This is a genomic window from Ktedonospora formicarum, assembly GCF_016587355.1.
GTDB classification, from domain to species: domain Bacteria; phylum Chloroflexota; class Ktedonobacteria; order Ktedonobacterales; family Ktedonobacteraceae; genus Ktedonobacter; species Ktedonobacter formicarum.
This window is the reverse complement of sequence record NZ_BNJF01000003.1, coordinates 689871-805213: the sequence shown is the minus strand read 5'-3', so window position 1 is coordinate 805213 and position 115343 is coordinate 689871. Positions and strand designations below refer to the sequence as shown.

At 54.1% G+C, this 115343-nt stretch carries 112 protein-coding genes and 3 pseudogenes (2 of these 115 cut by a window edge); 48 read left to right on the top strand and 67 right to left on the bottom strand.

The window, feature by feature from the left end:
• Window positions 1–1070: the 3' portion of an MFS transporter gene (locus tag K3T82_RS30115; RefSeq protein WP_220197212.1), read on the top strand. The gene continues 532 nt to the left of window position 1, outside the view; 1070 of the gene's 1602 nt are visible here — the last part of the coding sequence; its start codon lies beyond the left edge, outside the window; it ends in the stop codon at window positions 1068–1070.
• Window positions 1071–1166: 96 nt separating this feature from the next.
• Here the strand turns inward: K3T82_RS30115 and K3T82_RS30110 are convergent, their stop codons facing one another.
• Window positions 1167–2210, bottom strand: coding sequence for a methyltransferase (locus K3T82_RS30110; RefSeq protein ID WP_220197211.1), 1044 nt, complete (start codon window positions 2208–2210; stop codon window positions 1167–1169).
• Between the two features lie 170 nt (window positions 2211–2380).
• Window positions 2381–3622, bottom strand: coding sequence for a cytochrome P450 (locus tag K3T82_RS30105; RefSeq protein ID WP_220197210.1), 1242 nt, complete (start codon window positions 3620–3622; stop codon window positions 2381–2383).
• A gap of 512 nt (window positions 3623–4134) precedes the next feature.
• On the opposite strand from K3T82_RS30105, the gene K3T82_RS30100 reads away from it, so the two are divergent.
• Window positions 4135–4998 carry an LLM class flavin-dependent oxidoreductase gene (locus tag K3T82_RS30100; protein WP_220197209.1) on the top strand — a complete coding sequence of 288 codons (864 nt, stop codon included), beginning with the start codon at window positions 4135–4137 and terminating at the stop codon, window positions 4996–4998.
• A gap of 46 nt (window positions 4999–5044) precedes the next feature.
• Window positions 5045–5497, top strand: coding sequence for a nitroreductase family deazaflavin-dependent oxidoreductase (locus tag K3T82_RS30095; protein ID WP_236031644.1), 453 nt, complete (start codon window positions 5045–5047; stop codon window positions 5495–5497).
• Between the two features lie 413 nt (window positions 5498–5910).
• Here the strand turns inward: K3T82_RS30095 and K3T82_RS30090 are convergent, their stop codons facing one another.
• From K3T82_RS30090 to K3T82_RS30050, 9 genes are all read right to left on the bottom strand, one after another.
• Window positions 5911–7251 (bottom strand): phage portal protein, encoded by a 1341-nt coding sequence (locus K3T82_RS30090; RefSeq protein ID WP_220197208.1) that lies wholly within the window; start codon window positions 7249–7251, stop codon window positions 5911–5913.
• Between the two features lie 171 nt (window positions 7252–7422).
• A complete protein-coding gene (locus K3T82_RS30085) occupies window positions 7423–7761 on the bottom strand; it encodes a hypothetical protein (RefSeq protein ID WP_220197207.1) in 339 nt (112 codons plus the stop codon).
• A gap of 119 nt (window positions 7762–7880) precedes the next feature.
• Window positions 7881–8207: a hypothetical protein gene (locus tag K3T82_RS30080; protein WP_220197206.1), complete on the bottom strand. Its 327-nt coding sequence runs from the start codon at window positions 8205–8207 to the stop codon at window positions 7881–7883.
• A 79-nt stretch (window positions 8208–8286) separates the two neighbouring features.
• Entirely contained in the window at window positions 8287–8862 is a 576-nt protein-coding gene (locus tag K3T82_RS30075; protein ID WP_220197205.1) for a hypothetical protein, read from the bottom strand.
• A 98-nt stretch (window positions 8863–8960) separates the two neighbouring features.
• Window positions 8961–9260, bottom strand: a complete 300-nt coding sequence (locus K3T82_RS30070) for a hypothetical protein (protein WP_220197204.1) — start codon at window positions 9258–9260, stop codon at window positions 8961–8963.
• A gap of 18 nt (window positions 9261–9278) precedes the next feature.
• A complete protein-coding gene (locus K3T82_RS30065; protein WP_220197203.1) occupies window positions 9279–9854 on the bottom strand; it encodes a hypothetical protein in 576 nt (191 codons plus the stop codon).
• Window positions 9855–9963: 109 nt separating this feature from the next.
• Entirely contained in the window at window positions 9964–12027 is a 2064-nt protein-coding gene (locus K3T82_RS30060; protein WP_220197202.1) for a phage major capsid protein, read from the bottom strand.
• Complete coding sequence (locus K3T82_RS30055) at window positions 12024–12515, bottom strand: hypothetical protein (RefSeq protein ID WP_220197201.1); 492 nt, start codon at window positions 12513–12515, stop codon at window positions 12024–12026. The genes K3T82_RS30060 and K3T82_RS30055 overlap by 4 nt, the downstream gene beginning before the upstream one ends.
• Window positions 12516–12769: 254 nt before the next feature.
• On the bottom strand, window positions 12770–13153 hold the full coding sequence (locus tag K3T82_RS30050; RefSeq protein WP_220197200.1) for a hypothetical protein: 384 nt from the start codon (window positions 13151–13153) through the stop codon (window positions 12770–12772).
• A 592-nt stretch (window positions 13154–13745) separates the two neighbouring features.
• On the opposite strand from K3T82_RS30050, the gene K3T82_RS30045 reads away from it, so the two are divergent.
• Together K3T82_RS30045 and K3T82_RS30040 are read left to right on the top strand one after the other, a co-directional pair.
• Complete coding sequence (locus K3T82_RS30045) at window positions 13746–14018, top strand: helix-turn-helix domain-containing protein (protein WP_220197199.1); 273 nt, start codon at window positions 13746–13748, stop codon at window positions 14016–14018.
• Between the two features lie 23 nt (window positions 14019–14041).
• Entirely contained in the window at window positions 14042–14215 is a 174-nt protein-coding gene (locus K3T82_RS30040; RefSeq protein ID WP_220197198.1) for a hypothetical protein, read from the top strand.
• Here the strand turns inward: K3T82_RS30040 and K3T82_RS30035 are convergent.
• Window positions 14212–15030, bottom strand: a complete 819-nt coding sequence (locus K3T82_RS30035) for an alpha/beta fold hydrolase (protein WP_220197197.1) — start codon at window positions 15028–15030, stop codon at window positions 14212–14214. The two genes, K3T82_RS30040 and K3T82_RS30035, sit on opposite strands and share 4 nt — an antisense overlap.
• A 224-nt stretch (window positions 15031–15254) precedes the next feature.
• On the opposite strand from K3T82_RS30035, the gene K3T82_RS30030 reads away from it, so the two are divergent.
• Complete coding sequence (locus tag K3T82_RS30030) at window positions 15255–15818, top strand: dihydrofolate reductase family protein (RefSeq protein WP_220197196.1); 564 nt, start codon at window positions 15255–15257, stop codon at window positions 15816–15818.
• A gap of 207 nt (window positions 15819–16025) precedes the next feature.
• On the opposite strand, the gene K3T82_RS30025 is transcribed toward K3T82_RS30030, so the two are convergent.
• The 3 genes from K3T82_RS30025 to K3T82_RS30015 form a co-directional block, all read right to left on the bottom strand.
• On the bottom strand, window positions 16026–17399 hold the full coding sequence (locus tag K3T82_RS30025) for a cytochrome P450 (RefSeq protein WP_220197195.1): 1374 nt from the start codon (window positions 17397–17399) through the stop codon (window positions 16026–16028).
• Window positions 17400–17730: 331 nt separating this feature from the next.
• Window positions 17731–18627: a nucleoside hydrolase gene (locus K3T82_RS30020; RefSeq protein WP_220197194.1), complete on the bottom strand. Its 897-nt coding sequence runs from the start codon at window positions 18625–18627 to the stop codon at window positions 17731–17733.
• Window positions 18628–18844: 217 nt separating this feature from the next.
• Window positions 18845–19117, bottom strand: coding sequence for a DUF2277 domain-containing protein (locus K3T82_RS30015; RefSeq protein WP_220197193.1), 273 nt, complete (start codon window positions 19115–19117; stop codon window positions 18845–18847).
• 407 nt (window positions 19118–19524) lie between these two features.
• On the opposite strand from K3T82_RS30015, the gene K3T82_RS30010 reads away from it, so the two are divergent.
• Entirely contained in the window at window positions 19525–20841 is a 1317-nt protein-coding gene (locus tag K3T82_RS30010) for an MFS transporter (protein ID WP_220197192.1), read from the top strand.
• Between the two features lie 454 nt (window positions 20842–21295).
• Window positions 21296–23401: a glycoside hydrolase family 52 protein gene (locus tag K3T82_RS30005; protein WP_220197191.1), complete on the top strand. Its 2106-nt coding sequence runs from the start codon at window positions 21296–21298 to the stop codon at window positions 23399–23401.
• Between the two features lie 292 nt (window positions 23402–23693).
• Here the strand turns inward: K3T82_RS30005 and K3T82_RS30000 are convergent, their stop codons facing one another.
• Window positions 23694–24335: an NAD(P)-dependent oxidoreductase gene (locus K3T82_RS30000; protein ID WP_236031643.1), complete on the bottom strand. Its 642-nt coding sequence runs from the start codon at window positions 24333–24335 to the stop codon at window positions 23694–23696.
• 239 nt (window positions 24336–24574) lie between these two features.
• Here K3T82_RS30000 and K3T82_RS29995 point away from each other — a divergent pair, with 239 nt between their 5' ends.
• The 6 genes from K3T82_RS29995 (at window position 24575) to K3T82_RS29970 (ending at window position 29471) form a co-directional block, all read left to right on the top strand.
• Window positions 24575–25336 carry an arylamine N-acetyltransferase family protein gene (locus K3T82_RS29995; RefSeq protein WP_236031642.1) on the top strand — a complete coding sequence of 254 codons (762 nt, stop codon included), beginning with the start codon at window positions 24575–24577 and terminating at the stop codon, window positions 25334–25336.
• A 219-nt stretch (window positions 25337–25555) separates the two neighbouring features.
• Window positions 25556–25921, top strand: a complete 366-nt coding sequence (locus K3T82_RS29990; RefSeq protein WP_220197189.1) for a GntR family transcriptional regulator — start codon at window positions 25556–25558, stop codon at window positions 25919–25921.
• 2 nt (window positions 25922–25923) lie between these two features.
• On the top strand, window positions 25924–26820 hold the full coding sequence (locus K3T82_RS29985; protein ID WP_220197188.1) for an ABC transporter ATP-binding protein: 897 nt from the start codon (window positions 25924–25926) through the stop codon (window positions 26818–26820).
• Entirely contained in the window at window positions 26820–27512 is a 693-nt protein-coding gene (locus K3T82_RS29980) for a hypothetical protein (protein WP_220197187.1), read from the top strand. The genes K3T82_RS29985 and K3T82_RS29980 overlap by 1 nt, the downstream gene beginning before the upstream one ends.
• Before the next feature lie 177 nt (window positions 27513–27689).
• Entirely contained in the window at window positions 27690–28862 is a 1173-nt protein-coding gene (locus K3T82_RS29975; RefSeq protein WP_220197186.1) for an acyltransferase family protein, read from the top strand.
• Window positions 28863–28961: 99 nt separating this feature from the next.
• Window positions 28962–29471, top strand: a complete 510-nt coding sequence (locus K3T82_RS29970) for a hypothetical protein (protein WP_220197185.1) — start codon at window positions 28962–28964, stop codon at window positions 29469–29471.
• 66 nt (window positions 29472–29537) lie between these two features.
• On the opposite strand, the gene K3T82_RS29965 is transcribed toward K3T82_RS29970, so the two are convergent.
• Complete coding sequence (locus K3T82_RS29965; protein WP_220197184.1) at window positions 29538–29894, bottom strand: hypothetical protein; 357 nt, start codon at window positions 29892–29894, stop codon at window positions 29538–29540.
• 533 nt (window positions 29895–30427) lie between these two features.
• On the opposite strand from K3T82_RS29965, the gene K3T82_RS29960 reads away from it, so the two are divergent.
• Window positions 30428–32365 carry a PAS domain-containing sensor histidine kinase gene (locus tag K3T82_RS29960; RefSeq protein WP_236031641.1) on the top strand — a complete coding sequence of 646 codons (1938 nt, stop codon included), beginning with the start codon at window positions 30428–30430 and terminating at the stop codon, window positions 32363–32365.
• An 82-nt stretch (window positions 32366–32447) separates the two neighbouring features.
• Here the strand turns inward: K3T82_RS29960 and K3T82_RS29955 are convergent, their stop codons facing one another.
• The 3 genes from K3T82_RS29955 to K3T82_RS29950 form a co-directional block, all read right to left on the bottom strand.
• Window positions 32448–33059 carry an NIPSNAP family containing protein gene (locus K3T82_RS29955; protein ID WP_236031640.1) on the bottom strand — a complete coding sequence of 204 codons (612 nt, stop codon included), beginning with the start codon at window positions 33057–33059 and terminating at the stop codon, window positions 32448–32450.
• Window positions 33050–33205: an NIPSNAP family protein gene (locus tag K3T82_RS48145; protein WP_236031639.1), complete on the bottom strand. Its 156-nt coding sequence runs from the start codon at window positions 33203–33205 to the stop codon at window positions 33050–33052. Before K3T82_RS48145 ends, K3T82_RS29955 begins: the two co-directional genes overlap by 10 nt.
• 62 nt (window positions 33206–33267) lie before the next feature.
• The gene (locus tag K3T82_RS29950; RefSeq protein WP_220197183.1) at window positions 33268–33783 is read right to left on the bottom strand and encodes a DUF1579 domain-containing protein; all 516 of its coding nucleotides are present in this window, start codon (window positions 33781–33783) and stop codon (window positions 33268–33270) included.
• Between the two features lie 125 nt (window positions 33784–33908).
• Between K3T82_RS29950 and K3T82_RS29945 the strand changes: the two genes are divergently transcribed.
• Window positions 33909–34862 (top strand): helix-turn-helix transcriptional regulator, encoded by a 954-nt coding sequence (locus K3T82_RS29945; protein WP_220197182.1) that lies wholly within the window; start codon window positions 33909–33911, stop codon window positions 34860–34862.
• A gap of 66 nt (window positions 34863–34928) precedes the next feature.
• On the opposite strand, the gene K3T82_RS29940 is transcribed toward K3T82_RS29945, so the two are convergent.
• Complete coding sequence (locus tag K3T82_RS29940; RefSeq protein ID WP_220197181.1) at window positions 34929–35477, bottom strand: DUF3592 domain-containing protein; 549 nt, start codon at window positions 35475–35477, stop codon at window positions 34929–34931.
• 369 nt (window positions 35478–35846) lie between these two features.
• Here K3T82_RS29940 and K3T82_RS29935 point away from each other — a divergent pair, with 369 nt between their 5' ends.
• Window positions 35847–36629: an SDR family oxidoreductase gene (locus K3T82_RS29935; protein WP_220197180.1), complete on the top strand. Its 783-nt coding sequence runs from the start codon at window positions 35847–35849 to the stop codon at window positions 36627–36629.
• 120 nt (window positions 36630–36749) lie between these two features.
• Here K3T82_RS29935 and K3T82_RS29930 read toward each other — a convergent pair whose 3' ends face one another.
• The 6 genes from K3T82_RS29930 to K3T82_RS29905 all read right to left on the bottom strand — a co-directional run bounded on the left by K3T82_RS29930 (window position 36750) and on the right by K3T82_RS29905 (window position 41518).
• Entirely contained in the window at window positions 36750–37517 is a 768-nt protein-coding gene (locus tag K3T82_RS29930) for a histidine kinase (protein WP_220197179.1), read from the bottom strand.
• Between the two features lie 166 nt (window positions 37518–37683).
• Window positions 37684–38520, bottom strand: coding sequence for a hypothetical protein (locus K3T82_RS29925; protein ID WP_220197178.1), 837 nt, complete (start codon window positions 38518–38520; stop codon window positions 37684–37686).
• Window positions 38521–38670: 150 nt separating this feature from the next.
• Window positions 38671–39576, bottom strand: a complete 906-nt coding sequence (locus K3T82_RS29920; protein ID WP_220197177.1) for a phosphotransferase — start codon at window positions 39574–39576, stop codon at window positions 38671–38673.
• A gap of 100 nt (window positions 39577–39676) precedes the next feature.
• Window positions 39677–40774 carry a radical SAM protein gene (locus K3T82_RS29915; protein WP_220197176.1) on the bottom strand — a complete coding sequence of 366 codons (1098 nt, stop codon included), beginning with the start codon at window positions 40772–40774 and terminating at the stop codon, window positions 39677–39679.
• Between the two features lie 11 nt (window positions 40775–40785).
• The gene (locus tag K3T82_RS29910; protein ID WP_220197175.1) at window positions 40786–40968 is read right to left on the bottom strand and encodes a hypothetical protein; all 183 of its coding nucleotides are present in this window, start codon (window positions 40966–40968) and stop codon (window positions 40786–40788) included.
• Window positions 40969–41305: 337 nt separating this feature from the next.
• Entirely contained in the window at window positions 41306–41518 is a 213-nt protein-coding gene (locus K3T82_RS29905; RefSeq protein WP_220197174.1) for a DUF2795 domain-containing protein, read from the bottom strand.
• 403 nt (window positions 41519–41921) lie between these two features.
• On the opposite strand from K3T82_RS29905, the gene K3T82_RS29900 reads away from it, so the two are divergent.
• Both K3T82_RS29900 and K3T82_RS29895 read left to right on the top strand, forming a co-directional pair.
• Window positions 41922–42728, top strand: a complete 807-nt coding sequence (locus tag K3T82_RS29900; RefSeq protein WP_220197173.1) for a hypothetical protein — start codon at window positions 41922–41924, stop codon at window positions 42726–42728.
• Window positions 42729–43543: 815 nt separating this feature from the next.
• Window positions 43544–44893, top strand: coding sequence for an MFS transporter (locus K3T82_RS29895; RefSeq protein ID WP_307811229.1), 1350 nt, complete (start codon window positions 43544–43546; stop codon window positions 44891–44893).
• Between the two features lie 82 nt (window positions 44894–44975).
• Here the strand turns inward: K3T82_RS29895 and K3T82_RS29890 are convergent, their stop codons facing one another.
• Window positions 44976–46238: an MDR family MFS transporter gene (locus tag K3T82_RS29890; protein WP_220197171.1), complete on the bottom strand. Its 1263-nt coding sequence runs from the start codon at window positions 46236–46238 to the stop codon at window positions 44976–44978.
• 423 nt (window positions 46239–46661) lie between these two features.
• Window positions 46662–46844, bottom strand: coding sequence for a hypothetical protein (locus K3T82_RS29885; RefSeq protein WP_220197170.1), 183 nt, complete (start codon window positions 46842–46844; stop codon window positions 46662–46664).
• A 313-nt stretch (window positions 46845–47157) separates the two neighbouring features.
• On the opposite strand from K3T82_RS29885, the gene K3T82_RS29880 reads away from it, so the two are divergent.
• Window positions 47158–48714 carry a flavin-containing monooxygenase gene (locus tag K3T82_RS29880; protein ID WP_220197169.1) on the top strand — a complete coding sequence of 519 codons (1557 nt, stop codon included), beginning with the start codon at window positions 47158–47160 and terminating at the stop codon, window positions 48712–48714.
• Window positions 48715–48735: 21 nt separating this feature from the next.
• On the opposite strand, the gene K3T82_RS29875 is transcribed toward K3T82_RS29880, so the two are convergent.
• The 5 genes from K3T82_RS29875 to K3T82_RS29855 all read right to left on the bottom strand — a co-directional run bounded on the left by K3T82_RS29875 (window position 48736) and on the right by K3T82_RS29855 (window position 54134).
• Entirely contained in the window at window positions 48736–49884 is a 1149-nt protein-coding gene (locus tag K3T82_RS29875) for an LLM class flavin-dependent oxidoreductase (protein WP_220197168.1), read from the bottom strand.
• 36 nt (window positions 49885–49920) lie between these two features.
• Entirely contained in the window at window positions 49921–50586 is a 666-nt protein-coding gene (locus K3T82_RS29870; protein ID WP_236031638.1) for an NADPH-dependent F420 reductase, read from the bottom strand.
• Between the two features lie 200 nt (window positions 50587–50786).
• Window positions 50787–51422 carry an LUD domain-containing protein gene (locus K3T82_RS29865; protein WP_220197166.1) on the bottom strand — a complete coding sequence of 212 codons (636 nt, stop codon included), beginning with the start codon at window positions 51420–51422 and terminating at the stop codon, window positions 50787–50789.
• A 146-nt stretch (window positions 51423–51568) separates the two neighbouring features.
• On the bottom strand, window positions 51569–52006 hold the full coding sequence (locus K3T82_RS29860) for a MarR family winged helix-turn-helix transcriptional regulator (RefSeq protein ID WP_220197165.1): 438 nt from the start codon (window positions 52004–52006) through the stop codon (window positions 51569–51571).
• Between the two features lie 103 nt (window positions 52007–52109).
• Window positions 52110–54134 carry an NAD(+) synthase gene (locus tag K3T82_RS29855; protein ID WP_220197164.1) on the bottom strand — a complete coding sequence of 675 codons (2025 nt, stop codon included), beginning with the start codon at window positions 54132–54134 and terminating at the stop codon, window positions 52110–52112.
• A 202-nt stretch (window positions 54135–54336) separates the two neighbouring features.
• Here K3T82_RS29855 and K3T82_RS29850 point away from each other — a divergent pair, with 202 nt between their 5' ends.
• Entirely contained in the window at window positions 54337–55107 is a 771-nt protein-coding gene (locus tag K3T82_RS29850) for a kanamycin nucleotidyltransferase C-terminal domain-containing protein (RefSeq protein ID WP_220197163.1), read from the top strand.
• A gap of 84 nt (window positions 55108–55191) precedes the next feature.
• Here the strand turns inward: K3T82_RS29850 and K3T82_RS29845 are convergent, their stop codons facing one another.
• Window positions 55192–56865: an isovaleryl-CoA dehydrogenase gene (locus K3T82_RS29845; RefSeq protein WP_220197162.1), complete on the bottom strand. Its 1674-nt coding sequence runs from the start codon at window positions 56863–56865 to the stop codon at window positions 55192–55194.
• Between the two features lie 263 nt (window positions 56866–57128).
• On the opposite strand from K3T82_RS29845, the gene K3T82_RS29840 reads away from it, so the two are divergent.
• A complete protein-coding gene (locus K3T82_RS29840; RefSeq protein WP_220197161.1) occupies window positions 57129–57923 on the top strand; it encodes a PhzF family phenazine biosynthesis protein in 795 nt (264 codons plus the stop codon).
• Window positions 57924–58362: 439 nt separating this feature from the next.
• Here the strand turns inward: K3T82_RS29840 and K3T82_RS29835 are convergent, their stop codons facing one another.
• Complete coding sequence (locus K3T82_RS29835) at window positions 58363–58668, bottom strand: protealysin inhibitor emfourin (RefSeq protein ID WP_220197160.1); 306 nt, start codon at window positions 58666–58668, stop codon at window positions 58363–58365.
• Complete coding sequence (locus tag K3T82_RS29830; RefSeq protein ID WP_220197159.1) at window positions 58646–59830, bottom strand: M4 family metallopeptidase; 1185 nt, start codon at window positions 59828–59830, stop codon at window positions 58646–58648. The genes K3T82_RS29835 and K3T82_RS29830 overlap by 23 nt, the downstream gene beginning before the upstream one ends.
• Before the next feature lie 568 nt (window positions 59831–60398).
• Between K3T82_RS29830 and K3T82_RS29825 the strand changes: the two genes are divergently transcribed.
• Window positions 60399–60725 (top strand): RNA recognition motif domain-containing protein, encoded by a 327-nt coding sequence (locus K3T82_RS29825; RefSeq protein ID WP_220197158.1) that lies wholly within the window; start codon window positions 60399–60401, stop codon window positions 60723–60725.
• A gap of 223 nt (window positions 60726–60948) precedes the next feature.
• Here the strand turns inward: K3T82_RS29825 and K3T82_RS29820 are convergent, their stop codons facing one another.
• The gene (locus K3T82_RS29820; protein WP_220197157.1) at window positions 60949–62043 is read right to left on the bottom strand and encodes a M4 family metallopeptidase; all 1095 of its coding nucleotides are present in this window, start codon (window positions 62041–62043) and stop codon (window positions 60949–60951) included.
• Window positions 62044–62332: 289 nt separating this feature from the next.
• Window positions 62333–63298, bottom strand: a complete 966-nt coding sequence (locus tag K3T82_RS29815; protein WP_220197156.1) for an aminoglycoside phosphotransferase family protein — start codon at window positions 63296–63298, stop codon at window positions 62333–62335.
• Between the two features lie 191 nt (window positions 63299–63489).
• Between K3T82_RS29815 and K3T82_RS29810 the strand changes: the two genes are divergently transcribed.
• The 3 genes from K3T82_RS29810 (at window position 63490) to K3T82_RS29800 (ending at window position 67052) form a co-directional block, all read left to right on the top strand.
• Window positions 63490–64101, top strand: coding sequence for a TetR/AcrR family transcriptional regulator (locus K3T82_RS29810; RefSeq protein ID WP_220197155.1), 612 nt, complete (start codon window positions 63490–63492; stop codon window positions 64099–64101).
• Between the two features lie 99 nt (window positions 64102–64200).
• Window positions 64201–66306, top strand: a complete 2106-nt coding sequence (locus K3T82_RS29805; RefSeq protein ID WP_220197154.1) for a chloride channel protein — start codon at window positions 64201–64203, stop codon at window positions 66304–66306.
• A 146-nt stretch (window positions 66307–66452) separates the two neighbouring features.
• Window positions 66453–67052: a methyltransferase family protein gene (locus tag K3T82_RS29800; protein WP_220197153.1), complete on the top strand. Its 600-nt coding sequence runs from the start codon at window positions 66453–66455 to the stop codon at window positions 67050–67052.
• Window positions 67053–67118: 66 nt separating this feature from the next.
• Here K3T82_RS29800 and K3T82_RS29795 read toward each other — a convergent pair whose 3' ends face one another.
• Together K3T82_RS29795 and K3T82_RS29790 are read right to left on the bottom strand one after the other, a co-directional pair.
• Window positions 67119–67910, bottom strand: coding sequence for a class I SAM-dependent methyltransferase (locus K3T82_RS29795; RefSeq protein ID WP_220197152.1), 792 nt, complete (start codon window positions 67908–67910; stop codon window positions 67119–67121).
• A gap of 65 nt (window positions 67911–67975) precedes the next feature.
• On the bottom strand, window positions 67976–68566 hold the full coding sequence (locus K3T82_RS29790) for a Clp protease N-terminal domain-containing protein (RefSeq protein WP_220197151.1): 591 nt from the start codon (window positions 68564–68566) through the stop codon (window positions 67976–67978).
• A gap of 270 nt (window positions 68567–68836) precedes the next feature.
• Between K3T82_RS29790 and K3T82_RS29785 the strand changes: the two genes are divergently transcribed.
• On the top strand, window positions 68837–69388 hold the full coding sequence (locus K3T82_RS29785) for a DinB family protein (RefSeq protein WP_220197150.1): 552 nt from the start codon (window positions 68837–68839) through the stop codon (window positions 69386–69388).
• An 85-nt stretch (window positions 69389–69473) separates the two neighbouring features.
• On the opposite strand, the gene K3T82_RS29780 is transcribed toward K3T82_RS29785, so the two are convergent.
• On the bottom strand, window positions 69474–69950 hold the full coding sequence (locus K3T82_RS29780) for a hypothetical protein (RefSeq protein WP_220197149.1): 477 nt from the start codon (window positions 69948–69950) through the stop codon (window positions 69474–69476).
• Window positions 69951–70318: 368 nt separating this feature from the next.
• Between K3T82_RS29780 and K3T82_RS29775 the strand changes: the two genes are divergently transcribed.
• The 5 genes from K3T82_RS29775 (at window position 70319) to K3T82_RS29755 (ending at window position 74892) form a co-directional block, all read left to right on the top strand.
• A complete protein-coding gene (locus K3T82_RS29775) occupies window positions 70319–71053 on the top strand; it encodes a protein phosphatase 2C domain-containing protein (protein WP_220197148.1) in 735 nt (244 codons plus the stop codon).
• On the top strand, window positions 71050–72624 hold the full coding sequence (locus K3T82_RS29770) for a hypothetical protein (RefSeq protein WP_220197147.1): 1575 nt from the start codon (window positions 71050–71052) through the stop codon (window positions 72622–72624). Before K3T82_RS29775 ends, K3T82_RS29770 begins: the two co-directional genes overlap by 4 nt.
• 77 nt (window positions 72625–72701) lie before the next feature.
• Window positions 72702–72929 (top strand): hypothetical protein, encoded by a 228-nt coding sequence (locus K3T82_RS29765; protein ID WP_220197146.1) that lies wholly within the window; start codon window positions 72702–72704, stop codon window positions 72927–72929.
• Window positions 72930–72958: 29 nt separating this feature from the next.
• Window positions 72959–73900, top strand: a complete 942-nt coding sequence (locus K3T82_RS29760; protein ID WP_220197145.1) for a cysteine hydrolase family protein — start codon at window positions 72959–72961, stop codon at window positions 73898–73900.
• Between the two features lie 191 nt (window positions 73901–74091).
• The gene (locus K3T82_RS29755; protein WP_220197144.1) at window positions 74092–74892 is read left to right on the top strand and encodes a vWA domain-containing protein; all 801 of its coding nucleotides are present in this window, start codon (window positions 74092–74094) and stop codon (window positions 74890–74892) included.
• An 8-nt stretch (window positions 74893–74900) separates the two neighbouring features.
• On the opposite strand, the gene K3T82_RS29750 is transcribed toward K3T82_RS29755, so the two are convergent.
• Both K3T82_RS29750 and K3T82_RS29745 read right to left on the bottom strand, forming a co-directional pair.
• On the bottom strand, window positions 74901–75389 hold the full coding sequence (locus tag K3T82_RS29750; RefSeq protein WP_220197143.1) for a DUF4188 domain-containing protein: 489 nt from the start codon (window positions 75387–75389) through the stop codon (window positions 74901–74903).
• Between the two features lie 151 nt (window positions 75390–75540).
• Window positions 75541–76149: a TetR/AcrR family transcriptional regulator gene (locus K3T82_RS29745; RefSeq protein WP_220197142.1), complete on the bottom strand. Its 609-nt coding sequence runs from the start codon at window positions 76147–76149 to the stop codon at window positions 75541–75543.
• 194 nt (window positions 76150–76343) lie between these two features.
• Here K3T82_RS29745 and K3T82_RS29740 point away from each other — a divergent pair, with 194 nt between their 5' ends.
• Complete coding sequence (locus K3T82_RS29740) at window positions 76344–76826, top strand: GNAT family N-acetyltransferase (protein WP_220197141.1); 483 nt, start codon at window positions 76344–76346, stop codon at window positions 76824–76826.
• Window positions 76827–76937: 111 nt separating this feature from the next.
• On the opposite strand, the gene ilvA is transcribed toward K3T82_RS29740, so the two are convergent.
• The gene (ilvA, locus tag K3T82_RS29735; RefSeq protein ID WP_220197140.1) at window positions 76938–78254 is read right to left on the bottom strand and encodes a threonine ammonia-lyase; all 1317 of its coding nucleotides are present in this window, start codon (window positions 78252–78254) and stop codon (window positions 76938–76940) included.
• 296 nt (window positions 78255–78550) lie between these two features.
• Between ilvA and K3T82_RS29730 the strand changes: the two genes are divergently transcribed.
• Window positions 78551–79228, top strand: coding sequence for a hypothetical protein (locus K3T82_RS29730; protein WP_220197139.1), 678 nt, complete (start codon window positions 78551–78553; stop codon window positions 79226–79228).
• 90 nt (window positions 79229–79318) lie between these two features.
• Here K3T82_RS29730 and K3T82_RS29725 read toward each other — a convergent pair whose 3' ends face one another.
• From K3T82_RS29725 to K3T82_RS29695, 7 genes are all read right to left on the bottom strand, one after another.
• Window positions 79319–80155 (bottom strand): class I SAM-dependent methyltransferase, encoded by an 837-nt coding sequence (locus K3T82_RS29725; RefSeq protein WP_220197138.1) that lies wholly within the window; start codon window positions 80153–80155, stop codon window positions 79319–79321.
• Between the two features lie 93 nt (window positions 80156–80248).
• Window positions 80249–81313, bottom strand: coding sequence for a Glu/Leu/Phe/Val dehydrogenase dimerization domain-containing protein (locus tag K3T82_RS29720; protein WP_220197137.1), 1065 nt, complete (start codon window positions 81311–81313; stop codon window positions 80249–80251).
• A 2-nt stretch (window positions 81314–81315) separates the two neighbouring features.
• A complete protein-coding gene (locus K3T82_RS29715; RefSeq protein ID WP_220197136.1) occupies window positions 81316–82101 on the bottom strand; it encodes an IclR family transcriptional regulator in 786 nt (261 codons plus the stop codon).
• Between the two features lie 223 nt (window positions 82102–82324).
• Window positions 82325–82963, bottom strand: coding sequence for a DUF4291 domain-containing protein (locus K3T82_RS29710; RefSeq protein WP_236031637.1), 639 nt, complete (start codon window positions 82961–82963; stop codon window positions 82325–82327).
• Between the two features lie 215 nt (window positions 82964–83178).
• Window positions 83179–83853 (bottom strand): hypothetical protein, encoded by a 675-nt coding sequence (locus tag K3T82_RS29705; RefSeq protein ID WP_220197134.1) that lies wholly within the window; start codon window positions 83851–83853, stop codon window positions 83179–83181.
• A gap of 191 nt (window positions 83854–84044) precedes the next feature.
• Window positions 84045–86657 carry a HEAT repeat domain-containing protein gene (locus tag K3T82_RS29700; RefSeq protein ID WP_220197133.1) on the bottom strand — a complete coding sequence of 871 codons (2613 nt, stop codon included), beginning with the start codon at window positions 86655–86657 and terminating at the stop codon, window positions 84045–84047.
• A 68-nt stretch (window positions 86658–86725) separates the two neighbouring features.
• Window positions 86726–87250, bottom strand: coding sequence for a hypothetical protein (locus K3T82_RS29695; RefSeq protein WP_220197132.1), 525 nt, complete (start codon window positions 87248–87250; stop codon window positions 86726–86728).
• Window positions 87251–87489: 239 nt separating this feature from the next.
• Between K3T82_RS29695 and K3T82_RS29690 the strand changes: the two genes are divergently transcribed.
• Both K3T82_RS29690 and K3T82_RS29685 read left to right on the top strand, forming a co-directional pair.
• Complete coding sequence (locus K3T82_RS29690; protein ID WP_220197131.1) at window positions 87490–88035, top strand: hypothetical protein; 546 nt, start codon at window positions 87490–87492, stop codon at window positions 88033–88035.
• A 265-nt stretch (window positions 88036–88300) separates the two neighbouring features.
• Window positions 88301–89008 (top strand): hypothetical protein, encoded by a 708-nt coding sequence (locus tag K3T82_RS29685; RefSeq protein WP_220197130.1) that lies wholly within the window; start codon window positions 88301–88303, stop codon window positions 89006–89008.
• A 61-nt stretch (window positions 89009–89069) separates the two neighbouring features.
• Here the strand turns inward: K3T82_RS29685 and K3T82_RS29680 are convergent, their stop codons facing one another.
• The 7 genes from K3T82_RS29680 to K3T82_RS29650 all read right to left on the bottom strand — a co-directional run bounded on the left by K3T82_RS29680 (window position 89070) and on the right by K3T82_RS29650 (window position 98804).
• Window positions 89070–91790: a PEP/pyruvate-binding domain-containing protein gene (locus tag K3T82_RS29680; protein WP_220197129.1), complete on the bottom strand. Its 2721-nt coding sequence runs from the start codon at window positions 91788–91790 to the stop codon at window positions 89070–89072.
• Between the two features lie 81 nt (window positions 91791–91871).
• Window positions 91872–92225, bottom strand: a complete 354-nt coding sequence (locus tag K3T82_RS29675) for a TetR/AcrR family transcriptional regulator C-terminal domain-containing protein (protein WP_220197128.1) — start codon at window positions 92223–92225, stop codon at window positions 91872–91874.
• A complete protein-coding gene (locus tag K3T82_RS29670; protein WP_220197127.1) occupies window positions 92213–92482 on the bottom strand; it encodes a TetR/AcrR family transcriptional regulator in 270 nt (89 codons plus the stop codon). The genes K3T82_RS29675 and K3T82_RS29670 overlap by 13 nt, the downstream gene beginning before the upstream one ends.
• A gap of 159 nt (window positions 92483–92641) precedes the next feature.
• Window positions 92642–92860 (bottom strand): hypothetical protein, encoded by a 219-nt coding sequence (locus K3T82_RS29665; RefSeq protein WP_220197126.1) that lies wholly within the window; start codon window positions 92858–92860, stop codon window positions 92642–92644.
• Window positions 92861–92913: 53 nt separating this feature from the next.
• A complete protein-coding gene (locus K3T82_RS29660) occupies window positions 92914–95232 on the bottom strand; it encodes a S53 family peptidase (RefSeq protein WP_220197125.1) in 2319 nt (772 codons plus the stop codon).
• Window positions 95233–95658: 426 nt separating this feature from the next.
• The gene (locus tag K3T82_RS29655) at window positions 95659–97563 is read right to left on the bottom strand and encodes a glycoside hydrolase family 127 protein (RefSeq protein ID WP_220197124.1); all 1905 of its coding nucleotides are present in this window, start codon (window positions 97561–97563) and stop codon (window positions 95659–95661) included.
• Between the two features lie 35 nt (window positions 97564–97598).
• Window positions 97599–98804: an ROK family protein gene (locus K3T82_RS29650; RefSeq protein WP_220197123.1), complete on the bottom strand. Its 1206-nt coding sequence runs from the start codon at window positions 98802–98804 to the stop codon at window positions 97599–97601.
• Window positions 98805–99506: 702 nt separating this feature from the next.
• Here K3T82_RS29650 and K3T82_RS29645 point away from each other — a divergent pair.
• The 3 genes and pseudogenes from K3T82_RS29645 (at window position 99507) to K3T82_RS50210 (ending at window position 102885) form a co-directional block, all read left to right on the top strand.
• The gene (locus K3T82_RS29645) at window positions 99507–100799 is read left to right on the top strand and encodes an ABC transporter substrate-binding protein (RefSeq protein WP_220197122.1); all 1293 of its coding nucleotides are present in this window, start codon (window positions 99507–99509) and stop codon (window positions 100797–100799) included.
• Between the two features lie 180 nt (window positions 100800–100979).
• On the top strand, window positions 100980–101948 hold the full coding sequence (locus tag K3T82_RS29640; RefSeq protein ID WP_220197121.1) for a carbohydrate ABC transporter permease: 969 nt from the start codon (window positions 100980–100982) through the stop codon (window positions 101946–101948).
• 62 nt (window positions 101949–102010) lie between these two features.
• Window positions 102011–102885 (top strand): annotated as a pseudogene (locus K3T82_RS50210) (carbohydrate ABC transporter permease).
• 143 nt (window positions 102886–103028) lie between these two features.
• Here the strand turns inward: K3T82_RS50210 and K3T82_RS29630 are convergent.
• The 3 genes from K3T82_RS29630 to K3T82_RS29620 all read right to left on the bottom strand — a co-directional run bounded on the left by K3T82_RS29630 (window position 103029) and on the right by K3T82_RS29620 (window position 105760).
• Window positions 103029–103928, bottom strand: coding sequence for a cytochrome c oxidase assembly protein (locus K3T82_RS29630; protein WP_220197120.1), 900 nt, complete (start codon window positions 103926–103928; stop codon window positions 103029–103031).
• Window positions 103929–104205: 277 nt separating this feature from the next.
• Window positions 104206–105090: a LysR family transcriptional regulator gene (locus K3T82_RS29625; RefSeq protein WP_220197119.1), complete on the bottom strand. Its 885-nt coding sequence runs from the start codon at window positions 105088–105090 to the stop codon at window positions 104206–104208.
• A gap of 40 nt (window positions 105091–105130) precedes the next feature.
• Window positions 105131–105760 (bottom strand): class I SAM-dependent methyltransferase, encoded by a 630-nt coding sequence (locus tag K3T82_RS29620; protein WP_220197118.1) that lies wholly within the window; start codon window positions 105758–105760, stop codon window positions 105131–105133.
• Between the two features lie 136 nt (window positions 105761–105896).
• Between K3T82_RS29620 and K3T82_RS50915 the strand changes: the two are divergent.
• The 3 genes and pseudogenes from K3T82_RS50915 to K3T82_RS29610 all read left to right on the top strand — a co-directional run.
• Window positions 105897–106037: pseudogene (locus K3T82_RS50915) on the top strand (NAD(P)-binding domain-containing protein); the annotation flags it as partial.
• A gap of 26 nt (window positions 106038–106063) precedes the next feature.
• Complete coding sequence (locus K3T82_RS49270; RefSeq protein WP_220197117.1) at window positions 106064–106846, top strand: NAD(P)-dependent oxidoreductase; 783 nt, start codon at window positions 106064–106066, stop codon at window positions 106844–106846.
• 84 nt (window positions 106847–106930) lie between these two features.
• Window positions 106931–107644 (top strand): hypothetical protein, encoded by a 714-nt coding sequence (locus K3T82_RS29610; RefSeq protein ID WP_220197116.1) that lies wholly within the window; start codon window positions 106931–106933, stop codon window positions 107642–107644.
• Window positions 107645–107770: 126 nt separating this feature from the next.
• On the opposite strand, the gene K3T82_RS29605 is transcribed toward K3T82_RS29610, so the two are convergent.
• Both K3T82_RS29605 and K3T82_RS29600 read right to left on the bottom strand, forming a co-directional pair.
• Window positions 107771–108100, bottom strand: coding sequence for a hypothetical protein (locus K3T82_RS29605; RefSeq protein WP_220197115.1), 330 nt, complete (start codon window positions 108098–108100; stop codon window positions 107771–107773).
• 478 nt (window positions 108101–108578) lie between these two features.
• Window positions 108579–109112, bottom strand: a complete 534-nt coding sequence (locus K3T82_RS29600) for a hypothetical protein (protein WP_220197114.1) — start codon at window positions 109110–109112, stop codon at window positions 108579–108581.
• A 539-nt stretch (window positions 109113–109651) separates the two neighbouring features.
• On the opposite strand from K3T82_RS29600, the pseudogene K3T82_RS50200 reads away from it, so the two are divergent.
• A pseudogene (locus K3T82_RS50200) lies at window positions 109652–110436 on the top strand (nucleoside phosphorylase).
• 155 nt (window positions 110437–110591) lie between these two features.
• Here K3T82_RS50200 and K3T82_RS29585 read toward each other — a convergent pair.
• Window positions 110592–111755: an aminotransferase class V-fold PLP-dependent enzyme gene (locus K3T82_RS29585; protein WP_220197112.1), complete on the bottom strand. Its 1164-nt coding sequence runs from the start codon at window positions 111753–111755 to the stop codon at window positions 110592–110594.
• 226 nt (window positions 111756–111981) lie between these two features.
• Here K3T82_RS29585 and K3T82_RS29580 point away from each other — a divergent pair, with 226 nt between their 5' ends.
• From K3T82_RS29580 to K3T82_RS29570, 3 genes are all read left to right on the top strand, one after another.
• The gene (locus tag K3T82_RS29580) at window positions 111982–112389 is read left to right on the top strand and encodes a DUF3592 domain-containing protein (protein WP_220197111.1); all 408 of its coding nucleotides are present in this window, start codon (window positions 111982–111984) and stop codon (window positions 112387–112389) included.
• Window positions 112389–112526: a hypothetical protein gene (locus K3T82_RS29575; protein WP_220197110.1), complete on the top strand. Its 138-nt coding sequence runs from the start codon at window positions 112389–112391 to the stop codon at window positions 112524–112526. Before K3T82_RS29580 ends, K3T82_RS29575 begins: the two co-directional genes overlap by 1 nt.
• A gap of 154 nt (window positions 112527–112680) precedes the next feature.
• A complete protein-coding gene (locus tag K3T82_RS29570) occupies window positions 112681–113406 on the top strand; it encodes a metal-dependent hydrolase (RefSeq protein ID WP_220197109.1) in 726 nt (241 codons plus the stop codon).
• Between the two features lie 64 nt (window positions 113407–113470).
• Here the strand turns inward: K3T82_RS29570 and K3T82_RS29565 are convergent, their stop codons facing one another.
• Both K3T82_RS29565 and K3T82_RS29560 read right to left on the bottom strand, forming a co-directional pair.
• Window positions 113471–113872 (bottom strand): VOC family protein, encoded by a 402-nt coding sequence (locus K3T82_RS29565; RefSeq protein ID WP_220197108.1) that lies wholly within the window; start codon window positions 113870–113872, stop codon window positions 113471–113473.
• Between the two features lie 23 nt (window positions 113873–113895).
• Window positions 113896–114492, bottom strand: a complete 597-nt coding sequence (locus K3T82_RS29560) for a PadR family transcriptional regulator (protein WP_220197107.1) — start codon at window positions 114490–114492, stop codon at window positions 113896–113898.
• Window positions 114493–114741: 249 nt separating this feature from the next.
• On the opposite strand from K3T82_RS29560, the gene K3T82_RS29555 reads away from it, so the two are divergent.
• Entirely contained in the window at window positions 114742–115050 is a 309-nt protein-coding gene (locus K3T82_RS29555) for a hypothetical protein (RefSeq protein WP_220197106.1), read from the top strand.
• On the top strand, window positions 115047–115343 hold the 5' portion of the coding sequence (locus tag K3T82_RS29550) for an ROK family protein (protein WP_236031633.1). 627 nt of this gene lie beyond the right edge of the window; only the first 297 of its 924 coding nucleotides appear in the window; its start codon is at window positions 115047–115049; the stop codon falls past the right edge of the window. Before K3T82_RS29555 ends, K3T82_RS29550 begins: the two co-directional genes overlap by 4 nt.

Sequence of the window (115343 nt, the reverse complement as noted above, 5' to 3'; positions counted from 1 at the left end):
TTACACTCCTCCTGGCTCTTCCAAGTCTCCCTGAGTCGCGAGATCCGAATGCTCGCCGGATCGACCTGCCAGGTCAAGTGCTGGTAATTGCCGGGCTGACGTGCCTGGTCACCGCGCTCATTGAGAGTTCCTCCGCCGGGTGGACCTCTCCGTTGATTCTTGCCCTTATTGCGCTCGCTGTGGTGTTTCTGGTCGCTTTCATCTTCGTTGAGGCTCGGGTGCGCGAGCCACTGGTTCCATTGCAATTGTTTGGCATACGCGTGTTCACAGCGGCTAACCTTCTCACGCTGATCCTCAGTTGTGGCACCGTGGGTCCTGTCTTTTTCCTGGCTCAGTACTTTCAAGAAGTGCAAGGACATAGCGTGCTTGAGGCCGCTCTGTGTACCCTCCCGATTAGCATAGGTGTCTTTATGACAGCTCCCCTGGCAGGTCGACTCGCTGCTCGCTTTGGCGTACGCCTACCGATTGTTGTGGGTGGACTGATCTATGGATGTAGTATGCTTCTGCTCACGCGCCTGGAGCCTGACTCCCCCTATATCTCGGTGTGGTGGATACTTGGCATGGCGGGTATTGGCTTTGGGCTCTGTCTGAGTCCGCTGGCTGCCGCTGTCCTCAGCGCTACGCCCCCTCAGCGAGCAGGTCTGGGCTCATCTCTGTTTAACGCGAACCGTCAGGTAGGACTCACGTTAAGTATCGCTGTGCTTGGAACCATCGTCTTGCAGCAGTTTCCCACCAACATTACAGGCCAACTCATTGGGCGAGGCGTGCCTGCGTCGATGAGTGAGGATATCGCGCATAAGGTTGCTGCCGCTGGTGGACAGGCCAGCCACAGCGCCGCGTTAGGACAACTTCCGATTACACCCTCTGCGTTACAGCAGGCTCTTAATCAGGCATTTGTTGACTCGCTGCATGTGATGTTCTTCATCGCAGGCATTGCTGTGTTTGCTGTCGCTATCATGGCTGCGGTCCTCCTCCGACAAACTCGAAGGGAGGAGAAGAGAGAAGTTGCTGACGCGCCAATGGCGACAGAAGAGCCTCTGGTTATCGCTACGATTACTGAGGAGAGCTAAGCGTTACAGAGACAAAAGCAAGATGCGAAGCCGCCTGACTTCGCATCTTGCTTTTGTCTCTGCTCTTTGATGACTCTCTGGCGAATCTAGATTGGCTTATGCTCGCACCTGGGCTGTCAGGATGCTGTCATCTGTGCTCGTTGGTGTGTGACTGACAACTTCAAACCCTGCCTGCTCCAACAGACGTTGGAGTTGTGGCACTGTTCGCTGATAATCTTCATCAAACCACTGGCGATGAATCAGACCTGTAACAAGGTAAGGTGTGAATTTGGCGGGTGGCGTTTGAAGAATATACTCGATGACATAAAGCCTGCCAGCAGGAGCCATCGCCTTGCGGCAATTGTTGAGAATCTTCAGGCAAGCCTCATCATTCCAATGGGTAAGAATTTCTTTCAGTAAGTACGCGTCTCCGCCCTCTGGAACGCCTTCGAGGAAGTCTCCCGAGTGGTAGGTATAACGACCAGCCAGCTCTGATATGAATTCCTGAGCCTTTACATTCTCAATCATTGGAGGAACTTCGAGCAAGGCGCCTGTCGTCTCTGGATACTTTGAGAGAAGGGTCGCGAGGAAGCTTCCATCCCCTCCACCAACATCGACGAATGAACGGCGGTCTGTCAGATCCAAAACCTCAGCGATTACTTCGTTGAGCGAATCGGAAAGCGTAACCACGGCACCATTAGCGATGGCAAGATCCTCCGGATGCGTCCCCAGGAAGGACCAGAGATTTTCTCCAAGAATGTGCTCAAAGGCCGATTTCCCTGTTCGTATGGAGTAAGCTAGCGCCTCTGGTGTCCACACCGCCCTTTGCGAGTCTGAGCGTATCAGCTCGGACACGCTTACTAGCGAACAAGGGATATCGGTTTGCAGATAGCGTGATCTTTCTGTATGGGCAAAGACTCCCTCTTCGATTTCAACAAAAATGTCTTTACTGCACATAGTGCGCATATGCAGCGCGAGCATGTCTGCCTGTACGCCAACTTGCTTCGCGAGCACTTCTACAGATTGAGGGCCCTCGCTCAAGTGGTCCGCGACTTTCAAATGCACGATCTCTTGCAGGCTCATAGAAAAGTACATGTCCAGGAGCATACCATAAACCGCGAAGATGTGGTCAGCGGCACCTCGATCAGGTTGTTGAAGCATCCGTCAAAATCCTTTCTAAGAGGAAAGTTGACCCGGCTTGTTCGGCTCCTGGCATCGCTCGATATCCCGAAGAGCTCTTAACCAGCAGCGGACTGGCTGCCATGACCGGGTCAACGGCTGTTTCTTCGGCTCCTGGACCTCCAGGACCAGAAACGCAGGCTATGAGGTCATTATTCGCCCACTTCAACCCATAGATGTTTGAGACCACGCAGGACGAGTCCGTCACGGTACTCCATAGGCTGATTAGGAACCAGGCGCATATGAGGCAAGCGCTGGTGCAGCACTTCTAACGCGATGCGTGCCTCTACGCGAGCCAGGGGCGCTCCAATGCAGAAGTGAATACCTTGCCCAAACGTCGCGTGACGAGTGTTCTGTTCACGGTGCGGATCAAACTGATCAGCATGAGCAAAATGGTGCTCATCATAGTTGGCGGAGGTCAAGGATGTATAGACGAGCGCACCAGAGGGAATTGTCACACCACTCACTTCCACATCCTGGGTCGCGTAGCGCATGATGCCAAGAATTGGAGTGCAGAGGCGCAAGCCTTCCTCTACCAGCATGTTCAAATGCTTGGGGTCCTCATTCAGATTCTCCCAGTCAACATTTTTGAGCAAGAGAGCAATAAACGCAGCCATAAAATACTGCGTGCTTTCAAAGCCGGCTACAAGCACTGAGACCAGGACGTCGGCTAGCTCCGCGATGGTCGTCTGGGACTGCTCCTTTTCGACTTCTTGGATCAAGGCTGAAGGGAGATCGTCCTGCGGGTTCCGTTTCCGGTCTTCCAGCATATCCAGCACATATTTATAGAGCTCGACGGTCTTGGTAGCGTATTCTATTTGCTTCTCAGGCGTGACGGCTGCATTGAGCAAATCAATGAGCGCGTCACTCAAGACACGTACCTTAGTGTTTTCGCTCTGTGGGATACCGAACAGATGACAAACGACGTGAAGCGGCAGAGCGTGAGCAAAATCCTCGACAATATCCACCTGGCCCTGTTTGGGAAATTCATCAATCAATTTTGATACCAGTTCGCGCACACCTGGCTCAAGCTTGGCAACGCGACGTGCGGAGAAAGCTGCGGTAAGCGGACGGCGCAGGCGGGTATGGATTGGCGGATCAGCCATGATCAATCCACCGGATTCCGTCCCGAACATGGTATCGCGCAAAAGTTCTTTGGCCTCTGGGATCAACTCGGAAGGGGAAGCGAACGCCTTGGCATTGGTAAACGCCTGGTGATCTTTCAAAATCCGTACAACGTCGTCGTAGCGAGAGACGAACCAGAAATTAAACGTTGGGCTATAAAAGATGGGTTGCTCTTCCCGGACCTGGGCAAAGTAAGCGTAAGGATTGTCAGTGAATGGGGACTGAAAGGGCTGGAAATCGAGCTTGGGCGTTTCTATCGTTTTGTCCATCAGTACCTTTTACCTCCATGAGGGTGCTCTAAAAAAGCCGATTATTGTGTTTTTTGCCTAAGATGAACGATAGTATCACCAGACGCATACGATTAACAAATTGACTGTGAAGCGCCCATTTCTCTTATATGCATCTCACGCTTTTATAAGCTCTGCATGGTCCTGCGAGTAGTGCCACGCATCCCTCTGGCTCCATCACTGTCATAGGAGAAAATGTGCCGCGATCGTTGTTATGAATGCGTCCTGTCCCAAGTATAGTGTTCAATCACTGTCCAAGCATCGTCAAAAATAACTAACTCCTGGGAAAAGAGTCGCTGATTGGACAATCATCAGTTTTAACGATGTAAACTCGACCGTCACCCTCCTATAATTGCGAGTAATTGATCAAGGATCAAAAGAAGGTAAGCATGCCTGCGGCATACTGGTGTTGGCCATTGTATAAGCCAGTTTCGTCTTCTTGAGGAAGTAGATAGTTTACTCAGAAGACTCTTCAAGGGTTTATGGAGGTACCCATGAAAATAGGAATTGCGCTCCCATCGGCCTTTCTTAACGTTCCTGGCGAGGTGATCCGAAAATGGGCCAGACTTGCCGATGAAGGTCCATTTTCTAGCCTTGCGGTTCCGGATCGCCTGGCCTACAAAGATTTTGATGCGCTGATGACTCTGGCGGTTGCCGCCGGGGAAACCAAGCGGGTGCGGCTGCTAACAAGCGTGCTTGCGGCCCCTTTGCAAAACACAAGCATTCTGGCTAAACAGATGGCGACCCTGGACGTTCTCTCCAATGGTCGTCTGACCCTGGGGCTTGGTATTGGTATTCGGGAAGACGATTACCGCGTCGCCTCGGCTTCGTATCACACACGAGGCAAGCACTTCGAGAAGCAGCTTGCAGAGTTGACGCGTCTGTGGTCTGGTGAGCCGTATGATGAGGAGACCGGGCCAGTTGGTCCCACTCCGGTGCAGACGGGTGGACCTGAAATCTTGCTTGGTGGCTTCGCTCCTGCCGCTATCAATCGCCTGGGACGGTGGGGCAATGGCTATGTTTCAGGTGGTGGTGACCTTCAAATGATCAGTGGATGTTTCCGCATGGCTGAACAGGCCTGGCAGCATGGGGAGAGGTCAGGAAAACCGCGCCTGGTGAGTGATGCCTTCTTTGGACTTGGGCCAGATTCCGCCGCACGCTCCGCCGCGTATATCCTTGATTATCATGCGCCCCTGGGTCCAATGGCCCAAATGATGGCGGCTGGCGTTATATCTTCTCCACAGATTGTGAAAGACAAAATCAAAGCTTTTGAAGATATTGGAACGGATGAAGTGATATTCATTCCATGTATTCCTGAAGTGGATCAGGTCCGTCGGCTGATTGATTGTCTTGGCTAGCTCTTGACTTCCTCATACATGAGCGCATTTAAAGGAGATATAACACATGAGTAGTTCTGTTGAGTCCAATGAACGGGACGCGATGAAGAAGCAGTTCGATGACTGGAACACTCATAATATCGAGGAGTTCCGCGCCAATGGAGGCAAGATCGGTGGTCCACTCGAAGGCAAAAGCATTCTCTTGCTTCACACCATCGGAGCCAAGAGTCATCAGCCGCGTATCAACCCTTTAGGGTATATTCAAGAGGGTGATGCCTTCGTTGTTATGGCGTCGAAGGGTGGCGCGCCGACCAATCCCGATTGGTACCACAATATCCTGGCTCATCCCGAGACCTGGATTGAAGTGGGAACTGAGCGCTTCAAGGTCCATGCCACGGTTCCAGAGCGAGAAGAACGTGATCGTCTTTACGCCAGTGCCGTCGAGCAAGCACCAGAGTTTGGGGAGTATCAGAAAAATACTTCTCGCATTATTCCTGTTGTTGTTCTCAAGAAAGTCTAAGGCCTTACGCGGAAACCACCGCCGTTAGTCGCGACTAACGGCGGTGGTTTCCGCGTAAGGAGTAAGAATAATGGCGGGAGGATACTCTCATCATTGGAGTATCCCGCTGTATATTGGTGCGACGCGAAAATAATTTGGCCCTGGTCAAGCAATCTCCTGTGATAGCAGAACTACTCTGTTGATGCTCGGCGAGCTTATATACATTGTCAGAGTTTCGCAAACCACTTTCGATTGCTTAACCGGGTCACTGGCAGTATCGTACGCAGGTCTACCTACCACGCACTTTCTTCGCGTGTAATTCGCCGGTTATCGAACCACCCCCATGAGGGTTCATGAACCAGCATATCAATGGCTACTGTGTTCGGTGTCTCGCTAGTGCGGCGGGGAGGTGAGTGCCACTCATGGCGGAGTGGTTATACACGCGCATGCCCCTGTTCTTTACGGATGCGGGCGAGTTCTTCGTGGACGCTGACATCTTCACCAGCGAACTTGAAGAGCAGACGCATGGCGGTTTCATCGCTGAGCCAGCCTTGCGTGCGAGCGCTGGTGAGCGCCTGGACGAGCGTATTCGCGGCTGTGGCGAGTTGCTGATTATCGTCCAGGTCGATTTCAGGGAAGACAATCTCGTAAGCGAGTTCCAGGCTGGCATCGAGGCGTCCGGCGTGGCGGGCTTCTGCGAGCACGCGGTCGAGGATTGAGCGCAGGATATGTTTCACAACACGCTGGCGGCGCTGGAATTTGAGTAGAGTGGGCATTCCCATCTCTGCGGCGGTGGCGCGGTTGCCATTGTTGCCATCCGCCAGGAAGTGTTCGGGCAGACCCGCGCCAGCGGCTATGAGCAGGCGAAGGGCGCGTCCATCTTCTTTCGCGTCGTTGGCATTGATGGCTGGCTGGACCGCTTGCCAGTGCTCGTTATCGTTGTGGATGAGGATGGAGCCGGGAGGGGGAGGAGTCGCGTACTCCATACGTTTGGCATCGATGGTCTTGCGGTCAGCGCCGCGTATGGTTACGTCCCACAAAAAGGCTCCTTTGAACTTGTTAATGCGCACGCGGTCGGTCAGCCAGTCTTTATAGCGGCGCAGCCAGGGGAGCAGAGGCGCGAGGTCCGGGCTACCGCGCCGGGCATTGGAGACCTTGTTAATAGCGAAGTGCTGCATCTGGTCTCCGGCGCGGAACCATGTGCCGGCATCGGCGTCGGGGGAGGCATCGAGTGGACGCTGGTGGAAGCGAAGCGGCGTCTCAATATCCTCTGGATCGCACTCAATCTGATCGATAAGCGAGGGATCGGTCAGACGGACGCGGACGCTACCATCGAAGCGGTTAACGAAGTAGCGCACAAAGAGTTCGCCATAGAGAGCAAGCTCATTACAGATGGCGTAGACGCGTTCGTCCATCTGGTTTGCCTGCCAGAAGTCATCAAGGACGCACTGAACGCGTGTATGGCTGGCATCGAGTTTCACACCGCGCCCGAGGACGAAACTTGTTGTTGTCTCGATAATGGAGAAGGCGAGCGGATTGGTGTGATAGGCTTCGTATGCCTGGTTGTGGATCTCCAGGTAGGCGGAGGGAACGAAATCTTTGGGTGAGAGATTATCTGAAAGGCCGCGCCATGCGTAGTCGTCCTCGCCAGGGCCTGCCGTGTATGGGTAGAGTGAGGGGATATGTTGTTCTTTTATGCGCTGGCGTGTTCGTTTAACGAAGCTTTCGCGTAAGCGCCCGAACCAGGAAGTCGCCATCCGATATTGATCTTCCACACTACCATCCCTTCATTTGTATAAGCCGTAAGTTGATAGCGCACATGTAAGCGGGTAGACGTGGCGCTCGCTTGCAGAGCGTCAGCATGCGTTGGGGCTGTCGATGCTGTGCGCTTGTATATGTGCTTCTTATAGGCAAAAGGGTGTGTAAAAGTGCTTGCAACTCGGTGGTTAGATGGTCTGGGTGGGACCGAGCTGCAAGCACTTGAGAAAGCGGTGAAGCGTAAACGGTAGGAGCAAGCAGGGAACATTGTGCTCGCTGCACCAATCGGAGACCTCGTCATACGCGGTGGTCACCAGGGTTGGTACGGGGCTAGAGAGCAGCGAATCCAGTGGGATACCTACTTTAAGCAGGCAATCACTACTAACAACGAGCAGGCTGAAAACCTGATCTTGCTCACGGCGAAAATGGATCATGCTAGGAAAGCTGGTAGCGGGAATGTGCTCCATTTCGAGAAATTTTTCGAGCACATAGGCGAGATCGTTGTTGTCTTGCACAAGGGCAATCATGAAGTTCCTTCTCCTTCTCCTTATCCACTTCAACCTGACAATTTCCTTGGTGCAAAGCCAATGATACCATTTTACTACTGATTACGCAAAACAAGTGAGTACTATAGTAATGTACGATTTTATGCTTCCTGATTATCATTCATCTCATCGAGTGTACTAGCGGCTGAAGCTGCTGTTCGACTACGCATTAGACTCTTAATATGCTCTAGCCGCAATCGCGCTTCATGCTCATTCTCTTGCGGTTGTTGCGCCTTTTCCTCTTCTATGGATTGGAAATTCTGGAGCACGCCAAGGTACTTGATGGCGAATTCCAAGCGTTGTCTGCTGGTCAGCTCGCTGATTTCGATGCCCGAGAGTAGCTCGTCAACCTTCTCCCCCAGGCGCTCGATCCAGTATTGCGTTGAATAGGGTTGTTTGCCAGAGTGGTTGGAAGGCGAGTCTGTCATGGGAAAAGTCCTTTCGTTATTTCAGGTCATTATTTCAGGCGGGAGCGTCCCTTTTCACACAAAGGAAAGGGGCGCTCCTTTACATCACATAGCCATAGACGTAGATCAGGACGTAGGTGGTCGCGCTGACGGTAACGCCAAGCTGACCACTGGAATTGAGCGGAACGAGACAGCTCATATCAAGCTCTTTGCTCGCGGCCTGAACGACCATGCTACAGGTGGTCGCGCCGGGAGGACCGAAGGTCGCCTGGGCCGTCGCGGTGGTGCTACTGATGGCGATATTGCAGAGAATGGCGTTGGCCCTAGCGGGAATATTATTAATGCCTCCCGCCTGGATCGTCGCCGAGCCTGTGCTGATATTGCCATCCTGAAGCTTGTATTTTGGGATAAAGGCCATGCGCCCCGGAGGATAAGCCGGAACGCTGCCACTTGTCGGGCTGGTATAGCTCGCGAAAACTATAGCCTCCGAGAGATTACTTTCATCGAAGAAGAGGACGGCGCAGTACGCCCCATTGAGCATGCTCGTCGCGTCAACGTGGAGCGCGACGGGTACGTTATCAAGCGTGATAGTCTGCGCTTCGATAAGGTAGACTGAGCAGGTATAGGTGCTCTTGTCGAAGCTGGTGATAAAGCCGCGCTTGATCGTATGCGCCATCCTGTGTACTCCTTTGCTAGAGTGCCGCTGCGGAAGCGACGCGGCTACATATGGGGCCATTGCTGCGGAAGCGATGCGGCTACAAATGTTCGATAGTATTATGCATCGTTGCAGACTTGGCCTAGCTGGCTAGCGGACAGGGCATCGGTTCCGGAGCTGTAGGCGTGGAAACTAGCGGCGGTGTAAGCGCTACCCAGAGCCGTGTTGATGGTGCTGGCAAGCGTGGCGATGGGCAAGCTCGCGTTTGTACTAACGAGATGCCAGATGCCAGCGGAAGGAAGCACGCCGTCGCTTGCTTGCTGATAGTAGGCGAGCGTGCGCATGTTGACATAGGTGCCAATGGGGCTGCTCTGAGTGCTGCCGAAGCGCCCGAAGGCCAATTCCATCGCGTTGAGCATGTGTGTCCTCCTAAGACCTTAGATCTCGATCCATCTGTAGGTGACTTTCCAATCCCCAGCGGCGGCGAGGTCGAGGTAGAGCGTTAGGTTGGTGCCGCTGCTGGCAGGCAGGTATAGAGAGTTACCCTGACTGAGTATCTCGATGGGCTGAGTCGTGGGTGTGGCGAAGGCATCGAGCGGCGTCCCACTGACTGCCTGATTACTATTGGCATAGGTCACGCTGCCGAGCGCCAGGGACGAGCTTGATCCGCCCAGGCTGGTATTGCTTACATAGGCATTACTGCCGAGGGCAAGATTGCTGGTCCCGCGTGTTAACTGGTGCGTTTTCGCGCTGCTTGAGAGGCAGGTGAGCGAGTAGAGCAGAACACCAACGGCGCTATTGTTGTAGAGCGAAAAGGCGACGATCATTGCCCCACTCGCGTTCTGCTTACCCGTAGTAGCGACAAAGCCCTTCCCGCTCTGAATCGCGCTCTGGATGCTGCCGCCTGAGACGAGCAAGTTGCCACTGGCATCCAGGCGTAAGGACTGACCAAAGTTTGTCGGACCAAGTGCCCCGATAAGGCCCGAGCCATCACTATTGATATAACTGGTCATGTTCGCGTCCTCCAATCATATCCGTGACGAACCGCCATATGTAGGCGCGGAGCTTGAACCTACGCAACCTTTCCCCGCGCGTCGCGCCTACATATGAGCCTTCCAAATGCTAGTTGCCCCGGTAGAGTCCGCGATAATCGACGACCGCGCCACCGTACTCATGCCGGATCTTATACGTGATGACATCCTGGGTGAAGTTCTGGCCCGACGTGGGCTGATCCTGAATGAAGAGCGCAGGATTGACCTGACCGCCCACAAAGCCGATCTCAATGGTGTCAACCTCGCGCGGATCGGCGGCGAGGAACCACTGGCCTGTGTTGCTTAACTGGGGCGAGATGATAGGCTGGACGTAGCCAAGCATGGGATTGATATCGTTATTGTTGCTGCCAGGAATGTTCGCCGAGCGCGTCTGAATCATCGCCAACCACTCTAACTCAGGAGGCACAATCAGGAAGCGTGGACGCAGACCCAGGCGCTTGCCTGCTGAATTGCTCTGTTCGCGCATAGCAGTGACACCGCTTTGCAGGGTCGCCGTCGAGAGAGGAGCGGAGGCCGCAAGGTTGTTATGACCAGCCGCGAAGAGGTTTACACCATCGTAGATGACCGGGTTGCCACTGAGGAAGCCATAGACGAACTCGGCGAGAGTGTAGGCCGAGGCGATAGCCAACTTGGCTGGTATCTGGCGAATGGCCTGAAGATCATCGTTGATGATGGCCTCGCGGGTGATGGGAACGAGATTGCCTCGCTTCTGCGCCACATAGACGGCGGCACTATCGCCCGTTGAGAGGGCCTGATAGGGGGTATCTTCGGGAACGATAGCGAGATTGCCGAATGCCCCCATGCGCACGCGGCTCTGCTGCTTGAAATCCTTGATGGAAGTCACCATCACGAACTTCTGCCAATCGGCGGGCCAGGCCTGATAATCTTTGAGCAGGCGCTTATTCATGCTTGACCCCAGCAGGAAGGCAAAGTTCGCCGTCGAGAGGTCGGCCTCGCTGACGTAGCCAGTAGGGGCGAAGGGGCCGGAGGGCAGGAGCCCAAGCTGACTCTGAGCGCTGATACCGCCGCGCAAGTGGTTGTCTCCGGTCACGCGTCCATAGGCCTCGCGAATGCCGCTGAAGGGACGGATATTGCCGAAGCGGGTTGCATCGACCTCCAGACCGAGCATCGCGTCGAAGGCGGCCTGGACCTTCTGCGCCTCGCTGACCATCCCGCTTACCTGGATTTTCTCATAGCCGTGACCACGAACGAGGCCATCGCGCGTGAGTTGGGCCATCAGATCGAGCGCCGAGGTGAGCTCAAGTTCTAGCTCGCTCTCCTCAAAGAGACGGCCTTTGAAGCGCCCCCGCACCTGAGCCTTGATCGGTTCAGGGAGGATGCTCTCTTGCAGACGACGCTCAAGCTCCAGGTCACACTGCTGAAGTTGAATATCCTGACGCATGCGCTCAAGTTGCCGGCGCTGCTCCTTGAGTGATATTGGTTTCTGAGAGGGCTCGAAGGTGTGGTGAGCTCTGGACGATTCCTGTTCAAGGTGGGGAAGGCGAAGCTGTGACAACTCATCGTTTGATTGCTGCTCTGCCATAGGTGAAGAACCTCCATTGGGCATGGTAGACGTGGAATCGTGATGCAGGATATGACGGATACCGCCCCCGGCGCTTGGTCGCGTCACCACATCGCATGAGTTGAGTGCGTGAATGGCGGTAATCTCGCGTGAATTCGTGGACTCGTTGACCTGCCAGCTACCGAGGAGATCAACTGACAGCCCGATCAATTCGGGACGTTCAAGCTGGCAGACTTCGCTCATGATGGACCAGAGCCAGCCAGCAGCCTCGAAGATGTGGAGCGTGGCATCAACGCGGCCCGGCTCTCCATCCGCGCCCGCGTGAAAGGCTGTATCATGGTAGAAGCCCACCACGTCGCGCACACTCCGAGGTCGTATGTCTGCCTCTTCGCGTGAGTGATCAGCATAGGCGTGCGCGCCCTCCAGAAGCGCCGCGATGCTTTGTAACGCCGCGTCGTCATAGACATAGCCGTTTTTGGAGCGCCCACCCTGGATGACCGTCACCCGCACGGCATGTCCACTCTCCTGAGAGTCCGACAGGCGCTCAACTATACGCGCGTCGGTGATGGTGATATGCTGCCCCTCGCGCGGGTCGCGCGCCGGATGACTCAAGCGCACGACTCCTGATCATCGATATCGCGTTTGCGCTGGTATGCCTGCTCGTTGGCTTTGCGCTGTTTCTCGATCTCCATCAGCTCATGTCGGAGTTCTTGAGCCTCGTAGTACTCGACGGTGCTCTTTGGCACGCATTGCTCGAAGGAGCGCAGGGGCCAGCCACGTTCTTGCATCTCATGCGCGAGCATCTGCTCCATTGGTACATAGGGCAGGTTATCGAGGGTATACCAGCGGGGAGCCTGCTCCCGCTCTGGTTCCGTAGGCTCTGCTTCAATACCCAGCCAGAGCGCCATCTCCAACTCATCCTCAAAACCCATATCTTCCGCGCTCGGTAGCTCGGGCGTGAAGAGCGGTTGGAGTGGATCGAAATGCAGGCGTGATGAACCTCGCACGCGACGCGGACGCGTATTCGTAGTTCGTGATGTCCGAAATGCTTTGCGGAATGGTTCAGGTAGGTTTGATGTTGGCTGTTCTGTATTGCTCATAAGATTATGTGCTTTCCCTTATAACATGTTCTAAAAAGCATTCGCCAACGCCGCCTGTGCGGCGGCTAGCTTCGACGCCACATGCTTCCAACTCAAGCCGAGTTTGTGTTGTGCCAAATCTGACCATCTCAGGCGGCTACGCTCAGGCGAATGAATGGCTACACATTAGAAGGCTTGCGTATCTCATATGCAGACATATGTATCAACAGCGCCGCTCAACCACTCTCCATCTAAAAAGGAGGGGATGTGTCACGTTAGCGCAGGCGGCGCAGGTAGACGCGCAGATGTGTCCCTCCGGGCAGGATGCCAGCGGGTACACAGGAGACAATCTCATATATTGGAGATGTCTGTACAGCCAGGGCGGTCGCGGTTGGCGTATCGGCGATGAGCACCACACCAGCGAAACTAGTCCCCAGGGGCGCGAGCATAACCGTATCCACGCGTGCACGTGGGGTTTGCCCCTCCTGGTCGGGTATCTGGGGATCGATTGCCAGATCTGGTCGGAAGACCACCGCCTGCGCGTTATAGCTATAGCTTCCGGCGCTATTAGTGACCAGAACGACGCTTCTCTGGCGTCCGGTGAAGCTTTTGTTCACCATTTGCTGAATGTGGCTTGTCTTGCGGTTATCGAGTGGCATAGCGAACCTTTTTGCTCGCCAAGGGGAAGCGATAAGAGAATGGAGAATTGGTGAAATGTGTGATCTCTAGAAATCTATTGTCAATGCAAGTGATAGTCATGGTGGAAACCCCTCTCATCCCAACTTCAACATTACCCATATGTGCCACCGGGCCGCCGGAGCGGCATAAGTCCAGTTATTTCAGGGGATAGTCGCATTACAATGGACGCACTATCATCGTTATTATCGTGATCTAAGGAGTTTAACAAGAAACAAGACCCAGATCCCATTCCACTAGGAGTAAGTATAGCATGGATAAACAAAAAATGCAAATAGATGAAAAATGATATAGCGATTTATATAAAAGGTGTTTTTGTAACGCGTAGATGAGCTGTGGCGTGGGAACGAGCACGGCAAAGGGTAGAGAGAGGGAGAGGTCATGTTACCTTGACAGAAGTTCAGCAATGAACTACCATTCAAAGCGCATTGCCACGGGCTTGATGGCACATCTTGCGAGAGTTACCACCAATTTAAACCTGCGCGCTAGCAGCGACAGCGGCGCCGTGCCCTCGTATGAGGGTTGGTTTTTGCAGAAGATATAGTAGGGAGAAGCATGCAACCGATTGAAGAATTACGCTATCTTATACTTGCTGCCCAGCGTGAGGGTAACCGCATGTTCACCGAGGCCCTGCGCCCCCTGAACCTTACCTCTTCTCAGGCGGAGGTCCTGCGGGTACTTCAAGAACGTCAACCGTTGTCGCTTGTTGCGCTTGGCAGTATGCTCATATGTGAAGGTGGCAGTCCGAGCCGCCTGGTGAATGGGCTGGTCGAGGGGGCCATATCAGGCGTATTCCCTCAAAGACGAGTGGGCGTCAAGTCACGCTGACTCTGACTCCCCAGGGAGAGAAGATGGCGGAGCGGGTCGCCTCCGTTGAGGCGGAATTTTATGCCGCGTTCGGCAATATTCTTGGGGACGAAGCCGTAACGGAGAGCCTGGATCTGCTGCGGCGTTTAGTCGAGGGGCGACCTGCCGGAGAGGCGCTCAATCGTCGGATGCAAGCGCCTCTCCCAGAGAAAAGCTAGGCGTGATACTTCTTCAGGAAGGCGCGGACTGTTGCCAGAGTCGGTTCATAGCTTTCGCGGTGGATATTGTGCCCTGTCCCAGCGATGTGTGCGACCTCGCCCTTGAGCCAGAGGTCGGCACACTTGCGCGTGGTTTCTGGCGAGACGATTCCACCTCGCTCGACCTCTCCCGTCAGTAGGAGGAGAGGAGTGGTGATCCCTGGCAGAAATTCGCGCCAGGGGAGATCCCCTGGTTCCATATGCTCCAACACTTGAACCGAGAATTGCTCCTTCGAGCGGGACCAGGGGGCTATCTCCTCCTCCGCCCACTGTGGATTATCGGCTCGGCAGCGTGCCTCGCGCTCCTCAGCGGGTTGCGCCTTTACATCAAATATCCACTGCCAGTTGCGGGGCTGTCCTTCCCTTGTGGTCTCAAGGAGTGGCGGGTCCTCCAGTACGACGGCCCGTAGAGCGGGACTGGACGCATTACTCAGGATATGTGCCACACTGAGCGCGGTTCGTCCGCCCATAGAGTGCCCCCATACAAATGGCCTGTCGAGGTGTAGGGCCTCGATCAGCGCGATGGCGTCACGCGCCAGAGTTTCATAAGAAAATGCGCTGATGCCGCTTTGCGTTTGCCCATGTCCCCGTGCGTCCGGCATAATTACATCGTACTCCTCCGCCAGATCGCGCGCGACCAGGGGCCAGCATTCCCCGCTATCAGTCACACCATGCAGCAGAACGATGGCAGGCTTATTACTATCACCTGTGCCCATGCGGTAGTAGTGAATATCAATGCCGTTCGCACGTATTGTCTGGTCAAATACGTTTGCCATGAATATCTCTTCTCCTTGCCGTTCTGGTGAAAGTACATCCATTCTTTTTAATCTATCACGCCTACACTAATGGTAGCAATGGGGCGCGCGAAAATATTGGGGCGTGGATGCCTGGATGGAAGTGAGGAAAGCAAGATAGGAGAAGTTTTTTTCTTTGCAAGGTGGTAGCGTATATTTGTTCGCAACAGGTCTGGTCTCTATCAGACAGGAGAAAGAGAATAACTATGAGAAAGCTCTGGGTGAAGGCGTGGATGACCCTGGATGGGGTCTTTGACGCGGACACGATGGATCACTGGTGGCCCCCTGCCGATGAGGCTGCTGTGGATTTTGAGAGTCGGATAGAATACATTACGGAAGAGTACTCGAAAGGCGATGTGTACCTGCTGGGACGGACCACCTATGAAATGCTCTGGCCGGGCTGGTCCACACAAACCGATACTCTTGGATTAATCCTCAACCGGATGAAAAAATGTGTGGTCTCGACCACGCTCGAAAGCGCTCCCTGGAAAGAATCTACCATCATCAGAGAAAATGTGGTGGAAGAAATCACCAAATTGAAACAGCAGCCAGGGAAAGATATCATTATCGATGGCAGCGCGAGCCTGGTCCACTCGCTAATGGGAACTGATCTGATCGATGAGTATCGGTTCTTAGTTGTGCCCTACATCATGGGAAGAGGAAGGCGGTTCTTCCCAGATGGGACGCCTCCGACGAAGCTGCGGCTTGTGAGCAGCAAGATGGTCAGTGCCGGGACCCTTGCTCTTATCTACCAGCCAGAGAAAAAATAACCACCTGAGTTCGCGGAACAGGCACTGGCATTCTCACGCCCATTCAGGAATGATATGGAAAGCTTCCCCCTCCGTGTCATTCCCGAATGGGCATTCATGCATAGAATCAGCGTTTTCGCACTGGCCCTTATTCGCAAGCCCACAGGCGTTATGCCAATTCGAGTGCGCACCCATTTCAAGCATCTTATTGCGCGGCACCTCTTAAAATCAGCTATGAGCTAGCGCTTGATTAGTGCTTGCCTCCCTGAGGGTCACGCGCATGCCATATTTGGGACGCAGAGTAACGCCGGGTTTTAGTTCAATGGGATGACTGGGAACTGGCTCGGGGAAGAAGCGTTGGAGGATAGTTCCCAGCAGGAGCCGTGTCTCCATTTGCGCGAAGGGCATACCAATGCAGATGCGAGGGCCGAGCCCGAAGGGGAAGTAAGCCCCGCGCGGCACCTTCTCGCCCTTTGCCGGGTCCCAACGCTCAGGACGGAAATTTTGGGGATCGCCCCAGATCTCAGCGTCGTTATGCGTCACCCACTGGCAGAGCAGGACGATAGTTCCCTCTTTGAGATGGTAGCCGTTCAGATCGAAGTCGCGTGTCGCGCGGCGTCCAATGCGCCACGCAGGCGGCATGACACGCCAGGATTCATTGATGACCCATTCGAGATATGGCAATTTTGGTAGATCGGCGACCGTAGGAGCGCGGTCCCCAAGCACGCTTTGAAGCTCTTGTAAGAGCTTGCCCCGCACATCGGGATTTTTTGCGAGCAGGTAGAAGGTCCAGCAGAGCGTGTTCTGTGCCGTTTCGTGTCCCGCCGCCACCAGCGTCATGATATGATCATGGGCCTGCTGGTCGTTCATACCATGCCCCTCTTCCTGTGCCGTGAGCAGCATATCGAGGATATCTCCCCGGTCGCCTCCCTCGGTTCTGCGCTGATGGATCAAGCCATAGACGAAAGTGTCGAGAACATGTTTACCCTGTACATAGTCCTTCTGGGGGCGCGAGAAGCGGTCGATAAGGGCGAAGGGACTGAAGCGGGCCCGCATCCGGCGAGGGGGGCGACCAATTACAGCCGTGAAGGCGTGGCTCAACTCTTGAACCTTGCTGAACTCCTCCACGCTAAAGAGGGTATTGACGATAATACGCAGGGTGAGTTGCTGCATAGCTGAAGAGAGTTCTAATTCCTGCTTCGGACTCCACTCCTCAAGCATCTCCTGCGTATATTTTACCATCACATCGGCATACTGGTCGATGCGCTGGCGATGAAAGGCTGGCTGCACCAGTTTGCGCTGCTGCCGGTGGTAATCGCCCTCGATGGTCAGGAGTCCATCCCCCAGGACCTCGCGCAAATTGCTGTGATTCTGGCTCTGAAGCGAGATGAAGTCACGCGGATGCTCTGTAAGGCAGTACAGGACATGTTCAGGCGCGAAGCCACAAACGACCGGCGTTCCCGCGAGCGAGAGACCGACGATGCGACCATACTGAGCGCGTACATCGCTCATATACTTTAAGGGTTCACGCTGGAAGCCTGGTATATTCCCTACCAGGGGCAAGCCTCTAGGCCCTGGTGGGAACGCGTTATCATTTCGCATGTGTCATCCCCTCTTCTGGTAATCCTTCCAGCCCTGGGAAACCGAAGCTAATTGATCGCTACCTCGAAGTTCGGTGTTGGTGAATGCTTTTCATAACAAACTATGACCGACTAATCAACGTTCACTAGCTATTCATTATACGCATAATACCATATTCCAATATCTGAAAGTGCGCGCATGGTCAAATTGCGGAATGCCGTCGAAAGGAAGCCGGAACACCGCGAAAAGAAGTCGCGTCGCTTGAGTCGGGACTCCTTTTCGACGGCTCACATTTATTTGATAGCTTATTCCCATGGCGTGCTGTTTGCGCCGTGCTCACTCCTCAAGCAATCTAATCTTTACTTTTGGAGAAGACACCGAAGTAATGCTTCAGGAAACCTTCGACATTAACGGCGAGCGCGACCTCATGGCGAGTCTGGATGCCGCCTGGCTGCCAGTAGGTTTGTCCGGACTTTGCCTCGTCCTTGATCTCGACGGAGACATTGCCATAAGAGAAAGAGCATAGCGAGCGGTCAAAGATTGTCGCCGCCGCCAGAGGATCATGAAAGGTTACTGTCTCGCTTTGCTGGAACCACACCTCGGCGAAGTCCAATACTGGTCGCAGGAGAGGTGTATCACAGTGCTGACGGAACTCGGACGCGGGCATACGAACCTGAGTTGTCACGTCCAGCCCGATAGAGCGATGCACAGCGACGGGAGCGCGATAGACTATCTCAGCCGCGTAGGGATCATTGAGCGCGTTCCACTCGCGACCAGAGGGCGCGAACTGTCCGCACATCAGCACGAGACTCTTGAGCAGGTAGGGGATATCGGGGTAGGTCGCAAAGAGCAGAGCAATGTTGGTCATGGGGCCAATCGCGAGCAGAGACACCTCGCCGGGATGCGCGCGAATAGTTTGTTCAAGGAAGGTAATGGCCTCGTTCTGGGGAAAGTCCTGTTTATGCTGCCAGCGTGCGAGGGCCTCGGCCTGCGGCGCGGTTGGCTGCTTAACCACTGAAAGCAACGGGCGCTCAATACCGGGATAGATTGGCACATCTCGACCCGCAACCTCGCAGAGGGCGCTAGCGAGCATCGCGCGTTTCTGTGCTTCGCCACTCACGGTTGTAATTCCCAATAGATCGCACGCGGGCTGAGCCAGCAGATAAGCCAGACAAATGGCGTCATCGATATCGCTACCAATGTCAGTATCCAGCAGAACTTTTGTCTTTGTAGAAGCCTCTAACGTCATGAAATTATACTCATGCCTCCTCGCTGTGGACAATTGTTGGCCTTATTGTAACATACCGTCTGAGGATGCGTATGAAAGAGGGACTACTATCTCAGGAGCCGCAGGGAAGCCGCTGCTGAAGCGACACGGCTACATATGGGTGATCGTGTGTGCCGACGATCAACGACATCTTGAAAAAAGTTTTCGCGAAAACTTTTTTCAAGATGTCGTTGATATTCTATCCTCTCGCGAAGCGTTGCGCGTTACGCTCGCGCGCTTTGGCTGCCTCCTCCTCGCGATTGCGTGGGGGAGCGTTTGTCTCAAGCGAGCTTAAAAGGGTCTGCTCAATGGCCGTAATGGCGTCAACGGCGGCATAAAACGCGGCTTCGTTGGTCTTGGAGGGCTTATTGAAACCGCTTACCTTGCGCACAAATTGCAGCGCGGCGGCATGAAGCTCTTCCTCTGTCGTCGGTGGATCAAAGTTGTAGAGTGGCCTGATATTTCTGCACATACTCACTTCCTCATAAATATTTTCAAAGTTTCTCGTTATCAGTGGTAACTACTCTCTACCATTCTTTTTCTATAACGAATATGCAGAAGCCAGAGAACCTGATGACCTACCTCGAAATCATACGCAGAAGTCGAGCTATCTGAAAGGGGGAGAAGGGAGGGTTAACAAATAGTAGAAATTTATATGCAGCGCCCGATGGAAGGGGCCTTATTTCTCATCATAATTATAACACTTCTGTCAAGGATCTGGCATCGTCCATATGGACGATGTTTTTTGTTTTTGCCTCCGATATACTCTCAACCTCACCTGTTGGCCTGAGAATCACGACGATATTGTTGTGTTTTGCTCGTTATGCAGGTAGTTATAGATTAAATATGACTTGATAAATACTAGAAAGGCCCATGTGCATGACAGAGAATTCGGCTGACGTTCAGAAGCAGACAGATCTGGGTCGCGAAGTGGTTCCGGAGACACCGTCAGCAGGGAAATGGGTGGAAGGAATGTCACGCGCCTTTACCTCTTTGCAGCAGCGCAACTTTCGCCTCTTCTGGTCTGGACAGATCGTATCGGTGCTGGGTTCGTGGATGCAGAGCATCGGTCAGGCGTGGCTGGTGCTGGAACTAACGCATAATGCCTGGCAACTCAGCTTTGTCGGAGCCTTGCAGGCGCTTCCCATTCTGCTCTTCTCGCTCTTTGGTGGTGTCTTCGCTGACCGCTGGCCCAAGCGGCATGTATTACTCATTACAAAGTCGGCGGCAATGCTTCAGGCCTTCCTGCTCTGGTTACTGATCTATACTGGCTCGGTCCAGGTCTGGCATATCTATGTTCTGGCCCTGCTCCTTGGATTGACGAATAGCCTGGACTTCCCCACGAACCGGGCCTTTGTGGTTGAGATGGTCGGGCGCGAGGATTTGCCGAACGCTATCGCGCTCAATTCCTCTGTCACTACCCTGGCACGCATCATTGGGCCGAGCCTGGGAGGCATTATCATCGCTGCTAGCGGCGTGACCATGCTCTTTCTGCTCAACGCGGTCAGCTTTCTGGCAGTCATCATCGCCCTCCTTCTTATGAGGAGTAGCGAACTGCATGCCCAGGTCCGACCTGACAGCGAAAAGCGTCAAAGTACCTGGCAAAGCCTCGGAGAGGGATGGAGCTATGTTCGGATAACCCCGGTTGTTCTCTTGCTCATCATGGTTGTGGGCCTGGCGCTGCTCTTCGGCTCAAACTTTAACGTAATTCTGCCGCTCTTCGCGACCAACGTACTCAATGAGGGCGCTCCTGGTTATGGCTTCCTCTCGGCTGCCTTTGGGGTGGGCGCGTTTCTCTCGACGCTCTGGCTAGCCTGGGGAAATCAGAAGGCCAGCATCCGCCGCGTACTCATCATAATGCTTGTCTTTGGTGGATTAGAGATTGCCTTCGCGGGTTCGCGGATCTATTTGCTGTCGCTGGCGCTCATCGCGTGTGTAGGTTTTGTGGAGACGGCTTTCGCCTCTCAATCTATGGCGACGCTTCAGGCGCTGCCACCTGACCACCTGCGCGGGCGTGTCATGAGCATCCAGGTACTCCTCTTCGATGGGAGCCTCCCACTAGGATATGTCCTGACGGGCTGGCTAGCGGGTCTCTATGGCGCGCCCATCGCTCTGTTTGTCTGCGCCCTGCTCGTCCTGGCTGTCACACTCGTGGGCTGGCTATGGCAACGGTCGCTTGAGATAAGTAAGCGGTAGGGGAGGGAAGTTTTCAGAGATTGGTGGACCTGTACAACACCCGCGAAAGCGGTGTTGCTGTATAGGTCCGCCTTTGCTACGTAGACTTAACTTTACTTGATTGCAAAGATTCACCAGAAAAATGGTGCTTTTACCTTATACTGGCGCGCTCTTAATGGCGCCTGTCCGGGCATTTCGATCTATAAGCTCAGCTTACCCGATTCCCTGAGCCACATGCAAGTCTTGCATTCTACCTGAATAGTTGCTGCCTGCCTTCACTACTCTGGCAAAACTGGCGCATGGTAATGTAGTATGAACGTGTGTCGCTCGTTATGAGCTTATTTAGAGAATGTGGGGCACATTCTTTCGCAGTTTTGGAAGCATCCTTGTATGAATACCTGAGCGCGCCAGCACTAGCCGCTGGTCAGGCGGCGTTGGTGTTCGTATCAGCACTTTGAACGTGTGAGGTAGTCTTGTGTCGAAGACATTTTTTAACGCTCACCATTCGCCAATCGGAGCCTTTGCTTCGTTTACGCTGGGGTTCCCTGGCGCGAAGGGCGGGCTAGGACTTGAGCTAGACGGACCCGCGAACCAGAATGTATATATTGGCCTCCAGGCGCGCGATGAGTCTTATTTTGAGGCGCTTCCCTTCTTCGCGGCGGCGGAGGAGGACGAGAGCAAGCGCTACAGTGTTGAGCAGCAGGGCGAACAGCCTCAGAGCACGCAACTTGTCAGGCCCTTCGCGCAGGGGCAGATCACGCGCGAGTTTGATGTTGCTATCGATAGCTGGCGAGCAGGAGATCTGAGCTTTAGTATCTACTCTCCCGCGCGCTTGCTGCCTGATCCGGCGATAGCAGGCGCGGATGAGGTCAAGCGCGCCATCTTGCCCGCTGTCTTCGCCGAGTTGAGCATCGATAATCGAGAGGGAACCAGTCTACGGCGTGCCTTCTTTGGCTTCCAGGGCAGTGACCCTTACAGCTCAATGCGCCGCCTGGATGTCGCGACTGGCGGTGAGATTGTGGGTATCGGGCAGGGGCGCATCCTGGGTATAGTGGGCAAGGGCGAGGGCTTGCGTTCCGCGCAACACTTCGGTATGGAAGAGATTCTCAGCAGGCCCCCGGAGCAGTGGGGCTTTGGTCTGGGCTCATGCGCCGCGCTGATAATGGACGTACCCGCCGGGGAGTGCCGTACCTACCAGTTCGCGCTCTGCTTCCATCGGGCCGGGATCGTGACGGCTAACCTGGATACGAGTTATTATTATACGCGCTTCTTCCCCACGCTCGAAGCGGTCGCGAGCTACGCGTTAGAGCATATTGACGAGCTCATCGCCTCCTGTCGTGAGGATAATCGGTTTCTGTCGCAAACCAAGCTGAGCGCCGATCAGCGCTTTATGTTGGCTCACGCGATCCATAGCTACTATGGGAGCACACAACTCCTTGAGCAAGATGGGAAGCCACTGTGGGTGGTCAACGAAGGTGAGTATCGCATGATGAATACCTTCGACCTGACGGCTGACCAACTCTTCTATGAGTTGCGCTTCAGCCCCTGGACGGTGCGCAATGTGCTCGATCTGTACGTCGAGCGCTATAGCTACGAGGACCGGGTTCACTTCCCCGGCGAGGGAATGGAGTATCCAGGGGGTATTAGCTTCACGCACGATATGGGTATAGGCAACACCTTCTCCCCCGCGCACTACTCGTCCTATGAACAGCCGCTTATTGATGGCTGCTTCTCCTATATGACAACCGAGCAACTCCTCAACTGGATCTGTTGCGCGACAACCTATGTGGCCCTTACAGGGGATCAGGAATGGTTACAGTCTCGCATGGCGACGCTCATCGCCTGCTTTAATAGCCTGCTCAATCGTGATGATCCTGAGCCGGAGCGGCGCAATGGCCTGATGGGCCTGGATTCCATACGAGCCATGGGTAAGGGCGAGATCACGACCTATGATAGCCTGGACACCTCATTGGGGCAGGCGCGCAACAACATCTATATCGCGAGCAAGACCTGGGCAGCTTATGTCCAACTTGAGCGCTTGTTCGTGGAGCATGGGATGCAAGATCCGGCTCAAACGGCGGGACTTCAGGCCGAACGCTGCGCGAACACGGTCGCGGACCACCTCACCTCCGATGGCTATATTCCCGCCGTCTTTGAGGATGGCAACACCTCGCGTATCATTCCCGCCATCGAGGGCCTGATCTTCCCCTATGTGACAGGGAATCGGGAGGTCTTGAAAGCGGATGGACGCTTTGGGGCATATATCCGAGCCCTGGCAACGCATCTTGAAACAGTGCTGCAACCAGGGACCTGCCTCTTCCCCGATGGAGGTTGGAAGCTCTCATCGACCAGCGACAATTCCTGGCTAAGCAAGATCTATCTCTGCCAGTATGTCGCGCGCCAGATATTCCAGGTGCCGCATGATGAACATATGGCGGTCGCGGACGCCGCGCATGTCCACTGGCTGACACGTCCCGAGAGCGCTTATTATGCCTGGAGCGATCAGATAGTGGCAGGAATCGCACGCGCTAGCCTGTACTATCCTCGCGGTGTCAGCGCTATCCTCTGGCTGGATGAGTAAGCAAACGCACCAACAAGAAAAAAAGAGACACCTACTTCTCATGGAGCCTGCTTCTGAGAGTGAGCTTTGTATAAAGGATGGTGGGGCCACGCCAGGCGTGGCCCCACCGAACCGACACTGTTCAGTGCCAGAGACGCATCACTCACACGGGGCGATTTTTGCCTCCTAGTGGTCGATCCCAGCTTGCTTTAGCAATGGAACAACTGCCCTCACTGCTCGCAGAGAAGTGCTTGTCGGTGACGGGGGGCTGTAGCCAGGAGGGGTGTGGCACGAATACGACCATCATTTACGGTCAGTAGCCAACTGTGAAACGCTGGCGGTTATGGTGAGGCTCCTCAAGTTCGTCGAGGACCGCGATGGCAAAGTCCTCGACAGAAATATTGCTCTCACCCTGCGCGTTGGTGACAAGTTGATCTGTCGCGGTCCGATAATGGCCCGTACACTGACCCGGCTCAATATTGGCGGCGGGACTAATAACCGTCCAGTCGAAAGCGTTGACCGGACGATAGTAGGCAAGGGCCTCTCTATGCGCGCGCGCTATCGCCTGCAAGTCCTCAGGAAAGTCGGGAGTATCCATCAACTGAACCCCAGGCTTAACTTCCAGGCTCCCTGCCCCTCCTACCGCTATGAGACGCGGAACACCTGAACGTCCAACTCCCTCGATCAGCGAGCGCGTCAGGTCAACAAAGGTAGAGGCGGGCGCGCTCGCTGAGGGACCAAGCGCACTGACAACGACATCATATCCCTGAACGATCTCCGCTACATCGGCGGGTACACTCGCGTCCGCTACTGCCACTTCCAGGCGTGGATGCGAAATCGTCAGATAGGTGGAGGCACGTACGATAGCGGTAATGCTATGCCCACGCTTCAATGCTTCACGTGCGATACGCTGCCCCACCATACCGCTCGCGCCAAAGAGTGCGATTCTCAACAATGCTTGCTCCCTTCTCTACAGGTTACATTAATCCCTCTCCTTTTAGAGTAGCCAACGCACCTAGCCCAGTAGCAATAGCAAATGAGTAGCGTGAATGGTGTCATGAAACCATTGGGGATGGCTCAATCCTGCACCTTTGTTCAGTGTGGCAACTCAGGTCGCTATGGTAAAGTAGGCTCTGTCAATTCTCATCCAGATTAAGAAGTTGCTACATGTGCCAGCTTAAGAGGAGAAAGCCGTTGAATACGCAGGACTATCTCGAACGCATTCGTTATCAGGGGCCGCTTACGCCTGATCTGGAGACACTACAGGCTTTACATGAAGCGCATATGCTTGCTGTGCCCTTCGAGAATCTTTCGATTCACTATGGGCAGCCTATCGTCCTGAATGAGGAGGTGCTCTACAATAAGATTGTGAGCCGTAGGCGTGGCGGATTCTGCTATGAGCTGAATGGCCTCTTCGCCTGGTTGCTAAGGGAGCTTGGCTTTCGGGTGACGCTGCTCTCGGCGGGAGTGGCGAATCAGAAGCAAGACGGGGGCTACAATCCAGACTTCGACCACCTGACTTTACGCGTTCACGATCTGGCGGGTTCGGACTGGCTGGTTGATGTGGGCTTCGGCGATTCGTTTCGGCTGCCACTTCGCCTGGAGTTGGAGGTTGAACAAGATGGCGCGGATGGTCACACCTATCAACTGATAGAAGAGGGCGATTACTGGATTTTGCGGCAACGCGACGGGGCTGGTTTTGAGCCCCAATACCGCTTTACGCTCCAGCCCCGTGCCCTTTCGGACTTTAACGCTCGCTGTCACTACCATCAGACGTCGCCCGATTCGGGCTTCACGAAAAAGCGGGTCTGCTCCTTGGCTCTGCCAGATGGACGCCTCACCCTCAGCGATTTGCTACTCATAACTACCCTTCAGGGGAGGCGCGAAGAGCGCAGCCTGTCAAATGAGCAAGAATATGTCGCGACCCTCGCCAAACTCTTCGATATAACTATCTAGGAACGCCGCTGCTGATGCCTCCTTTTATAAAGAACCAGAAAAGAGCGTAGCTCAAAAAATTCCGGGTTCAAATTGTAAAATAGCATCAGCAGCGGTATTTCCTATGGTGGTGTCCTCCTCTCGGCTTCTTCCCATCCACATCTCATCACCCCCTTGACTTTGAGCTTCTTTGCTTGTATAGTTAGTTACATGAGTAACTAACCAGTTGAGTGATGAACTATGGCATACTTTATTGATGACAATCGACCGATCTTCGTGCAGATTGCCGAACGGATCGAGAATGACATCCTCGACGGACAACTGCCAGAGGAGTCGCAGGTACCATCTACCAACCAGTTCGCCTCCTTCTATCAGATCAATCCGGCGACGGCGGCAAAGGGGGTCAATATGTTGGTAGACCAGGGCATCCTATACAAGAAGCGCGGCGTTGGCATGTTCGTAGCAACTAGCGCCCGCGAACAGCTATTGCGTAAGCGTAAAGAGCAGTTCTATGAGCAATATGTTGTTACTATGCTGCAAGAGGCGCGTAAGTTGAATATTACGACTGAAGAGCTTGTCGCCATGATTGAGAGAGGGGAGCACTGACCATGAGCAATGTCATTGAGGTGCATGGATTGACGAAGACCTATGGTGACGTTACCGTGGTCGATAACGTCAGTTTCAGTGTTGAGCCTGAGAAAATCTATGGGCTGCTCGGACGCAATGGGGCTGGCAAGACCACCATTATGCAGATCCTCACGGCACAGACCTTCGCTACCAGTGGGATGGTAAGTGTCTTTGGCGAGCAGCCGTATGAGAATAGCAAAGTGCTCAATCAAATCTGCTTTGTAAAGGAGAGCCAGAAGTATCCTGACCACTTTCGTGTCAGCGACATTCTGGATCTCGCGGTATCATTTTTTCCCAACTGGGATCGTGCGTATGCTTATTCCCTGGTTGAAGAATTTAATCTCCCCCCGAAGCGCCGTATCAAAGCATTATCGCGGGGTATGAGCTCGGCGCTTGGGATTATTGTTGGTCTCGCTAGCCGCGCTCCCCTGACGCTCTTCGATGAGCCATACCTGGGTCTTGACCCGGTGGCGCGAAGCATCTTCTACGATAGGCTGATTGAGGACTATGCTGAGTATCCTCGCACCATCGTCCTCTCAACGCACCTGATTGACGAAGTAAGTCGCTTGCTAGAACACGTTCTGGTCATCGACCAGGGACGCCTCATCATAGATGAGGAGACCGATGCCCTGCGCGAACAAGCCTTTACCCTCGTCGGGTCCGCCTCAAAGATCGATACCTTCACGGCGGACAAGCAGACACTTGGGCGCAAGTCCTTTGGCTCGCTGGCTGAAGTTACGATCCTGGGGCATCTGGACGCGAGCGAGCGGCGGAACGCAGAAGCGCTTGGGCTGGAACTCGCTCCCGTCTCACTTCAACAATTGGTCGTTCACCTGACAGGTAAAAGCCAGATCGCCAGAAAGGCGGTAGAAGTTTAATGAATAGCTTAAAGAGTATTCTGCATTTGCACGCTAAGGATTGGTTCTACTGGCTGCTGGCTCCTTGGGTTATGATCGTCCTGCCATCCTTTACCGTTAACATGATCATCAGCCTTTTCGCGCGGACGGACACCGGCATCTATACCGGTGGTCTGGCGGGGATCTTCATATATATGCTCATCGTAGGCATTATCCTTGTCTCTCGCACATTCCCCTTCGTCCTGGGCTTTGGACGCAGGCGCGTTGACTACTTTGTAGGGACAGCGCTTGTCGCTTTTGCGGTCTGTCTTATCGAGGCACTGGTGGTCCTGCTGCTCTCGGTAATCGAGTATTACCTGACAAATGGTTGGTTCTTACGCCTGCATTTCTTCCACCTGCCCTTCTTAAATGATGGCTCGCTACTGGCTCAAGGCTGGATCTACTTTATCAGTATGGTCTTTCTCTTCTTCCTGGGCTTTACCATCGCCTGTCTCTATCAGCGCACCGGGCGTAATGGCATGCTCATCGGCGGAGGCCTCGCCTTGCTACTCGGCACCATTGGTTCTTATATATGCACTTACTATGGTCTGTGGTTTAACGTCTTCACCTGGATGGTGGATCAAAAGGCTGTGGGACTGGCCTCCTGGCTGTTGCTTCCCGTGGCTCTCTGCCTTCCTGCGTCATACCTGCTCCTTCGTAAAGCAACTATATAACCCAGCCACCGAAAGGTGGCGTTGGCGAATGCTTTTAAACGCAATCGGCTTCGGGGCTGCTGCTCTCGCCATTTTCATCATCGCCGTCGTGACTATCGAAAAGATTCAGTAAGGCCGCTAAGGGTTGGCGGGTCTCTCAAGTCAACTTCAAAGCATAAACTAACGAAAGGATTCACCATGTCGCTTCCATTGGAACATACAACCACACAACCTATTGAAGAGACACAAGAGGAAATACAGATCGCGAATCGGCCTGCGCGCCTCTTCTTCATTGACCATATCCGCGTAGTGCTGACGATGCTCGTCATTGTTCACCACCTCGCCTTAACCTACATCTATGCACCACTGTGGTACTATATCGATCCAACGAAGGACCCGCTAGTGAGCGCCCTGCTGGGCTTTATTGTCCTCTTCAACCAGTCCTTCTTTATGGGGAGTTTCTTCCTGATCTCGGCCTACTTCACCCCTGCCTCATATGAGCGCAAGGGGGCGAGGGCCTTCCTGCGTGACCGCGTCCAGCGCCTGGGCGTGCCGTTGGTACTCTTCACCTTTGTCCTGCAAGGCCTGACTCTCTACCTTGGCGCGGGGACGCCCCAGCCGATAGGAGACTTTATCGCCCACAATGGCATCGAACTCATTGGCACCGGGCCGCTCTGGTTCGCCGAAGCCCTGCTGGTCTTTGACTGCGTCTATGTGCTCTATCGCTGGCTGACCCGCACGCGAACCGTGAACGCACCCGCCGAGCGCAAGCCACTCACCTATCGAACCATCCTGCTCTTTACGCTGGCCCTCTCCGTAGCCGTCTTTGTGACGCGCATCTGGGTCCCCTTTGGCTGGACCATCCCATATGTGAACCTGATCCCATCAAACTTTCCGCAGTACATCGCCCTGTTTATCGCGGGACTCTTCGCCTCGCGCCACGACTGGTTCCGCACCGTGTCGGGCGCGAAGGGTAAGGTCGGATTGGGAGTAGCACTTGGTTCTATGCTGATCCTCCTCCCGCTCTCACTGAGCGGTGGAGATGCCTTCGTAAGCGGTCTGCACTGGCAGGTCTACACCTATGCCCTGTGGGAATCGCTCATGGGTGTGGGGATGAGTCTGGGCATGATCGTTTTCTTTCGCCGCGTGTGGAACCGCTCAGGGCGCGTGAGTCGCATCTTTAGTGAGCAAGCCTTCGCCGTCTACGTCATTCACCCGCTCATCCTGGTCTGTGTCGCCGAATACCTGCTTCACGCCCTGCCCCTACCCACACTAGGCAAGTTCGCGCTGGCGATTCCGCTCTCAATCGCTTTCTGCTTCGCTTTCGCCTACTTGCTGCGTCGCATCCCGTTCGCGCGCCGGATCTTCTAGCAGATTTTGCGAATTTGAGTGATGCTAAAGCGATGCGTCTATTCTGATAGAGAGATGAGTAACACATGGGTCCCTAAGAAGATGAAAGGATGCTAATTGATGGCAACGAGAGACATACGCGATTTTATGGGCCAGCCTCTAGAGTGGAAGCAGCCGAACATCTTCCAGAGAGTGTATGAATTGCGCGTTGGGGATGAGGTTCTGGCGACACTTGCCAAGCAGGGCGTATTCAAAAGCGCATACGATGCCTGGACGCCTGAAGGTCAATGGACAATACGTCGTGAAGGTTTCTGGCAGAAGGATTTTGCTGTTCTCGACACCCAGGGCAACACGATTGCCAATGGACATACACGGATGTCAGGTAAAGCAGAGCTCTGGACCGCATCCGGCAATGGGTATCAATGGAAGAACACAAACTTTTGGGGAACTCAATGGGAGTGGCGTAATCTTGAGGGTATGTCCCTCATAGCCTTTCACAAGAAAAATGTCACCATATTGCCAGCCGCGACAGATGTGCCTGATCTGGTCTTGCTCGCTATCCTGGCACGCTACTTGAAGATCATACAAGACGATGCCAACGCCGCCGCCACAGCAGCGGCAACAACCTGATCCCGTTATTCCTAAATGGAGACGCAGTGTTGTTGCCTGCGTCTCCATTTGGAAGTTATTTCTTTGTTATGCTTGCTTATCTTGTTGGTCGAGTCGGCGCAGAATGGCGTTGCGGCGACGATTAGCATAATAGCGGATATCCGAGCATCTCCGCTCAATCTCGCTTACCGAAGCATTGGGAGCGAGTGTCATCACCCACTTCTGTTCCTGTACCTCTAGCACCTCTAACTTGTCCTGTAGCTCGGCGCGTGGGAAGATCTGGGTGCCAGCGAAGGAACCATCCGCCTCCACCATTGCCGCGATGACCTGATCGCTCTCCTTCGCCTGACACGCATCGGCGATCACTGCTGCGTGCTGGCGCAGAACTTCGGTCGCCTCCATGGTTCTTTGTGCTCGTTCAACGGCCTCTCTGCTAAAATGCATCGCTTGCCTCTCTTTCCTGTCTACAGCCTGGTTCTATAGTTTCTTACTACCGCCTACCAGGGCTGCCGGCCGAGTGTCGTGTCTATGGGTGAGTATGCTAAATGAAAGATGGGAAATCACTTTACACCTTATCCGGAAACCTGAGCGCGGCAGCGCTAGCCGCGACCAAGCGGCGCCGCGCCCTCGAATGAGGGTTGGTTTTCGCATAAGACATTAATAGTGTAGCACGAAACGCCTTAGAATGCGAGATAGGAAGCCCCGCGCAGGCGAAAGCGCCGCGCCTGGATTGGGGGAAGAACCCTGCGCAGGCGCTAATATGTAGGCGCTCTGCGTGAGCGAGCGCTTTCCCTCCCGATTACATATCGTTCGCTTTCGTTGGATTTTTTTGTATAGTACACAATGCAAAAGAGGTAACATATTGTATTACATCTTAATGGGGCCCCTCTTTTTGTGGTGTGTATTATAACGACAAGAGAGGAGCAAAAAGAAAAGTATTCCTGTTAGTGTTAGCATAGAGGAGGTTCAACATTACATTGTCTCTGTACGAGCAATCTCCTCAAAAAGAAGACAGCGACTCCAATACACTTGAGACGAAGCCCACCCATAGCAATGATTTCGCCGGGCATGCATCGCTTGGGGAAATGAGTGAAGTCCAGGTGCAGCTTGCGTTAAGGGCATCAGGGGTGGGTATGTGGGATTGGAACCTGACCACAGGCGAGCTTGTATGGACGGATCAGAAGAAGGCGCTTTTCGCCTTTTCGCCTGAGACCCCTATTAGCTATCAGCTCTTTCTCGACACTGTTCATCCCGATGATCGCGAACGCGTTCACAAAGCTAACTTGCGTGCTATCGAGGAGAAACAAGAATACGACAAGGACTATCGCATCATCTGGCCTGATGGAAGCATCCACTGGCTCACAGACCGTGCTCAGGGCATTCTTGATGCTTCTGGGCGAGTCACTCGTATTGTTGGTGTCACGTTCGATATTACCAATCTGAAACAACATGAAGTCCAGCTTCAGGAGGCAAACGAACGCATTACCACTATCCTCGATAGCATTACCGATGCCTTTTTAGGTATTGATAACCAATGGCGCTATACGTATGTTAATCGACGTATGGAAGCATATATGGGGAGAAGTCTGGCAGAGGTCATGGGGAAGCCAGTATGGGAGGTCGTGCCTGAAATCCTGGGTACGGACTTTGAACATCATTATCGTAAGGCGATGGAAACCCGGCAGGCACAGCACTGTGAAGGTTTTCATCCAACCTTTCAGCGTTGGGTTGAGGCATATATCTATCCAAATCCAAACGGACTTTCAATCTATTTCCACGATATCGATGAGCGCAAACAAGCTGAAATAGCTCTCCGTGAAAATGAAGAGCGGCTACGGCGCTTCGTGGACTCAAATATCATCGGCATCATGATTACTGACCAGGATGGAAACATCTGTGAGGCGAATGATGCCTTCCTCTCCTTGATTGGCTACACACGTGAGGACCTGGCGGCAGGCAACATCCCATGGCCTTCGATAACCTCACCAGAATTCCAGGCTCGGGATGCGCTCGCCATTGAGGAAGCCGTCAGGACAGGCGTCGCTCAGCCCTATGAGAAGGAATATATTGCCAAAGATAGTCGACACGTCCCCGCCCTTATTGGACGCGCACTCTTTCGTCAGGAAAGCTCAACATCTTTTCTCATTTGTTTTGTGCTGGATCTGACCGCTCGCAAAGAAATAGAGCGCCAGAAAGATCTCTTCCTGGGGATGACGGGCCATGAATTGAAAACGCCTCTCGCCGCGCTTCAGGGAACCATCCAACTGAATCTGCGCCGCCTCGAACGCATCACCAAAAACAGCCCCTCACCTCCTCCTGAGCTTGACAATTTTCTCACCAAACTGGTGAGGAGCCTGACGGATAGCCTACGGTACATCGAGATGCAGACCCGTTTGATTAATGATATGCTTGACGTATCACGCATAGCCTCTAACACGCTTACGCTCTCCCTGAAGGTGTGCGATCTTGTCGCTATTGTGCGCGATACGATCAGTGATGTGCGCCTCGCGCATCCCAAGCGCTCACTCCTGCTTGATCTGCCGGAACATACTCCCGTAATGGTATTTGTTGATAGTAACCGGATAAGTCAGGTTGTGATGAACTATGTCAGCAATGCCCTGCGTTATTCGCCTGCCGACAAGCCAGTAATGATTGGACTGGATATAGAAGGGGTATGGGTTCGTGTCTGGGTGCGCGATCAGGGACCGGGCCTCTCAAAAGATGCCATGAAGCGTATCTGGCAGAGCTATTATCAGGCCAGTAATGTTTCGGTACAGTGCGGTACCGATAAGGGGCTGGGGCTAGGCTTATATATATGTCGCACTCTTATTGAGCAACATCAAGGTACCGTTGGCGTAGAGAGTATCCTTGGTCAGGGCTCGACCTTCTGGTTTTGTTTACCTATCAAAAAGTGATAGGTGTGAGTTTGTTTTTTCTTCCCGAACATTCCCTGAAGAAAGTTCTATGCAAAATTTTCTTCAGGGAATGCTCCTTTTCTCAGTGGTGGCGTAGTAGCGAGCGCCTGGTTGGGAGTAGTTCTAGCACCTCCTCAGGTTTGGCTAACCACTTGCTTAGCGCGGGCGCAAGCGTTGTGGTCCGGTGAGAGCCAACTCGCAGCGTGGAGAGATAGTCATCGTAGGACGCGAAAGAGGCGACCCAGACAAATATATGTTCACCTTCGCGCACTGGCAGCGCCGGGAAGGTATTCGCGGCATCCTCCGTCACAAAGTATCCTTGAATGGTAGAGCCAGCCTCGCGTAGCGCGGGTATGATGCTTTGTTCAAAGAAGGTGATGAATTGCTCGTCCGCCGAAGTTTTGAGCGTGTACATAGTAACCATACATATGCCACCTGGAACTTCTGGCCCACTCAAGTTCGGGCGGCTTTGTGAATCTAACTGGAAGCCGGACCCGGCGCGTGCGGGCTTGAGTAATAGCACGTTATCCGAGTCAATCATGGTATCGTTGGCTTCATTACGATGCGCTTTCCAGATCGGACCATAGTAGAAGCCTTCAAGGGCCTGGCGACGCGCTTCCATATCGGCAAAGCTACGGAACCAGACGAATTGATCTGGGTCCGTGCGCTTGCGAAACTGACCAATTACACGCATACCGTATTGTTCCTGCCCTCGATAAAATGCTCCTCAAACAAGGTTATCAGCTCATCGCGCCGCCCTGGCTTCAGCGTGTATTGCCTTAGCTCGACGATAGAACAACATTCTGTTAGAGCTTGCTCCGCAGTTTTCGTCTCCGCCATTTGTTATATCTCCTGGAACTGAATAGCAAACAACAAACTATTCGAACATACACTAATCATGTTCAGGATGCAGCCTGACGAGTAAAGCGCATAATCCAGTTGGTGTTCCACTGTTCACCTTCATCAAAGGAGAACGCCTGTTGCCAACGAGCACTGGTCGCCGTCATCTCGTCCCAGATAAAGCGTACATGCAGTGGCTGTCCATCGGCTGTTTTGGTAACTTGGTAGAAGGTACCGACGCCATTTGTAAAGGTGCCATGTAGAGGCTGAAAGTCCAGGGGATTGCGATTATCGATCCAGATAATCGACCACTGTTGCGTCTCCGGCTCAAAGGCTTTGATGCTTAGCCCGAGCGCCTGAATTCCATCTGGTAGTGTCGCCTCCCAGTGCTCGACAACTGCCCGACCATTGAGCTGCGGTTCGAACCTATCGTGCCCTGTGAACTCTTCCCATTCAGGCTCGTTTCCAGGTTGATTGGGCAGGGCATAATTCCCCTTCACACGCCGATTATGCACGTTCCAGGTACCAATCAGCGAGTCAAAGGCGTTCGCGCCGGATGCATAATTCTCCTGTTGCATACATCTCTTCCTATTCTAGTAACTTTACTTGCAGGCTCAATCGCTCTTACATCTGGAGTATATAGCCAAAACATGGTAATATTGACCCTGTTTAATGCGGAAATTTCTAGAGAAGGAATAGTTTTGTGGTTTACCGTCCAACGGCGCGTGTGCTGACTGTGCTGGAACTATTGCAGTCCTACGGGCGTATGACAGGTCCGGAACTCGCGAACCGGCTTGAGGTCAATGTGCGCACAGTACGCGATTATATTGAAACATTGATCGACCTGGGCATCCCAGTGGAAGCCGAGCGGGGTCGCTACGGCGCGTATCGTCTGAGACCGGGCTACAAGCTACCCCCTTTGATCTTTACCGAAGATGAAGCCCTGGCTTTGACTTTAAGTCTGTTGGCTGCGCGCGAGACCGGACTCGCCCAGACCTCGCCTGCCTTCGAGGGATCGTTGGCGAAGATTGAGCGTGTCCTCCCATCAGCCACGCGCGAGCGCGTCCAGGCAGTAGAGCAGACCGTGGTCTTCGAGAATAGCACTCCGTATGCAACCCCTTCGTTCCCGATTGTGATGGCTCTAAGTTCGGCTGTCCAGGGCGAGTGCTGTATTTACTTACATTACCGCTCGCCGAGCGGTGAGACGACGGAGCGTACATTTGAGCCCTATGGCGTCGTCTCACACGACGGATATTGGTACACCATCGGTTATTGTCGTCTGCGCCAGAGGCGACGCCTCCTGCGCGTGGATCGCATCATCCAGGCCGACGTGACGGACGAGCCCTTCCAGCGCCCACCCAATTTCGATACCCTCGCCGAGGTCCAGCGCGCCCTCGCCACTGTACCTCGCGCCTGGCGGATTGAGGTATGGCTAGAGACGACCCTCCAAGAAGCTCAGGGCAAGACTCGTCTTTCAAAGGGACATTTTACCGAGGTTGATGGAGGTGTCCTTGTACATAGCGAAGTGCAAGATCTTCCCTGGATGGCTAGCTTGCTTGCTGGTCTGGATATTCCCTTTGTTATCCATCATCCGCCCGAACTCCGAACCGCTCTCCGCGAACATGCCCTCACCATGCTCCGCTACGCCGAACAATGAGAGGCCCTGCACCGCTGCTCGCATTAGGCACGCTCGTTCTCAGATTGAAGCGGTGGTTCCTCGCTCCTACCGACCCTGATTAATCGCGCCCAGTATCGTTAATGCGATCATGCCTGCTACCAGCAGGAGCCAAAAGAATATGCCGATGCGCATAATCCGACTCGATGGACCGAAGATTAAACCCAGTGCCCCCATCAGGAAAAAGCCTCCAATACCAATAGAAAGCACGATATTAAGGACATTCCCCCAGAGGGGATCGCCTGCAGGTACAAATTGGATGTTTGAGGGCCGTTTGGGATCGTAGGCGATTTGGGGGCTATCTCCCACCTGAACACCACAATGCTGCATAGCATGCACATTAACCTGGATATCACGCCCATTCATGGAATAGCGAACGTTTTCCGCGCAAATCTTTGTGCCCTGGAAAGAGGTATTATTTTGTGAATCATATTCAGTGTACGTTTCCTCGTAAACACTGAGCACCTTCGCATGTGTGATGGGGTGTGTCCTTTGAAACTCAAAGGCTTGAAAGCCAGCTATCACGCCATTGGCGGCGATTACGATTCCTACTCCTCCAATCAATATTGGTAGCAAAGACCAGATGATTGAGAACAACCCAAAATTTATACTCCTCCACCACTTTCTCGAAGTACTCATTGTGCTATCCCTGCCTTCCTGTTCATACTCCTTACGCGAAAACCTGAGCGCGCCAGCGCTAGCCACGGCAGCACGTTGGTTTTCGGATAAGACCACACTCCTTCGTTACAGGAAACGCAATAGTGAGTCAAATGTCCCACTACTATTATAAGACTCAATTTGCATGTAAAACCTGACAGATTATCGTTTTCGCTCCACTTTCGATCTTTCGAGACTGATATCCAGGCAGTGGATTGCTCTCCCTCATTTTTCTATAGCACGTGTTATACGCCTACTACCTCTATATATTGGGAGTGCTATGCTGAAAAGAAGAAAGGGGCTATAGCAATGAATGTTCATGGTTCGATTGCGCTGGTAAGCGGGGGCAACCGTGGGTTAGGCAAAGCGTATGTCCAGGCCTTGCTCGACGCTGGAGCGCGTAAAGTGTACGTTGGAATGCGTCATCCTACAGATGTGAGCGATGCCCGACTTCAGCCCATCAAACTCGATATTACGAACGAGCAGGATGTTAACGCAGCTGTGAAGGCATGCCAGGATATTACTATCCTGATCAATAACGCTGGCGTCGCGACCGAGAGTCCTCTTATCGAGGCTCCATCGATGGATGGCGCGCGCCAGGAGATAGAGATCAACTATCTGGGAACATTGGCGATGTGTCGAGCCTTCGCGCCAGTTCTCAAGCGGAATGGTGGAGGCGTGCTCGTCAATATGCTCTCAGTCGTAAGCTGGTATGTCGATCCCGTAGTTGGTTCATACAGCGCATCCAAGGCAGCCGAGTTCGCGATGACGAATGGCGTGCGCATAGAGTTGCGAAGACAGGGGACGTTAGTCGTAGGGGTATATGCTGGATATATCGATACCGATATGACGGCTAATTTTAAAGTGCCTAAGTCCAGACCAGAGGATGTCGCGCGTAACGTCATCAAGGCCATTAATGCCGGAGAGGAAGAGGTACTAGCCGATGAGCAGAGCAGGAGCATCAAGGCGGCACTCAAAGCCAGGCCGGAATCGCTTAACGAGCGCTCACAGCAGGATTGGGATCGTGACCACCCCAGCGAGGTACCTTCGACTTCTCGCACGACCGGTCAGCGGAGAAATGAGGGGGGATAAGCATCTGGCATAAAAACGCGAAATATTGGTACCATGACCTACTGAGCAAGAGGGATGCCAGCCGTTTTGCGCTTCTGACTCTTGCTCAGTTTCGGACTTAGCGTTTTGGGCCAACCAGCATCACCCATGCAGTGCTAAGCGCTCACATTGTATCAGTGGTAAGGAGGCGCAAACGCTCTCCACTCTTCCCTCGCCCTGCTCAGTCCACAGATAGCCTCCGTGCTCTTGAATGATCTCTTTGCATAATGCTATGCAAAGGTCTCTATCTCTATCGTCAAGTGTCTGAGACCATGTGCCGAATGGTTCTCCCCTCATATCTGTGCTCCGTCTGGCATGTCGTTCCCTGGTATAGATACATATTATAGCTGCGTCGTGATCGAAGGTATTATGACTGCGTCCAAGTGTGATCTGTGCTGGAAGGGAGCCGCTATGGGCCGCGAGATTATGGCAGAAGATATGCTCTAGTGCCAACTCAAGCCAGAGGGGATCGCTTTTTATATAGAGTGCCTGCCCAGGTAGGTCTACTTCAATATGTTTGTGCTTGAAAAGGAGAGAAAGTCGATTGGCAAGGTTTTCTATTAACGAAGTAAGGTCAGTTTTTACAAGCGTCTGAAGAAATCTCGCATGGGGGGCTTGGAGTGCAAGGCTACGAATTTGCGTCAGAAAGTCGTTGAGCCGTTGTTCGCGATCCTTGATCGCGTGAAAATAGAACTCACGCCTGCCATTATCTGGTTGACCTAGTGGAAGCGTTGCTCGATAGAGAAGTTGCGTATAGCCCGTAATGGCAGCCAGGCCATTACCTACCTCATGATGCATAATCTCAAGTAGAGAGTAGTTCGCGATATTCTCTTTCAATGTTTTGCAGGTGAGCATTTTCAACTCTGGCATGGCATTCTCATTTTCCCTTCAATTATCTGCATATATAGAGTATATATCGCGAGAAATGCTTCAGGGTCATGCCGCTCGAAGGAGCATGAAGAGCCAGAGTGTGCCAGGTCTCCGCGACTCCATTACGTTTAGAGAATATGTCAATGTCGTTCTAGTATTGATAAACTCAGCCCATTAGCGATATCACACCTAGCTGTCTCAAGTAGAGAAGGCCGTTCTTGACGTCTTCAAAGCGGAGGCGTGGCAGCATGTCTGTAATTTCAGCTACATTTCGTTGACCATTAATCAACGAGAGCAACCACTCTAGGAGGAATTTTTCATTGGTCGACAGTGCATTAGGCCAGATCACATCGGAACTCTTTACAAGAGGAATTGGGATGGTCATTGGCGAAATCGATTCACTAAATTGCTTTGGTACCTGTGGGTGCGCAGGCTGTTGCTGCTGATATGGCGCAGGCTGTTGCTGCTGATATGGCGCAGGCTGTTGCTGCTGATATGGCGCAGGCTGTTGCTGCTGATATGGCGCAGGCTGCTGCTGCTGATACGGCGCAGGCTGTTGCTGCTGATATGGCGCGGGCTGCTGCTGCTGATATGGCGCAGGCTGTTGCTGTTGATATGGCGTGGGCTGCTGCTGTTGATACGGCGCGGGTGGTGGGTTGTATGGTGATAATTGGTATGGTGGAGCCTGGACCGCTGGCGGGGTAGCCGCCTGAGGTCGTTGTGGCTGTGATGTTATCTTGGGATGAAAGTTCCAGGCAAATGGCCCTTTCTTATTGTCTGTCGCGATAATGACATCTAGCGCAATAGTAAAACTCTTTCCAGTGGCATCGACGACTATGCAGGAAACGATTTTGCCTCCGTTTATTTCAATAGAACAACGACATTTGCCACGAATACCAGGTAAACTATTAACTTCTGCTTGAAGTATGCCATTTTTGCGAAGACGCTGTAGTGTTATTAAGGCAACCTCTAATCCAAGGCTGGCGTCTATTCCCTTATCCAAGCTATCCCCCCTGTCAGCTCTTTTATCTCGTAAACATATTAACATAGTTATTTGGGAGTATGCCATATTTTTCCTAAAATAGGAGTATATGGGTACACAAAAGATGTTTGGGGAATTATTTCTATGAGGGATCTTGCGGGAATTGAGGGATTACTGGAGGGCAGGATGCAGCCAGCCATCCAGAAGGGAGGGATCGGGATAATAGACCCCAAATTGCAGGAGGCCCCAGAGAGAGACGATCAGAGCCATATATTGCAGAGCCTCATTGAGGCAATCGTTTTCAAGCGATGTCAGAGGACGAACGTGGGTATATCCGTCAAGAAAGGCCGCTTGCAAAGCCGTGTCGAGGGTCGCGGTCCCCTCGCGATAGCGATAGCAGTAGCTCAACATAGACATCGCCAGGTCCATGAGCGAGGCGCTAATACCAACCTCTTCCCAGTCTACAAGCGCGACAAAGCGCCCGGCATGGAAGAGCGTGTTATGTCGCGTTGCGTCTCCGTGCACAATTGATTGGGGGAGGCGCGTGATTGGAAAGGATTGCAGACGCTGGTAGGCTCTGGTGACTGGTTGGAGCGTCGCTGCGTCGAAGACGCTACCGGCCAGGGTCAGAGCATCCTCAACGTAGGATGCGCCAAGATTGCTGCGCGTAGGTGGCAATCCTTCTGTAGGCAAGCTATGGAGGCAGGCAAGGTGCGCGGCGATATCGCGGCAGGATTCGGCGTTCTTCTCAGGAGGCAGACCCTTGAGCCTGGGTTGTACGACGACATGTCGCCCCGCGATCTCCGAGCGAAAGACCCCGGGTTGGTAAGGGAGATAGTAACTGGCGGGGAAAGAAGTGCGTTTGAGGTATTCAAGATAGATAATTTCGTTGTCGATGTCGATTCGGGGGTTGAGCAAGAACTTGACCAGGAACTCGCCCTCGCTGGTCTCGATCAGATAGTTCTTATTGGAATAGCCACCTGCCCAGGCACTGGCGCGAATCTCCCCCAGGCGAAAGGTCCCCGCGACGGCGGTAAGTTCCTCCATTGGCAGCGGTTCATCTCTCCCCCAGGGCATGCGTAATCCTTTCTCAGAAGTCTTATGCGAAACCCAACACTGCCTGAACGGCAGCGCCGTGCCCTCGTATGAGGGTTGAAGTTCGTAGCAACAACTGTGCTCAGGTTTTCGCATAAGGCGTAAACTCGATATCGCGAATATGCGCATAGATGCGCTTCAGGTCAGAGCAATAGACGCTTGGGTTCGCGAAGCGCCGCGCGCGGGACCAGCGGTGTGGCAGGTAGCCACCCTCGCATGCCTTGAGAAAAGCACATTCCTGGCAGACCTGCGGAAGCTCAATACTCGCGCGGTAAGCCTCGCGCCAGCATGGATCATCCTCCAACGCCTGCAAGGGATGCTCCAGGACCGAGAGCTTTGTTTGTGTGCTATTGTATCCGGCGATACGTAGCACGTCAACTGGCTCTAGCGCACCATCCGTCAGGACGGTCAGTGTTCCCACGGGATTATAGCCGCTCGCGTCTGTATTCTCCTCCTGTAGACCATTGAGAACGCTCCGCAGATAGCGAATGGTTACCTCGCGCTGGCGATAATGCTCGCGCCAGAGATCGAAGAGACCGATATAGTAAGGCGCGATGGAGGTGGGAGCATCGTCATGTGTGGCGTCGGGAATCAAGATATCGAAGGAGGAGAAGCCAAGCTCGTCTACGAAGTGATGGAGCGTCTCGGCGGGGTCGCTGGCGGGATCACACACCGCGAGCACGCCAGGTTCAAGCCCCTGCTCTCGCAAGTGTGCCACCCCTTGCAGGACGCGCGTGTAGGAGCCTCGCCCCTGGAAATCGAGGCGCGCTCGATCATGAACGGGCGCGGGACCATCGATGCTCACTGTCACACTCACCCGGAAGAGGCGAAAGAGCTGTGCCCACTCGGTATCGACCAGGACACCATTGGTTGTGAGCGAACGGTAGATTACGCAGCCGGTGCGCTGCTCAATGGCATCGAGGGCGTCCATCAGCGCGACAAAGCGTACTTTTCCGAAGAGCAGAGGTTCTCCACCATGCAGAATGAGCGAGAAGCCAGTGAGGTCATGGGCCTGGATATGCTCTTCCAGGCGAGCCAGGAAAGCCGCTTCAGCCTCCGACGTCAGAATCGGAGGCTTACTATAGACCGAGGCATCACGAAACCAGTAGCAATATGTGCAATTGAGATTGCAGCGCGCTGCCAGCTTGAGCAACGCCTCGCGAAAGATTGGAGCATTCATCAACAAGGATGCTAGCGCACGCGAGCCCGAAGGCGTGCCAGGAGAGCGCGATCCGCCCCAGGATTAGGGGAAGAAATGTCTTTGGGGATGGGGCGGTAGTCGTCGGTTTTGCTGTAGCCAGTAATAGCCGTAAGAGACTTCGCATGTATACGAGAGGTTAGAGTAGAAGCGATACGCGTATTCGCTGTCACCATGTTATCCTGCCTTTCGAAGAAGTCACTGAGAGCCAGGAGGTAAAATAAGCAATCTCCTGCCCCTCGCTATCTACGCTCAAGCATGTTAAAACTGTATTAACATGTGTTAATGTTAACATGTATCATCGTGTTGCGTCAAGGAAATAGGTGAAACACGCTGAACACATATTACGGGGGAAAAGAGAATTAGATTCGAATGGTGTTAAAGAGCACCTAGAGTCGGTACGGGGCAAGACTCCCCGTACCTATTCCAAAGTATCACCCACGGAAAAGAAGAGGACGCGACGAGTCGCGTCCTCTTCTTTTGCACCATGTTCCCAACGTATTTAAGCCAGTGTTAACGCTGGCTGCGTGAAGCCTCGCTCAATGCCTTATTAACGGCGGTTGGGTTCTCGTAGTTCTTGTCAGGCAGATTGTTCAGGGCGTCGCGAACCATGTCGTTCGCGCCATGCTGACTCGCGTACTCTACGATTTCCTGCTTGTCGCAAGGATAGTCGATGCCTTTGAGGCATTTCTCAACCTGTACTGGATTAATTGGCTGCTGTGGCATATGGATTTACCTCCTGATTGCGTGCTCCGTTGGACGCATACGTCTATTGGTACCTTGACGTGCGCCCTGGAGAGCGACGCTACATAAATAGTTAACACTTACGGAAGCAAGAGACCAGTTCATAACGCGGCGAAAGATCGTCGCTTGATTTCTTGCTCTGTTCACAGTATGGAGAGGGACACGAAATCATATATATCAGCATATAAATTGTGATGCATTTCACAGTGTATGTGCGGTTTTTCGATTGCGGGAGGTGGAAGTTCATAGTATACTTGAGGGTAATAAGCTATGTCCGTTTCCTCTGCATCACATTGTGGTGGGGGTTTGTACACGGACCCGTTCCTAGTTTAGAAAGGTTAGCAGTTCTTCTTCCTGACCATCTCGCTTCGAGAGAAGGAAAATCGTGCCGAAGAATGGCAGCAACGCACCGAAGAAGCACCCGATCCGTAAAGGCCTGAAGAAGTTGGGCCTGTGGTTCTGGGACCACAAGGTTCTCAGCTTGGTCTTCATCTTCATCCCGGTCGGCGTCCTCATCGCCGCGATGGTCACCGCGCTCACGCCAGCGCCGAGGGGCACGTCCGAGACGTCGGACACGTCCAGCGGGGTCGTGATCGTGGGGACTCCCACGCCGGACACGTCCGTCGAGGTCGTGGAGAGCCCGACGCCGTCGGTGTCGGCATCTTCCGCACCGGAGACCCCGACCTACCCGGGCAGCCGCGAGGTCTGCTTCGAGTTCAAGATCGAGTACAGTGTGTTCAGGGGTGAGATCAGTGGCGTCGACAAGCCGTCGATGCAGCTGTACGACGCCGGGATCAAGCGGGGCGAGCAGGAGCACAACAGCTCCGTCTGGAACTTCAGGGACAACGCGACGGACGATGTGCAGATCAAGACGTACACGTCCGGCGACCTCGTCACCGTGGCGTCTCTCAGCAACCTCGACATCGGGGACTTCAACCTCTGCGCCACCGTCGGCGAGGACAGCCTCTACGCCGTCAAGGGCAACGCCCAGTTCGACGGCAACGAGCTGACCGACCCGGTCGTGTCTCTGAACGGCCCGACGGGGGACAATCACCCCGGCAAGGCCGGTGCCAACCTGCGGTACGACTACACCGAACCGCTGCCCCTCAAGGGCAGCGTCTTCCTCCGCGTGAAGGACGGAGGGAAGGGGAACGCGAGCGTCGAGCTCAAGCTCGACGCCCTTCACAACTAGAGCACAAGCGAAGAGGCTCCGGGATCGCCAGCAGCGCTACGCGCGGCGATCCGGAGCCTCTCCGTGTTCCCGTTCCCAATGGTCTTATGCGATAAGGCGTATAGATATAGCCGTGAGCGGATGTATCTTCTCTCTAGCGCCCCCTCCACCAGTACACACCCATCTTCCACATCACATCAGCCCAACTCTCACAACCCTACCATCTTCCAGGGCTGCTACACAGACCGATGCACCCACTTCCGGCTCTGTTGTCAAGGAGAATCTTTCCCGTAAAAAGGATGACCACTATGCTATAGCAAGAACACACTACAATTGATGCACTACTATGCTCTTTATTATGGTATGAAGTATATATTATTATTACGCAAAAATCAAGGCAAATTTACTATAAATTTGATAGATGGTAACAATTAATGTAATATCCATATATAGTAATGATGAAGCGCCGATTGCAATTGCTTCGTTGTTTTTATATATAGATGCGCAGAATTATTGAGAAAGTAGAGAGAACGGAATGTCTTCAAAGGAAGATTTGTACAAGCCAACACACTGTAAGCGCTACCGTACTCATGTGTTGGAAATATAAAAACTGTCCCTATATTAACCCTAGTATTCTTGCTTCTGAACTGGCATACCGATATACTTGATATTATCCTAATTTGTCGCTTCGCGGCCGCTTACATGGTCGAGGAGTGACATCACAATGAAGTTGAAGGCATGCGCTCGCGCGTGCTCCCTGGTAAGATTGCCTGCTTGAGTCATCGGCTCGCGCTTCCTTGCCGGGAGGCAGAGCAGCAGTAGCACCGGGCATATTCATGTGTGACACAACGAGCACTTTCCCAATCGAACGCCGAGAGAAGGGATACAGGGTTGTGAAATCCCTGTTTCCGGTCCTGAGGCAGGACCGCATCTTCACGCTCTACCAAATCTTCCAGCAACCATCCAACATGTGTTCGTGGGTTCAGATTGTGGCAATGGGTCTGATCGTGCACGAGCTGACGGGCAGCGCGGTCTCGCTGGGTGTCTCCCTGCTTCTGGGGAGCATCCCGCAGGCCATTCTCGGGCTGTGGGGAGGCGTCATCGCCGACCACTATCCGCGCCGGACGGTCATGCTCGTCACGCAGTTTCAGATGCTGCTGCTGGCGGCGGTGATGTCTGTCCTGGTGGGCTTCCAGGTCGTTCCGGTCTGGTCGCTCTACGTGAGCATCGCTCTGACGAGCGTGTTGCGCGCGTTCAACCAGGGCGCGCAGAGAGGCTATGTCGGTGAGATGCTGGTCGGATGGAAGAACCCGGACCAGGAGGACGCGCCGAACTCCGGCTGCAAGGAGCCGAGTTGGGAGGACGCGCTGGCCTCCGACGACAAGGAGCCGAACCGAAAGGACGCACTGACCTTCGACGCCAAGGCAAGCCAGGTGACCTGGGTGCTGGCGAGCGCGCTCACCGGGCTCTTCGCGTCCCAGGGCGACTGGTTCTGGGTCTTCGTGTTGAACGCGGCAAGCTTCGTGCCGATCCTCTGGTTGATCTGGCGCGGCCCGTATGGGCGTGAGTACCCGGTCGCCAGGAATGAGGAGCGGCTCACGCTCCTTGGGATGTGGCAGCAGATCAAATCCCTGGTCGACGCCGTCGAGCACCTCAAGGACTCGGCGGCGCGCGAGCTCACCCTGTTCTGTGTGACGACGTTTGCGCTTGGCACTGTGGGCGCGTCGATGCCGGTCATCGTGCAGGAGATGCACGGGGGCAAGGCATATACGGTCCTGTACGCCGCTCAGGCTGTGGGGTCGTTGCTGGCCTGCTTCGCGATGCGGTGGTTCCGGCAGGGGTCTGGCTGGCTCCTGTTCTGTGGGGCCAGCGCGGTCTACGGTCTGGTGCTTCCCATGTGGTGGGAGGCTCTGGCTGTGATTGCTTTGTTTCTCCTTCTGGACGTCACTACCATGCGCACGAAGGTGTTCCTACAGCACAAGACTCCCGACGCCTTATGTGGGCGCGTCAGTTCCGTCTACGCGCTGATCAACACCGGTGGATGGGGCGTCAGCGGCTGGATCGCGGGTATGCTCATTCCCGAAGTGGGGGTGACTGCTACCGAACTCGGCGGTGCGGCTCTCGGGGCGCTCGGCGTTGGGATCGTGCGGCTGAAGTTTGGGCCACGCGAGCGCGATGCCAAGTGAGAGAGTGTTCGTCTGCGTGAGCGGCCCGGTACCTGTACCGGGCCGCTCACCTTTTTGCTCTGTGAATCCGCATGTCTCGATCTTACTCTCCGGCTGTTGCTTCAATAGGAAGAGTGGCGAGGGGCAGGCGCGCATTGAATGTACGGCGAATGCGACCCAGGACGAAGCAGCCTGCCGCGACGAAGAGTCCGACGACGAAGCAGCATTGCCAGAAGATGGCTGAGCCCAGGGATTGTAGCGCGAAGCCGCCGAGCACTGGTCCAATCACAAGTGCGCCAGAGCGTACGGTCTGGAAGATGCCTTGATAGGTCCCGCGCAGGTGCTTCGGCGCGATGTCTGTGATGAGTGCGTTGGAGATTGGGTCGTAGAGGATTTCGCCAAGCGTCCAGATGAGCACACCGACGAGATAGCCAAAATAGGATGTCCACCAGCTAAAGATGCTCATCCCTACACCAAGACAGATCGCCGCGATTGCGACCGATGTATTGAGTGAGCGACGATTGAAGAAACTTGTAAGGGGGAGGCTCACAGCGACCGCCAGCACCGCGTTGAGCGCCATCACTGAGCCATAGGCTAGCGGGTTGAGTCCGTGCGCCAGCATATCAAGAGGCAGGGTGGTGACATGTTGAAAGTAGACAGCCTCGAAGAGCAATCCCAACAAGGAATAGCTCCAGAGCCAGGGGTCTTTCAGAGCGTGGAGGAGGTGTAGAGGCTCCTCGCGACTGGCTTCGGCTTTCGCCTTGCGAGGAAGGCGCGTCTCAGGTACACCAAACCAGACCATGATACCGAACAAGAACGTCGTTAGAGAATCCCCAAGGAAGAGCAGCGGATATGAGATTGGCGCGAGCACACCCGCGATGACAGGACCGATAGCCGAGCCAACGTTATTCGCCCAGTAATGCAGACTATATGTCTCAGAAAGCTTACCGCGTGGTGCCATATCCGCGACTGCTGCCGTAGTCGCGGGTAGTGATAGATTACTGAACAGCTCATAGAGGATCGCCAATGCGATAATCAGAGGCAGGCTCCCAGCGAGGCCCAGTGCCAGCATCAGCCCCGCCGACGAAAACAAGCTCACAAGGATGGTTACGCGCCGACCCAGGAAATCTGCCATCATGCCGCCACAGATCCCCGCCATCAGTGAACCCAGCCCCATCAATGAGATTGCAAGTGTCGCTTCGCTAATTGTGAAATGGCGCTCCGAGGTCAGGTAGAGCGCGATAAAGGGCATAATAAATTCCCCCGCGCGATTAATAAAGGAACCAGAGATGAGAGTCCAGAAGGGGCGAGAGAATTGTTGGAGGTTTTCATAGATGATAGTTAAACGATCTATAGGAGATAACACAGAAGATCCTTCCATAAATATAGTAAATGCAATTGGCGTAAATAGAACTTCTTCAGTGTATAGCTCTCGGAGAAAAAACGTCAAGAATATGAGCGAGAACGAGTGGGTAGGGGGCAATAGGTACTACTGGGGAGAATACACGAAAACAAAAGTTTGCCGATCTTTCTCCTCTTGAACTATGCACCTATTTGCTTGCTTTAAAAGCCGTAATGAATGTATAATATGAGATGTATTTATCGGTCTGTCACCAACGTAAGTGCGAGCCTTATTATGCAGGCTTGCAGGTGGCCGGGTCTGGTTCATCCCCGTGTGTTCCCCGTGATCTTGCTCGCTGAGACTTCGCGGAGGATAGGCGGAACCATAAGGCATATTAGTCATTGCCTCGAATGATGAACCTCCCTTCGCATCTTGAAGGGAATGACTCTACCGATTGCTCAGTGTTAGATACGCTCCAATTAGTGGAAGGAGGGGAGTGCGATGTGCGCTTCCCTGAAACCGACTGACAAGTTCGGGAAGGGCCACCTGACCCACGTGTCGATGGAGTCCCCGAAGGGGGTCCTCGTCAACCAGCAGGTTCCCTGCTCTCCGTGCAGCATTGGTGCTCACACAGACTGCAAGCACCTCAAAGGTGGCGAGACCACCTGCTGCGACTCTGAGGCGGACCTGGACCTGCCCGGAGGCCTCAAGATGATCACCGGCTCCTGACCCCTCAGGAGCACAGCACTGCGCATACTGGAGCGCGAGCGGAATTAAACATCCGCCCGCGCTCCCACGGTAGCTTCTCTTCTCCCATCATATCTTCTTCTATCTCTCCTCTCCCCGCGCGAATATAGATAACGCAATTGCCCTCGGCTGTATGGTATACTTGCCTTGAGAACGCGTTTGACAGGTCAGCAGTCAAGCTTGGAGGCAAGAGGATATGTTCCAGGTGTTCGCGAGCAAAGACGCACGCAAGAGACGTTCTAATGGTGTGGGAGAGTCAGCCCCTGAGGAAACCTTACGCGAGAGTGAGGATGGTACGCGTGTTGCGCATATGCGCGTGGCGATCCTGGGGACGGGCTTCTCGGGCCTGGGGATGGCAATTCGCCTCAAGCGGAGCGGCGAAGATGATTTTGTGGTTATCGAGCGTGCCAGCGATATCGGCGGGACGTGGCGCGATAATACCTATCCGGGCTGCGCATGCGATATTCCTTCCCATCTGTACTCCTTCTCCTTCGCGCTCAATCCGCGCTGGAGCCGTATGTATTCTCCACAGAGCGAGATTCGCGATTACTTGCGCGCTTGCGCTAAGCGCTTTGGCATTCTGCCGCATATCTGGTGGGAAAGTGAACTGCTCGACGCCTCATGGAGCGAGGAGGAGCGGCGCTGGCATATCCAGACCTCGGGTCGCGAGCTTACGGCGGATATACTTATTTTAGGAAATGGGCCGCTTTGTGAGCCATCCCTACCTCAAATTTCAGGGATCGAGGACTTCAAGGGGACGCTCTTCCATTCCGCGCGCTGGCGACATGATTATGACCTGGCAGGCAAGCGCGTAGGCGTGATCGGGACCGGAGCTTCGGCGATCCAATTTGTACCACGCATCCAGCCCCAGGTGGCGCACCTGACCCTCTTCCAACGCACTCCCCCCTGGGTTCTGCCGCGCATGGACCACGATATCCCTGCCTGGCAGCAAAGACTCTTCCGTATCTTACCCCTGGCACAACGTCTGGTACGCACTCGCATGTACTGGGAACGCGAGCTTACAGCGCTAGGTATGGTCTACAGGCAGGATGCCCTGAAGTCGGGCGCGGACATCGCCAGCCGCTACCTTGAGCGCTCAATACTCGATCCGGCGCTGCGCGAGAAGCTTACGCCGCGCTACGCCATGGGGTGTAAACGCATCCTCCTCTCAGACGATTTCTATCGAGCCCTCAACCAGCCTAATATTGAGGTTGTGACGGAGGGGATTCGCGAGGTGCGTGCGCATAGTATCGTCACCTCTGATGGCATCGAGCATGAGGTGGATACCATCATCTGCGGAACTGGCTTCCACGTCACCGATACGGAATTCGCGCGCCACATCCACGGGCGCGATGGGCTGGCGCTGGCGGAGGCATGGCGCGAGGGGACGCATGCTTATCTGGGGACGAGTGTGGCGGGTTTCCCCAATATGTTCCTGCTCATTGGACCCAATACCGGCCTGGGTCATAACTCAATGGTATACATGATTGAGTCGCAGATTTCCTATATCCTGGGTTGCCTGCGCTCGATGAGGCGTAGGTCCGCGCGAGAGGTCGAGATCCGGCCCGGAAGCGAGGAGCGCTACAACGAGGAGATGCAGAGGCGGATGCAAGGGACCATCTGGTCTTCTGGTTGTAAAAGCTGGTATCTCGACGCGCGTGGACGCAACACCACTATCTGGCCCGGCTTCACCTTCGAGTTTCGCCATCGGACTCGCCGCTTTGATCCCCGTCCCTACGATCTGCGAGCATAGAAGAGGAGGAGTTCTAGCCATCTATCGCTTGTGCGTTCCTTCCTGCTTCTTGGCGCGGGTTTCAGTCCGCGCCTTACTCCTGGGGGCAGAGCGCTTACCTTCCTCTTCCGCCAGGAGTTCGCGCACGCGGGGGACCACTTGTGTCCCGTATAGTTCGATATTGGTCATAATGTCCTTATGCGTGAGGGCACCCATACCGTACTTCAGATCGAAGCGGTTTGCGCCAAGAGCCGTGAGTGTCTTCGCGATCTTCTGGGCAACGGTTTCTGGCGAGCCCACATAGAGCGCCCCATGTGGCCCAATTTCATGCAGAAATGATTCCTTGGTTGGGATGGCGAATCCGCGTGTCTTGCTATAGTGGCGCATGACTTCCAGGTAGCGCGGCCAGAACGCTTCACGAGCCTTCTCGTCGCTCACGTCGACATGTCCCGGCGAGTGTATCCCCACTGGCAACAGAGGGCGCTCAAAACGTTCCAGGGCTTGCCGGAATAGTTGTGAGAAAGGGGCGAAGCGCACTGGATTGCCGCCAATGATAGCCAGCATCAAGGAGAAGCCGTAGCGCGCGGCGCGGATAACCGACTGCGGGCTTCCGCCGACACCGATCCACACTGGAAGCGGTCCAGATTCAGTGTGCGGCACGATATCCTGGTTATGAAGCGACGCGCGCGTCTCTCCCTCCCAGGTAACCGGACCACCTTTGACGATTTCAGCGAAGAGAGCGGTCTTTTCCTCAAAGAGAAGCTCATAATCGGCAAGGTCATAGCCGAAGAGCGGAAATGAATCGATACTGGAGCCTCGACCAATGATGACCTCTACTCGTCCATTAGAGACAGCATTGAGGGTTGAGTAGCGCTGAAAGACTCGGACTGGATCATCTGAGCTCAATACGATAACGGCTGGCCCGAGATGGATGTGAGAGGTCTGTGCTGCAATCGCGCTCAGTACCACATCTCCCGCTGGCATCGGTATATCATCGGTATGATGTTCGCCAATGCCGAAGAATTCCAGACCAACCTGATCCGCAAGGACCCCCTGTTCGACGATTTTGCGAATCGTTTGAGCATGCGAGAGTGGGTGATCCTCCTCATCATGCATGACATCACCGAAGGTATGAAGACCAAAGGCAAGTGGGAATTTATCTGATTCAGCATTGGGCTGCGTAGTTGTCATAACTATATTCTCCTTCTGAAATGGTCCGAGCTTTATCTACACAGCCTCAGCGCGGACAGCTAACTCAAACTCGGCGCGGTGTAACGACGCTCCGAAGACGGGACCTCCTGGTTCAAACAGGCGACCCATGCGCAGGCGCTCAAAGCGCACGGCATCGTATCCTATGTGCTCGATGAATTCCGCCACCATATCTACAGCGTGTGGATCGTCGCCAGCCACCCCGAGCGCGCGACGTTCCGGCGAACCTTCCGGACGGCGCTCGTCCGCTAGCTCATGGTAGCCAATGTGATTAAGGGTTTTGACGACTGTTGAACCTGTAAGCCTACGTTGAACTATTTCGCTGCTACTATATTGGTCATCCTCAAACAACTCCTGAACGCCATCGACAGGAGGCCAGTAATTCATCACATCGACGACGAGCTTATGGTCCAACAGAGAAGGATCGAGCGTCGTGAACCTGTGAAGCGGAATCGCTAGCACAACAATGTCCGCCTCCTTAATAGCGTCCGCTATCCAGCGTGGCTCGGCTCCTGGCGCCAACACTTGCGCGATCAGCTCGATCTCATCAGGATTACCTGAGGCCGCGATAGATACCTTGTAACCTGCCTCGATGGCGATCCGCGCGATGACCGGGCCGACGTGACCTGCCCCAAGCACAGCGATTCGCGGCAGCCGTGCCTGTGGCAAAGCAGTGGTTGTCATCAATAGAAACCTCCAGTGTAGCCAGCACTGCCTTCATGAGAGGTGGCGCTGGCTCTTACGACAAGATGTCAGTTAAGCGCTTCCAACTCGTTAGTAGTTGGTGTGCCAACGAAAAGCATCTCCAAGAGTTAATCTCTCTTCCAATTGCCATGTCTTAGGTATGACATGGCAATTGGTTAAGAAGCACTATATGAGATGGCTTAGAAGCCAAGGTTCTCATTGACAAGAATGACAGAGATGCGTTCAGGGAAAATTTCGCGATTGATGATCATCAATTTGTTCACCGAGCTATTGACTCCATAGGCGGCTAGAGCCCGCTCATTTTCAAGTGGCAATGTGTATTCATACACGCGGCGGAAGCCTTCATTGAGGTTTCCAACCAGCTTTTGGGTGCCAACCACATAGATGACCTTCGCGGCACCAGACACACCAGAGGCAAGCTGGCTTCCGCTCATGGAAGCAACTAGTAACTGGCCCTGCTCTGTGACTGCATGTACGCTGGATATAAGCACATCCGGGGCGGCGCCTAACTGACGTTTGGCGCGTTCTTGTCCTTCCTCATCTAACTCAACCAGGCGATTGCGCACGACATGATAGCGACCGGATGACTCGATCTCCTTATCAACGCCAATCTGTTCAAGCGTTCGAGATGTGGCATTGAAAACTTCAGCACCATTAGGAATCAGTTCAAAAACCTTTTTGCGTGCCTCCACAGCGTTCGCGACCACGAAGGCTTTCATACCGTTGGCTGTAAGGGCCTCGGCGGTCCTCGCTATGCGCTCCTGAGGCGCGAGATAACCGAATTCCTGATTTGGCACCAACTGAGAATGGCTCATATCTTTATTCCTTTACTGATTACAGCAAAGGGCCTCTCTTTATAGAAAGGCGACCTTTGCTCTAAGAAACATTTTAAAGCGGATATCACCGGAATTATGGTTTTTTACTAAATTCGTTTAACTGTAAACCAGTTGGGCAAAAAAATTTAATCGGGTCCAAGCTTCCGATCAAGGGCATGCAACAACTGGTGAAGATCGTGCTGATCTTCAGGCGTTGAGAACGCCATATGCAGAGCAACCAATCGCTCCTGCTCTGGAACCACCTGCGCGGTAAGAGCCCTGCCACGTTCTGTCAAAGAGACCACATGCATCCGGCCATCTTGAGGGTCTGGTCGTCGTTGAACTAAATCCCGACACTCCAAACGGTTAAGCAGTCCGACAATGTTTCCCTTCGTGACAAACAGCAGATCAGCTAACCGTTGCTGCGAGATATCAGGATATGCCTGAAGATGAGCTAGCACCCCAAATTGTGCTGGTGTGAGGTCATACTGATCCAAATGCTTACTAAGGTGTTGTTCTACCTTAAACCTGACGCGGTTAAGATGCAGCCATGTTCTGACACCAAGATTGAGTTCATGCTTCATGCCTTACCCCCTATCCTTGATGGTTTAAGTGTAAACTAATTTATTGTTTCTGTCAAGGAGGGGGCTTGGCAAGCCGCATCTGGCATAGGCACTGCCAGCGGTGTTATTTTTGTCCTGCCTCTTCCACAATGCTCTTCGCCAGGGTGTCGAGCTCTTGTAGCCAGAGGGCACTACTCGCGTCACTAGGCATCCGCCAGTCTCCTCTAGGCGAGAGCGCGACCGATCCTACCTTTGGGCTATCGGGCATCGCGGAGCGTTTAAATTGCGAGGCGAAGAAGCGCTGATAGAATGTTCGTAGCCAGCGCAAGATCTCATCGGGCGTGTGGTGCGTCTCGAAGACCTGGCAGGCAAGCCAGAAGATTTTGCTCGGCGCGAAGGCATGGCGTACCGCGTAGTAGAGGAAGAAGTCATGCAGCACGTATGGCCCGATGGTCGCCTCCGTTTCCTGTAGTAATGCCTCGTTCTCACCCAGGGGGAGCAACTCAGGACTGATGGGCGTAGCGCTGATATCGTGCAAGACCTCGGCGGTCGTCCCTGCGTACACGCTCTCCGCGCACCACTCGATGAGGTAGCGCACCAGCGTCTTCGGCACTCCAGCATTCACGTGGTACATAGACATATGATCGGCATTGTAAGTACACCAGCCGAGTGCCAACTCTGAGAGGTCCCCGGTCCCCACCATGATGCCACCTATCTGGTTCGCCATGTCCATCGCGATCTGGGTTCGCTCCCTGGCTTGCGCGTTCTCATAGGTCACATCGTGAACATCGACGTCATGTCCAATATCCTTGAAATGTTGTAGGACCGCCTCGCGAATAGGAATATTTCGCAGCGTGATTCCAAGCGACTTCGCCAACTGTTCGGCGTTGTTAAGGGTGCGGCTCGTCGTGCCAAAGCCCGGCATGGTAATCGCCAGGACGCCATCAAGCGGGAGCCCGAGTTTTTCAAAGGCTTGTTGAATGACCAGGAGGGCCAGTGTTGAGTCGAGACCACCAGAAAGCGCAATTGTGACGCGCGTAATGCCCGTCTGCTTGAGCCGCTTTGCCAGCCCGATAGATTGCAAGTGAAAGATTTCCTGGCAATGCTTCGCGCGCTGCGTCGGATCGTAAGGGACAAACGGTGTTGGCGAGAGGTCGGGACGAATGAGTTCCAGTTGCTCGCTCTCTACGATCTGATTGGGCATACTGAACTGAATGGTCCTGTATGCCTGTTTGGGAAGAGCGGAAGAGAAACTGCTATTCCTCACGCGCTCATGAGCCATACGTGCTACATCAATATCGGCAATCGCGATCTGTGTAGAGAAGTCGAAGCGCTCTGTTTCAGCCAGCACTACGCCATTTTCGCAGATCATGCTATGACCGTCGAACACAATATCCGTGGTAGATTCACCTGGACCCGCGCCAGCGTAGAGGTAAGCCGCCAGACAACGGGCCGCCTGCTGCTGCACCAACGCCCGTCGATATGCGTCCTTGCCCAGGATTTCGTCACTCGCGGAGGGATTCAAGATGACTGTCGCCCCGGCTAAGGCCATGCCGCCGCTTGGAGGCTCGACCGCCCAGAGATCCTCGCATATCTCAATTCCCAGAGTACACGAAGGGAAATTACTTGCCGAGAAGAGGAGGTCCGCCCCAAAGGGGAGCGTTTTGCCATTCAGTTGAATTTCACGCAGGGGGCAATCTCGCGATGAGCTAAACCAGCGCTCCTCGTAATATTCATTGGTCGTGGGTAAATATGTCTTGGGCACAATCCCAAGTACCTCGCCCTCATTCATAAAGGCGGCACAGTTGTAGAGCTTGCCGCCAACTTCCAGAGGCAGACCAACCACCGCCGCGATCTGAAACTCTTTTGTGGCCTGCGCAATCGAGAGCAAAGCCTCTCTCGTCTGCTGGAGCAAGAGCGCCTGATAGAACAAATCAGCGCAGGTATATCCTGTGATGCAGAGTTCGGGGAACAGGGCTAGCTGGCAACCGCGAGCCGCCGCCTGCCGCATGGCGTCGATGATCGCGCGCGTATTATACTCAACATGAGCAACCTGTAACTCTGGTGAGATAGCAGCTACGCGCAGAAAGCCCAGAGACGCTGGGGAGAGCATATCCTTATGCACTTTATCCTTATTATCTATTGTCATTACTTATGATCCGCCTTATATGAAACTCATATTTGACTGCCCTGGGATTGTATGCCCTCATCTTATCACCATTTACCCTCAAGCGGGACCGGGCGCGCCATATATACAGAACTATTCACTTCACCGCAAACCGTTGTCTCGCCAAAAATTGCTATAATCTATTGAAACTCACTATAATTTGTGACACAAGGAAGATGTTACTATGCAGTATCCCGTGAAAAAGACGCGAGAAGCCCGCTTACAACTTGCGCAAAAGATAGTAGAAAAGTTAAAAGAACGCTATGAGAATGACCTACTGGCGGTCGCCGTTTTTGGCTCGGTTGCACGCGGAGAAGATAAGGACTTCTCTGACCTTGATATGATAGCTGTCGTCCAGCAGGGTCAGGGAGTCGCGGATGATTTTAATGCTATAGTTGATGGCCTGAAGTACGCCGTTGACATCTTTAGCCAGGATATAGTGCTTGGCAAGATGACAACTGTACATATGCGCTGGCCCTTCCTGGCAGGTAAATTTGTGACCGCAGTCCCTCTATATGACAAACAGGGAATCTTTGCCTCCTACAAAGGAATCTTTCAGAAATTTATCCAGAACGACTTCGCGCCCTATGTGAGGCAAGTATTTGTAGAGGAGATCTTTGAGGAGTGCAACAAGTTTATTAACACAACCGACACTGGCGACAGGGGGCGCGTCCATTACAACGCCTACCATCTCTTCACCAAGCTAGCTATTTTTCTTGGCATAGTCAACAAAACCTATTTTACCAGCGCGGTGGCTTTACCCGAACAAGCGCTAAAACTCCCCATCAATTTCCCATCTTTTCAGCTCCTCGGAAGCTTTGTCACTGGCGATGCCAGCTATGACACCCAACAGTTAAGGAACATTGTGGTGGAGCTACTATGCGAGATTATAAGCTACCTGAGAAGTAGCAACATAGAGTTCGAGGTAGAAGAAATCATCTTTAAAAGCATGTAATTTTGAGCGCGGTATAGTCTAAAGCCATTTGCTTAAGAACATCGCATACGAAGGTCTCTTCATATGCGATGCTATGCGCCTGATTTATCCTATCCCAGGAAGCGAGCGTGCCAGGATCGCTTCGGCGTCGGTGGTGGGTGGGAGCGTGCCGAAGGCGCGGCCCCATTCGCCTCCGAGTCGCGAGAGGCAGAAGGCGTCGGCGAGCGCTGACGGTGCGTGCTGAACCATGAGCGCCCCCTGTAGGACCAGGGCGAGGCGCTCGACCAGGAAGCGCGCGTGCCACTCGATATTCTCCTGGTTCGCGAGTTGGCGCTGAAGATCCTGAGCGGCGGAGTCAAGATGTGTGTTCGCGCCGCGTGCGGACTCAATCTCCTTGAAGTAGCTTGCGAGTACCTGGGGTTGCTTTGCCAGAGCGCGCAGAACGTCCAGGCAGTTTACATTCCCCGAGCCCTCCCAGATCGAATTGAGTGGCATCTCGCGGTAGAGGCGCGGCATGATGCATTCCTCGACATAGCCATTGCCGCCCAGGCATTCCAGGGCTTCCGCCACATGTGCCGGTCCGCGCTTCGTCACCCAGTATTTACCTACCGCCGTTCCCAGGCGCTTGATATGCTCCTCATGTTCATTGCTTGGAGCCTGCTCACAGGCGCGAGCCAAACGCAGGGCTAGCATGATCGCCGCCTCGACCTCAAGCGCGAGGTCCGCGAGCACGTTACGCATCAAGGGTTGGGTGAGCAGTGACTTGCCGAAGGCGTTGCGGTAGTGAGCGTGGTGTAGCGCCTGCGTGAGAGCCTGCCGCATCATAGCCGCGCTTCCCAGCACGCAGTCCAGGCGCGTATGATTGACCATCTCAATGATCGTGCGCACGCCCTGCCCCTCCTCACCAAGCAGAAAAGCCACTGTATCCGCGAACTCGACCTCGCTAGAGGCGTTGGAGCGATTGCCAAGCTTGTCCTTGAGCCGCTGGATAGCGAACGTGTTGCGCGTCCCATCGGGCAGTACGCGTGGTAGGAGGAAGCAGGAGAGCCCGCTGGGAGCTTGAGCCAGCACCAGGAAGAGGTCGCACATGGGAGCCGAACAGAACCACTTATGCCCGGTTAACAGATAGGCCCCCGTACCCAGGTCGGTGGCAGGGACGGCCCGTGTAGTATTCATACGCACATCTGAGCCGCCTTGCTTCTCCGTCATTCCCATACCACACAGTCCCCCGCGCTTCTCCGCGAGTGGGCGCAGACCAAAATCATACGCGAGGGAGAGCAGTGGTGGGAGCCAGGAGGCGGCATGTCGCTTTAAGACAGGGATGGCGGCATGGGTCATCGAAATAGGACAGCTATGCCCTGCCTCAATCTGGGTCAGGAGGAAGAAGCCAGCGGCACGGGCTACCTGGCTGCCGGGCTGGTCCTCACGCCAGGAGAGAGCGTGCGCGCCCCAGGAAACCGCCTCGCGCATGATGTTGTGCCAAGCCGGATGAAACGTTACCTCGTCAACGCGGTTGCCAAAGCGGTCATGGGTATGGAGCGTAGGAGGATTCTCATTAGCCTCAAAGCCCCACTGAATAACCTCCGCGCTGCCGAGGCGTTTTCCTAGCGCGTCCAGGCTCGCGCGCGCCCAGGAGGCACCCTCGCGCTCGATGCCATCGCGCAAGGCCGTATCAAGATTAAAAAGATTGTACTCGCTAAGTGGCGGGGGCTGATTCTGTACTGTATGCGTGGCGCGTCCAGGCGTAGTGGCTGTCGAGGTGTGCTTCAGTGCGTCCATCGTACTAATCCTTCTTGCGTGCGAGCTACGCTCAGGCGACATTGCCCAAGCCTTGCGACCTACCAGACGAGAAGTATATAAGCATAGTGTAGCATACGTAGCTGGCAACGCGAACGGCAAGACTCATCATTGGCTCTTGATCGCGGCGCGAATGGCTGTAGCAGAGTCATGCTCTTTCCTCTACAATGAGAGCGTAATAGGTGATGGAATGGGTTCGGTCAGGCTCTCGAAGCGTGTTCAGTATTACAAGGAGGTCACTGGTTATGAGCTTACCAGTATTTTTTGTAGATGCCTTTACCCACAAGCCCTTCGCGGGAAACGCCGCCGCTGTCTGTATATTGGATGGCTCTCGCGAGGATGCCTGGTTGCAGCGCGTCGCCAGCGAGATGAATCAGGCCGCGACGGCCTTTCTACTTCCCGAGAATGACGGCTACCGCTTGCGCTGGTTCTCGGCGAAAGTCGAGCTTGAACTATGCGGACATGGTACGCTTGCCAGCGCCCATACGCTCTGGGAGCAAGGCTATCTGCCACTCGATACCGAGGCTCGCTTCTATACACGTGGTGGAGCCTTAACGGCGAGGCGTGATGGCGAGTGGATTGAACTCAACTTCCCCGCCAAGCCAGAGGAAGAAGCCGAGAATCTGCCAGTCTTCGCCGAGAGCCTTGGGACAACTCCCCGCTACATTGGCAAGAGCCAGCTCGATTACATTGTCGAGCTTGAATCAGAAGAGGCTGTGCGTGGCATCCAGCCCGACTTTCAGCGACTGGCGACGGTCCCGGCGCGAGGCGTGATCGTTACCGCTCCCGCGACCAACTCCGATTCAGAGTATAACTTCGTTTCACGCTTCTTCTGTCCCAGCGTCGGCATCAACGAGGACCCTGTTACTGGTTCCGCGCATTGCGTCCTCAGCCCCTTCTGGAGCAAGCGCCTGGGCCGAGAACAACTGACAGGCTATCAGGCGTCAGCGCGCGGCGGAATCGTGCGAGTTCGTCATGATGGTGATCGCGTTCTGCTTGGAGGTCAGGCAGTGACGGTGCTCAGCGGCACTTTGTTATAGTGAAGATAGTGCTCGCTACAGCGGAGCGTCAACATATGGAGCGGCGTTACAGGTACAATAAACCCCTATATGTAGGCGCAGAGCTTCAGCCTGCGCAGACGATCACCGACGTAGTAAGGTGTAAAGCGCTTGCTAAAGCTGAGCGCCTACATATGTAGGAGTTTGGTGTATTGCGATAGATAATACGCAAAGGCGCGTGAGCTTCCATATGACTGAAGGCTCACGCGTCTATCTGCCTGCTATGGTCTTACGCGAAAACCAACGTGCTGTGGTGCCCCACATGGGTTACGGCTAGTGCGGTCACCTTATCGACCCTCTGAGCGCGTCCACATGTTCCAAGCACCAACGTCGCTCTCGCGACTAGCGCAAATGCGCTCAGGTGCTCAGAAAGGAGTAGGTACCAGGAGCCTGGAAAGTGAATATTGAGCACACACCTGAGCTATTCATTGAGGTGGCGATTGAGGAAAGCCAGTAGTTCCTGTACATGCTGATCCTGTACGGGATCGCACACGCGCAGAGTATACTGACAAGTTCCATCGTCAATCATAAGTGTATAGCGCTTCCGATCCGCTCCTTGTGACGGAATCTTGACCATATTCGAGCGGTCGAAGATGTGTGCATTCGCGAGCAAGTGTTCAAGCTCGTGAGCTTCCTGAGAGGTGAGTGCCGTGCTATCCAGAACGCGAGGTCGCGTGAGTCCTGGAAAGTAGGCAAGACCACCTTCAGTCCGCAGCGTCACTTTCATGAGGATGTTCCTCCTGTGTCTCCTCTGGTGTCGTCTCGGGGACAGACGATGTTTCGATAGGCATACGTGTTGGTGGATGAGTAACTTTTGCTTTGAACACCTTCACTGTCTCCCAGGCCTTCTGGATTGCCTGCTGTTCCGGACTATTGGTACCGTAGAGCTTCTCAGCCTGTTTGACCGTCAGATTCGCGAAATCACTGAATTTGGATGTCGGCTTCAGAGATGAATCGCGTAGCGTCTCATACCACACGCGCCCAGCCTTCTCCCATGCAAAGCCACCGATAGCGGTCGCAGCCAGGTAAAAGGCGTGGTTAGGAATCCCCGAATTTATGTGTACACCTCCATTATCATCCTCGGAGTCAACATAGCCATCCATCGTCGCTGGTTGAGGGTCCTTGCCCAGAATGGGATCATCGTAAGCCGTACCAGGGGCCTTCATTGAGCGCAGTGCTTTCCCATGAACCTTGCTCGTAAACAGACCCTTACCAATAAGCCAGTCGGCCTGATCGGCTGTCTGCTGAAGAGAGAACTGCTTGACGAGTGAGCCGAAGACATCGGAGATGGACTCATTGAGCGCGCCTGGCTGCCCTTCGTAGTTCAGATTGGCCTCGTTATCGGTCACACCATGAGTTAGTTCATGCCCGATGACTTCGATGGCGATGGTAAAGCGGTTGAACTGATCTTTATCGCCATCCCCAAAGACCATACGTTCACCATCCCAGAAGGCATTGTCGTACTGTTTGCTGTAGTGAACGGAGGCATTGAGTGGAAGACCTTTGTTGTCGATGGAGTTGCGGTTATAGCATTTCTGAAACAAGTTGAAGGTCCAGCCGAGGCCATCGTAGGCTTCATTGACCGCGACATCCTTGTTGGCGGGCTGCTGTTCACCCCGGACGAGCTTACCGGGCAGGTCAGTCGATTGTTGGGCGTCATAAATCGAACGATGGGGAGTAGGAGTCGTGCCAGGGGTATCCTCACACTGTTGATTTGGGATTAACCGCATGAGACCGGGGTTAGAAGCGCGCGCAGCCCGGACGGACTGATCGAATGCCAGAGCCCGTAATGCTCGTAGGCGCTGCTCGCTGGAACCGCGCTCCGCGATGGACGAGAGGATGTGGGGGGGAATGATGCTATGGATGTGCCGTGGGAAATGCTGATTCATGAGAAGAGTGTCTCCTTTCAACTTACAACATGTTCAACCACCACCGGTTGACACTCCGAAGCCTTCCTACCGAACAACAGAGCCTATCCAGGTTGAAACGAAAGCCATTAGTGACGAGTGCTGCCGAGCTCTGAATCTCATAGAAGGAGTTCGCGCCAGCCACGACAGTGGTTCCATGACCCGAAAAGGACCGATCTTCGGATAGGATTCCTGAATCCAGATGACATGCGCAGAAGAAACAGTTACATTCTGATATCAACTATAGCATATGAAATGTGTAGGTGCAACAAAATCACAAAATGTATATATAGTGTATGCACATTTTACCTGATGGAGTGCAAGCAGATCCAGTCTTTCAACGTGTGTATAAAGCGAAGGATTCGACTTTTACGAAAGCGCTGAAATACGCAAAAATTGGCCTTGACGAAAGAGTGCGGAGGGAATAAACTGTCTCTATAGTATGTTTTTAGTATCGTATGGCATCAGAGAGAAATTGTATCGCTCCTGTGAGAATTGGTTTCCACGAGCGTCAATTCGTTGAGAGATGTCAGCACAGGAGCAGACAAAGATGAGAATTTACGTTGGGGGCATCCCTTATCAGACAACCGAGCAAGATCTGACTCAGCTTTTTGAGCAGATTGGCCAGGTTACCTTCGCCACGGTTATCATTGACCGCGACACTGGCCGCAGCAAAGGCTTCGGCTTTGTTGAGATGAGCAGCGACGAAGAGGCTCGCGCCGCGATTGAGCAGCTGAATGGTACGACGCTTGGTTCACGCACCATTACTGTTAACGAGGCCCGTGAGCGCCGCGCCCCCGGTTCTGGTGGTGGTTACCAGGGTGGTGGCCGTGATCGCCGCTCGAATGGCGGCGGTGGGTATCGCGACCGCTACTAGTTCGCCTAATACTTCTTTAGGGAGTGGAAGCGCAGAAGCTTTAATGTCTGCGCTTCCACTCCCTGCTTTTTGGGGAAAGGGAGGGCTTGCCGTCCCTCCCTCCCTGCACGCTCGCGAAAGCGGAGCGTCTGCGTATGAAGAAGCCTCTTCCCTCAAAACGTAAACCAACGAAATGTAGTCGCGTACACTTTAGTAGCGACTGCATATTGCGGCATTCTTCTTCTCAGTCGGCGGCGCTCTCCTCGTTGGAGGTGTGTTTGTGAGGAAGAACCTTGACGGCTTCCCAGGCTTGTTGGACGGCTTCTCGCTCTTTACCTTCATCGCCTTGGAGGCGTTCGGCTTGTTTGAGTGTGAGATTGGCAAAGTCCTTAAAGGTTGTTTGTGGACCCATTGCCGAATCTGTCATCGCCTTGTACCAGATGTGTCCGGCTTTCTCCCAGGCATAGCCCCCCAGAGCCGTCGCGACCAGATAGAAGGCGTGATTTGGAATGCCTGAGTTGGTATGCACCCCTCCATCATCGTCCTCAATCTCGATATAGCCATCCATCGTCGCGGGCTGAGGGTCCTGTCCTAGTATGGGATCATTGTAGGCTGTACCGGGTGCTTTCAAGGAGCGGAGCGCGACCCCCTGCACCTTGTGGGTAAAGAGCCCCTCCCCGATCAGCCAGTCGGCCTGATCGGCGGTTTGACCTCGCGAAAACTGTTTGATAAGTGAGCCAAAGACATCGGAAATCGATTCGTTAAGAGCGCCTGATTGTCCCTTGTAGTCTAGATCAGCCTCATAGGCCGTGATACCATGCGTCAATTCATGACCAATCACCTCGATGGCGACCGTAAAGCGGCGGAAGAGATCGCCGTCGCCATCTCCAAAGACCACCCGTTTACTTCTCTCATCCCAGAAGGCGTTATTGTAATCCGAGCTATAGTGGACCGTCGCTTTGAGCGTTTGACCTTGATTATCGATGGAGTTGCGCCCAAATTTCTGTTGATAGAGCCTATAAGACCAGCCCAGACCATCATACGCCTCATTGGTCGCGCTATCGCTTCCTATGGCCTGCCCTTCCTTACGTACAATCTTCCCCGGCAGGCGACCGCTATGGTGAGCATCATAGATGGTGCGCCTGGGTGTGGGGGACTGAGTCCTCTGAATGCTTCGCCTCCGCCCCGCTGCCTGTCTCGTGGGATGAGTGCTGAGCGCGACTTGCAGGGCCCTGAGAGCGTGCTGACGCTGCGTTCGCGTGCCCCGATTCGCGATGGAGTACAAAATGTACGGTGGAACAATCCCATAACGGGAATGACGGGGTATATGTTGCTGCATGAGAGAGTAGTCTCCTTTCATCTCACAACCTCTACTTCCAACCAGCACAAGACAACCCTCCAGGGGGAGTCAGTAGGTGTCACCTGTGGAGCGCTCCTGCATGCTTCCAGTCGGGAAGATGGCCCGATATTCAGGATCAGGCAGTGTAGAATGAGAAGACGCTTGTTTTAAAAGTATAATATATAGCATTAGGATTTACAAGAGCAATCTGTCTAAAAGGTATTATTTGTGAATATGGCGTTTCAATAATTTGTGAATTTGTGCGGTGCAGGCTACAGACTCGTTTAATTTATGAGCGAAGAAGGGTTTCAAGATCTGTGTTTAGTACCATTATCTGATGGTGGGTATAGCGGTCAAGAGGGCGCTTACGCAAGCTCCTGGCGAGTGCTCGCACATTAATAAGCAAGCTCTCAAGACATATATACTGTTCGATAGATGCGGGGAGAGGTGCCAGGTCGGCATAACCGTGCATGAGGGCAGGTGTAAGGCGGAACGGTAGCCGTTCCCCATCGCGCATGGAGAAATGCCCAAGATCATACCATGGGCTAGTGCCTCGGATCTCGCCGAAGTCGATAATACCGCTATAGTGTCCCTCATGCTGGAAGATATGGGTCGCGTCCAGGTCGCCGTGTGCTAGATGAGCCTGGGGAATATCTAGCCAGGACGCATAGCGCGTTCGTACCAGATTGAGGCGCTCAATGTCATCTATGGGCAGGAACTGTTCTGCCAGGAAGGCCAGGTCTGCCTCCCAATATTCCAAGGCAAAGGCGCTGTGCATCTGATGCTCGCCACGTAGCGAGCCTGGATGTGGATCGTCCCGAGCAATCCAGCCGAAACCCTCGACCAGCACGCTATTAATGCGGGCTAGATCGCGTCCACCCTCGCGTGCTATAGACTCTTGCTCTGATTGATTTAGCTCAGGCGATTGGCTAAGAGGTTTCCCCTTGATCTCGCTGACGACCATGATTGAGCGCTGAAGTTGTGCCTCACAATGCTCGAAGTAGATTATTTCTGGCACCCTGACACCAAGCGCACGCAGGCGCTCATGTACTGCTATTTCAGGTGCGAAGCTCTGCCCCTCTTCTGGAAGTATGCGTAGATAAAATGTCTCCCTACCATGAATGATGCGATAAACAAAGGTGGATACTCCCTCTTCCACGCGCTCTATGGAGCAAGATGAAGAAGGGAACACACGCTTTGCGATTCTCGCGATTGCGCTCAGGTCATTCAGTTTATGTAAGTTCTCTTGTGGCATTGATATCACCCTTTTATATAGCGACCAAGCATGATCGTACCCGCAATGAGTTCAGCGCGTCAAGATCCTATGCGCATAATTTGACTCTCAGGGGTGCCTTGACAGGTAAGATTATGATAGCCTATACTGAAAAAGTTATATAAATGACTGGTTGCCCAGGAAAAACGTTGAGAGAAGTAAGGAGTGCCCCGATGCCTAAAGTTGTCGATGAGCAGACACGTGAGGCGACACGACGTCGCATCTTGCGTCAGGCGGCAAGCGAGTTCGCGCGCCTGGGCTTTGATCAGGCCAATATTAATATTATTGCCGAGCAGGCTGGCATTGGTAAGGGCACAATCTATCTGTATTTTGAGAATAAGCGCGAACTTTTTCTAGCGATGCTGCGCTATATCGCTCAGGATCACCTGTTAGCGATTCGCGCTGCCCTGGCGATTGATGGCACGATCCAGCAACGCCTGGAGCGCCTCTTCCTCGCCTTTGCTCGCCTCGCGCGGGACGAGAGCGATAGCTTTAACGTCTATATGAGCGCCCTCTATGGAGTTAACCGCGCTTTCCAGGCTGAGGCAACTAAGCTTCTGCGCGATTATCTGGCGACTATCGCGCTTACTCTGGAGCAGAGTCAGGCGCGTGGTGAGATTCGGTGCTCTGATATCGAGGCGACGGCGCTGATGATACACTCACTCACCGAATCATATATTCTCTCCGCAAATGTGCTGGGTCAATCAGAGCAGGCTGTTGCGCGTCAGGCTCACCTTGTCACGGATATGGTACTTCGTGGTATTGCGGTCTCAGCAACGAGCTAGTGGAGTCGCTGCTCTTTTTTTTACCTTTTATTGGCTGACCGCCCACTCATGATTTAGGCGCAAAACTGTTACAATGAATTGGAGGTTCTGATACAAGCTATGAACTCGTCTGTCCCTGTTACATTTCTGAAAAGACTCTTTCATATCAGGCGCAACGCGCGTAGCTTCGAGAGCCCTCGCTATCTGCTCAAATGGCTGCTTATCAGTACGCTCATTGGCCTGGTCGCGGGGTTAGGCGCGATTGCCTTTTATGCCGCGATCAACTACACGACTGACCTCTTTCTTGGGCGGATAGTCGGTTATCTTCCACCCAGTCCAGGCGGAGAGGGCGCGCAACAGGGAGTCATGAACTTCTGGGCGTCCGCGCGTCCCTGGCTCTTGCCATTAATTACGACCCTGGGTGGTCTGGTCTCGGGTATCATTGTCTTTAGTCTGGCTCCCGAGGCTGAGGGACATGGGACTGATGCCGCGATTGCGGCCTTCCATGAGGGGAAGGAGATTCGAGCGCGCATCCCCCTGGTCAAGCTGGTTGCTTCGGCGATAACGATTGGTTCGGGGGGCTCGGCTGGACGTGAGGGACCAGCGGCCCAGATTAGCGCGGGCTTTGGCTCTATTCTGGCGACTGTGCTTCGCCTGGATGTACAGGATCGTCGCCTGGCGCTCGCGACAGGTATTGGTGCCGGGATCGGAGCCATCTTCCGCGCGCCCCTTGGGGGGGCAATCCTTGCCGCCGAGATTCTCTACAAAGATGATCTTGAGGTCGAGGCCATCATTCCGGCTCTCATGGCTTCTATTGTTGGATATAGTGTCTTCGGAGCATGGTCGGGCTGGAATCCAATCTTCACTGTACCCGCTGATCTGGCCTTTACTCAGCCATTGCAACTCCTCTTCTATGTGGTTCTGGGTATCCTTTGCGGCTTGCTGGGCATTGGCTACGCACGCGGCTTCTATGGCATCACACATATCTTTCATCGCCTCCCGCTTCCTCGCTGGGTCAGGCCGGGTATTGGCGGCTTGCTTGTTGGCTTGATTGGACTAGTCCTTCCACAGGCGCTTGGTATGGGTTATGGCTGGGTACAGGTGAGCATGGGTCCCGGCCTTATGGGGTTACCTCTCTGGGTTATTCTGCTTTTGCCCTTCGCCAAAATTATTACAACTGGACTTTCGATTGGCTCTGGTGGCTCTGGTGGCATCTTCGGTCCCGGTATGGTCATTGGCGGCATGGTGGGAGCGTGCTTCTGGCGACTCTGCTATGGGGTAGTGCCCGGAGTACCCGCGACACCTGCGCCTTTCGTGATTGTAGGTATGATGGCCCTTTTCGGTGGGGTTGCGCACGCCCCCCTTGCGGTCATGCTGATGGTCGCGGAGATGACAGGGAATCTCTCGATGCTCGCGCCAGCGATGATCGCCGTTGGTATCGCCAGCATCCTTGTAGGCGAGACGACGATGTATACCAGTCAGCTTCCGACACGGGCCGATTCCCCCGCGCACCGCCTGCAAATGTCTTTCCCTCTCCTCTCAACACTGAATGTACGTCAGGCAATGAAACCGCTCACACTCCAGTTCGCGCCTGGCGAGGCGCTCTCACGGGCGGCGAGCACATTGACGGAGAAGGGATTGAGTGGCGCGTCCGTTATCGATCAGCAGGGTTGCCTGGTTGGTGTCCTGACGCTAGCCGATATTGAGCGCGTGCCCATCGAGAAGCGCCAGGAGAGCTTTGTGAGTGATGCTATGCATCACGATCCGTTGACCTTCTATCCCGTTGCCACGCTGGATGAAGCGCTTGAGCGTTTGAGCAATCAGCGTGTGAGTTGGGCTCCGGTCGTGGATGTGGAGTCATTGCCGGGACATGTCAATATCCTTGGTATCCTCGCGGTGAGTGATATTGTGACCCTCTATCGTCAAACACTGGCGAAGGCTTCCAGGCGTATGCGCGGGTTGGTTACGGGAACGGTCATGCTGGAGATAACGGTTGAGCCGGGTATGCTCCTGGCGGATGTTCCTCTGCGCGAGGCCCAGTTACCGCATGAATGTCTGGTTGTCTCGATTCGCCAGGGAGGTGACCAGCTCTTCCCACGGGGCGGAAGCGTGATCCAGGTGGGCGACTTCGTGACCTTTATGGTCAGCCCCAGCGGGGAAGAGCGCTTGCAGAGCTACCTTGCGCAACGACGTACTCCCCCGCTATCCTTGAGTACCAGCAACTAAAGGCTCTGAAGGGTTGTTGTTGTATCCAAACAAGAGTACATACATGTGTATATGCCTGGGCAAAGTGTGCTCCAAGCATTATACTTCATCTATAGTCAATAGCGTTCTAAATGAGTAATGCTTGAAGAACTGACAGGATTGGGTATATGCAACCACTTTTCGCTCAAAATCTCTTGTTTCGGAATGTTCTTCTGTTCGGCTATGTTTTATGGGCGGTGATAGAAGTGATTTTGGCGATCAGGCAACTCATACATGTACATGCGGGCGCTCACCTCAAGGATAAAGGATCGCGGGTGGTGGTCAGCGTCACGCTCGGACTTGGTATCTTGCTCTGCTTGCGGTTGCCTTTTGCTGTCCCTGCTACCAATATTACGAGTGCGATCAATTTGATCGCCTGGTTCGGCATCGCCTTGATTTATGCTGGTCTTGCTTTCCGACTTTATGCCGTTGTAGTGCTTGGTCGTTATTTTACCCCCAGTGTAGCGGTCGTTGCCGATCAGCATGTGGTAGAGAATGGACCCTACAGGCTTATTCGTCATCCCGCCTATACTGGCCTGCTCATCATGTTTCTGGGCTTTGGACTTAGCTCAACCAACTGGTTGAGCTTGCTGGCAATTATGGGCTGTGGGTCGATTGGCTTGAGCTACCGTATTTATGTTGAAGAGCGTGTCCTACAAGAGCATCTAGGTCAACCATATCGGGAGTATATGCGGCGCACGAAGCGGCTCATACCCTTTGTGTTGTAACTCAGATATGTAAAGGAAGTTCGCCATGCCTTGACTGTATGACGGACTTCCTTGTTTCAGCCGCGCTTACTTGACAGCGATACGGACGCGGTAACTCACATACCAGGGGACAGGTGTGGTGCCGATATATTTGTGCGCGGCTTCGGTCAGGCGATCTAAGCCGGTCTCTTGATCGGTGAATTGGAATTGACTGAACGCGGAGCTACGTGTCATATCCAGATATCGACTCGCGTCTCCTTGCTCAACATGATGAAGCAGCACCGCATGAGTGAAGCGGAAATGCCCACTCTTACTCATGTTTTCGAGGTGTTGCTCTTTCGACCAGAGCTTGAAGGCAGGGGGAAGTCCGCGCTCCTTTATAAGTTCCACAAAACGTAGACTAACTTCACGGGAGATGCGATCAAGATCCCAATGGATAGCTGGTGGCATGTCATAGTCATAGGCCGCGAAGATGCCACCGGGTCGCAAAATACGAGCGATTTCAGCCAGGGTCGAGGTTGGCTCCATCCAGTGGAAGGACTGTGCGGCGGTGACGATATCGGCGCAGTCATCGGGTAGCCCGGTCTGATGCGCCACCCCTTCCTGATAGCGAATATGGTCCGCGTGGGGATGGCCCTCGATTTTGTGAAGTGCCTCTTTCCGCATGTCGGCGTTGGGTTCGATCCCGATGACCTGTTCGGCTCTCTCTCCCCAGATGGCGGTTGAGATCCCGGTTCCGCTCCCCAGGTCTACGACCAGGGCGGGATGCGGCAAGTCAATCAATTGAGTCAACACATCGAGCAAGGCTGATGGTGGAGTTGGGCGTACCTGATTGTAGCTAGCGGCTTTACCAGTCCAGATTTTGCTGTTCTCTGACATGTTTTGTACTCCTTCCGTACAGATTAAATGCGTGCCTCTTTGAAACCTTTTGCGTGAATGAAGTGCTAGCCAAGAAGCTCGAAAATCTGGGAGCGTACTTTTCCCAAGACGCCGAAGGTGTCGAGAATATCCGCGCCGATACCACCGCCATCGCGCACGATTCCCAATAAGATATGTTCGGTGCGCACATAGGCGCTGCCCTGGCGCTCCGCTTCATCCATTGCCAGTGAGAGCACTTTGCGAACGCGGGGCACATAGTCTATTTCCCCCTCGACGGGTTGGCCCCCATGCTTAATTTTCTCTGTAATCGCGGCCCGAACGGGCTCAAGTGTGACACCCAAATTCGCCAGAGCCTGGGCCGCAAGACCATTCTGCTCTCGCAATAGGCCCGCTAACAGGTGCTCGGTTCCGATAAACTGGTGATTGAAGGACTGCGCCTCCTCGCGGGCGAGGGCGAGCACATGCTGAGCATGCCCATTAAAGCGGCTGAGATGTTTGCTAGGTATCCATGTCGGCTGATAGTTCTGCAACGCCTGGAAGAGTAGCTGGTTGAGGACGCTAGTAATTGTGCGATCCTCGGTCTCGGCGATCTTCGCGAGTTGCTCATAGAAATGATTGGGAATTTCGACCCGTTGTCGATCTTTACTGGACGGCATACAACCCTCCTTCTCAAGTACTTACCACCGTAATTACGCTGGTGTACCTCTATTGAGAGAGTACCATGGTACTTACCATGGTGTCAAGGGTGAAGCATGTGGGTATAGCGCAGGAGGGCATGGTGCAAGCTCAAAATTTTGAGCTTGCGTATGGTGGGAGGACATACGAATTGGGCAAAGGCGCATTCTAGAAGATAGTCGATATCAGGGTCGATCATGACCGCTTTTGATGGTAATATGCAGGAAAAGAAGCAGAAAGGAACACACGTTATGGCTGAACAACCGATGGAGACGACATTGCGCACCGCTCTGTGGCGACAGTTCGGCGCAGCTATCGATATGCTTGAAAACGCACTGGTGGCTTGCCCCGATGTGCTCTGGCAGGAGCATCTCTGGACCGACCCTGAGGGACCGGAATATGGAGCTTTCTGGGAGATCACTTACCATACCCTCAGTTCGCTTGATCTGCATCTTACAGGTTGCTCAATGGAAGAATTCACTCCCCCTGCGCCCTTCAATAAGAGATCTGATGATGTCATCTCCCAACAACCCTACACCAAGGATGAACTCCACACCTATCTGGTGATGTTACGCAAGAAGTGCCAGATCACGATTGCTGAGTTGTCCGATGAGAAAAAGCGCCAACCGTTCACTTTCCCCTGGCCAGGAGGAGCAACTATAAACTTCTTAGAGCTCCAGTTGTGCGGCATGCGTCACGTGCAGGAACATGCGGCCCAACTCAGCCTGTTTCTCGGTCAGCATGGCATCCCAGACAAGGCTCTTGACTGGGTTCCGCAAGCCAGGGATGAAGCGAGCCTTTGAGGCGTGGGAGAGGAAAGAAGTCGTAAAATGTAGTGCGCGCTACATCTTACGACTTCTTGCTTATAATCATTGAAGATGAACCAGCTTAGGCGATCCGTTCAAAGGTGGTAATCCAGTTGGTTTCCCAGGTTTTACCACCATCGGTTGAGAATGCTTGCTCCCATTGGCATGCGCTGGTGGTGGTCTCCGACCAGATCACACGGCAAAATATGCTTCGGCCCTCGAAGTATTCTTGCGAATAGAACTCGCCTCGCCCATCTTTGAATTCGCCGATGGCCGGTTGCGTGTCCAGTCCACTCGCGCTATTGGCTAGATAGATGTGCCATTGCCCCGATTCAGGCTTGAAGAAGCGCAAGGTCATGCCATACACTGGCCCTGTCTCGCGCTCAAGCGTAAATTCTTCTATGTTACCGAGCCCGCCTAGAATCTTTCGCATTACCGTAGTGCCACCAAACTCTTCCCAGGTCGTCGATCCCTTGAGCCGCTCCTTCAGACGCCGATTGTGTACCTTCCAGGTGCCAACGAAAAAGTCAAAGTCCGCGCGTCCATCCTTTTCTGTCATGCTATCCTCCTTTGCTTGTTTAAGGCTGATTATAAGATAGTTCCTGTTGTTCAAGGTGCCACAGCCGAAATGCTGTCTTGAGTATACTCACATATGCGGACAAATACGGCCTGATTAAGCATGATTTTTATGGACTCGCATTTTTATGGAAATTCGCCAGATTCAAAAATCTGCTCCTGAAAGCCTTGCGTTTCTTGGATTCCGCTGGTATACTCTTTACTAGATAGTGTTATTTGTACACTATCTTCGAGATTGTGAGCAACTGGCTTTGCCTCGCTGTGACGTTGGCAAATGCTTGCTTTTTTTTAGCTCTGACTTAGTGTAAGTTTGACACTATTAAAGGCGTATAAGAGAAAGGGGGAGACTGCATGAGCTTTCGCATATGTGCGGGTAGTATCACCGGGCGCGATCATTTGTTGGATGGGCGCAACTGCCAGGACGCGCTCCACTACCTGGAATTTGAGGTTGAGGGTGCGCCCTATGTCGTGGGCGTGGTCGCGGATGGTTGTGGAGAGGGCCTCTACTCTGAGGTTGGAGCACGCCTTGTCGCCCCTTTCGTCTGCCAGAGTATCCGGAATAGCCTGCGCAACAATGTTCCGCTGGAGGACTTGCCTAACCTGCTCTTGGTCCAGGTCAAGCGTTTTCTCTATCTCCTGCTTGATGGTTATGACTTCAGTGATGAGGGCGAACGGGACATATTCATCCATAATCATCTGCTCTTCACCCTGGTTGGTTTTGTCATCACGCCACAGGAGACGCTGACCTTTCTCGCTGGTGATGGGCTGATCCAGGTCAATGATGTGAGTCATTGCATTCGCGAGGAGGCTCCGGCTTACCTCACATATATGCTTGTCAAGCCAGATGGACAGGTGGGTGACTTACCTGGATTCACCCTGTACTCATTGCCGACTGCCGAGCTTGAGCGTTTGATGATTGGAAGTGATGCATGGCTCGATGAGCCTGAGTTGCGCGCTGAGGTCTGGCGAGGTCGCACGCCAGTCGCCATGCAACGCCTGATGAATCGCTGGTCGGACGCTCAGCACTTTCGCGACGATGCCTCACTGATTACGGTAGTACGTGAGCGGGAGGAGGTGCGAGCATGAAGGTACGCCTGGATGGCAAAATCGTGACGCTTCAGCAGAAGGACGTGATAGGTTCTGGCGGCGAGGGGATGGTCTTTCGCCTGGAACAGAAGGGGCAATCTCTGGCGGTCAAGCTCTATCATACGCCAACCCCGGAGCATGAGCGCAAATTGCTCTCTCTGACCACGCGCGCGTGGTCCCTGCCTGGTGAGATCATTGCAGTGCCAGGACAGATTGTCAGGGATGTGAACGCAGATAACGTCATTGGGCTGGCGATGCCCTACTTTGGCGCACCTGTCGCTGAGGTTGCGCTACTGGCGAACAAGCGCCAGCGCGCGGCTCGCGCCATCTCGACGCGTCAGGTATGCGACATCTTTCTCAGTGCCGGACAAGCGCTGCTTGCTATTCATAGCGCTGGTCTGGTAGTGGGTGACCTGAACGACCAGAACTTGCTTTTTCGTGAGCGAGAGGCGCTCTGGATCGATGTCGATGCCTGGCAGTTCGATACCTTTCCCTGCCCAGTCGCGTGCGAGGATTATCTCGCGCCTGAGCTATATGGGGTGGATTTAAGCCTGCATCCGGCCTTTGCTCCTGAGCATGACTGGTACGCCTTCGCTGTGCTGCTCTTTCGTAGCCTGCTCCTGGTTCATCCCTATGGGGGAACGTATCCGCAGTTGCCATTATTGACGCAGCGCGCGACCCAGGGCGTTTTCGTCCTTCAGTCCGAAGTCACTTATCCCAAATTCGCCTATACACCCGAACTCGTCAACGAAGCACTACTGAGTGTCTTCGAGCGCTACTTCCGCCAGGGGTGGCGCGGTACCTTTCCCTTGACGGAACTGGAAGAGTATCGCGCTAGCCTGATTACCTGCCATGCCTGCAAGCAGGACTTTCCTGGCGAGCGCCAGACCTGCCCGCACTGTCAGGTGCGTACTCAAAGCATCACACGCGTTGCGAGTATGGAAGTCGGCGGAGTCAAGTGTGAGGAACTTATGCGAACGGAGGGGAGCATCGTCTTTCATGCTCTGGCAGGAGGGACGCTGACAGTCGTGGCCTATGAGCAGGGGAATGCTGTGCTCTATCGCAAACGCCCACTGGCCCCGCTTGAGCGCTTTATACTCTTCAAGGCCATCCCTGGCGCGCAGTACGCCCTGGTTGGGGATACACTTATCGTCAACCCAGCCTACTCGACCCGTTTGCTCTGCCTTGACATCAGTGGTGATAGTCCGCGCCCTCTGTATCAGTCGGCAACATCGCTCTTTAGTGGCAGCAAGCAAGCGATCTTTCAAGGATCACCCACACATCTCTATGCCATTCTCAATCACGCCCTGGTCGCGAGTCAGGTGGAGGAGAGTGGAATAAGTAGCCGTTCTCTGCGCGTGGTCATGGATGAGCAGACGTGGTTTAGCGCCTCCCGCCTGGGGATATGCATACTGTGCTCGGCTACTTCCAGGTCTTCAGTCAGCAACTCTTCTGGCTGCAACATGGCGCGAACACGTTTGAGCTTGAACTCGCGCCCCTTGAGACGGGAGAGGCCCTGCTCGATCTCGCAGCCTACTTCTCACCGCAAGATATTCTACTGCGCCGCCTAACGCAAGAGCGAGGCGTCGAATACCTACGAACTGAAATTATTGACTTCGCGGGTCGCGTTCTGCACTCCCTACCCAGAGTGAAGCGCGCGGAGCATCCCGCGCCTGCTCTGCACGGAGCGACCTATGCCGCTGGAACGCTCTTGCATGCCAGCGACCAGGGAATTGTACAGGAGCGCGTCGCCCAGCAGATATTCAAGACCCTCTCGAACACTCAGGAGTTTGTACGCGCGGGGGCTACGCTCGCCAGCTATCAAGCGGGTCTGCTCGTCATCGACGATCACCGTGCCCTCGCACTCACTATGTAAGAGCCCTACACAAAGAGGAGGAAAATTACATGTCGCATTTAACAACCCAGCAGCCATCACTTTATAACGCTCAGGATGTCTATCGTGGAGCGTATCCCGCGCGTACACAAGCCTTTGCCGAGGCTGGACAACGGGCAGGGTTGACGCCAGCGCACCAGGATAGCGAGAAGATCGCTGTAATACTGGTCGATTATCAGTTTGACTTCGTTGATCCGCAGGGTTCGCTCTATGTGCCCGGTTCTCAGGAAGACATGGCGCGTTTCCTGGCGTGGTTCTATGCCAACGCACACCGCATTACCTCGGTCTATGCCTCGCTGGATACGCACCTGCCCTTCCAGATTTTCTTTAGCTCCTGGTGGCAGGACCCACGTACCGGCGAGCATCCCCAGCCCGGAACGATTATCAGCGCCGAGGATATCAGTGCTATGAAGTGGGTACCACTCATCCAGCCTAACTGGTCCATGCGCTATGTGCACCTACTCAAGCAGCAGGCTAAGAAAGACCTGATGATCTGGCCCTATCACACGATGGAGGGCACGCTAGGGCATATGCTCTCTACGCCGATCAGTGAGGCTATCGCGTGGCATAGCGCGGCGCGAAAGACCCAGCCAACTTTCATTGTTAAGGGGCGCACCATACGTACCGAATATTATGGCATCTTCGGTGCGGAAGTCAACGATCCACAGGACGCTGAGAGCGGCCTGAACGTCTCTCTTCTCGATGCGATTATGAAGCACGAGCGGGTGTATGTCGCGGGTGAGGCCAAGTCGCATTGTGTGTTGGAGACTGAGCGCCAACTGGTTACACGCTTTAATCAGCAGCCAGAGATGATGCGGAAACTCCATTTCCTACGTGATTGCACAAGCTCGGTCCAGCATCCCGCCATCGACTTTGATGCCATTGCCGAGGCCGAACTCACGAGCATGGAGTCCCAGGGCGTACGTATGGTCCTCAGCGCCGACATGATTTAAGCTGAAGGCCGCTGCTAAAGCGACGCGGCTACATATGTGGGAAGGTTGGGCGCGTTGGGGCTGGTTTGGGACCTCATCGGGTATGATTCACTGCGCGACAAGGCCCATATGTAGCCGCGTCGCTTTAGCAGCGGCGGTACCTTCGGCAATGTATCACATTGCGGTCGATTTAATGAGAGGAAGAAGCAATTATGACGGACAATCAGCAGAATTCGCAGTTCTCAGCCAGTGACATACAGGATTTGTTTCAGGATGCTCAGGCGACGCCTAATCGGCGCGGCATTAGCCAGCAGACGCGCGAGGTCCTGGTCCAGAATCTTACACCCGTGACTATTGCGGGCGCGCAAGGCGTTTCCAGCGATGTGCTCGGCGGGGACCGTGCGCAACTCATATTCTCCCTGCTTGATATGACTGGTAGTATGCTGCATGCGCGTAAGGACGTCATCAAAGCCTACAACGCGCTTCTGGACACATTGAAAGGTAGTCGTCAGGCCGACCAGATGTTGCTCTCAACCTGGACCTTTAATACCGCGCCTTACCTGCTGCACGGCTACACACCTGTCGAGTTCGCGCCTCCGCTCGACATGAGCAACTACGAGCCTGACGACGCAACCGCGCTCTATGATGCCGTGATGCATGCTATCGTTGGCGCGGTTGCCTATGGGCAGGAGTTGCGTAATCAGGGCGTGCGCACGCGCATTACCTGCGTCGTCTATACCGATGGTTATGATAACGTCTCCCAGACTCAGGCGCAGCAGGTGCGCCAGATCGTCACTGACCTGCTCGCGCAGGAAATGTATACCTTTGTCCTGGTTGGGTTTGGGCATAACCTGGCGCGCAAGATCGCTGACGAACTTGGCTTTCCCAATGCGCTTGAGGCCAAGTCTGACGCGGACTCCATCAAGCAGGCCCTCAATCTGGTTTCGCGTTCGCTTATCCGCAATGCTCAGGGGACGGCAACCAGCAGCGCCCCCAATGCCTTCTTCCAATAGCGATCAGGCTACTCCTGATCCGAGTGTGACTTCATACGTCCGGCGGCGGTTGATCTACGACCGACCGCCGGAACCGCTTTTCCTGCGGCGGCAAGGCCAAAGGCTGGCATATTGTTGTACACCGACTCAAACGCTCCAGGTTCTACACGGTAGGTTTCATGCCAGATGCCAACCGAACCATTGCTACCCACTTTGCGATTAAAGTCAACCCAGGCTGGAAAGTGCCCAGCATCCTTGTTTCCTGCATAACTCACAAGGGCGTCGAAGGAGCGCCAGTACTGAATGACGGTCACATAGGGAAAGGTAAAGTAGGTGTGATAGTGGAGCAAGCCAAGCTCAGGATGCTTACTCAGTTCACGCAGCATTTTCGGCATGGCCCGTGACACTGGCAGCCACTTCCAGAACTTCCAGGGCTGATTGACCCGCATCCCAATCATGAAGACGACAAATTCACCTTCCATCTCGGCTGTCATGCGCTCCTTGATAATCTCTGCCATAAGATCCCTCCTTTGGACTAATAAAGTGCGAAAACTACTTATCGAACAGCGTTTAGAAACCGAACATCGTTCAGAGGGCGCTAAAAAAGGGGGTCAGCTCAACCCGATGACATGTCTAAGCAGGGTAGTTGCTGACCATATACACTGGCTGCTAGCGCGGGCGAAGAGATGTTACCATTTCGCCTAGCACTCTTTGATTTAATGCATCGATAGTGTCACCTGCCTCCTGAAGGTATGTCAGGCGCAGCATTGCCATGCCATGCACCACAGTCCAGCACAGGTACGCCATCTCATCAAGGCCAAAACCAGCACGTGTCTGGAACTCGCCTGAGTCGATACCCACCGTAATCACGCTCTTGAGTTGCTGATAGGCCGCGTCCGAATCGGCTCCCTTCAAGGACTGAGGATCACTCCCAGTCTTGCCAAACATTAGCAGGTATAGCTCGCGATGCTCGCGCGCGAACTGCAAGTACGCGGCACCGGTAAGCGCGGTACGCTCGGTCGCTGTGAGACCAGTAGGTACGCGCAGAAGGTATGTCTTCAGAAGGGCTAATCCTTCTCCGCAGCATGCATTCAGGATCTCCTCTTTGCCACTGAAGTACTCATACAGACTGGCGGGGCTATACTCGATACGCTCAGCAAGGGTCCGTAGCGAGAACTTCTCAGGGCCAAGTTCCGCGATCAATTCCTGCGCGGCATCCAGAATGACCTGTCGTGTCCTGGCATGCCTGCGTCCTCGCGATGATTGTTGTTCTGTCATGTGTATCCTAACAGTGTTTGATTACCGAACGATGTTTGGAATTAGTATAGCATATTCAACACATCAATCGCAAACAGCGGTTGATGCTTTCGGTCTTGTCATGATAAAGTGCTCAAAAACCTTGTCTATAAATGATAGACTTGAATATGTTTTAGGAATACCACATAGTAGAAGAAGCTAGAAACGAGAGAAGCATGAGCCTGCATATTCGGCCTATGGCTGGTGATGATCTTGAAGAGATTGTTCAACTGTCATTATTAGCCTGGTCCCCGGTCTTTGATTCATTCAGACAGGTATTAGGGGCCAGGATATTTGTATCTGTTTATCCTGATTGGAAAAAGCTACAGCAAGAAGTGGTTGAGATGATATGTAAAGATGAGAAAAACGTCGTCTGGGTTTCCGAAATAGATAGCAAGGTGACAGGATTTATTGCTTATACAATAGATAATGAGACGAAAACGGGTGAAGTTGAGCTACTTGCCGTCCATCCCGACTACCAAAACCAGGGCGTTGGAACGGCCCTGAATAAGTTTGTGCTGAATGAAATGAAAGAACGTGGGATGAAGATCGCTGTTGTCGGAACAGGAGGAGATCCAGGACACGCGCCTGCCAGAAAATCATATGAGAAGGCCGGATACACTGGCTTGCCTCTAGTCCGATACTATCAAGCTTTGTAGCAATACAAAAGCCGCGATATACAGTCGCGTACGCTTTAGTAGCGACTACATATCGTCGGCTCATTTGTATCGGAGTTAGGCATATGGAGCCGCGTCGCTTCGGCAGCGGAACTACAGCGTAGGAGGAACAGGAGCTGTGAGGGCCTGGGCCTCCTCGACCGTGAAGCCAGCAGCGCTCAGTGTGCGTAGTAGCTCCTCACACTGTAAGCGATTGCGCGTCTCCAGCGTAATGATTGCCTCATGCTGCATAAAAGGCAGTTGCCTTGAGACATGCTGGTAATGGACATCGATAACGTTGACGCGCATCCCGGCGATAATATTGAGCATACGAGCGAGTTCTCCGGGTCGGTCAGGGAAGCTGGCATGGAGGCCGAAGTAGCGGCTAGCGCCAATCAAGCCATGCTCGGCGAAGCGCCCCAGAAGATTTGTATCGATATTGCCACCTGTCAATGGGGTCAATATGTGTTTGCCAGCAAGCTGAAGCTTATTACTCATGAGAGCCGCGACGCCAGCCGCGCCCGCTCCTTCAACCAGAACTTTATGCTTTTCCATCAGGAAGAGAGCCGCCTCGATGATCTGCTCATCGCTGACCAGCACTATATCATCAACGAGCTTTTGAATGAGCGGGAAGGTCACCTTACCGGGCTGCTTGATCGCGATACCATCGGCGATAGTCGCGAGGGCCGGGAGAGTCGTAAGCTTGCCAGCACGAATCGAGGCGCGCATACTTGCCGCGCCCTCCGCCTCCACGCCGATAATCTTGATTGAGGGCTTCATGGCGCGCGCTGCGATAGCGATGCCAGCGATCAACCCACCACCGCCAATCGGCACCACAATCGTGTCCGCGCTAGGAACCTCGTTAAGCATCTCAAGACCAAGGGTCCCCTGCCCAGTCACAACATCGATATCATCGAAGGCTGGAATGTAGGTAGCGCCAAGCTCTTGTTGCAACTCGGTACAGCGCTGTACCGCGTCATCATAGGTAGCGCCTGCCTGTATCACAGTCGCACCATAGTTCTGAGATGCCGTCACCTTGGTCAGAGAGGCGTTCTCAGGTACGACAATCGTGCAAGGAATGCCATAGGAGGTGGCGGCGATAGCCACACCTTGCGCGTGATTGCCTGCTGAGGCTGTAATGACGCCTGCCTTGCGCTGCTCCTCCGGTAGGCGCGAGAGCTTATAGGTCGCGCCGCGAACTTTGAACGAGCCTCCCCGCTGCATCTGCTCAAGTTTCAAATGCACTTCACTCTCTAGAAGCGTACTCAATTCGCGTGAGCGGATCATGGGCGTGTGCTCAATGAGCGGGTGGAGGAACTGGTTTGCCTGCCATATATCGGCGAAGGCGATGGAGGGCGCGGCCTCTGACTGTGTGGGCTCTGCTTCAGGCGCGTTCTGGGGCGCGACGGCTTGCTTATCTCTGGATGGCATAAACGAAAATACTCCTTCTGGTTGCGTAGCCTCATTGCTTACTGCTCATTCTAGCAGTAATCCACACGTAGCGCTAGATGGGTTTTCGCCGCGATTGAAGCAACTTGATTACCTATACAGTGGTAATTTGTTGGATGTCCACCTTATCATATGTAGGTGTAGTGCTTCAGCCTGTGCCGCGCTCACGGCTCAACCTATTTGCTCCCCTCTATAGGTGGTCAGAAGCTTGCAATATTTACATCAATAGATATAATGGGGAGAATTAATCATTACTCAGTGCATGCGAGAAGAGGAATATGGCGAAACAAACAACCCAGCCCCAGACTAAGAGGCAGCGCCAGCATGGGCGGCGTGAGGAGCAACGCAGGAACAGGGAGCGCCAGCAGCGTGAGCAACGCAACAGGTGGTACATTATAGGTGGCACCATTCTAGTTGCCGTTCTGATCATTGCTGGTATAGTCTATGGCGTGACCCGCAATAATCAAAATCAGGCGTCGAACAACAGTTCAACCAGCTCCACGAACAATGCATCTACGACCAATCCAGCTTATGCTGCGGTCAACGGTATTACATGCGACGCGCAAGAGCAGCTTAATTATCATATCCACGCACATTTATCTGTCTATATCGATGGTCAGCCAGTAGCAATACCTCAGAATATTGGTATCGCAAGTGATGGTTCCTGTATCTATTGGCTACACACTCACGACACTACCGGTCTGCTCCATATCGAATCCCCTACGACCAAGACCTATACTCTGGGAGATTTCTTCACCGTCTGGCAGCAGCGCTTCTCCAGCCTGGGCTATCCTGCGCAACTCAAGCAGAATACTGGTTGGAAGATCTATGTTGACGGCAAAGAGTACACTGGCGATTTCCATGATATTAAGCTCGGTGCTCACAGCTTAATTACAATGGGCTATAACTCTCCCAATATGCAGCCAGATACCACCTACAACTGGGGTGATAATTAACAGATTCTTTCCCCAAATAGCTGAGACAGGTTAACCAAACAGGACACATGTAGCATGGCATGTGTCCTGTTTGGTTAAAGAGGTTTTATTTTAAGCTGGCTTTTTGCCTTCCAGGTAGAGCATGGGGACCGTCAGACGTAGTTCTCCCTGCTCCTGCTTCACCTGATCGAGCTTGTTCGTCAGGAGTGTGAAAACCTGCTCTTCATCCTCCGGGTCGACCACGTTTCTCCAACCATCTAAGAAACCGACCTGTGTCAGGATATGGTTGAACAAGGCGTTTGCATCGGCATAGCGGAATAGGGATGTCTCTTCTTGAATGTTTGTGATCTGGAAACCGGCGGCCTGCATGGCCTGACTGAACCCCTCTTTTGAGCCACGATGCTCCTCCTGCCGTGTCAAGCGCTCCAGATATTCAGGCTTATCGAGGCCCCGAAGTACTTCATAGAAGAGGGTATAGAGTTCGCGCATATGCCCGATAGTATTGGTCGTGAGCACCAGACTGGCACCGGATTTGGCGACACGGAAGCACTCGGCGAGTGCCGCTTCTGGATTGTCAAAATTATTGATTCCTAGATGAGAGACGATCAGATCAAATTCATGCGTCTGAAACGGTAGATGCGCCGCATCAGCCTCGCTTATTCGCACGTTCGGCAACTGGTAGACCTGCTGTTTCGCCCTGGCCCGCTCAAGCCCTTCCTGCCATATGTCTACCCCTGTCACCTGACAGGAGGGGCCATAGATCTGTGCCAGCTCGAAGAGGGGAAAGCCGGTTCCGCAAGCCAGATCCAGTACGTTCAGGTTGGGTCTAAGTGTCAGGTGCTTGAATAATAGGATGCCAAAACGAGCTGACCAGAGCGATACCTCATCAAGCGTTGAAGCAAGCCCTGTTTGACTGAAATCATATGTACGATGGAGAAAATCTGGCATGTATCTCTCCTGTTCTTCTAAGATTTTACGTTTTTATCGCAAACCTGAGCGTTAGCCGAGACTCGCGGTGTTGTTTTACGGAAAAGAATTGGATTATTGCGGCTGGCGGATTATATTCAAGCGCTGCTCCGCGAGCGCATTGGCAGCCTTGTGAGTAGAGATATGCAGCTCATTGGCAATGGCGAATACCTGGCGTACTGTCTGGGAGATGCGCTCAATTTGCTTCAGTGCTTGTTCTCGTTGATAACCACCAGGGGTAAGGCTCTGTGCGCCTACAATAATGCCGCCTGCGTTCACAATAAAATCGGGGGCATAGAGGATACCGCGCTCGGCGAGCAGGTCGCTCTGGTGTTCCTCTGCGAGTTGATTGTTGGCTCCTCCGCACACGATTTTGCAGTTTAGTGCTGGTATCGTCTGATCATTGAGACCTGCGCCGAGTGCGCAGGGACTATACACATCGACTGCGAGCCGATGGATCTCTTCAGGCGCTACGACCTCCACTGCTTGATAGCGCGACGACAGAGCCTGTGCCTTTGATTGGTCTACATCCGCCACGGTCACGCGCGCCCCCGCCTGGACCAGGTAATCGACCAATGTCGCCCCAACGCCTCCTACACCTTGAATCGCTATCGTGCGCCCAGCCAATTCGGTTGTACCATAAACCTCTTCCAGGCAGGCATGGATTCCTTGCAGCACCCCCAAGGCCGTCACGGACGATGTGTCACCCGGACCACCTGATGCCTCTGAAAATGTGACAATATAGGGTGTTTCAGTCCTTATTATATCCATATCCGCAATTGTAGTTCCAACATCAACACCCGTCAGGAAGAGTCCGTTGAGCCGGTGAATAAAGCGTCCCAGTGCCCGAAGCATCCCCTCATCTTTGGTTCTATGAGGGTCCGCGAGGATTACGCCTTTCCCCCCTCCATATGGAATACCGGCTGCCGCGTTTTTATATGTCATTCCACGCGCCAGGCGGAGCGCGTCGTTAAGCGCGGTCTCATCGCTCTCGTAAGGCCACATCCTCATGCCACCCATGGCTGGCCCCAGCGTCGTATCATGAATGACGATTATAGCTTTTAAGCCGAAGCTACGCTCCTGACAGAAGATGATTTGCTCATAATCCTCTGCTTGCATCTGCTCAAAAATGTGCTTCATAGCTATGCTCCTTGTTCTCTATGTGCGTCTGCCTGCCTGCCATGATATCCAAGTCTCTCTGAAATGGCTTGAGCTGCTTTGACGATGACTTCTGTGTAGTGTTCTTGCTGGCGATAGTAGCGATAGGCTGGAATGCATAAACTGATAGCTGCGGGGACTTGTCCATCTTCGTCAAGAATGGGAGCCGCCACGCAGCAGAGGCCAGTTGATGTTTCTTCGTGATCGTAGGCGTACCCTTGCTGTCGCACTTGTTCCAGTTCTTGAAGGAGGTGGTCACGAGAAGTAATGGTTCGTGGTGTGCGAGGGGCAAGTGTGAGCCTATCCAGTAATGCGGGAAGACGGTAAGGGGCTTGAAAGGCCAGTAGCACTTTGCCAACGCCTACCTCATGCGCTGAGAGCCGCGCACCAACTCGTGAAAGAAGGATTTCTACGGCGGGCGTCGCTTGCAGTTTTTCAACGAAGAGCACTTGTGTACCGTCGAGGACGGCCAAATGCGCAGTTTCGCCCCATCGCTCGACGAGTTCCCGCATCTCGATTCGGGCCTCTATACAAAAGGCCGTATGTTCGATAAGCACATGGCTTAACTCAAATAAGCGCCAGCCAAGTTGATAGCGCCCGGCAGGCGTACGGTTGAGTAATCCTTGTTGTGCCAAACTGAGTAGGAGATCGCCCATCGTGGATCTGGGAAGATCCAGCGCTTCAGCGGCCTCGCGTACTCCCCATTCGGGCTGCTCAAAAGTAAAGAGATTGAGCAGACTACCGACTTTCTCCATGACGTGTGGCTTCATACTATCTTCCTTGATTAGGGCGCTTTCTTACTCATTTCTACATCTGTAGTATAAAAGGCAGCCCTATCTTGTACAAGAGAGGTGTCCGCTCTGACCGGACATAGGGAAGACGCTATTGGTCGCAGAGGAGGTGAGCATAGTGCGGTTTCGGCTTCTCGTTCTGGCGTTATGCTCTACATGACATTGCAGGGCGAGAAGGGTTTTCAAATTATGCCATGTCGCATTACAATGCGAGGCCGAGGCGGGCCGCGACCTGGGGATCAGCCACGGGATAGACCATCTCACGAGGCGTGAGCAGTCGATCATAGTCGCCGCTAAGGACGTGCTCGTATTGCTCTCGCACGAAGTCGGAAATATCTTCTATATCCAACAGCCACTCGCGGGCATAGCGCGCCAGGGTGGGGCCGCGCATGCCAAGTTGAATCGCACGCCGCTCGACCTTCTGTCCTTTCGGATCGTGGTCCGGGTCCCATTGCAGGCGCGTGTCACCATCCTCCGAAACCTGCTTCCAGGCTGCGTGACTACTATAGACCTCCTCGACATAATTTGAGTGTACGGCCTGGGTTAGAATCTTGTCAAAGGCTGCACGCTTGAGCCGGACTGCCAGGACGACCTCTTGATTATGCTTGCTTGCCCAGCCGCAGCGATACATCATCCAGAGAAAGTTTGGCTTCACCCAGCTCATTCGCGAGAGGGAGAACGAGCCACCGAAGTAGCCGTTGCGCGCCGCGAAATGCCCGATGCTCCTATTGTATGCCTGGTAGACTACGACCGAAGTGTCATTATACTGGGCCAGGATGTGCCTCCCCTGCCGAGGCCAGCGGGCTTGCTGTTCCAAATAGGCTTCTGTCTCTAGTTTCATGAGGGTCAATGCCTCCTTTATATGTTTCTATTAAAGCATATGAGTACTGAGTCCATATACACAATGTACTTCTAGGCAATCAAGCAGGCTACGACTTGTGTTATCTACTGCTTTTACGCTATACTAAGTTCACAATCAAACACACATCTTTGCACGTTCTTCATCGAGAGATCGGTGGTTGTGTAGGGGATGTGAAAGCTTTTCCCTGGGAACCGTTACACCAGGGAGGTTTTGCCTCTTCCTCGCTGTGGCTTCATTGCTCGCGGAAGTAGCGCAAGCCTGACTTTGTGGGATGCACGCAAGCCATTGTTGTGCTTCTGACAAGTCGAGTAACGATCCAACAATCGACACCCCAACCGTTTTGGGGTGAAGGGACGTGGTTTTCCATGCGCATCACGCGCAAGCTGATAGTCGGGATCGTGCTGCCGGCGACGGCCTTCGGTTCGTTCACGCTCACCGCGTGCGGTAGCGACACCGCCCAGCACCACAAGCAGCAGTGCGAGCTGCTCGGCGACAAGGTCGAGGGTGAGCAGCCCCTGACCAACTCCGACGTGAAGTTGTGGGACAACTGCCTCAAGTGGGCGGGGAGCGAGAACTGGGACACCAACAACCAGGCGGCCGGGTGGTACTACCTGGGTGACACCTGGTACTACAACTACTACTTCGGCACCGGCTACACCGGCCACTCGCTGAACAACTGGCACAACTACGGCGGCTGGACGAACGTCCGACCGACGACGCGACCGACGGGTGGCACCCGCACGCCGACCACCAACCCGACGACGCGCCCGACGACCAACTCGACGACCAACGTGCGCCCGCCGGTCGCGCGACCGACGAGCAACGTCAACCCGCCGGTCGTCACGCGGCCGACGCCGCGACGGACCCACTAGCGCCGAGCCGTGCCGACCGGGACAACTGTCCCGGTCGGCACGACCGGCCGCCCTTCCAATTTCTCCAAATATCCAACCTTACTCACCATTCGCTATGCAAATATCATTATCCCCGCTTCGAACGCTGTTCGTTTTCTGAACAGCGTTCGAAGTGGGGATTGTATAGGCGGAGGGTGTATATATTAAAGCTACTCAGGCTCTTCCTGCGGTGGGAAGGTGAATTGAGCCTTCTCGGCAACCAGGGACGAGGGGTCCTGACAGTAGCGTTCCAGGCGCGCGATGCATTCATCACTCCAGCCGCTCGCTCGCCGTGTCTGGGCTAGCAGAGCGGAGAGGCCCAGGCGGCGCAGGCGCTCATCCTCGCTATGTGATAGGGCTGCTTCCAGGGTGAGGTGATCGGCCTCTGGTCGTAGATAGCTCTCCTCGATGGCTTTCGCGGTCTGCGCCAGGGCGTCGGAATGCAGGTTTTCGACGAGCGCGACGAGGGCTGGCTCAAGCTCCGACCAGGGGAGACCCGCGACGCATATTTGCGCGCGCAATGTGATGGTCAGGGGATCTGATTCGAGCACATTCAAAATGGTTCGCGTGGCTGGCAGCAGGCGACCACGACCAATCCGCAGGAGCGAGAGAAGTGCTTCACAGGCGCTATGGAGCGCCCTCCGGTCGGAAAGTAGACCGCGTATGGCCTCGCCGATGAGCTCGGGTTCTTCTTTCGCATAGGTCCTCAGGGCTACATTTGCCGCAAGCAGCCTCATACCCTTTAAAGGCGTGCTCAGTAATGCAAGCAGACCAGGATAGAGTACGTGTTCCTTGTCGCTAACGGGTGATTGAACGCAACGCCTGAGCGTCTCCTGGCGTATATGGGCGTCAGGATGCTCAAGCAGGGTTGCGAGCAGGGATACCAGACGTGCGCGAGCCTGACGAGAAAGACCATCTGCGGGTATCTGCATGATGCCCTGAGCGATGGCGCTATCCTCTGAGTGTGCGGCCTCTGAGAAGATCTCCCAGCATTCCTGCCGGTCCAGGTAGGGCCAGAGCGCGCGCAAGAGAGCCACACGTACATCTCGATGCAGATCTTCGCGCTGGTTTTGGGCCAAAAGCTCACGATAGGCCTCGTCAGTCTCCAACTCGCCAATCAAGCGAATGGCTTCTTTGGCGACGGTGACGCGCTGCATTGGCACCTGGCGCAGGGTGGCGAGTGCCTTGCTTGTCGGCATGGAGAGCACAGCCTTGCGCAGTGCGTAGATAGCGATCCGGGCTCGCTCATCCCCCATTGCCTCCAATAGTGTAGGGATACCCCGTCCCGCGTCTAGCCTTCCAAGCGCTTGCAGGGCCGCGTCGCGTATGGCCTCGCGTTTGTCGTTGGCGAAGGAGACGACATGGGCGGCATCGAGCGCTGGCATGGAGGCAAGGCGCGCGATGGACTGTAGGACCTCATAGGTCGCGCGCTTCTTGTCTCGTGCGATCTCTAATAATGTCTGGGCGAAGCTCTCCTGCTGGCCCGATGTCCAGCGGTAGAAGCCAGAATCTACCCCAATCACAAAGCGGGTCTTGCCTGTGCTGAAGCGCCCCTTATAAGCGCTTCGACCCAGGAAGGGCGGTAATAGATCCTGCCGCTGTAGATGCACATAGGCGTGGATCTCTGGAATCGTAATGCAACTCGGATCTTTCTCTAGAAGGTGTGGAATTAGCTTACGCAGGCGCTTGGGTTGATACTTTTCCAGTACATAGATGATCGAGCTCAGGATACTTGATGTGCGCGTGTCCTCGCTAATATCTGCCAGGAGCTCTACCAACTCGTCGTAGATATGCAGGCGATGACCAAGCGTATTGGCCAATACATAGAGCTGATACTCGTTCTCCTGCTTGCGCCATTGGCGCAATACAGGCGCGAGGTGTCTGGCGAGTATAGGCACATGCGCCTCGCTAAGATAGGCGTAGAGCTCCCTGGTGGTAATATATCCTCGCGCGCGCCAGAGTTCCGCGAGTTGTTGCGCGCACCACTCGGGATGGAAAGGCAATAGATGGACAATGAGCTCTTCTGCCTCGCTCGCGGTGGCGCTTGAGAGGTCGCGCGCGGCAAGCGTGTCGTGTATTACGCCTGCCAGATCGGGTAGGTGTTCTGCCTGCCATGCGCTGTGGGGAAGGTCCATCAATGCTTCCAGCATCGCGTAGCGCACGGGATCTTGCTCATTGCGCCGCGCCAGGACCAGTTTTAGCACCTCTCCTAGCCGCCCACGCTCGTATCGAGCCACTGTGATAAGCGCTTTTAACGAGGCACCTCGAAGGTCCGCATTGGGCGTGTTCAGAGTTTCGGTGAGCGCTACCCGAGCCTCGTCCCAGGGGAGGTAGGCCGCGTAGTCTAGACGCCTTTCGGGCTCTGCTTGTAGGACAGGCAGTTTCATATGGCGGCGTGCCTCTTCCGCGCGTTGCTCTGCTGGGAGGTAGGCGACAATCTCGGGTGAGAGTGTGCCATCGCTCATGCGCCAGCCATGTCCGCAAGCGTTGTAGAGTGCGAGGCGCTGTCGTGGTGTATAGCGCTCGAATGCATCGAGGTCCATGAGACCCGGAAAGCGCGTCCAGAGCGTCAGCAACCGCTCGTCGTTTAGCAGTGGGGCCGCGTTATCGAATTCGATGTTGCTCTCTTCTCCCAATTGGATGATGAGGTCGGCAATCTCGTTTGGCCGCTGCTGGATGAGGGACTGGAGGCTCAGTTCATGCAAGGGGAAGCTTGCTAGCGAGGCGCGTACAAGCTCCACGCCCAGGTCTGGGTCCAGACGAGCAAGCGCAGGTAGGACCATGTTAATCTGGCCTTTAAGCTGCGGATCGTATTCGCCCAGTGCCGCACGCCCCTCAAGCCATTCAGAGGTCAGCCTGGGATGATGCTCTGCGAGACGCTTCCATTGATGTAGCTCAAGCCTCTCCGCGACCTGCTCCAGGTGCCGAGTAACAACCTCACGCGAGGCGAAGGGCAGCAGGATTGGTAGTTGGCTGCTGGCTTGCGTCGCCCGTTGTTCAATATAGGCATTAATGGGGCATGCCTGTGAAGTTTTGTGAGCCTGTTGAGCAGTATGAAGCGCAGATCGTGAGGGATTGTCTCTAGCGCAGTGGCTAGCTCCTCATCGCTACAGATGTACGCCGCTATGCTTACTGCTTTTCCTCGCACATCGCGAGCGGGATCGTTCAGCGCACGCGCGACCAGAGCCGCATCTCGACTTCCGTGGCTTGCCTGAACTGCCAGCACGCGCTCGTAGACATTTCCCTGTGCCAGCTTTGCGATCACCTCGCCTACTTCGGCATCCTTTGCCGCCTGGCGACCAAGCTCCACCATCCTCCGCATACGTTCGATATAGGGCAGCGCTTCCAACTCGCGCAAGAGCTGTTTAAGCTTCATTTAGTTCTCCCGTACAGCATTCGGCCTGTTCACCTGGGAGCAGGCATACATCCATATGACGCGTATCGTAAGGGGAGGTGAAGCGCGCTGTCAATTGAGTAGCTCACAGTTGGTCTCAACTGTGACAGCCATGAGCCGCATGTCCCCAAATAGCCCCAAATACGCGTTGAGGCTTGCTTTCCTGCATGTACTCTGGTAAGAATTATGACAAAAGCAACAATTATATGTAGGAGCGTTCTATGCAGAAAGACAATATCTCCCTTCATTCTTTGGGATCTTTAGTGCAACGACAAGGAATTCTCCTTGCCTATTTGCTATGTGCCACTTTGCTATGTGTCACTATTTTAATATTTCTTATGCTCGTGCTTGGAGCACCATTTTCTGATAATGTTATAAACAGCATCCTCACTCCGATACTGCATCTTGTCATAGTGGCGACTCTCTTTTTCTTTGCGGGGAGAATCATCGTACGTCGAACGGGAAAGGTCAAGTTTGCGCTTCTTGGGGGACTCCTCATAAGTTTCATCTATGGCCTTTGCGCTTACTCCTTTATTGGAATGCTCATCTCTGAATATAACGTGTATATGAATTGTGGAACGTTCTTTCCGAGCACCCATCAGATTTGTACATTAGTGGAATACTATCCATTTTCGCTAGCAATAATCCGCATGGCGATTCTCGTGGAAGCGCTGCTCCTGGGTTGGCTTATGAGTTGGCTTGGAGGATGGATAGAGATGCATCAACGCAAGCGTCATTTCAAGAATATAGATGCGCAAGCCTTTTGAGAGCCGCTGTAGTTGTTGTTGTCTCGACAACAACGATGATCGTCTACACTATTCAATTGTTTTCGCGACACCACTTAAGTGATGTAGATGGTAAATAAGGCGAAACTTCGACCGATTTTTTGGCCCTATGTCGGAAATCGGCGCGAAACAGGGGAATCAACCAAAGTGCGTGCGGAGGGTGGCTCTAGAAGCGATTTTCGACACTCGACAAATAGAAATTCAATGCCAATGGGCATGGTTGTTTAGCAATGGAGGCTCTCACGACATGTTTACACATTACGAAGACTTGCTCCTCGGCATGGTTGAGGAGATCAAGAAGAAGCCGGCTTTCAATGTCATCGAGTTCAGGCAGGGGCCACTGGGCGAGTACTTGGGCGACGAGGCAGCAGCCCTAGGGATAATTAAGAAGCTGGCAGAAGTAGACCTTGACGTGTCCATGAACCGTTGCTATCATCGCTTCTCGGATTTCGCCCTCTACTGGAGATCCCGAGACAATTCGTCGCTTGGGGGCGAGTTCAACCTCAGCCATCTGTTTGTATCCATCCTGCAAGGTGTACCGGCGTGGCTCACAGCTGAGAGATGGCCAGAGGAGGAACGTGAACTGCATGCGGGATTCCGAATCTTCGATAGCCAGCCGCATGGCGGAACCGGGACATTTGCCGCGATTCGCATACCCAGTGCTTCCCGCGAACCATTGAACCCGGAGGTGTGGTATTTCGACATCACAAACGGTAGCACCAAACTCGACATCGATTATTGTGACTATCTCCACATGTTGCTCCTGACCAGGGGTTGCTACTATTGGCAATACTTGTTTGCCGATCCGAGCGCGGTGAAGCACCACTTCAACAACCTCAGCAGCGTCGCGAAGTATCTCGGCGAGCTGCTTGATTTCCTGTCACAACAGTTTCCCGATCAGGATTACACTCCCCTCCGTCAACGGCTGGTAGAAAGAGTCGCCGCCAACTCATGAAGCCACGAAGCAGAGATGGCACCGAGGTATCCGAGCCGAAAGGCAGATTTGACTTCCATAATTATCTATTGTGTTGTCCTCCGTCGGCGTTTTCAGAATGTCCTCGCTCTTCAGGTTCGATGCTCACGGTTCCGCTAATGCCATCGACAGTTATTAATTGTCCGGTAGTTAGGCGGTCTGTGGCGTGGGGAACGCCCACTACAGCGGGAATACCATATTCGCGCGCCACGACGGAGCCATGTGACATGGGGCCACCCATCTCCATTACCAGTGCGCTCGCGGTCAGGAAGAGGGGCGTCCAGCCTGGATCAGTGGAGGGCGCGACCAGGATTTCGCCCTGCTCCAGTCGTGCTCCCGCTGGATCAAGGATCACGCGTGCCCGGCCAGTGACGCGACCTGGCGAAGCAGCGATTCCGCGCAGTGAGTCTCCTCCTTCCGCGTGTGGAGCACTCAGTAGCGTCTCCGGGTCCGTTCCATCGGAGAGCAGGACGCGCGGGACGTGCTTGCGCCTGAGTTCATAGGCATAGGTGTCGTGCCTTGCGCGTACTATCTCGCGGAAGTCCTGACCATTGAGGGCTGTGCGTACCTCTGGCAGATAGAGGAAGAAGATGTCGCCAGCCTTTTCCAGGCGTTGCGCTCTGACCAATTCCTCACCAATGGCCCAGAGATGCGCACGCGCGTAGGCGAAGGTCTTAATAACGAAGAACTTCGGAAACTCGCGAATTCCAAGCAGGGCGCGCATACGCGAGAACGCGAAGTTGAGAGCCTTGCCGCGAAGCCAACTCTTCTGGCGTGCTCGCTGCCGCAGGGTTGCCATCATCTCCTCCGCCTCCCGCGCGCCGCGCTCGAACTGGATATCTGGTGCTTGCTCCGGTTGGGTATGGTTCAGGTAGTTACCCAGGATCTCAATGATCGGCTCTGGTTGCTCCGACCAGCGCGGGAGGCCCATGTCAATTTCGGCTACCCCACGATGCCCATAGGTACGCAGAAAGCTTGCCAGTCCTTCCGCGAGTACAGGAGGAAGCTTCCCTTCGCGATAGTCGTGCGTTATCTGAGCGGAGTTCGCACCGCGCATCACAGCCAGGGACACGGCGTCCCGCTGAATCTTTTGTGCCAGGGACCAGAGTTCGAGGTCCATTTCGGTCGTAACGTTGAGGGGCAGGCTACGCATAGTGGTCTGAATCTCATCGCCACTCGCGATCCCATCCAACAGCCTGTATGTCAGCAGAGTTGAGATCATAGCCGGGCCCATATACGTTAAAATTCTCCGGATATTGGCTGGGAACGTTGAGCATAGCTCCTCAACTTTCGCGAGCCGCTGCTCCGCGCTGGCATGCTCGGGAATGTGTGCCTTTTGTTCCAGTTCTGCTACAAGGTCAGCGCGCATTCGCATAGCCTGCTCAGGATGGCGAAAGCCATAGAGCACGCGCCGGAGGATCCCTACTCGTAGCAGGATGCGCGCCAGGAAGAGCAGCGAGGCCGGGCGAGACTTCTTCGTCAGGGGAAACCTCTTATCGTGGCTCAATTCCTCAAGGATAGGTTGGCTGCGCGCCTCCATAACGCCCATCAACGCGGTCAAAATTGGGCGACCTAGCCGATTGCTAAAGGGTGTGGTCATATCCAGGTAGAGACGCATACCAGCTTCAAGCATGAATGTGGGCTCACCTGGAATATGAGGAGGCATGCCAAGGAGGGTGGCAACCTCTGAACCTATCCTGCGAAAAATTGAGGCCCCCATAGGCGTTAAGGGGCGGAAGACACCTTGCGCGACATTGAAAGAGAAGTAGGCGTGCAATGTCTCTGGGCTAGTGGGCTTGCAGGCAGGCAGGGGATAGAGCGTCGTAATAGGACGCGCCTGGGTAAGCCAGAGTTTGTGCTGATCATCGAGCGCCCATTCAATATCCTGTGGAGCATGATAATACTCCTCTACGCGCTGTCCCAATTTTGCCAGTTCTTCAAGTTGATGCTCATCCAGGCACACCTCCTGAGATGCTTCCAACGTGACATGCTCGGTTCCGCCGCCAGCTGTACCGCGTATCAGCATCTTCTTCTCGCCAATGTGCTGCTCAACAACCTCGCCCGTCGAGGTGTTGACCACGAAGTGGTCCGGATTGACCGCGCCTGAGACGACGGATTCGCCCAGACCAGGATTAGCATCGATTACGGCCTGATTCCGCTTGCCAGTCAGAGGATTGGCGGTAAAGAGGATACCCGCGACCTGTGCCTCTACCATGCTCTGCACCACGACAGCCAGTTGAACGCTGTGTGGATCAATCCCATTGCTCGCGCGATAGCTGACGGCGCGATCCGTCCAGAGCGAGCCCCAGCAGCGTCGTACCGCATCCAGCACAGCCTCGACCCCTACCACATGCAAATACGTATCCTGCTGCCCCGCGAAGCTCGCGAAAGGGAGATCCTCAGCTGTTGCCGACGAGCGCACTGCTACGGGGAGCGCTTCATCTCCCGCGAGTTCGCGGTATGCCTCTTGAATTGCCGCGCCAACCTCTTCCGGCATGGAGGTGGCAAGCAAGCGGGTGCGCATAGTTGCTGCCAGTTCATGCAGGCGTGCTTGATCGCTCGCAGGTGTCGCCGCTAACTCGTCCAGGGTTGCGTCCAGGTCTAGAGTCCCAGTGACCTGCTTATAAGCTGATGTCGTGATACAGAAGCCGGGCGGCACCGGGAAGCCTGTCTGCGTCAGTGCTCCCAGGTTGGCCCCTTTGCCACCGACCCTGGCGAGCATACTTTCGTCTACACACTGAAATGGCAGAATGAATCCATTCATAGAATGTGTCTCCTTTGACTAATCTATTTGGAATAGTCTCTTAATTAACTGGCTGATCAATCAAAAATAGGTGTAAAAAACTCAGTGCGGGTTAATCCCATCGAGCATGGTGCGGGTGAGCACCAGAGCGATCTCCTCATGGCTATAGTGCGCGAGACTCAAATCACCGACTAGAAAGCGGCGCACAACGAAGCCCATCAGACTACCAGCGAAAAACTGAGCCACGAGCGCGAAATCAATATCATCGCGAATGGCCCCTTTCTCACTCTGGATGCGTAAGTAACGCTCAAGAAAGCCAACGATGCGCTGGACTAAGCTCTTTGCTGCTTCGCTCAGATCGGAATTACGAGAAACCTCGGAGATGATGACGCGCATCATGCCCGACACTTGCTCACTCTCGACAATGGGTAGCACGCGTCGAATCAATTGGGGCAAGAAGATCTCGGGGGCTGGACCAGCATCTCCTCGGGAATATGCGCGAGCACCTGGACCGGAGAACGCTCTTCCAGAACCGCTTGCAACACCGCCTCTTTGTTCTCAAAATAGTAATAGATCAATCCGGGTGTAATGCCAGCTTCACGCGCCACATCCTTATTGGTCGCTCTGACAAATCCCTTCTCCACAAACACGCGCATCGCGGCATCCAAGATCTGTTCCCGTCGATCCTCAGTCTCATGTGCCCAGCGTGGCATAGCCCTCGCTCCTTCTCTGTTTGACTAATCGATTAATCAGATTATAGACAATTGAGAATATTAAAGTCAAGGGAGCAGGCTTGCTGATGTTGTTTATCTAAAAGCAAAGAGGGAACTGTTTCGCGTGAAACAGTTCCCTCTTCGGTGTAACGTAGAAAGCTAGAGGTGGGCGTAAGTTGTGGAGAGTTTGATGGTCGCGGCGTTCGCGTCGAGCTCTGTCCAGCTATGCAGGCCCTTACCGGCATAAGCCCAGACCGAGCCATCAGATCGCCACTGGTACACATTGCCATTGGCTGTGATAGCCTTGGTCTTTATGTTATCATCTAACTTGGTCCAACTGGTGCTGTTGCGTACCCAGACACTTCCATCGCTATGCAATTGATAGAGATGGCTCGCATCTGCCGTGATGGCGGTAGTGGCGGTATTGTTATCTAGCCTGGTCCAGGTGCCCCGATCAATTGCCAGATATCTCCTTTGGTGTGGAGAACATAGAGGTTATTCCCTCCTACCGCTATAGCCTTGTTGGAGGTATTCTGATCCACCTGTGTCCAGCTATGCAAGCCCTGACCAGCATACTTCAGGACCTGCCCGCTGGAGCGCAACTGGTAAAGCTGACCATTGCCGCTCGCCGCGATAGCCGTTGTCAGGCTATTATCATCAAGCTCAATCCAGTTATCGACTCCATTGCCTCCATACTGCCAGATCTGTCCACCCTTGCGCAACTGATAGAGATGACCGACGCTATCCGCTGTAATCGCGATGGTCGATGTATTATTTCCGATGATACGCCAGGCGTTAACGGTTCCGCCAGTGTAGGTCAGAATGGTGCCATCCTTGTGCATGGCGTAGATGTAGTTGTCGTTCGCCACCACATTCGCCAGAGCCGTATTGCCAGCGATGCTGGTCCAGCTATGCCAGCCCTGACCATTGTAGAGATACATATAGCCATTGCTCTGCAACTGAAGCAAGCGTCCGTTATTGGGCTGTGGGCTTGTCATGGTAGAAGCGAGCCCAACCAGATTGGGCACGCCAAGGCCGGTCACAAAGTCCCACCCGGCGGTTGTCGTATAGTAGTGATTATCGCCACTGACGACATCATAGTAGGCAGAATTGATGCGCGCCTGGGCTGTATTCAGATTATAGAACTGTTGGGGTCCGACAGGTAGCGCGACCTTGGCGCTCAACAACTTCTGGTTTACCAGGACCATCCCCGCCGCGAGAACCGGGGCTGAGATACTTGTGCCGCCAGCATAGCCGTTGATGCCGTTGAAGGTGAAGGCTACATTGATAGCGATAGCCGAAATGTCTGGAGTTTGACGCTTTCCATTCGTGTAGGTTGGGTTCTCGACGCCAAACCAGCCCTTCTGCCAGGCGGGACGCGCGTAGACCTCGCTGAGCCCCCCGGTGGAGCCCCACGAATTGTTGCAAGATTGCCCGCTTACAATCGGGCCTGACCAGGCTATTTCGTTTGTGCGATTGCCAACGCTATCCGTGTAGAGGCGCGTCCCACCTACAGCGACGGCATAGGGTGAGCTAGCTGGGAAGCCGACTTCCAGGTTATTGGTATTGCCGCTCATGTAGGCTCCGCAATCCCCACTGGAGACGTAGACAGTCAATCCCAGCCCCTCGGATAACACCTGCATGCTCTGGTTGATCGCGTCGCGCACATTCTGGTCGAAATAGGTTTCGCCCCCTATCATACTGACGCTTACGACATCGCCAGCATGGGCTGTGCCAGTGTTGTCATCGATGATGCGGTTGAGCGCGTCGTCAATGTCCAGCCAGGCGCCCGCCGTATGGTTGCCATTGCCGGTGCGGTAGCTCTGATAGTTCTTGATCGTGATCTCAGGGGCCATCGCAGCCGCCATCTCGATGTCTAGCGCGGTCTCTCCCATTTCGGGCATAACGCTTTCATGGACATTGATGGTCTCAAGCGTCCCGCGAAAGCCGATACAGTCAAAATATGTCTGCGTATCGCTGCTATCGAAACTGCCGATCTCGACCAGATTTATCGTGCGTCCCTTCCCTGTGAAGCCCTGCTGCCAGAGGCTATCGGCCCCATAGGCATGAGCCATCTGCGCAGGTGTAATCGCGCCTGAAGCATAGGTGCAGGAAGCTTGAGCCTGGCTCGACTTTTGCGCGGTTGTGGGATTAAAGTTGAGTGAGCTCTGCGCCACTGCCCCATAATTGTCCAGCCCAGTGACCGCGAGAATCTTCTCCGCGATATCATTGGGCAATTGTGGCATCTTCTTGGGATCGGGCGTAAAGAAGGTCTCTCCGTTAAGCTGGTGGACTACAAAACGCGTCTGCAAGATCTTCGCTAGCGTGCCTGCTGGCGCGTCGATGGTCATTCGCGTGCGTGACTTGCTCAGTTGGAGTTTAGCGCCCGGACCTTGAAAGAACTGCTGGATTCTCTGGTAATCACTATCCTTGATGCCCAGAGTATCCGCGAGGTTGTTATTCTCAGCCAGTCGATGATCTTTATTTTTTGCCTGCTCCATCGCCTTGGGATCAATCTTAAATGTGAGCGCGGCATGCAATGGTTGATTATCGGGCAATACGCCTGTAACTGGCGCATTCAAGGCTTGTGGTGGTAAATGCAAATCCTGAGCGGTCATATGAGGAGAGACCGCGCCTACGATCTGGGTTGCACCATACCCCAGGAGGACCACAATTGCCAGGGCGAGAACGACACTCATCCACTTCCATAAATGAGATCGCGCTATAAATGTTGGCAGTTTGGACGCCATACAGTTGACACCTTCCATGTTGCTACACTGTATTAACTACCCCTTCAGATGAGCCTTCTATCGCTATAAAGAAGGGTAGTATTATAAAATCTAATCTCAACGATTATACTTGAAGCTGTCCTTAATAAGTGGATTTTGGGAGCTTAGTCCTAAATTCCTTCCCTATTTAGGGTCATATAGGAGTGCCGCTGCTGAAGCGACGCGGCTACATATGGGGGGAGATGACGTAGGGTGGTCTGAGGGAAGGAGCAGGCTAAAGCGCTGCGGCTACATATGTGCTTTCTTGCGTATCGGGACGGCCTCCCATTGGATGTGGAGTTTGGAGGCGTGAGTGCAAACGTTTGAATGGATAAAGCAGTCCAGAACGCCCGCAAAAAGAGCAATGGCATCATATGTAACCGCGTCGCTTCAGCAGCGGCATTCCCTTTATTCAGGCTTGATGGGGAGCCAGACCTGCATTGGTCCGGGCTCGCGGTTGGCCCAGGCGTAGTACGGAATGGCGGTCAATTGCGTTGGGGTGTAGGTTGGCTGCTCCTGCCCATAGGGGCGGTAAAGCTGCCCCTGCCAGCCCTGGTCGGTGTGGGCGAGGGCCTGCGTTTGTGCTGTAACAACTCCTCCTAGTAGATTAGCGTCAAAGTGCTCACTCCACTCAAACTGGCGCGGCAGAGTGATATCCCAAACATCGGCCTGATGGTCGGCCTGCTCTACACAGTAGAGCAGGGGGCCGCGAAGTAGCGCGACACGCCCATTGTTGTTTGAGACGTGTGGATGGCTGGTCACGGCGCGCATCGCCAGAGGCAGTACAAGCTCGACGCGGTCACCAGCCCGCCAGTCGCGTTCGATATGGTAATAGCTGCCGGGCCGTACTGGCGCGGTAAGGGCTTCTCCATTAACGTTGACCGTCGCGCCCTCCGCCCAGGCGGGGATACGCAGATTGAGCTCGAAGGTCGTTTGACCCGTCTCTGGCTCAATGCTGAACTCGATCTTACCATCCCATGGATAATTGCTGCTCTGTCTCACAGTGAGCGCGCCGCCCTGGGGGAGATGCACATTGGCCTCGCTGCTAGCGTAAAGATGAGCCCAGAGCGTATTCTCAGAGGTCGTGTAGAGGTAGCCCGGAAGAGAGGCAAGCAGACGAGCGATATTGGGGGGGCAGCAGGCGGTTCCAAACCACGGTTGGCGGCGATGCTTGCCCCGATCCGCCAGGGGATTCTGATAGAAATAGCTCTCGCCATCCTGCGAGATGCCTGAAAGCATCCCGTTATACAGAGCCAATTCCAGCGCGTCGGCATAGGTGGACTCGCCAGTGAGCAGGAGGAGTCGCCACGCCCACATGATATGCGCGATGGAGGCGCAGGTCTCGGTATAGGCCCGGTCATTAGGGAGTTCATAGGGCTCGCCAAAGGCCTCACCTTCGTAGCGTGAGCCCACGCCGCCCGTGATGTATACCTTGTGCTCTTGCAGATCGGACCACAGGCTATTGACGGCGTCCAGTAGCGCTTGTTCTCCCGTTTGCGTATAGGCATCGGTCGCGCCGGAGTAGAGATAGAGCGCGCGGACCGCGTGTCCCACTACCTCATTCTGCTGCCTGAAGGGCGCATGATCCTGATGGTATGTGCTACCACCAACGACAGGCGGCTCAAGTCCGCGATTATCGATGAAGCGCTGCGCCAGTGCTAGATAGCGCTCCTCGCCAGTCTCGCGAGACAATTCGACCAGGGCCATCTCAATCTCAGGATGCCCGCATGTACCCGCGCGCTCACCAGTCCCAAAAACGCTATCGATATAGTCCGCGAAGCGTGTCGCGACATCCAGCAATGTTGTCTTGCCCGTGGCGCGATGATGGGCCACGGCAGCCTGGAAGAGGTGACCCGCACAATACAGCTCGTGCATGTCGCGCAAATTGCTCCAGCGCTGGTCCGCGTTCTCAAAGGTGAAGTATGTATTCAGGTAGCCATCTTCCCCCTGAGCGGCGGCGATCAGACCGATGACCTCATCCACCTCCGCCTCAAGCCTCTCATCCTTCTCGGCTGCCAGCGTCCAGGCCACCGCCTCGACCCATTTATAGACATCCGAATCGTTGTAGAACATGCCCTGGAATGGCCCCTGAATCTGTCCTGCGGCTCGCTTGAAGTTATCGAGACGTCCAGTCGTCACGCATTGTTGGTACTGTGAGGGCAGCGTAATCTCACGGTTAACCTGTCGGCGTGGCTCCCAGAAGGCATCTTGTAGGCGCACCTGACGCAGATGGAGTGGGCGCAAACTGGCAAGTTTGCTGCTAGTGGTATCGACTATGAAGGGTTCATGGGTCCGTGTGTGCTGTAGTGTCATAAAAGAATATATCCTTTCATGGTTCAGGGCACTTCTTAGCTTTTGGTCGTGAGGGCGAAGAAGTCCTGAAGAACCAGGCTACCCGCGCCACGTGCCCAATTGTTCATTGTTGTATTCGCCTCGATAATGAGCGATAATTCTCGCCCTAATAGCGAGAAGGTGTGCTCCTTCAGCGTCGCGAGAATGGTTTCCTGCATCATCTCGACGCGGTGTCCCTCGCCGCCATAGATCATGATCTGGGTTGGATTATACAGATTGACCAGGGTTGCCAGTCCCATACCCAGATAAAAACCAGTTTGGCGAAACGTCTGGATCGCCGCTTCATCGCCGTGCCGTGCGCGAGTGTACAGCTCATCAATCATAAATTCATCCACCTGATCCCTCGCGAGATGCTTGAGTTCGCCACCCATTTCGCGATAAGTCTCGGTGATGCCATTATCGGCGATATAAGCCTCCAGGCAACCCCGATTGCCGCACTCACACAGGCGCCCATTGGCTGAGATCGGGATATGTCCAAGCTCCGCGCCGATGCCCTGCGCGCCCCGGTAGAGCGCGTTATTCACCACCGTTGCCAGACCGAGTCCCCGCCCAAGCGTCACAATCAGGAAATCGCGCCACCGCTGACCTCGCCCGTAGAGTTTCTCATAGCATGCCAGACAATTGACAGCGTTGTCAACAAAGACTGGCATATGCAAGCGCTCTATAAGAGGATCACGAATAGAAATGCTGTGCCAGTTCAAGAACCAGCTATCAATGGCCTCTCCCGTGTGCGTATTGACCGGCCCTGAGATGCCGCATCCAAGCCCGATGATCTTCTGGCGTGGGACCGCGCAGCGCTGAATGAAATCCTCAACGCACGAAGCGAGCAGAGGGATTGCCTCTTCCCCTCTATCGCGAAGTTGAAGCGGAAGATGACTCAGCTGGCGAACCTCACCCTGCAAGTTTAGCAAGGCCGCGATGACCCGGTGCTCCATCAGGCTCAAACCAACGGCATAGCCGCCTTCGGGGTCAAGTGCGAGTAAGCCTGCTTTGCGACCACCCGTTGAGGCCGCCATGCCAGTTTCAACAACCAGTTGCTGCTCTATAAGGCGCGTAATCAAGCCTACAGTTGTACCCTGGCTCAGCCCGGTCAGCTTCTGAAGCTGAGTCCTAGAAATAGGAGCGTGGATGCGGATGAGATTAAGAAAAGTATTCTGATTAATCTCACGCGCTTTGTGACGCCCAATTGGCGGTATTTGCATTTCCCTGTACCTCAGTTTCTTCCCTGAACTATTGTCATTCATTGACAAAAGTGAATAGAAAATGCTATCATTCCTCTACAGAATGAAGTACAGAGAGGATTTGCATCGTTAAGGGAAGGAAGTTTTGGCAATCATACAGTAAGCATATTATAGCCCATAGTTCGTCAGCTATGGAATACGCATACCCTATGGTGCCGCTCTTAATGAGCGTTGGGGCTATGTGAGATGTTTGCCATCGCCTTCTAGTGTGAGAACTCTCCAACGCGGATGCGTATGTCTACTATACATGGGAGACGTGCTTCCGCGAGTGTAACAAACCTCTGTAACCCGCACATTGAAAAACTCGAATACTGGATCAATGGAAGTTGTAGCGATAGTTGGTTCTAGCAACAATGAGTTCCGGCTCGATGTCGAGTCGGGTTGTTGTCGGCATTTTCATTGTTTAAATGATATCCCTCCGTCAAGCTCACTACACACCTTATAGCCTGTGGCCCCTCTCTTGATCGGAGTTATAAAGCTCTTGTACTATTTTGGCCTGTGGCTTCTCATCATCCAGGCCCTTCGCTGATGGTGCTTGGCCTTGAATGGTGTTCGGCGTGTGTAGGAGCGCGACCGCTTATATCCCTGTTGGGTACTCAATCAGCACATGGTTGAGTGTTCGGTTACATTGGTGTACTGAAAGTGTGACAAGGAGTATCACGTATGTCTCAACAGCGAATTTTCTCGGACATTACGCGTCGTCGTTTTCTACAGTATTCGGGTTCTGCCATGCTGGGCGGCTCCCTGCTCGCGGCCTGCGCGGGCACCGGTGGCACCGGCAATACTAGCGGGAATGGTCCTGTGCTGACCCAGTGGTATCACCAGTATGGTGAGCCGGGAACGCATGAAGCCGTCCTCAAATATGCCAAAGACTACACCAAGGCCAAAGTCAACGTCAGTTGGGTGCCTGGCACGGGTAACGAGTACCCAAATAAGGTACGAGCAGCCCTGCTTGGATCGAGCGCGCCCGATGTATTTGAAAATTCCGCCCTCTCGGTTGACCAGGTCAAGGCTGGTCTGCTCGCGCCGCTGGATGACATCATCGTCGATGCCAAGTCCGACTTTAAGCCCTCCTCGCTAGCCCCCTTTACCGTGGACGGCAAGGTCTATGGTATCAAGATGATCAACGATCCCACCTTTGTCTACTATCGCAAGAGCATGTTCCAGCAGGCCGGTGTCGAGGTTCCCAAGACCATAGACGAGCTTATCGCCATCGTCAAAAAGCTCTCGAACGCCGACCACAAGGCCCTGTACCTGGGTCCCGATGGCGGCGTGGACGCGCTCAATCAGATCGCTGGCTGGGCTGCTGGCGGCGACTTCCTCTCTCCCGATAATAAGCAGGTTATCTTCAACACGGATCGTATGGCGGCGGCCTATGAGAAAATCTACGAGCTCAACGCCACAGGCGCGGTACTGCCGGATGCCCCGACCTTCTGGTGGGACTCCTCGACCTTCCAGCAAGGGCAGGTCGCGATGCAGTGGTGTGGCCTCTGGGCTATGCCTCTGATTCAGAAGAGCGCTGTTAAGGATGACTTTGGCATCTTCCCCTGGCCCGCCCTCGATGGTCAGAGCCAGCCCGCCACCGTCAATGGCGGTTGGGCCGAGATGGTCAGCGCGAAGAGCAAGAATCTCGACGCGGCCAAGGCGTATGTCAAGGAACTCTGGATTACCAATACCCAGGTCCAGAATGACTGGAATGTCGCCTATGGCTTCCACGTGCCTCCTCGTATCAGCACATCGGAAAAGACTCCCAAGCTCACGGTTAGCCCGGCTTCTGACGCGGTAGAGCTCTTGAACAAGTATGGGCATGCCAATTCCTCATACTGGAACGCCACTATGGGTACAACGCTGGCGAACGCCGTCAGCACGATTGTCAAATCGGGCAAGAACGGTAAAGCAACCCTGGACGCGGCGGCGGACAAGTGCAACGATGAGTTGCAAAAAGAGCTTAGCTAACGTCTCTGTCCAGATGGTGTTAAGGTGTGCCACTTTTCATGGTACCCTTAGCACCATTCTTGTTCCTATGAGAGCATGCGCCTTCTTGTTGGACATGCCTTAGCACTCAAATGCTTCGTGGTGTCCTGAGCTGTTCTCTTGTGCTTACTCCTTATGAGAGCAGGTGGAAAGGATAGACATATGAAGTCTTTAACTGCCTCTACCCCCACCGAGATGCAATCCGAGCAGGAATTGCAGCAGCGCGCACGCCAACGTGTGCAGCGCCAGAAGCTAAAGACGGCGCTGATCTTCTGGGGGTTTGTCGGTCCATTGTTTCTAGGATTGATCATCTTCTTCTTTATCCCAATTATCTGGGGGGTGGTTCTCAGCTTCTTTGAGGCCCGAGCTACCGTCCTGCCAACGCAATTTGTTGGCTTGCAAAACTATATTACCATGCTGAATGATGCCGATTTCAGGCATTCATTGCTGGTTTTTACCATCTTTGCCTTCTTTATCGTGCCTACGACGTTCGCGCTAGCTCTGGGTTTAGCGCTGCTCGTCAATAGCGTCAGGTTCGCTCAAGGCTTTTTCCGCTCGGTCTTTTTCTTGCCAACCGCATGTTCGTATGTGCTAGCCTCTATCGTCTGGAAGATGAATATCTTCAATGGCTCTACCTATGGTCTGGCGAATGCGATACGGCACGCCTTTGGCCTTGATGTTATCGTCTGGATATCCAGTCCCAACCCGCCCTGGTACTGGCTGGTCCTGACAACGGTACGCCTCTGGCTGCAACTGGGTATCTATATGATTATCTTCATTGCGGGCTTGCAGGAAATCCCTAGAGAGCTCTATGAAGCAGCCTTTGTCGATGGCGCGAAGAAGGGCTGGCAAACTTTCTGGTCCATAACCTTTCCTTTGCTGCGCAACGCGTCAGTCTCCGTTCTGTTGCTAAATATCATCGCGGCCTTCCAGGCATTCGACGAGTTCTTCAACATCATGACAGGTGGTAACTCCATTCTGGCGCGTCCGCCCCTGGGTGTGCTGTACGACGTGGCCCTGACCAATCAAGATTATGGCCTGGGGAGCGCGGGTGGCATCATCCTGACCTTAATTATCATCATCTTCAGTCTGATACAGGGGCGCTTGCTTGGTTTTGGCACACGTGATTAGAGTCTTACGCAGCAAACCTGTTGAGAAGGAGGAAATTGGTTATGGCGACTGAGGCATCGAGAATGGAGCAAACATCTTCCGCGCCTGAAAGACGCGCAAATGGTTTGACACCTGGAAAGCTTATTAGCATTATCGCACGTTATGGGGCGCTGATTATTCTGGCGATCATCTTCCTATTGCCGTTCTATCTGATCATACGCAATGGGCTGGCAACTGATATGGAGATTACCTCTCCGCGCTGGACGTTTTTCCCGACGACGCTACACTTCGAGAACATTTCAGAGCTCTTCAATGATAGTGAAGTGCTCTTCCTGAGCGGCATGGAAAACTCTGCCCTGATCGCTGTTCTGCAAACGGCGGGCCAGATCTTGATTTCCGCGCTTGCTGGCTATGGCATCGCGCGCATCCCCTATCGCTGGGCGAACCTTGTGCTATACGCGACCCTGCTCACACTGATGATCCCTTCGCGGTCATTTTTGTGCAGGTCTATCTGGTCGTATCGTATCTCAACTGGGTGAGTACCTTGCAAGGACTGGTTGTGCCGGGCCTCTTTAGTGGCTTCACGACCTTCCTGTTCCGCCAGTTCTTCCTGAGCTTTCCCCATGAGTTGGAAGAAGCCGGGCGTGTGGATGGCCTGGGCTACTGGGGCGTCTTCTGGCGCATCGTTGTGCCCAACTCCTATGGAATCATCGCGGCCCTGAGCGTGATTACGTTTATCGCGAGCTGGAACGCCTTCCTCTGGCCCCTGGTCATCGGTCAGGACTCCACCTCTTATACTGTGCAGGTGGTACTCTCAAACTTCCTGAACGCGCAGGTGCTCAATCTGCATGAGCTCTTTATAGGAACGGCTATCGCGATTCTCCCCCTGGTAATTGTATTCTTCCTCCTACAACGCTACATCGTCGAAGGATACAAACAAAGCGGCCTAAAAGGGTAAAACCCTTTTTGATTCGGGACTCCTCAGCGCTAAAGCGCTTCGCGGGGTAAAGGGGTGTGGGCTGGTTTGCTGAAGGCAAACCAGCCCACACCCCTTTACCCGCGAGCCACCGCAGGTGGCGAGAGTTCCCGAAAAAGGATAACTTACCCCTGTTGATGAGAGAAGGGAGTATCTTCATACTCCTCATCCTCATATTCTTCTTCCATGGTGGCGAGGCGAGCATCGGTCTCCTTTTGGCGTGCCTCAAGTTGCAGCATCCAGCGCAGGAAGAGGATACTTGCCATTACGATCATAAAGATCGCGCCTGGAATCCACATCACGGAGCCGCCAATCTGCTGGTCCACGCTGGGCGCGATGCCAAGTGGATTGCGCTTGTAGACATCATAAAGCGGTTGCATAAAGGTCAGGCCCGCGCCAATGACGACCATTGGCATGTCGCTGAGCAGGATGTAGAGCATCTTCTCCAGGATATTGAGCTTATATGCCCGCGCGACCGAAGCTCCGAAGAGGGGCCACCAGAAGATGACACCAGTAAGGAGGTAGCAGGCCTGGGCAATGGCATGTAAAGCGTGATTTTGCATCATGGCGTTAAGGATGGGGGGCGCATGCCAGATCCAGATGTTGGCATTAAAGAGGACCGGCGCGATAAAGGGAAATGTCAGCCATTTCCAGGCGAAGCGCATGAACTTGCCATTGAAGATGGCCTGGGCCAGCCATCCTGGTATGCTCACAACCAGCAGAGGAGAGACAACGAGTGAGACCAGCAGGTGTTGTGTCATGTGTCCGCTAAACAGGAACATCGAAAGTGTGTTGATGGGCGAGATCAAGGCGATAAACAGAATCAGTATGCCTGACGCGAAAGCCACAATCTGGCCCCGGCTCACACGCTCCTGGGGATGAGCCGCTGCCCGGTAGGGTCCAATAGCGTAGAGGTAGAGTCCTGCGATGACGAGAAGGGAAATAAGAAAGACCGGGTCCCAGGCCCACTGGACGTACCAGGGGCGAGCCAGGCTCAGTCCCATCTCCCGCATATGTTCAACCATATTATAATATCCTCTATGATAACCTGGAAAAGGTAACTCTTGCAGAATATATCAAAGCGTGTTGTTTTTAAATGGCATAACTACTCAGTATTCTCGCCTCCTACGGTGGCTCGCAGGGGTCAGGGGATGTCGTCGGGTTTGCCTTCGGCAAACCCGACGACATCCCCTGACCCCTGCGAAACGCTTTAGCGTTGAGAAGTCGCTGCTCTGTATAGTTATTCTATGTCTTATATCATAGAGCACTTCTGACGTTCTGACCAGGGGTCATCTTTGACTATTACTTAGTGACGGCTTGTCGGAGAAGTGAGCAGAACGCTTGAGCGGCCTTGCCCTGAGGAAGAGGAATCGAGCGCGTGATGAGGCCGAAGGGGAGGTGGAGGTCCCAATCCTCGATATTCCTGATGATGGTGCCGCGCGGAGCCTGCCGCGTCGAGATTCGCGGTAGGATCGCCACGCCCAATCTTTCCTTTACCGCCTGCTTGATGACTTCAAGACTCCCAATCTCGATGCTCGCGGAAAGTGATAGTCCCCGCGCCATGAAGGCCTGCTCAATCGCGCTCCGGTAGGCGCAGGGGGGATGAGTAAGTAGCAAGCATTCGCCTTGTAGGTCGCTCAGGGTAATGCTCGCGTGCTCTCGCAGGGGATGCTCGCCTGGTAGGAGCAGGACCATGGGCTCCGTGAGCAGCGGCTCGAAGACGAGACCCGAATTGGTTGGCGGGGGTGTAGAGATTCCCAGGTCAATCTGGTCCGCAAGCAGTTGCTCATGTGTGCGAATAGTGCTTAGCACCTCTATAGTGAGCCGGATGCGTGGATAGCGCGCGCGAAACGTGCGCAGCACTTCTACCAGATGCAGGCGTGCCACCGGCTCAATCATGCCTACGCGTAGCGTCCCGCTCTCACCAGTCGCAAGATCCGAAAGGTCCTGCTGCATCTGCTCGACCTGATTCAACACCTGTTGAGCGTGGACAAGCATTGCGCGACCAGCCGCCGTAAGCTGGATCTTGCGGCGCTGGCGATCAAATAGCTCGACGCCTAGCTCCTCCTCAAGTTGCTGGATCTGAAGCGTAATAGTGGATTGTGCGTACTGCAAGCGATCAGCCGCTTGTACGAAGCTTCCCTCTTCCGCGATAGCCTTGAATGTCTGTAGATGCCGCAGATCCATACATCTTGTCCCCTTCTTTAGATAGATGTGAGTTGTTGTGCTATCGCTCCTTACGGCGTAGTATCATAGACTGGAAGTGCCAGGAGCGCTCTTCAAGGGGGATGGCTTTGAATGACACGATGTCGAAGTATGGAGCGACGGCTTGCTGTAGAAACTCGTCAGAATGGAAAGCGAAGAAGCGTGGTGGCTGGTGCCAATCGTCCTCAATCGGCCCCTCTTCCTCCGCGCCGCCATAGACTCCCAGGAAGAAGAGACCATCGGGGCGGAGCAGTTCACGCAACTTGCCCAGGACGGTAGGTAGGTCGCGGGTTGGCACATGCAGGAGGCAGTTGAGCGCGTAGAGGGTATCGAAGGATTCAGGCGGGAAGTCCAGACTCAGAAAGTCCATCACATGCGCTTCCAGGCCCTTCGCCCGGCAAAGATCGACCATGTCGGCGGAGAGATCGGTGCTAATCACATTCAGCCCGTTATTCTGGAAGAAGAGGCTATCAGTGCCCGTTCCGGCTCCGACCTCAAGAAGCGATGTCTTACCTTCCCACTTCAGGAGATTAAGGAATGTCTGCCGCTCTTCGACCTTCCAGCCATCCTTCTCCATCTGATCCCGATCCTTCGCCATCTCGCGATTATATGAAGCGCGTAGGCTCTCAATAATTGTCTGATAATCGCTCATGTCCTGCTCTCATCCCCTTTTGAAATATCTGATGCTTCTACCTATCAGTAAAAATGAATAGTTGCTTCTAAAAATTTACCTTGTTCAATATAACACATCCTGCTATGCTTGTGAAGCGAAACGAAGTTGCAATAGCATGGAGGTAAACGGAATGAAGAGACGAGTCGGCTTTTTAGGGCTAGGCGCGATGGGCAAGCCCATGGCGGAGCGGCTGGTACGGACAGGCTATGAGGTCATCACGTGTGCGCACCGTAACCAGGCAGCCGTTGATGAATTGGTTCAGCAGGGAGCGCGGCAAGTGGGTTGCCCGGGGAAGTGGCGGCGGAAGTCGATGTTGTCATCACTATGCTACCGGACTCACCCGAAGTTGAGTCGGTCTGCTTTGGTCCGCATGGCCTTGTTGAGGGCAAGACCGGCGAATTGGTCTTGATCGACATGAGTACCGTCTCGCCCCTGGCAACACAGGCTCTCGCCAGTCGTCTGAGCGAAGTTGAAATTGTTATGCTGGACGCACCGGTAAGTGGTGGGATCTGGCGAGCTGCAAGCGGTGAGCTAACTATAATGGTTGGGGGTGAGGAGGAGCAGGTTGAGCGCTGGCGTGAGTTGCTCAATGTACTTGGGTCGCGCGTGCTCCATGTTGGCCCCACTGGACATGGCGCGCTCATCAAGGTTATCAACAACGTCATTGTTGGCATGCTATTGCCTGCCATCTCCGAAGCGCTCACGCTGGGCGTCAAAGCGGGCGCGAGCCTGGATACCATTCGTGATGTTGTCGCGACCTCTAGCGGCAATAGCTATGTCTTCGAGAACTGGCTCCCCAACACGCTCTTCCGCGAGGACTTCACGGGAGGCTTCGCTCTCGAACTGATGCGCAAGGATATTGGTCTGGCCCTGGAGGTTGGGCGCGAACTAGGCGTGCCGTTGCCCGAAGCCGCCCTTGCCTATCAGATCTTCACCCAGGCTCAAGGGCTTGGCTATGGACGCCAGGACATGACCGCCATCAGCAAAATCTACCAGCAGGCAGCCAACATCAATATCGTCACTGGTCAGCCCTATGGTACCGCTACTCAGGAGAGCGCTCTCTAGTCCAGCCCCAAAAAAGCGGAACGGGCGAGGAGCCGCCTCCTGAGAGGTGGTCTCCCGCCCGTTCGCGCCAGAGCGTTGTTCCGGGTGAGCAGCCTAGAGCAGCTGACCGATGATCTGAACCTCGATCCTTGTGTGCAGTTCACCCGCCATCGCGTCTGGGTAGGCCTGATAGAAGTGCGTCGCGAAGCTCTCCCAGGCTTTGTCCAGCGCGCCCATTGCCGCTTGTTCGACGTGGAAGAAGGTGGCCTCGCCGAGGTTGTCGAGAGTGGCGAACTTCTCGACAGTCACGGGGTAGTGGCTCGCGTATCCAGGCACGTCGAACAGCAGATGGAATCCGATGACTCCAGGACGCCCATTGTGGACGTAGGCGACCTCTGCCAGCAGACGGGGCAGCGGGTTATTGTTAGTGTCCCAGTAGAAGGGGTTCCAGAGTGGCACAATGTAGCCTTTCGTCGTTTCTCTATTTGGGAAACCAAGGATGTAATGTATCCGACTCCCGGGAAACCTCTCGTCATTCATGGAGAAGACGGCTGGCAACCTGGAAATCGGAGTCAGGTACAATCGCGTGACTCAGTGCTTGCTCATTCCTTGCATTACGCTCTGTGCCTTTTTCTCACTGCTCTAGCCAAGAGCCCCATCAATGCTGCTGATGATGAGATCGCGCACCAACAGTTCTACGACCAGCCAAGACAAGTGGGAAGAGAGGCAATAGTGATTGCCTTGAGTATAACAGGCTTGGATATGGGGGCGCAAGAGCGAAATGGGGAAGATGCGCAAGCCGCCGATGCTGTCACATAGTCATCCTACACCCCAACCAATGGATGCTGATAGACGGTGCCCAAAAAGCGGAACGGGCGGGGAGCCGCCTCCTGAGAGGTGGTCTCCCGCCCGTTCGCGCCAGAGCGTTGTTCTGGGTTGAGATATTCAGAGCAGCTTGCCGGTGATGGTCAGATTGACCCTGGCATGCAGTTCACCCTTCCTTATCGCGTCCGGGTAGGTCTGGTAGAAGTGACGTGCGAAGAAGAACATGGCGTCGTCGAGCACCACCATGGCATAACGCACGACAACAGGGTCGGTGGCTTTACCGAGGTTGGCGAGGGTGTAGAAATCATCGACGACCACGTTGATGGCCAGATAGCCATCCACCTTGACCTCTATGTGGAGCCCAATGTTTCCGTACCGCCCGTTATGAGTGACGGCAACCTTTGCCAGCAGGCCGAACAGCGGGCTCTTGTCGGAGAACCAGTACGACATGTCCGACACAATATGGCCTTTCGTCGTTCCTATTGATGAGGAAACCGATGATGTAATGCATCCAGCTTCCGGGAAACCCTCTCGTCATTCGTTGTGAAGACGACTGGCAACCTGGAAATCGGAGTCATGTACAACTGCGTGACTCTGTGTTTGCTCATTCCTTTCAGTAACGCTCCGCGCCTCTTGCTCACCGCTCTAGCCGAGAGCCCTATCGATGCCGCTGATGATGAGATCGCGCTTCAATAGTTCTACGACCAGCTATAATAAGTGGGAAGAGAGGCAATAGTGATTGTCTTGAGTATAGCAGGCTTGGATATGGGGGCGCAAGAGCGAAATGGGGAAGATGCGCAAGCCGCCGATGTTGTCACATAGTTATCCTACACCACCCGCCCAATGGATGCTGATAGATGGTGCCAAAAAAGCGCTGGGGAGCCGCGCGCGATGCGCGGCCCCCAGACCAGTGTTGCTCAGTGTGCCGTCACCCGATGGTGAGGTACGCCATCACCTCTCCGCGCTCGTTCAGCAGCGGGTTGTGGAGGGCGACGACGTGCGGGCGGCGCGCCTGCTTGGCCGTCGGCTCGTCCACGATGAAGCGGAAGTTGCCCCCCGCCTCCGGAAAGTCGTCGGGGATGACCTCCCCTGACTCCGGCAGTTCGTCGAGGGTGATCACGCCCTTCCCGTCGGGGTTGAACACGATCTGATCTCCCTCCGTGGTCAGGAGATAGGCGCTCGTCCCCGTGCCGTTGACGTGAAGCAGGTTGCCGATGCGCGTTACATAGAACCAGCGCCTGCCGACGGGGCGCTTCTCCTCGAAGCCCACGCCCGGGTCGACACTGACCCAGCCCTCCGTGTCCGAGAACCTCGCCCAGAGGCCCTGACGGAACCTCACGGTCCGGACGGAGAGGTCGACCCGCTCCCCGTTGTGGGAGAGGTAGGCCCCGGCCCCCTGCGGGACGACGTCCAGCACTCGCGGCTGGTTCTCGCCCTCCAGGTGGAGCATCTGACGTGTCATGCGAACCCCTTAGGGTCAGGCGAGGATGATCCTAATGTATCTTCCTCGCGGTGAATGGGTTTCTCACTGAGTAACTGGTTGCTTGGCCTATGTCTCCCCGAAAGCTGCACCTATGTACAGCGCCTGCTTCGGAGTGGTTCATTATATGAGACGAGGGCCAGTCGTTCTCCGATTCTTCCTGTTATCTTCCGCGAAGTCTCAGCGATCAAGACCACACGATGAACCGATACGGGAATGAACCAGAACCCGGCACCTACTTTGTCAGCGTAAGCCAGCATAAGTGAGGTGACAACCAATTATTTATAACTATAACACATATGTTATATAAAAGATAGGGATGGGCAAATGAATAGTATAACTGCAAAGAATGGTATTGGTCTGTTTATGGGGAAATGGGCCTCGATCATGCATCGATAGACTGTGATATAATGCCATCTACACCCAATCCTTGAGCCTGTCCTTGCCTTCAGGTGCGCTGGTCGTCTTCTCATTGCAGGTTGGTATTTTGTATTTCTTATATACAATATTGAGGGAGATTAATGGATATACGACGCGATTATCCTATTCTTGAGTTTGATCCTGATCCCCTGGCTATGCTAGAGCCTCATAAGCTTGTCCAGCCACGCGATATCCCGACCCGAGCAGTGGCCTGCTTCTTCCAGGATGTGATTGGTACGCTGGTGAAGGAGCACGGCGCGCGTCAGTGCTATACCCTGGAAAGTGAGATGGGGGAGGTTCCAGTTTATGAGCTTGAGTATCAGGGGCAGCGCTTGGCTGTCTTCCATCCTGGCGTCGGCGCGCCCCTCGCGGCGGGCTACCTTGAAGAGATGATCGCGGCTGGCGCTCGTACCATTATGGCTTGTGGAGGCGCGGGAGTACTGGACAATACCATCAATGTCGGTGAGGTCATTGTACCCTACGCCGCTATACGCGATGAAGGAGTCTCGTATCATTATCTCCCCCATCACGCGAAATCGAGGCAGATCCCAATGTCATCGCGACCATCGAGCGGGTGCTCAAGAGCCACGACGTGCCCTATCTCCTGACCAAGACCTGGACAACAGACGCCTTCTATCGCGAGACTGTGGAGAAGGTGCGCCTGCGCAAAGAAGAAGGCTGCAAGGCCGTCGAGATGGAGACCGCGTCGTTTCTAGCTGTCGCCCGTTTCCGTAATGTCACTTTTGGACAACTGCTCTACGGCGGCGACGATGTGGGGAGCGATGTCTGGTCCGACCGTGAGTGGCGCAAGCACGCCATTCGTGAGCGCCTCTTCTGGCTCGCCGCCGAGACCTGCCTTGCCCTCGATGCTCCCAACCGCTGCTAAAGCGACGCGGCTACATATGGGTGGTGGCGTTGGTGCAGCGCTGCACCAACGCCACCACCCATGATCATTCTTCTCTGACTCGTGCCCTCCCACTCTATATGCATCTCATCCCGAAATGCTCATCATATGTAGCCGCGTCGCTTTAGCAGCGGCCCTCAGGCGAAGATGGCGCGCAGGGCTGTCAGGAGGCGCTCTACATCGGCGGGCTTGTTGTAGGCTTGTATCGAGACGCGGATGAAGCGGCGACCATTCCAGGGGGTGATGGGTATTTCGATGTTCCACTCTTCGCGCAACTGGCGGTGGAGGGTGGTTGCGTCACCGTCAGGGACCTGGATGGCGACCATCTGGCTCCACCATGTGGCGTCATCGGGGCTGATAGGTTTGGTACCAAACAGCTTGTTGACCTCTTGGCGCGCGTGGATAGCCAGATCATGGCAGGCTGCGCGAACGGAATCCCAGTTATGCTCCCGCTGGAAGGCGATAGCGGAGGGCACGCTGAGATAGGCGGCGGGATCATCGGTGCCAAGCCAGCCGAAGTGGTCCTGGAAGAGCGAAGGGCCGGGGTTGAGGCTCTCATAACCCCAACTGACAATCAAGGGCTGGAGGAGCGCCTGCCGCTCAGGGTTGGCGTAGAGGAAGGCCGACCCCTTGGGGGCGCATAGCCATTTGTGGCAATTGCCGATGTAGAAGTCAGCACCCAGTTCGTCGAGGTTGAGTGGAACCTGACCGGGAGCATGCGCGCCATCAATGACTGTCAGGATACCCTCAGCACGCGCTCGCTCGCAGATGCGCGCCACAGGGAAGGTAAGTGCCGTCGGCGAGGTGATATGGCTGACGAAGATGACCTTCGTGCGAGGTGTCACGCCCTGCCAGAGGTGCTCAACCATCTGCTCTTCGCTTTCAAGCGGCAGGGGAATAGGCTGGTTGATGTAGCGGATATCGCGCTGAGTGCATTGGAAGCGCCAGGTGCGGTCGGAAGCCCCATATTCATGATCGGTCGCCAGGACCTCATCGCCGGGCTTGAGCGCGAGCGAGCGTGCGACAATGTTCACACCAACCGTAGTGTTGTTCACGAAGACAATGTTGTCAGCCTGGGTGCCCAGGTAGGCCGCAAGCGGCTCCCTCGCCTCTTTGATTAAGCCTGTGATCTGGCGACCCAGGAATTCTACCGGGTCATTTTCAAGGGTGCGTTGCCATTGCTGATAGGTATCGAAGACTGGGCGTGGACAAGCTCCAAAACTGCCGTGATTGAGGAAGGTGATGTCGGGTCGGATCTGAAATTGCTCTGCCGCGATTGGCAAACTGGCTACTGTGGTCATAAATAAGCTAACCTTTCGCTTATGTAAAATAAGTGCTCTCACTATTCGGGCGCGAAGTTGATGACTTGTTTCTATGATACCCACATTAGTTTAAGAATTGCCACTACCAATACTTGTTCCTTCGCTGGATTGGCTCACTTGAATATTGCGCGCAAAGGCGTCTATATAGATAGGTAACGAAGATGAGATTTACGGACAGCGATTGACCTGGAGGAGTATACGAACGATGAGACGACCAATAACCTGTGTTACCAGTCTAGTGGGAGGTATCTTCCTGTTAGTGGGCCTACCCTTCGCAGTAATTGCCCTCGTAATGTATCTATCTGCGACCACATTTATGCAGAACGCCATTACGACGAGTGGAACAATCGAGAATTGTTATTGGAAAGATAGTACCGACTTCAACAGTAAGGCCAACGCGGCTGTTAGTAGTACGTGTCAGCCTACGGTGCGTTTTCATACGCGCGAAGGGCGAGAGATAATCTTTACCTCAAACTTCTCCAGTAGCGATATGCATGAGGGACAGGAAGTCCTGGTGAGTTACCATGCGGATCAGCCCCATGATGCGCGCCTGAGCACGTTTACGGCATTGTGGCTCTTACCTATTATCTTTGGGGGATCGGTGGGTTGCTAATGTTTGTCGCGCTCATCATCATCATCGCTGGCTTCATCGGTGGCATGCGGGCTCGCGCTTCCGCCAACCCTTACAATAACTATTATCGTGGGACCCCAGATATGCCTCTCGATGGTTATAGCGGTCCACCTCGCTAGCAGATCGATTGGCCTTTGACAGCAACCGCCTCTGAAGGGGTATACTACTTCAGGGGCTTTATCTTGTGTGTGCAGGCAATAATTCACAACAAAGCTCACCCTTCAATCTATCCGCCCCGAAATGAAGCTCAATGACAATACATGGAGGATACTTATGAGTGGCATCAAGATCACATGGTTGGGACATGGAACGTTCCAGATGACGACTGCCCAGGGGACAAACATCCTGATTGATCCCTGGCTGACAGGCAACCCTAAATGCCCGATTCAGGTTGAGCAGGTTGAGAAGGTCGACCTACTTCTGGTCACGCATGGACACGGCGATCATGTCGCAGACGCGGCAACCATCGCCAAGCGCGATGGCTCTACCGTTATTGCCATAAGCGAACTGCTGACCTGGCTTGAACAGCAAGGGGTAGACGAGAACAACGCCAGACATATGAACATTGGTGGCTCAACCACCTTCAAAGACGTGACTGTGAGCCTGACCCGCGCCCACCATACGTCGGCGGTTGTGACGGATGATGGACAGATTATCTATACTGGCGAGCCTGTTGGCTTTGTCTTGCGCATCCAAGATGGCCCGACTCTCTATTTTGCCGGAGATACTGATGTCTTCGGGGATATGACGCTGATCCGCGCTCTCTATCATCCCGATCTTGCTCTCCTGCCCATTGGCGACAACTTCACCATGGGCACAAAGGGCGCGGCCCTGGCGACCGAATTTCTGGGCGTCAAGAAGGTTATCCCCATGCACTATGGAACCTTCCCCCTGCTCACTGGTACGCCCCAGGGCTTACGCGACGACCTGAAAGAATTCGAGGTGAATGGGGTTGATGTCATCGAAATGACTCCCGGCGAAACGCTCACCTTCGAGTAATCTCCTCACATGAGAAAAGGGAGGAGTGGACCAGCATTAAACGGTCCACTCCTCCATAGCGTAGTTAGCCCGCAATTGCTTCGGTGGTTATTTGCTCAAGCTGAGTGCTTACTTCAATGAGAAGATCATTGAGGGCGGTGAAGTAGAAGCCATAGATACCGCGCATATTCCTTGGCTCCTGGGTAAGTTGAACTCCAGCCGCTTTGAGACGTTGATATATCTGGTCTACCTGAGCTTCGGAATCCTGAAGGAAGCCAATATGGAAGCCACCAGGATAAGGTTGAATCTCCTCTACATCTTTGAATGCGAGAGGATTGCTCAGAACGAGTGTGAAGCCATGTCCGTCGGACATAATGACGATGGCTTTGCCCTTCTGATCCAGAAATTTGAGATCGAAGCAGTTCTGGAAGAACTCGCGTGCTTCAGTAAGATCGTTGACACAGAGATTGATGTGATTGAGTCGCATATGGTTCTCCTATAATAACGTAGTTAATGTGACGTTGATTGTGTGTTGGTTGTTCCGGACGAGCCTGTAACGCGCTCGCGCAATTTTGCGCACCACTCAAGCTCCACCTTCCAGCTATCAGCCGTGTAATGCATGTAGTCTAGGACACTATCGAAGAAAGAGCCTCCCATTTCAGCGCGACGCTGCTCCGGGTCTTCAAGAAGTTCCCGAGCCTCCTGCGTCTGGTGATGCATTGCCGTCTGACAATAGGACTGATAGTGGCCAATAAGGTAAAGTTGCTCGTCGAGCGGTAGGAAATTGAGATGCATGGCCTTGATATGGAAGAGACGACGATAATTATGCAGACCAGAAGTGGTATCGAGCATCAATTCCAGGAAGCGCTGCCGACCAGCCTGCGTAATCTCATAGCCTTTTGACTGGCGATCCGAAGTGTTATATCTTTCGTCGTTGAGCTGCGTTTGGCGGATAAGCCCTCCCTGTTCCATCTTTCTCAGAAGAGGATAGACCGTCCCCCGGCTCACCTTCTCCCAGGGGCCGATAATTTCATTGCTGATCTTCGTGATGAAGTAGCCATGCAAGGGCCAGTGCATAAGCAGAGCCAGAATGATCAATTCATACATGTAGTGTCAGTTTTCCCCCTTTAATTTAATTGTCCTCGCCACCTGTGCATGGAGTCTGCGCTAGATTCTGGCCATCCCTTTTTGCTTAATGATAGCATCTTTAAATAGTATTAAAACACCTAACGATGAGAAGTATAAAGCATAGAGGACGGATTGTCAAGAAGCAAGAGCATTGACGTCTCTTAATTCAAACCTTACAATAAGGTTAAGTATTATGTATCGAAGTTATGAGGGCAGGAGCCATCGCTAATGAGATCAGCCAACCCCACTGCTCGCGATCTGCGACGAATCAACCGTCAAACCGTGTTTCACTACCTATATACCAAGGGGGCGATGAGTCGGCTGGAACTGAGCCATCTCTCAGGGCTCAGCGCCGGGACTATTGCCAACGTCGTCTCAGAACTGCTCGCGGAGGACCTTGTGTTAGAGGCAGGCTTTGAGGCGTCGGAAGGAGGACGCCCGCGCACTATTCTGACGCTCAACCGGGAGTATGGCTATTTTATCGGGGGGAGATTGGCGAGACGGAGATCGTTGTTGAGCTCTTCGACGTCACATTGAGGCTGCTTCAGAAGGTGCGTCTGGCCCTCTGCGAGAGTGAGAGCAATCCCGAATCTATTGCCCAGAGGTTCGCGCAGTGCGTTCAACAGGTCCTCGCGGAGCAGCAGATCACGCAGGAAAAGCTGTTAGGGATAGGGATTGGGGTCCCTGGTGTAGTCAAGCAGGCGGAGGAGGAGACAGTCTCAGCGCCCGCCTGGAACTGGCGGCCTGTCCCATTGAAGGCCCTGCTCCAGAAGGAGCTTAGCAGCCAACTCTACGTCGACAATGGCTGCAAGACGATGGCGCTTGCCGAG

Coding starts and splice junctions, on each gene's coding strand:
- K3T82_RS29955 (WP_236031640.1), bottom strand. CDS start 33,059: ATGCGTGTAATTGGTCAGTTTCGCAAGCGCACGGACCCAGATCAATTC.
- K3T82_RS29600 (WP_220197114.1), bottom strand. CDS start 109,112: ATGACACGTCAGATGCTCCACCTGGAGGGCGAGAACCAGCCGCGAGTG.
- K3T82_RS29870 (WP_236031638.1), bottom strand. CDS start 50,586: ATGACAACCACTGCTTTGCCACAGGCACGGCTGCCGCGAATCGCTGTG.
- K3T82_RS29905 (WP_220197174.1), bottom strand. CDS start 41,518: ATGCCACAGCAGCCAATTAATCCAGTACAGGTTGAGAAATGCCTCAAA.
- K3T82_RS29730 (WP_220197139.1), top strand. CDS start 78,551: ATGGCGAAACAAACAACCCAGCCCCAGACTAAGAGGCAGCGCCAGCAT.
- K3T82_RS30110 (WP_220197211.1), bottom strand. CDS start 2,210: ATGCTTCAACAACCTGATCGAGGTGCCGCTGACCACATCTTCGCGGTT.
- K3T82_RS29575 (WP_220197110.1), top strand. CDS start 112,389: ATGTTTGTCGCGCTCATCATCATCATCGCTGGCTTCATCGGTGGCATG.
- K3T82_RS29950 (WP_220197183.1), bottom strand. CDS start 33,783: ATGCAACAGGAGAATTATGCATCCGGCGCGAACGCCTTTGACTCGCTG.
- K3T82_RS29625 (WP_220197119.1), bottom strand. CDS start 105,090: ATGGATCTGCGGCATCTACAGACATTCAAGGCTATCGCGGAAGAGGGA.
- K3T82_RS30100 (WP_220197209.1), top strand. CDS start 4,135: ATGAAAATAGGAATTGCGCTCCCATCGGCCTTTCTTAACGTTCCTGGC.
- K3T82_RS30040 (WP_220197198.1), top strand. CDS start 14,042: ATGGCGGAGCGGGTCGCCTCCGTTGAGGCGGAATTTTATGCCGCGTTC.
- K3T82_RS29810 (WP_220197155.1), top strand. CDS start 63,490: ATGCCTAAAGTTGTCGATGAGCAGACACGTGAGGCGACACGACGTCGC.
- K3T82_RS29835 (WP_220197160.1), bottom strand. CDS start 58,668: ATGAAAGTGACGCTGCGGACTGAAGGTGGTCTTGCCTACTTTCCAGGA.
- K3T82_RS29785 (WP_220197150.1), top strand. CDS start 68,837: ATGGCTGAACAACCGATGGAGACGACATTGCGCACCGCTCTGTGGCGA.
- K3T82_RS29720 (WP_220197137.1), bottom strand. CDS start 81,313: ATGAAGCACATTTTTGAGCAGATGCAAGCAGAGGATTATGAGCAAATC.
- K3T82_RS30045 (WP_220197199.1), top strand. CDS start 13,746: ATGCAACCGATTGAAGAATTACGCTATCTTATACTTGCTGCCCAGCGT.
- K3T82_RS29975 (WP_220197186.1), top strand. CDS start 27,690: ATGTCGCTTCCATTGGAACATACAACCACACAACCTATTGAAGAGACA.
- K3T82_RS29875 (WP_220197168.1), bottom strand. CDS start 49,884: ATGACAACTACGCAGCCCAATGCTGAATCAGATAAATTCCCACTTGCC.
- K3T82_RS30050 (WP_220197200.1), bottom strand. CDS start 13,153: ATGCCACTCGATAACCGCAAGACAAGCCACATTCAGCAAATGGTGAAC.
- K3T82_RS29745 (WP_220197142.1), bottom strand. CDS start 76,149: ATGACAGAACAACAATCATCGCGAGGACGCAGGCATGCCAGGACACGA.
- K3T82_RS29620 (WP_220197118.1), bottom strand. CDS start 105,760: ATGAGCGATTATCAGACAATTATTGAGAGCCTACGCGCTTCATATAAT.
- K3T82_RS29935 (WP_220197180.1), top strand. CDS start 35,847: ATGAATGTTCATGGTTCGATTGCGCTGGTAAGCGGGGGCAACCGTGGG.
- K3T82_RS29690 (WP_220197131.1), top strand. CDS start 87,490: ATGCAGAAAGACAATATCTCCCTTCATTCTTTGGGATCTTTAGTGCAA.
- K3T82_RS29865 (WP_220197166.1), bottom strand. CDS start 51,422: ATGAGCCATTCTCAGTTGGTGCCAAATCAGGAATTCGGTTATCTCGCG.
- K3T82_RS29965 (WP_220197184.1), bottom strand. CDS start 29,894: ATGCATTTTAGCAGAGAGGCCGTTGAACGAGCACAAAGAACCATGGAG.
- K3T82_RS29760 (WP_220197145.1), top strand. CDS start 72,959: ATGTCGCATTTAACAACCCAGCAGCCATCACTTTATAACGCTCAGGAT.
- K3T82_RS29555 (WP_220197106.1), top strand. CDS start 114,742: ATGAGATCAGCCAACCCCACTGCTCGCGATCTGCGACGAATCAACCGT.
- K3T82_RS29605 (WP_220197115.1), bottom strand. CDS start 108,100: ATGTCGTACTGGTTCTCCGACAAGAGCCCGCTGTTCGGCCTGCTGGCA.
- K3T82_RS29660 (WP_220197125.1), bottom strand. CDS start 95,232: ATGGCGTCCAAACTGCCAACATTTATAGCGCGATCTCATTTATGGAAG.
- K3T82_RS29650 (WP_220197123.1), bottom strand. CDS start 98,804: ATGCAAATACCGCCAATTGGGCGTCACAAAGCGCGTGAGATTAATCAG.
- K3T82_RS30020 (WP_220197194.1), bottom strand. CDS start 18,627: ATGACGTTAGAGGCTTCTACAAAGACAAAAGTTCTGCTGGATACTGAC.
- K3T82_RS29795 (WP_220197152.1), bottom strand. CDS start 67,910: ATGTCAGAGAACAGCAAAATCTGGACTGGTAAAGCCGCTAGCTACAAT.
- K3T82_RS29845 (WP_220197162.1), bottom strand. CDS start 56,865: ATGGACGCACTGAAGCACACCTCGACAGCCACTACGCCTGGACGCGCC.
- K3T82_RS29680 (WP_220197129.1), bottom strand. CDS start 91,790: ATGAATGGATTCATTCTGCCATTTCAGTGTGTAGACGAAAGTATGCTC.
- K3T82_RS48145 (WP_236031639.1), bottom strand. CDS start 33,205: ATGGCGGAGACGAAAACTGCGGAGCAAGCTCTAACAGAATGTTGTTCT.
- K3T82_RS29790 (WP_220197151.1), bottom strand. CDS start 68,566: ATGCCGTCCAGTAAAGATCGACAACGGGTCGAAATTCCCAATCATTTC.
- K3T82_RS30030 (WP_220197196.1), top strand. CDS start 15,255: ATGAGAAAGCTCTGGGTGAAGGCGTGGATGACCCTGGATGGGGTCTTT.
- K3T82_RS29645 (WP_220197122.1), top strand. CDS start 99,507: ATGTCTCAACAGCGAATTTTCTCGGACATTACGCGTCGTCGTTTTCTA.
- K3T82_RS30065 (WP_220197203.1), bottom strand. CDS start 9,854: ATGACCAGTTATATCAATAGTGATGGCTCGGGCCTTATCGGGGCACTT.
- K3T82_RS29740 (WP_220197141.1), top strand. CDS start 76,344: ATGAGCCTGCATATTCGGCCTATGGCTGGTGATGATCTTGAAGAGATT.
- K3T82_RS29840 (WP_220197161.1), top strand. CDS start 57,129: ATGAGCTTACCAGTATTTTTTGTAGATGCCTTTACCCACAAGCCCTTC.
- K3T82_RS29695 (WP_220197132.1), bottom strand. CDS start 87,250: ATGAAGCTTAAACAGCTCTTGCGCGAGTTGGAAGCGCTGCCCTATATC.
- K3T82_RS30035 (WP_220197197.1), bottom strand. CDS start 15,030: ATGGCAAACGTATTTGACCAGACAATACGTGCGAACGGCATTGATATT.
- K3T82_RS29980 (WP_220197187.1), top strand. CDS start 26,820: ATGAATAGCTTAAAGAGTATTCTGCATTTGCACGCTAAGGATTGGTTC.
- K3T82_RS30025 (WP_220197195.1), bottom strand. CDS start 17,399: ATGCGAAATGATAACGCGTTCCCACCAGGGCCTAGAGGCTTGCCCCTG.
- K3T82_RS29780 (WP_220197149.1), bottom strand. CDS start 69,950: ATGACAGAAAAGGATGGACGCGCGGACTTTGACTTTTTCGTTGGCACC.
- K3T82_RS30070 (WP_220197204.1), bottom strand. CDS start 9,260: ATGCTCAACGCGATGGAATTGGCCTTCGGGCGCTTCGGCAGCACTCAG.
- K3T82_RS29565 (WP_220197108.1), bottom strand. CDS start 113,872: ATGCGACTCAATCACATCAATCTCTGTGTCAACGATCTTACTGAAGCA.
- K3T82_RS29570 (WP_220197109.1), top strand. CDS start 112,681: ATGAGTGGCATCAAGATCACATGGTTGGGACATGGAACGTTCCAGATG.
- K3T82_RS29715 (WP_220197136.1), bottom strand. CDS start 82,101: ATGAAGCCACACGTCATGGAGAAAGTCGGTAGTCTGCTCAATCTCTTT.
- K3T82_RS29805 (WP_220197154.1), top strand. CDS start 64,201: ATGAACTCGTCTGTCCCTGTTACATTTCTGAAAAGACTCTTTCATATC.
- K3T82_RS29910 (WP_220197175.1), bottom strand. CDS start 40,968: ATGGTGACAGCGAATACGCGTATCGCTTCTACTCTAACCTCTCGTATA.
- K3T82_RS29820 (WP_220197157.1), bottom strand. CDS start 62,043: ATGCAGCAACATATACCCCGTCATTCCCGTTATGGGATTGTTCCACCG.
- K3T82_RS29850 (WP_220197163.1), top strand. CDS start 54,337: ATGCAGTATCCCGTGAAAAAGACGCGAGAAGCCCGCTTACAACTTGCG.
- K3T82_RS30080 (WP_220197206.1), bottom strand. CDS start 8,207: ATGACAGACTCGCCTTCCAACCACTCTGGCAAACAACCCTATTCAACG.
- ilvA (WP_220197140.1), bottom strand. CDS start 78,254: ATGCCATCCAGAGATAAGCAAGCCGTCGCGCCCCAGAACGCGCCTGAA.
- K3T82_RS29860 (WP_220197165.1), bottom strand. CDS start 52,006: ATGAAGCATGAACTCAATCTTGGTGTCAGAACATGGCTGCATCTTAAC.
- K3T82_RS29880 (WP_220197169.1), top strand. CDS start 47,158: ATGTTCCAGGTGTTCGCGAGCAAAGACGCACGCAAGAGACGTTCTAAT.
- K3T82_RS29830 (WP_220197159.1), bottom strand. CDS start 59,830: ATGAATCAGCATTTCCCACGGCACATCCATAGCATCATTCCCCCCCAC.
- K3T82_RS29585 (WP_220197112.1), bottom strand. CDS start 111,755: ATGACCACAGTAGCCAGTTTGCCAATCGCGGCAGAGCAATTTCAGATC.
- K3T82_RS29755 (WP_220197144.1), top strand. CDS start 74,092: ATGACGGACAATCAGCAGAATTCGCAGTTCTCAGCCAGTGACATACAG.
- K3T82_RS29655 (WP_220197124.1), bottom strand. CDS start 97,563: ATGACACTACAGCACACACGGACCCATGAACCCTTCATAGTCGATACC.
- K3T82_RS30105 (WP_220197210.1), bottom strand. CDS start 3,622: ATGGACAAAACGATAGAAACGCCCAAGCTCGATTTCCAGCCCTTTCAG.
- K3T82_RS29855 (WP_220197164.1), bottom strand. CDS start 54,134: ATGACAATAGATAATAAGGATAAAGTGCATAAGGATATGCTCTCCCCA.
- K3T82_RS29825 (WP_220197158.1), top strand. CDS start 60,399: ATGAGAATTTACGTTGGGGGCATCCCTTATCAGACAACCGAGCAAGAT.
- K3T82_RS29920 (WP_220197177.1), bottom strand. CDS start 39,576: ATGCCCTGGGGGAGAGATGAACCGCTGCCAATGGAGGAACTTACCGCC.
- K3T82_RS29710 (WP_236031637.1), bottom strand. CDS start 82,963: ATGAAACTAGAGACAGAAGCCTATTTGGAACAGCAAGCCCGCTGGCCT.
- K3T82_RS30015 (WP_220197193.1), bottom strand. CDS start 19,117: ATGTGCAGAAATATCAGGCCACTCTACAACTTTGATCCACCGACGACA.
- K3T82_RS29685 (WP_220197130.1), top strand. CDS start 88,301: ATGTTTACACATTACGAAGACTTGCTCCTCGGCATGGTTGAGGAGATC.
- K3T82_RS29580 (WP_220197111.1), top strand. CDS start 111,982: ATGAGACGACCAATAACCTGTGTTACCAGTCTAGTGGGAGGTATCTTC.
- K3T82_RS29915 (WP_220197176.1), bottom strand. CDS start 40,774: ATGAATGCTCCAATCTTTCGCGAGGCGTTGCTCAAGCTGGCAGCGCGC.
- K3T82_RS29770 (WP_220197147.1), top strand. CDS start 71,050: ATGAAGGTACGCCTGGATGGCAAAATCGTGACGCTTCAGCAGAAGGAC.
- K3T82_RS29725 (WP_220197138.1), bottom strand. CDS start 80,155: ATGCCAGATTTTCTCCATCGTACATATGATTTCAGTCAAACAGGGCTT.
- K3T82_RS29985 (WP_220197188.1), top strand. CDS start 25,924: ATGAGCAATGTCATTGAGGTGCATGGATTGACGAAGACCTATGGTGAC.
- K3T82_RS29640 (WP_220197121.1), top strand. CDS start 100,980: ATGAAGTCTTTAACTGCCTCTACCCCCACCGAGATGCAATCCGAGCAG.
- K3T82_RS30055 (WP_220197201.1), bottom strand. CDS start 12,515: ATGAGCAATACAGAACAGCCAACATCAAACCTACCTGAACCATTCCGC.
- K3T82_RS29670 (WP_220197127.1), bottom strand. CDS start 92,482: ATGCCACGCTGGGCACATGAGACTGAGGATCGACGGGAACAGATCTTG.
- K3T82_RS29630 (WP_220197120.1), bottom strand. CDS start 103,928: ATGGTTGAACATATGCGGGAGATGGGACTGAGCCTGGCTCGCCCCTGG.
- K3T82_RS29775 (WP_220197148.1), top strand. CDS start 70,319: ATGAGCTTTCGCATATGTGCGGGTAGTATCACCGGGCGCGATCATTTG.
- K3T82_RS29970 (WP_220197185.1), top strand. CDS start 28,962: ATGGCAACGAGAGACATACGCGATTTTATGGGCCAGCCTCTAGAGTGG.
- K3T82_RS30085 (WP_220197207.1), bottom strand. CDS start 7,761: ATGATTGCCCTTGTGCAAGACAACAACGATCTCGCCTATGTGCTCGAA.
- K3T82_RS29800 (WP_220197153.1), top strand. CDS start 66,453: ATGCAACCACTTTTCGCTCAAAATCTCTTGTTTCGGAATGTTCTTCTG.
- K3T82_RS30095 (WP_236031644.1), top strand. CDS start 5,045: ATGAGTAGTTCTGTTGAGTCCAATGAACGGGACGCGATGAAGAAGCAG.
- K3T82_RS29815 (WP_220197156.1), bottom strand. CDS start 63,298: ATGCCACAAGAGAACTTACATAAACTGAATGACCTGAGCGCAATCGCG.
- K3T82_RS29700 (WP_220197133.1), bottom strand. CDS start 86,657: ATGGTCCTACCTGCGCTTGCTCGTCTGGACCCAGACCTGGGCGTGGAG.
- K3T82_RS29990 (WP_220197189.1), top strand. CDS start 25,556: ATGGCATACTTTATTGATGACAATCGACCGATCTTCGTGCAGATTGCC.
- K3T82_RS30075 (WP_220197205.1), bottom strand. CDS start 8,862: ATGGCGCATACGATCAAGCGCGGCTTTATCACCAGCTTCGACAAGAGC.
- K3T82_RS29895 (WP_307811229.1), top strand. CDS start 43,544: ATGTGTGACACAACGAGCACTTTCCCAATCGAACGCCGAGAGAAGGGA.
- K3T82_RS29560 (WP_220197107.1), bottom strand. CDS start 114,492: ATGTATGAATTGATCATTCTGGCTCTGCTTATGCACTGGCCCTTGCAT.
- K3T82_RS30010 (WP_220197192.1), top strand. CDS start 19,525: ATGACAGAGAATTCGGCTGACGTTCAGAAGCAGACAGATCTGGGTCGC.
- K3T82_RS29930 (WP_220197179.1), bottom strand. CDS start 37,517: ATGCCAGAGTTGAAAATGCTCACCTGCAAAACATTGAAAGAGAATATC.
- K3T82_RS29750 (WP_220197143.1), bottom strand. CDS start 75,389: ATGGCAGAGATTATCAAGGAGCGCATGACAGCCGAGATGGAAGGTGAA.